At 69.1% G+C, this 112,173-nt stretch carries 113 protein-coding genes and 1 tRNA gene (2 of these 114 cut by a window edge); 50 read left to right on the forward strand and 64 right to left on the reverse strand.

The features are described 5' to 3' along the window. The 10 genes from VB738_RS03595 to VB738_RS03640 all read right to left on the reverse strand — a co-directional run. Positions 1–14: the 5' end (the start) of an amino acid ABC transporter ATP-binding protein gene (locus VB738_RS03595; protein ID WP_323304448.1), read on the reverse strand. It extends 736 nt beyond the left edge of the window; only the first 14 of its 750 coding nucleotides appear in the window; it begins with the start codon at positions 12–14; its stop codon lies beyond the left edge, outside the window. 50 nt (positions 15–64) lie between these two features. Continuing rightward, positions 65–1,276, reverse strand: coding sequence for an amino acid ABC transporter permease (locus VB738_RS03600; protein ID WP_323304449.1), 1,212 nt, complete (start codon positions 1,274–1,276; stop codon positions 65–67). Position 1,277: 1 nt separating this feature from the next. After that, entirely contained in the window at positions 1,278–2,258 is a 981-nt protein-coding gene (locus VB738_RS03605) for an ABC transporter permease subunit (protein ID WP_323304450.1), read from the reverse strand. Further along, a complete protein-coding gene (locus VB738_RS03610) occupies positions 2,258–3,319 on the reverse strand; it encodes an amino acid ABC transporter substrate-binding protein (RefSeq protein ID WP_323304451.1) in 1,062 nt (353 codons plus the stop codon). The genes VB738_RS03605 and VB738_RS03610 overlap by 1 nt, the downstream gene beginning before the upstream one ends. A 69-nt stretch (positions 3,320–3,388) precedes the next feature. After that, positions 3,389–4,450 carry an amino acid ABC transporter substrate-binding protein gene (locus VB738_RS03615; RefSeq protein ID WP_323304452.1) on the reverse strand — a complete coding sequence of 354 codons (1,062 nt, stop codon included), beginning with the start codon at positions 4,448–4,450 and terminating at the stop codon, positions 3,389–3,391. Next, positions 4,447–4,848, reverse strand: coding sequence for a fasciclin domain-containing protein (locus VB738_RS03620; protein ID WP_323304453.1), 402 nt, complete (start codon positions 4,846–4,848; stop codon positions 4,447–4,449). The genes VB738_RS03615 and VB738_RS03620 overlap by 4 nt, the downstream gene beginning before the upstream one ends. 9 nt (positions 4,849–4,857) lie before the next feature. Continuing rightward, on the reverse strand, positions 4,858–6,168 hold the full coding sequence (locus VB738_RS03625; RefSeq protein ID WP_323304454.1) for a CO2 hydration protein: 1,311 nt from the start codon (positions 6,166–6,168) through the stop codon (positions 4,858–4,860). Next, positions 6,165–7,661, reverse strand: coding sequence for an NADH-quinone oxidoreductase subunit M (locus VB738_RS03630; protein WP_323304455.1), 1,497 nt, complete (start codon positions 7,659–7,661; stop codon positions 6,165–6,167). Before VB738_RS03630 ends, VB738_RS03625 begins: the two co-directional genes overlap by 4 nt. Further along, positions 7,661–9,535, reverse strand: a complete 1,875-nt coding sequence (locus VB738_RS03635; protein WP_323304894.1) for an NAD(P)H-quinone oxidoreductase subunit F — start codon at positions 9,533–9,535, stop codon at positions 7,661–7,663. Before VB738_RS03635 ends, VB738_RS03630 begins: the two co-directional genes overlap by 1 nt. A 143-nt stretch (positions 9,536–9,678) precedes the next feature. Next, positions 9,679–12,444, reverse strand: a complete 2,766-nt coding sequence (locus tag VB738_RS03640) for a cation-transporting P-type ATPase (protein ID WP_323304456.1) — start codon at positions 12,442–12,444, stop codon at positions 9,679–9,681. A gap of 135 nt (positions 12,445–12,579) precedes the next feature. Between VB738_RS03640 and VB738_RS03645 the strand changes: the two genes are divergently transcribed. Both VB738_RS03645 and VB738_RS03650 read left to right on the forward strand, forming a co-directional pair. Then, entirely contained in the window at positions 12,580–14,460 is a 1,881-nt protein-coding gene (locus VB738_RS03645; RefSeq protein WP_323304457.1) for an APC family permease, read from the forward strand. A gap of 75 nt (positions 14,461–14,535) precedes the next feature. After that, complete coding sequence (locus VB738_RS03650; RefSeq protein ID WP_323304458.1) at positions 14,536–16,356, forward strand: SLC13 family permease; 1,821 nt, start codon at positions 14,536–14,538, stop codon at positions 16,354–16,356. Positions 16,357–16,377: 21 nt separating this feature from the next. Here the strand turns inward: VB738_RS03650 and VB738_RS03655 are convergent, their stop codons facing one another. The 3 genes from VB738_RS03655 to VB738_RS03665 are packed head-to-tail and all read right to left on the reverse strand — an operon-like array spanning position 16,378 to position 18,944. Continuing rightward, positions 16,378–17,043: a DedA family protein gene (locus VB738_RS03655; protein ID WP_323304459.1), complete on the reverse strand. Its 666-nt coding sequence runs from the start codon at positions 17,041–17,043 to the stop codon at positions 16,378–16,380. 24 nt (positions 17,044–17,067) lie between these two features. Then, the gene (locus VB738_RS03660) at positions 17,068–18,075 is read right to left on the reverse strand and encodes a polysaccharide deacetylase family protein (protein WP_323304460.1); all 1,008 of its coding nucleotides are present in this window, start codon (positions 18,073–18,075) and stop codon (positions 17,068–17,070) included. Further along, a complete protein-coding gene (locus tag VB738_RS03665) occupies positions 18,072–18,944 on the reverse strand; it encodes a formyl transferase (protein WP_323304461.1) in 873 nt (290 codons plus the stop codon). The genes VB738_RS03660 and VB738_RS03665 overlap by 4 nt, the downstream gene beginning before the upstream one ends. An 85-nt stretch (positions 18,945–19,029) precedes the next feature. On the opposite strand from VB738_RS03665, the gene def reads away from it, so the two are divergent. Genes def through pyrC form a run of 4 tightly spaced genes read left to right on the forward strand, consistent with a single transcriptional unit; the run spans position 19,030 to position 22,781 of the window. Continuing rightward, positions 19,030–19,524, forward strand: a complete 495-nt coding sequence (def, locus tag VB738_RS03670) for a peptide deformylase (protein ID WP_323304462.1) — start codon at positions 19,030–19,032, stop codon at positions 19,522–19,524. Next, entirely contained in the window at positions 19,517–21,103 is a 1,587-nt protein-coding gene (locus VB738_RS03675) for an NCS2 family permease (protein WP_323304463.1), read from the forward strand. The genes def and VB738_RS03675 overlap by 8 nt, the downstream gene beginning before the upstream one ends. Before the next feature lie 41 nt (positions 21,104–21,144). After that, complete coding sequence (locus VB738_RS03680) at positions 21,145–21,693, forward strand: YqhA family protein (protein WP_323304464.1); 549 nt, start codon at positions 21,145–21,147, stop codon at positions 21,691–21,693. Continuing rightward, a complete protein-coding gene (gene pyrC, locus VB738_RS03685; protein ID WP_323304465.1) occupies positions 21,690–22,781 on the forward strand; it encodes a dihydroorotase in 1,092 nt (363 codons plus the stop codon). The genes VB738_RS03680 and pyrC overlap by 4 nt, the downstream gene beginning before the upstream one ends. A gap of 27 nt (positions 22,782–22,808) precedes the next feature. On the opposite strand, the gene VB738_RS03690 is transcribed toward pyrC, so the two are convergent. Next, the gene (locus VB738_RS03690; RefSeq protein WP_323304466.1) at positions 22,809–23,792 is read right to left on the reverse strand and encodes an META domain-containing protein; all 984 of its coding nucleotides are present in this window, start codon (positions 23,790–23,792) and stop codon (positions 22,809–22,811) included. A 90-nt stretch (positions 23,793–23,882) separates the two neighbouring features. Here VB738_RS03690 and VB738_RS03695 point away from each other — a divergent pair, with 90 nt between their 5' ends. Next, positions 23,883–24,293: a hypothetical protein gene (locus VB738_RS03695; RefSeq protein WP_323304467.1), complete on the forward strand. Its 411-nt coding sequence runs from the start codon at positions 23,883–23,885 to the stop codon at positions 24,291–24,293. On the opposite strand, the gene VB738_RS03700 is transcribed toward VB738_RS03695, so the two are convergent. The 5 genes from VB738_RS03700 to VB738_RS03720 all read right to left on the reverse strand — a co-directional run bounded on the left by VB738_RS03700 (position 24,236) and on the right by VB738_RS03720 (position 29,023). Then, on the reverse strand, positions 24,236–24,601 hold the full coding sequence (locus tag VB738_RS03700; RefSeq protein ID WP_254947615.1) for a YbjQ family protein: 366 nt from the start codon (positions 24,599–24,601) through the stop codon (positions 24,236–24,238). The two genes, VB738_RS03695 and VB738_RS03700, sit on opposite strands and share 58 nt — an antisense overlap. A 77-nt stretch (positions 24,602–24,678) precedes the next feature. Further along, a complete protein-coding gene (locus VB738_RS03705) occupies positions 24,679–26,100 on the reverse strand; it encodes a UDP-N-acetylmuramoyl-tripeptide--D-alanyl-D-alanine ligase (RefSeq protein ID WP_323304468.1) in 1,422 nt (473 codons plus the stop codon). Further along, positions 26,100–26,792 carry a hypothetical protein gene (locus VB738_RS03710; RefSeq protein ID WP_323304469.1) on the reverse strand — a complete coding sequence of 231 codons (693 nt, stop codon included), beginning with the start codon at positions 26,790–26,792 and terminating at the stop codon, positions 26,100–26,102. Before VB738_RS03710 ends, VB738_RS03705 begins: the two co-directional genes overlap by 1 nt. 24 nt (positions 26,793–26,816) lie before the next feature. Continuing rightward, entirely contained in the window at positions 26,817–28,361 is a 1,545-nt protein-coding gene (gene glgA / locus VB738_RS03715) for a glycogen synthase GlgA (RefSeq protein WP_323304470.1), read from the reverse strand. A gap of 74 nt (positions 28,362–28,435) precedes the next feature. Then, positions 28,436–29,023 (reverse strand): L,D-transpeptidase, encoded by a 588-nt coding sequence (locus tag VB738_RS03720; RefSeq protein ID WP_323304471.1) that lies wholly within the window; start codon positions 29,021–29,023, stop codon positions 28,436–28,438. Positions 29,024–29,232: 209 nt separating this feature from the next. Between VB738_RS03720 and VB738_RS03725 the strand changes: the two genes are divergently transcribed. Beyond that, positions 29,233–29,658 (forward strand): hypothetical protein, encoded by a 426-nt coding sequence (locus tag VB738_RS03725; protein WP_323304472.1) that lies wholly within the window; start codon positions 29,233–29,235, stop codon positions 29,656–29,658. On the opposite strand, the gene VB738_RS03730 is transcribed toward VB738_RS03725, so the two are convergent. The 11 genes from VB738_RS03730 to VB738_RS03780 all read right to left on the reverse strand — a co-directional run bounded on the left by VB738_RS03730 (position 29,624) and on the right by VB738_RS03780 (position 40,478). After that, the gene (locus VB738_RS03730; RefSeq protein WP_323304473.1) at positions 29,624–30,124 is read right to left on the reverse strand and encodes an ATP-binding protein; all 501 of its coding nucleotides are present in this window, start codon (positions 30,122–30,124) and stop codon (positions 29,624–29,626) included. The genes VB738_RS03725 and VB738_RS03730 overlap by 35 nt on opposite strands. Then, positions 30,121–31,080 carry a sugar transferase gene (locus VB738_RS03735; RefSeq protein ID WP_323304474.1) on the reverse strand — a complete coding sequence of 320 codons (960 nt, stop codon included), beginning with the start codon at positions 31,078–31,080 and terminating at the stop codon, positions 30,121–30,123. The genes VB738_RS03730 and VB738_RS03735 overlap by 4 nt, the downstream gene beginning before the upstream one ends. Before the next feature lie 38 nt (positions 31,081–31,118). Continuing rightward, complete coding sequence (locus tag VB738_RS03740) at positions 31,119–31,541, reverse strand: glycosyltransferase (protein WP_323304475.1); 423 nt, start codon at positions 31,539–31,541, stop codon at positions 31,119–31,121. A 53-nt stretch (positions 31,542–31,594) separates the two neighbouring features. Continuing rightward, positions 31,595–32,050 carry a PssD/Cps14F family polysaccharide biosynthesis glycosyltransferase gene (gene pssD, locus VB738_RS03745; RefSeq protein WP_323304476.1) on the reverse strand — a complete coding sequence of 152 codons (456 nt, stop codon included), beginning with the start codon at positions 32,048–32,050 and terminating at the stop codon, positions 31,595–31,597. Next, the gene (locus VB738_RS03750; protein ID WP_323304477.1) at positions 32,047–33,078 is read right to left on the reverse strand and encodes a glycosyltransferase family 2 protein; all 1,032 of its coding nucleotides are present in this window, start codon (positions 33,076–33,078) and stop codon (positions 32,047–32,049) included. The genes pssD and VB738_RS03750 overlap by 4 nt, the downstream gene beginning before the upstream one ends. A 39-nt stretch (positions 33,079–33,117) precedes the next feature. Continuing rightward, positions 33,118–34,128, reverse strand: coding sequence for a glycosyltransferase family 2 protein (locus VB738_RS03755; protein ID WP_323304478.1), 1,011 nt, complete (start codon positions 34,126–34,128; stop codon positions 33,118–33,120). Positions 34,129–34,136: 8 nt separating this feature from the next. Then, positions 34,137–34,982 carry a glycosyltransferase family 2 protein gene (locus tag VB738_RS03760; protein WP_323304479.1) on the reverse strand — a complete coding sequence of 282 codons (846 nt, stop codon included), beginning with the start codon at positions 34,980–34,982 and terminating at the stop codon, positions 34,137–34,139. Positions 34,983–35,080: 98 nt separating this feature from the next. Beyond that, positions 35,081–36,361 (reverse strand): lipopolysaccharide biosynthesis protein, encoded by a 1,281-nt coding sequence (locus tag VB738_RS03765; RefSeq protein WP_323304480.1) that lies wholly within the window; start codon positions 36,359–36,361, stop codon positions 35,081–35,083. A 165-nt stretch (positions 36,362–36,526) separates the two neighbouring features. Continuing rightward, positions 36,527–37,858 (reverse strand): O-antigen ligase domain-containing protein, encoded by a 1,332-nt coding sequence (locus VB738_RS03770; protein ID WP_323304481.1) that lies wholly within the window; start codon positions 37,856–37,858, stop codon positions 36,527–36,529. Positions 37,859–37,871: 13 nt separating this feature from the next. After that, positions 37,872–39,383, reverse strand: a complete 1,512-nt coding sequence (locus tag VB738_RS03775) for a hypothetical protein (protein WP_323304482.1) — start codon at positions 39,381–39,383, stop codon at positions 37,872–37,874. Between the two features lie 6 nt (positions 39,384–39,389). Beyond that, the gene (locus VB738_RS03780; RefSeq protein WP_323304483.1) at positions 39,390–40,478 is read right to left on the reverse strand and encodes a polysaccharide biosynthesis/export family protein; all 1,089 of its coding nucleotides are present in this window, start codon (positions 40,476–40,478) and stop codon (positions 39,390–39,392) included. A gap of 988 nt (positions 40,479–41,466) precedes the next feature. On the opposite strand from VB738_RS03780, the gene VB738_RS03785 reads away from it, so the two are divergent. From VB738_RS03785 to VB738_RS03805, 5 genes are all read left to right on the forward strand, one after another. Next, positions 41,467–42,357: a glycosyltransferase family 8 protein gene (locus VB738_RS03785; RefSeq protein WP_323304484.1), complete on the forward strand. Its 891-nt coding sequence runs from the start codon at positions 41,467–41,469 to the stop codon at positions 42,355–42,357. Between the two features lie 201 nt (positions 42,358–42,558). Continuing rightward, positions 42,559–43,620 (forward strand): polysaccharide pyruvyl transferase family protein, encoded by a 1,062-nt coding sequence (locus tag VB738_RS03790; RefSeq protein WP_323304485.1) that lies wholly within the window; start codon positions 42,559–42,561, stop codon positions 43,618–43,620. Between the two features lie 53 nt (positions 43,621–43,673). After that, positions 43,674–44,210, forward strand: coding sequence for a heme NO-binding domain-containing protein (locus VB738_RS03795; RefSeq protein WP_323304486.1), 537 nt, complete (start codon positions 43,674–43,676; stop codon positions 44,208–44,210). Positions 44,211–44,232: 22 nt separating this feature from the next. Further along, on the forward strand, positions 44,233–46,758 hold the full coding sequence (locus VB738_RS03800) for an ATP-binding protein (RefSeq protein ID WP_323304487.1): 2,526 nt from the start codon (positions 44,233–44,235) through the stop codon (positions 46,756–46,758). Positions 46,759–46,769: 11 nt separating this feature from the next. After that, entirely contained in the window at positions 46,770–47,942 is a 1,173-nt protein-coding gene (locus VB738_RS03805; RefSeq protein ID WP_323304488.1) for a PP2C family protein-serine/threonine phosphatase, read from the forward strand. A 29-nt stretch (positions 47,943–47,971) separates the two neighbouring features. On the opposite strand, the gene VB738_RS03810 is transcribed toward VB738_RS03805, so the two are convergent. After that, positions 47,972–48,382, reverse strand: coding sequence for an STAS domain-containing protein (locus VB738_RS03810; protein ID WP_323304489.1), 411 nt, complete (start codon positions 48,380–48,382; stop codon positions 47,972–47,974). Positions 48,383–48,526: 144 nt separating this feature from the next. On the opposite strand from VB738_RS03810, the gene VB738_RS03815 reads away from it, so the two are divergent. From VB738_RS03815 to VB738_RS03830, 4 genes are read left to right on the forward strand one after another with little or no spacing between them, the layout of a single operon-like run. Beyond that, a complete protein-coding gene (locus tag VB738_RS03815) occupies positions 48,527–48,874 on the forward strand; it encodes a PAS domain S-box protein (protein ID WP_323304490.1) in 348 nt (115 codons plus the stop codon). 7 nt (positions 48,875–48,881) lie between these two features. Further along, the gene (locus tag VB738_RS03820; protein WP_323304491.1) at positions 48,882–50,507 is read left to right on the forward strand and encodes an ATP-binding protein; all 1,626 of its coding nucleotides are present in this window, start codon (positions 48,882–48,884) and stop codon (positions 50,505–50,507) included. A 52-nt stretch (positions 50,508–50,559) separates the two neighbouring features. Further along, on the forward strand, positions 50,560–51,687 hold the full coding sequence (locus VB738_RS03825; RefSeq protein ID WP_323304492.1) for a histidine kinase dimerization/phospho-acceptor domain-containing protein: 1,128 nt from the start codon (positions 50,560–50,562) through the stop codon (positions 51,685–51,687). Continuing rightward, positions 51,687–52,010 carry a response regulator gene (locus VB738_RS03830; protein WP_323304493.1) on the forward strand — a complete coding sequence of 108 codons (324 nt, stop codon included), beginning with the start codon at positions 51,687–51,689 and terminating at the stop codon, positions 52,008–52,010. The genes VB738_RS03825 and VB738_RS03830 overlap by 1 nt, the downstream gene beginning before the upstream one ends. Positions 52,011–52,025: 15 nt before the next feature. Here VB738_RS03830 and VB738_RS03835 read toward each other — a convergent pair whose 3' ends face one another. The 3 genes from VB738_RS03835 to menD are packed head-to-tail and all read right to left on the reverse strand — an operon-like array spanning position 52,026 to position 55,722. Continuing rightward, positions 52,026–52,994, reverse strand: a complete 969-nt coding sequence (locus VB738_RS03835) for a sensor domain-containing diguanylate cyclase (RefSeq protein WP_323304494.1) — start codon at positions 52,992–52,994, stop codon at positions 52,026–52,028. Between the two features lie 41 nt (positions 52,995–53,035). Then, the gene (gene menB, locus VB738_RS03840) at positions 53,036–53,890 is read right to left on the reverse strand and encodes a 1,4-dihydroxy-2-naphthoyl-CoA synthase (RefSeq protein ID WP_323304495.1); all 855 of its coding nucleotides are present in this window, start codon (positions 53,888–53,890) and stop codon (positions 53,036–53,038) included. Then, positions 53,887–55,722 carry a 2-succinyl-5-enolpyruvyl-6-hydroxy-3-cyclohexene-1-carboxylic-acid synthase gene (menD, locus tag VB738_RS03845; RefSeq protein WP_323304496.1) on the reverse strand — a complete coding sequence of 612 codons (1,836 nt, stop codon included), beginning with the start codon at positions 55,720–55,722 and terminating at the stop codon, positions 53,887–53,889. The genes menB and menD overlap by 4 nt, the downstream gene beginning before the upstream one ends. Positions 55,723–55,775: 53 nt before the next feature. Here menD and lepB point away from each other — a divergent pair, with 53 nt between their 5' ends. Beyond that, a complete protein-coding gene (lepB, locus tag VB738_RS03850) occupies positions 55,776–56,411 on the forward strand; it encodes a signal peptidase I (protein ID WP_323304497.1) in 636 nt (211 codons plus the stop codon). 49 nt (positions 56,412–56,460) lie between these two features. Further along, complete coding sequence (locus tag VB738_RS03855) at positions 56,461–56,820, forward strand: DUF760 domain-containing protein (protein WP_323304498.1); 360 nt, start codon at positions 56,461–56,463, stop codon at positions 56,818–56,820. A 3-nt stretch (positions 56,821–56,823) separates the two neighbouring features. Here VB738_RS03855 and VB738_RS03860 read toward each other — a convergent pair whose 3' ends face one another. From VB738_RS03860 to VB738_RS03885, 6 genes are all read right to left on the reverse strand, one after another. Beyond that, on the reverse strand, positions 56,824–58,014 hold the full coding sequence (locus VB738_RS03860) for a DUF4336 domain-containing protein (protein ID WP_323304499.1): 1,191 nt from the start codon (positions 58,012–58,014) through the stop codon (positions 56,824–56,826). Then, entirely contained in the window at positions 58,011–58,883 is an 873-nt protein-coding gene (locus VB738_RS03865) for a metal ABC transporter permease (protein WP_323304500.1), read from the reverse strand. The genes VB738_RS03860 and VB738_RS03865 overlap by 4 nt, the downstream gene beginning before the upstream one ends. Further along, the gene (locus VB738_RS03870) at positions 58,880–59,677 is read right to left on the reverse strand and encodes a metal ABC transporter ATP-binding protein (RefSeq protein WP_323304501.1); all 798 of its coding nucleotides are present in this window, start codon (positions 59,675–59,677) and stop codon (positions 58,880–58,882) included. Before VB738_RS03870 ends, VB738_RS03865 begins: the two co-directional genes overlap by 4 nt. A gap of 4 nt (positions 59,678–59,681) precedes the next feature. After that, entirely contained in the window at positions 59,682–60,704 is a 1,023-nt protein-coding gene (locus VB738_RS03875; RefSeq protein ID WP_323304502.1) for a metal ABC transporter substrate-binding protein, read from the reverse strand. 177 nt (positions 60,705–60,881) lie between these two features. After that, the gene (psbA, locus tag VB738_RS03880) at positions 60,882–61,958 is read right to left on the reverse strand and encodes a photosystem II q(b) protein (protein WP_254947583.1); all 1,077 of its coding nucleotides are present in this window, start codon (positions 61,956–61,958) and stop codon (positions 60,882–60,884) included. Between the two features lie 156 nt (positions 61,959–62,114). After that, positions 62,115–63,530, reverse strand: coding sequence for a YcjF family protein (locus tag VB738_RS03885; protein WP_323304503.1), 1,416 nt, complete (start codon positions 63,528–63,530; stop codon positions 62,115–62,117). 139 nt (positions 63,531–63,669) lie between these two features. On the opposite strand from VB738_RS03885, the gene VB738_RS03890 reads away from it, so the two are divergent. The 4 genes from VB738_RS03890 (at position 63,670) to VB738_RS03905 (ending at position 66,803) form a co-directional block, all read left to right on the forward strand. Next, positions 63,670–64,236 (forward strand): hypothetical protein, encoded by a 567-nt coding sequence (locus VB738_RS03890; protein ID WP_323304504.1) that lies wholly within the window; start codon positions 63,670–63,672, stop codon positions 64,234–64,236. 15 nt (positions 64,237–64,251) lie between these two features. After that, complete coding sequence (locus VB738_RS03895) at positions 64,252–64,815, forward strand: hypothetical protein (protein WP_323304505.1); 564 nt, start codon at positions 64,252–64,254, stop codon at positions 64,813–64,815. Then, entirely contained in the window at positions 64,812–65,849 is a 1,038-nt protein-coding gene (gene trpS / locus VB738_RS03900) for a tryptophan--tRNA ligase (protein ID WP_323304506.1), read from the forward strand. The genes VB738_RS03895 and trpS overlap by 4 nt, the downstream gene beginning before the upstream one ends. Before the next feature lie 303 nt (positions 65,850–66,152). Then, positions 66,153–66,803, forward strand: coding sequence for a glycoside hydrolase family 104 protein (locus VB738_RS03905; protein WP_323304895.1), 651 nt, complete (start codon positions 66,153–66,155; stop codon positions 66,801–66,803). A gap of 6 nt (positions 66,804–66,809) precedes the next feature. On the opposite strand, the gene VB738_RS03910 is transcribed toward VB738_RS03905, so the two are convergent. Further along, a complete protein-coding gene (locus VB738_RS03910; RefSeq protein WP_323304507.1) occupies positions 66,810–67,343 on the reverse strand; it encodes a TM2 domain-containing protein in 534 nt (177 codons plus the stop codon). Between the two features lie 118 nt (positions 67,344–67,461). Between VB738_RS03910 and thrS the strand changes: the two genes are divergently transcribed. From thrS to VB738_RS03935, 5 genes are all read left to right on the forward strand, one after another. Continuing rightward, positions 67,462–69,309, forward strand: a complete 1,848-nt coding sequence (gene thrS / locus VB738_RS03915) for a threonine--tRNA ligase (RefSeq protein WP_323304508.1) — start codon at positions 67,462–67,464, stop codon at positions 69,307–69,309. After that, entirely contained in the window at positions 69,306–70,337 is a 1,032-nt protein-coding gene (locus VB738_RS03920) for a glucokinase (RefSeq protein WP_323304509.1), read from the forward strand. Before thrS ends, VB738_RS03920 begins: the two co-directional genes overlap by 4 nt. A 36-nt stretch (positions 70,338–70,373) precedes the next feature. Then, a complete protein-coding gene (thrB, locus tag VB738_RS03925) occupies positions 70,374–71,348 on the forward strand; it encodes a homoserine kinase (protein WP_323304510.1) in 975 nt (324 codons plus the stop codon). 93 nt (positions 71,349–71,441) lie between these two features. After that, positions 71,442–73,034, forward strand: a complete 1,593-nt coding sequence (locus VB738_RS03930) for an NAD(P)H-quinone oxidoreductase subunit 4 (RefSeq protein ID WP_323304511.1) — start codon at positions 71,442–71,444, stop codon at positions 73,032–73,034. 61 nt (positions 73,035–73,095) lie between these two features. After that, entirely contained in the window at positions 73,096–75,210 is a 2,115-nt protein-coding gene (locus VB738_RS03935) for a M3 family metallopeptidase (RefSeq protein ID WP_323304512.1), read from the forward strand. A 31-nt stretch (positions 75,211–75,241) separates the two neighbouring features. Here the strand turns inward: VB738_RS03935 and VB738_RS03940 are convergent, their stop codons facing one another. After that, positions 75,242–76,285, reverse strand: a complete 1,044-nt coding sequence (locus VB738_RS03940) for a formamidase (RefSeq protein WP_323304513.1) — start codon at positions 76,283–76,285, stop codon at positions 75,242–75,244. A 212-nt stretch (positions 76,286–76,497) separates the two neighbouring features. Between VB738_RS03940 and VB738_RS03945 the strand changes: the two genes are divergently transcribed. Then, on the forward strand, positions 76,498–77,445 hold the full coding sequence (locus VB738_RS03945; protein WP_323304514.1) for an FAD/NAD(P)-binding protein: 948 nt from the start codon (positions 76,498–76,500) through the stop codon (positions 77,443–77,445). 24 nt (positions 77,446–77,469) lie between these two features. Beyond that, entirely contained in the window at positions 77,470–77,685 is a 216-nt protein-coding gene (locus VB738_RS03950) for a hypothetical protein (RefSeq protein WP_323304515.1), read from the forward strand. Between the two features lie 64 nt (positions 77,686–77,749). Here the strand turns inward: VB738_RS03950 and VB738_RS03955 are convergent, their stop codons facing one another. Next, the gene (locus VB738_RS03955) at positions 77,750–78,286 is read right to left on the reverse strand and encodes a hypothetical protein (protein ID WP_323304516.1); all 537 of its coding nucleotides are present in this window, start codon (positions 78,284–78,286) and stop codon (positions 77,750–77,752) included. A 279-nt stretch (positions 78,287–78,565) separates the two neighbouring features. On the opposite strand from VB738_RS03955, the gene VB738_RS03960 reads away from it, so the two are divergent. After that, positions 78,566–79,813, forward strand: coding sequence for an NAD(P)/FAD-dependent oxidoreductase (locus tag VB738_RS03960; protein WP_323304517.1), 1,248 nt, complete (start codon positions 78,566–78,568; stop codon positions 79,811–79,813). After that, complete coding sequence (locus VB738_RS03965; RefSeq protein ID WP_323304518.1) at positions 79,810–82,005, forward strand: FAD-dependent oxidoreductase; 2,196 nt, start codon at positions 79,810–79,812, stop codon at positions 82,003–82,005. Before VB738_RS03960 ends, VB738_RS03965 begins: the two co-directional genes overlap by 4 nt. Here VB738_RS03965 and VB738_RS03970 read toward each other — a convergent pair. The 6 genes from VB738_RS03970 to VB738_RS03995 all read right to left on the reverse strand — a co-directional run bounded on the left by VB738_RS03970 (position 81,964) and on the right by VB738_RS03995 (position 86,979). Further along, positions 81,964–82,536 (reverse strand): TspO/MBR family protein, encoded by a 573-nt coding sequence (locus tag VB738_RS03970; RefSeq protein WP_323304519.1) that lies wholly within the window; start codon positions 82,534–82,536, stop codon positions 81,964–81,966. The genes VB738_RS03965 and VB738_RS03970 overlap by 42 nt on opposite strands. Beyond that, positions 82,533–82,907: a VOC family protein gene (locus VB738_RS03975; protein ID WP_323304520.1), complete on the reverse strand. Its 375-nt coding sequence runs from the start codon at positions 82,905–82,907 to the stop codon at positions 82,533–82,535. The genes VB738_RS03970 and VB738_RS03975 overlap by 4 nt, the downstream gene beginning before the upstream one ends. Before the next feature lie 46 nt (positions 82,908–82,953). After that, positions 82,954–84,330, reverse strand: coding sequence for a bifunctional UDP-N-acetylglucosamine diphosphorylase/glucosamine-1-phosphate N-acetyltransferase GlmU (gene glmU / locus VB738_RS03980; protein WP_323304521.1), 1,377 nt, complete (start codon positions 84,328–84,330; stop codon positions 82,954–82,956). 29 nt (positions 84,331–84,359) lie between these two features. After that, complete coding sequence (locus tag VB738_RS03985; RefSeq protein ID WP_323304522.1) at positions 84,360–85,286, reverse strand: MnmC family methyltransferase; 927 nt, start codon at positions 85,284–85,286, stop codon at positions 84,360–84,362. Further along, the gene (gene aroA, locus VB738_RS03990; RefSeq protein ID WP_323304896.1) at positions 85,261–86,568 is read right to left on the reverse strand and encodes a 3-phosphoshikimate 1-carboxyvinyltransferase; all 1,308 of its coding nucleotides are present in this window, start codon (positions 86,566–86,568) and stop codon (positions 85,261–85,263) included. Before aroA ends, VB738_RS03985 begins: the two co-directional genes overlap by 26 nt. 81 nt (positions 86,569–86,649) lie before the next feature. Continuing rightward, a complete protein-coding gene (locus VB738_RS03995; protein WP_323304523.1) occupies positions 86,650–86,979 on the reverse strand; it encodes a DUF2605 family protein in 330 nt (109 codons plus the stop codon). Between the two features lie 97 nt (positions 86,980–87,076). Here VB738_RS03995 and VB738_RS04000 point away from each other — a divergent pair, with 97 nt between their 5' ends. Beyond that, entirely contained in the window at positions 87,077–87,763 is a 687-nt protein-coding gene (locus tag VB738_RS04000) for a DUF547 domain-containing protein (protein WP_323304524.1), read from the forward strand. Between the two features lie 31 nt (positions 87,764–87,794). On the opposite strand, the gene VB738_RS04005 is transcribed toward VB738_RS04000, so the two are convergent. Further along, positions 87,795–88,538 carry a TIGR04283 family arsenosugar biosynthesis glycosyltransferase gene (locus VB738_RS04005; RefSeq protein WP_323304525.1) on the reverse strand — a complete coding sequence of 248 codons (744 nt, stop codon included), beginning with the start codon at positions 88,536–88,538 and terminating at the stop codon, positions 87,795–87,797. Here VB738_RS04005 and ubiG point away from each other — a divergent pair. Beyond that, positions 88,513–89,298 (forward strand): bifunctional 2-polyprenyl-6-hydroxyphenol methylase/3-demethylubiquinol 3-O-methyltransferase UbiG, encoded by a 786-nt coding sequence (ubiG, locus tag VB738_RS04010; protein ID WP_323304526.1) that lies wholly within the window; start codon positions 88,513–88,515, stop codon positions 89,296–89,298. The genes VB738_RS04005 and ubiG overlap by 26 nt on opposite strands. Here ubiG and VB738_RS04015 read toward each other — a convergent pair. Next, positions 89,267–89,713: an Rrf2 family transcriptional regulator gene (locus VB738_RS04015; RefSeq protein ID WP_323304527.1), complete on the reverse strand. Its 447-nt coding sequence runs from the start codon at positions 89,711–89,713 to the stop codon at positions 89,267–89,269. The genes ubiG and VB738_RS04015 overlap by 32 nt on opposite strands. Further along, entirely contained in the window at positions 89,713–91,227 is a 1,515-nt protein-coding gene (locus VB738_RS04020; protein WP_323304897.1) for a UbiD family decarboxylase, read from the reverse strand. The genes VB738_RS04015 and VB738_RS04020 overlap by 1 nt, the downstream gene beginning before the upstream one ends. Before the next feature lie 126 nt (positions 91,228–91,353). On the opposite strand from VB738_RS04020, the gene VB738_RS04025 reads away from it, so the two are divergent. The 5 genes from VB738_RS04025 to sds all read left to right on the forward strand — a co-directional run bounded on the left by VB738_RS04025 (position 91,354) and on the right by sds (position 95,926). Continuing rightward, positions 91,354–92,109 carry a 2-phosphosulfolactate phosphatase family protein gene (locus VB738_RS04025; protein ID WP_323304528.1) on the forward strand — a complete coding sequence of 252 codons (756 nt, stop codon included), beginning with the start codon at positions 91,354–91,356 and terminating at the stop codon, positions 92,107–92,109. Between the two features lie 61 nt (positions 92,110–92,170). After that, entirely contained in the window at positions 92,171–92,989 is an 819-nt protein-coding gene (locus tag VB738_RS04030; protein ID WP_323304529.1) for a carbon-nitrogen hydrolase family protein, read from the forward strand. A 6-nt stretch (positions 92,990–92,995) separates the two neighbouring features. Then, positions 92,996–94,096, forward strand: coding sequence for an N-acetylmuramoyl-L-alanine amidase (locus VB738_RS04035; RefSeq protein WP_323304530.1), 1,101 nt, complete (start codon positions 92,996–92,998; stop codon positions 94,094–94,096). Continuing rightward, positions 94,093–94,917, forward strand: coding sequence for a glutamate racemase (gene murI / locus VB738_RS04040; RefSeq protein WP_323304531.1), 825 nt, complete (start codon positions 94,093–94,095; stop codon positions 94,915–94,917). Before VB738_RS04035 ends, murI begins: the two co-directional genes overlap by 4 nt. Positions 94,918–94,954: 37 nt before the next feature. Then, entirely contained in the window at positions 94,955–95,926 is a 972-nt protein-coding gene (sds, locus tag VB738_RS04045) for a solanesyl diphosphate synthase (RefSeq protein WP_323304532.1), read from the forward strand. 7 nt (positions 95,927–95,933) lie between these two features. Here the strand turns inward: sds and VB738_RS04050 are convergent, their stop codons facing one another. From VB738_RS04050 to VB738_RS04060, 3 genes are all read right to left on the reverse strand, one after another. After that, complete coding sequence (locus VB738_RS04050; protein WP_323304533.1) at positions 95,934–96,593, reverse strand: HAD family phosphatase; 660 nt, start codon at positions 96,591–96,593, stop codon at positions 95,934–95,936. A 14-nt stretch (positions 96,594–96,607) separates the two neighbouring features. Further along, positions 96,608–96,919 carry a hypothetical protein gene (locus VB738_RS04055; RefSeq protein WP_323304534.1) on the reverse strand — a complete coding sequence of 104 codons (312 nt, stop codon included), beginning with the start codon at positions 96,917–96,919 and terminating at the stop codon, positions 96,608–96,610. 115 nt (positions 96,920–97,034) lie between these two features. Next, positions 97,035–97,487, reverse strand: a complete 453-nt coding sequence (locus VB738_RS04060) for a TspO/MBR family protein (RefSeq protein ID WP_323304535.1) — start codon at positions 97,485–97,487, stop codon at positions 97,035–97,037. A gap of 80 nt (positions 97,488–97,567) precedes the next feature. Between VB738_RS04060 and acs the strand changes: the two genes are divergently transcribed. After that, positions 97,568–99,541, forward strand: coding sequence for an acetate--CoA ligase (gene acs, locus VB738_RS04065; RefSeq protein ID WP_323304536.1), 1,974 nt, complete (start codon positions 97,568–97,570; stop codon positions 99,539–99,541). 24 nt (positions 99,542–99,565) lie between these two features. Here acs and VB738_RS04070 read toward each other — a convergent pair whose 3' ends face one another. Further along, positions 99,566–100,282: a DUF1350 family protein gene (locus VB738_RS04070; protein WP_323304537.1), complete on the reverse strand. Its 717-nt coding sequence runs from the start codon at positions 100,280–100,282 to the stop codon at positions 99,566–99,568. A 34-nt stretch (positions 100,283–100,316) separates the two neighbouring features. Next, positions 100,317–100,781, reverse strand: coding sequence for a peroxiredoxin (locus VB738_RS04075; RefSeq protein ID WP_323304538.1), 465 nt, complete (start codon positions 100,779–100,781; stop codon positions 100,317–100,319). Positions 100,782–100,915: 134 nt separating this feature from the next. Here VB738_RS04075 and VB738_RS04080 point away from each other — a divergent pair, with 134 nt between their 5' ends. Continuing rightward, positions 100,916–101,854, forward strand: a complete 939-nt coding sequence (locus VB738_RS04080; protein ID WP_416233148.1) for a 3'-5' exonuclease — start codon at positions 100,916–100,918, stop codon at positions 101,852–101,854. A 122-nt stretch (positions 101,855–101,976) separates the two neighbouring features. Next, positions 101,977–102,231 (forward strand): hypothetical protein, encoded by a 255-nt coding sequence (locus VB738_RS04085; protein ID WP_323304540.1) that lies wholly within the window; start codon positions 101,977–101,979, stop codon positions 102,229–102,231. Positions 102,232–102,350: 119 nt separating this feature from the next. Here VB738_RS04085 and VB738_RS04090 read toward each other — a convergent pair. From VB738_RS04090 to VB738_RS04120, 7 genes are all read right to left on the reverse strand, one after another. Further along, positions 102,351–102,424, reverse strand: a tRNA-Pro gene (locus VB738_RS04090). 14 nt (positions 102,425–102,438) lie between these two features. After that, positions 102,439–102,795, reverse strand: coding sequence for a hypothetical protein (locus tag VB738_RS04095; RefSeq protein ID WP_323304541.1), 357 nt, complete (start codon positions 102,793–102,795; stop codon positions 102,439–102,441). After that, positions 102,792–102,968, reverse strand: a complete 177-nt coding sequence (locus tag VB738_RS04100) for a hypothetical protein (RefSeq protein ID WP_323304542.1) — start codon at positions 102,966–102,968, stop codon at positions 102,792–102,794. Before VB738_RS04100 ends, VB738_RS04095 begins: the two co-directional genes overlap by 4 nt. Then, positions 102,965–103,273 carry a hypothetical protein gene (locus VB738_RS04105; protein ID WP_323304543.1) on the reverse strand — a complete coding sequence of 103 codons (309 nt, stop codon included), beginning with the start codon at positions 103,271–103,273 and terminating at the stop codon, positions 102,965–102,967. The genes VB738_RS04100 and VB738_RS04105 overlap by 4 nt, the downstream gene beginning before the upstream one ends. An 11-nt stretch (positions 103,274–103,284) precedes the next feature. Next, positions 103,285–104,001, reverse strand: a complete 717-nt coding sequence (msrA, locus tag VB738_RS04110) for a peptide-methionine (S)-S-oxide reductase MsrA (RefSeq protein WP_323304544.1) — start codon at positions 103,999–104,001, stop codon at positions 103,285–103,287. A 25-nt stretch (positions 104,002–104,026) separates the two neighbouring features. Continuing rightward, entirely contained in the window at positions 104,027–104,308 is a 282-nt protein-coding gene (locus tag VB738_RS04115; protein ID WP_323304545.1) for a hypothetical protein, read from the reverse strand. A gap of 123 nt (positions 104,309–104,431) precedes the next feature. Continuing rightward, a complete protein-coding gene (locus VB738_RS04120; RefSeq protein ID WP_323304546.1) occupies positions 104,432–106,180 on the reverse strand; it encodes an ABC transporter ATP-binding protein in 1,749 nt (582 codons plus the stop codon). Positions 106,181–106,248: 68 nt separating this feature from the next. Here VB738_RS04120 and VB738_RS04125 point away from each other — a divergent pair, with 68 nt between their 5' ends. The 8 genes from VB738_RS04125 to gatA form a co-directional block, all read left to right on the forward strand. Continuing rightward, the gene (locus tag VB738_RS04125; RefSeq protein ID WP_323304547.1) at positions 106,249–106,557 is read left to right on the forward strand and encodes a DUF3288 family protein; all 309 of its coding nucleotides are present in this window, start codon (positions 106,249–106,251) and stop codon (positions 106,555–106,557) included. A gap of 182 nt (positions 106,558–106,739) precedes the next feature. Then, complete coding sequence (trpD, locus tag VB738_RS04130; RefSeq protein WP_323304548.1) at positions 106,740–107,780, forward strand: anthranilate phosphoribosyltransferase; 1,041 nt, start codon at positions 106,740–106,742, stop codon at positions 107,778–107,780. Beyond that, positions 107,777–108,973: a glutamine-hydrolyzing carbamoyl-phosphate synthase small subunit gene (carA, locus tag VB738_RS04135; RefSeq protein ID WP_323304549.1), complete on the forward strand. Its 1,197-nt coding sequence runs from the start codon at positions 107,777–107,779 to the stop codon at positions 108,971–108,973. The genes trpD and carA overlap by 4 nt, the downstream gene beginning before the upstream one ends. Before the next feature lie 68 nt (positions 108,974–109,041). After that, positions 109,042–109,425 (forward strand): STAS domain-containing protein, encoded by a 384-nt coding sequence (locus VB738_RS04140; protein ID WP_323304550.1) that lies wholly within the window; start codon positions 109,042–109,044, stop codon positions 109,423–109,425. A 16-nt stretch (positions 109,426–109,441) separates the two neighbouring features. Beyond that, a complete protein-coding gene (locus VB738_RS04145; protein WP_323304551.1) occupies positions 109,442–109,849 on the forward strand; it encodes a Mini-ribonuclease 3 in 408 nt (135 codons plus the stop codon). Beyond that, a complete protein-coding gene (gene rlmB, locus VB738_RS04150) occupies positions 109,846–111,600 on the forward strand; it encodes a 23S rRNA (guanosine(2251)-2'-O)-methyltransferase RlmB (RefSeq protein WP_323304552.1) in 1,755 nt (584 codons plus the stop codon). Before VB738_RS04145 ends, rlmB begins: the two co-directional genes overlap by 4 nt. A 63-nt stretch (positions 111,601–111,663) precedes the next feature. After that, positions 111,664–111,915, forward strand: coding sequence for a DUF1816 domain-containing protein (locus VB738_RS04155; RefSeq protein ID WP_323304553.1), 252 nt, complete (start codon positions 111,664–111,666; stop codon positions 111,913–111,915). A 45-nt stretch (positions 111,916–111,960) separates the two neighbouring features. Further along, on the forward strand, positions 111,961–112,173 hold the 5' portion of the coding sequence (gene gatA, locus VB738_RS04160; RefSeq protein WP_323304554.1) for an Asp-tRNA(Asn)/Glu-tRNA(Gln) amidotransferase subunit GatA. Its footprint extends 1,260 nt past the window's final position; the window shows 213 of its 1,473 coding nt (coding positions 1–213); it begins with the start codon at positions 111,961–111,963; its stop codon lies beyond the right edge, outside the window.

Here is a 112,173-nt window from a genome sequence, read left to right on the forward strand (position 1 = left end):
CTGGGTTGGCTCATGGGGCGGGGCGTGGGAGCGGAGCGGGCGAGGAGGGAAAGGGGAACGCGAATCAGGTGGCGGAGGGCACGGCGTGGGGATCAAGCCGGCGCTCCAGGGCCCGGCTGCCCAGTCCGAGGGCGGCACAGCAGCCCCAGAACAGCACGGCCAGGGTGAGATACACCTCACCGTTGCGGCCCAGGAAAGCCGGGTTGGCCATCACGGTGCGGGCCGTGCCGAGCAGTTCCAGCAGTCCGATCAGCGACAGCAGGGTGGTGTCCTGGAGGAGCGAGATGAACTGGCCCACCATCGCCGGCAGGGCCACCCGCAGGGCCTGGGGCAGCACCACGTGCTGCAGGGCCTTCGGATAGGAGAGGCCGAGGGAGCGGGCGGCCTCCAACTGGCCCCGGGGCACGGCCGCCAGACCGGAGCGCACCGCCTCCGCCAGGTAGGCGGCGGCGAAGAACGTGAGCACCCAGGCCGCCCGCCAGACCCGATCCGGTGCCAGGCCGCCGGGCAGCAGGAAACCGAGGATGTTCTGGCCCAGGAACAGCAGGGTGATCAACGGCGCGCCGCGGATGAACTCGATGTAGAGCACCGAACCCCAGCGCAACAGGGGCAGGTCGCTGCGGCGACCGAGGGCGAGCAGCACACCGATCGGGAAACACAGCAGGATCGCGAAGCTCGAGGCCAGCAGGGTGAGCGTCAGCCCGCCCCACTCCGACGGGGAGACGGTCACCAGTCCCAGCCCGCCGCTGATCAGCACCATGCCCACCAGGTAGATCACCGGCCACACCAGGGCGGCCAGCCGGCGGCCGACGGGCGACAGCCGGGTCCCGAAGCGGCCGGCGAGCCAGCGGCAGAGGCCCAGCAGCAGGATGAGCCCCCACCAGCGGGCCTGGATGGCGAGGGTCAGGCCAAGGGCCGCGGGCACGGCCAGGGCGATCAGGGCGAGCAGCAGCAAGGCCAGCCGGTCGTTGCGCGGCCACAGCACCCCGGTGCGGTCCGGCCGGGGGTGGGCGCGCAGCAGGCCCCAGGTGGCGCCGCTGGCTGCCACCAGCAGGGCGGTTAGCAGCCAGAGGCGCCACTGCTGCTCCAGCGGGTAGCGCCCCACGGCGAACAGGGTGCTGTTCACCCTCACCACCGCCCACTGGGCCTGGGTGAGGGCCCAGCGCAGGAAGCCGAAGGCCCCCAGGCTGAGCAGGGTGATCAGGGCCACGCTCAGCGCCGCATCGGCGGGGGTGGCGAACAGTTCGGAGCGCAGGCGGCGCAGCGGGGCGTTCATCTCAGCGCTCCCGGATCTGGACCAGGTGGTTGAGACCGTTCATCAGGGCCGAGATCAGCAGATCAAGGGTGAGGTAGGCCGCCAGGAGTACCAGGATCACCTCCACGGCTCGGCCGGTCTGGTTGAGGGTGGTTTCGGCCACGGAATAGAGGTCGGTGTAGCCCACCGCCACCGCCAGGGAGGAGTTCTTGGCCAGGGAGATGTACTGGGTGTTGAGCCCCGGCACGATCACCCGCAGGGACTGGGGCAGGACGATGCGGCGCAGGGTGGCGAACCAGCTCAGCCCCAGGGAGGAGGCCGCCTCCCACTGTCCCTTGGGAACGGCAGCGATGCCGCCCCGCACCACCTCGGCGATGAAGGCCCCCGAGTAGACGATCAGGCCGGTGAGCAGGGCGCCGAACTCGACGCTCAGGCGCACCGGCGCCTGCCAGACGCCGTTGACGAGGGTGGGTCCCATCCAGCGCAGCCCCTCGCCCAGCCCGGCGATGTAGAGGCCCGATTTGGCCAGCACCACCCCAGGCAGCTGGATCGCCGCCACGCCGTTCGGCAGGGTGAGGAACACCACGAAATACCAGAACACCAGCTGCAGCAGCAGGGGGATGTTGCGCACCACCTCCACGTACACCCGCGCCAGGCGTCGCAGCAGGCCGTTATGGCTGAAGGAAGCCATCCCCACCATGGTGCCCAGCAGGGTGGCTCCCACCAGACCCACCAGCACCGCCCGGATCGTGTTCACCAGCCCGGCCGCCAGGGCGCGCCAGTAGGGCAGCTGGGCATTGAAGGGAATCACCGATTCCGAGATGTCGAAGCCGGCGGGCTGCTGCAGCCAGCGCCAGCTCAGCAGCAGCCCGGCGGCGGTGAGGTTGCGGACCAGATTGCCCAGCAGGAAGGCCATCAGCAGCAGCACCAGCAGGCCCACCACGGCCTGAACCAGCCAGGGAACGACGCGGCGGTCACGCCACCAGGGCGGCAGCGGCGCCATCAACGGAAGGGCGGCGAGTAGATCAGGCCGCCGTCCTTCCACTGGCGGTTGAGCCCGCGGTCGAGCTTGAGGGCGGAGGCGGGCCCGACGTTGCGATCGAAGATCTCGCCGTAGTTGCCCACGGCCTTCACCGCCTTGACGACGAAGTCGGGAGGCAGGCCCAGCTGCTTGCCGAAGTCACCCTCCACCCCCAGGAAGCGGCGCAGGTCGGCCTGGTTGGTGTTGGCCTTGGCCTCGGCCAGCTTGGCGTCCACATTCGCCTGGGTGATGCCGCTCTCCTCGGCCTGCATCAGGCCGAACACGATCCAGCGCACCGCATCGGCCCAGGCGGGGTCGCCGTTGACGGTGGCGGGGGAGAGGGGCTCCTTGCTCATCACCACCGGCAGCAGGGTGTGATCGTCCGGTTTGGGGAAGCTGGTGCGCTTGCCCGCCAGCTGGGAGCGGTCGCTGGTGACGGCCACGCAGCGATCACCCAGGTAGGCGGCGAAGGTCTGGTCGCTGGTCTGGAACTTCAGGGGGGTGTAGGGGATGTTCTGCTCCCGCATCCGGTCGGCCAGGTTGAGCTCGGTGGTGGTGCCGCTCTCGACGCAGATCGGCTTGCCGGCCAGGCCCTTGAGGTCCTTGATGCCGCTGGCCACCGGCACCAGCACCCCCTGGCCGTCATAGAAGGTGGTGGGGGCGAAGCTGAGGCCATTGCCGCCGGCCGCGTCACGGCTCAGGGTCATGGTGGTGTTGCGCGACAGCAGGTCCACCTCGCCGCTGGCCAGGGCGGCGAAGCGCTCGCTGGAGTTCAGGTCGCGGTACTCCACCTTCTCGGGATCCCCCAGCACGGCGGCGGCCACCGCCTTGCAGACGTCCACATCCAGGCCCAGGTACTTGCCGTCGGGGCCCACGAAGCTGAAGCCGGGCAGCTTGCCCTCCACCCCGCAGATCAGCTTGCCCCGCCCCGTGATCGTGGAGAGCTTCTGGCTCTGCACGCCGCCGTCTTCCCCGGCGCAACCGGCGAGCAGGCCGGCTGCCAGCAGGGAGGCCCCAAGGGTGCGGGTCCGGTTCCAGAACATGCTTGCTTTCTTAAGGTGGCCGCATTGTTGCAGGTGCGGGCCGGTGCAGGTAGGCCCTGCGGAACCTCCTCAGCGGAAGGGGGGCGCGATGTGCAGCCCGCCGCTGCTCCAGAGGCGGTTGAGGCCGCGCTCCAGGCCGAGGGGGGTGGCGCGGCCCAGGTGGCGCTCGAACAGCTCGCCGTAGTGGCCCACGGCCTTCACGACCCGCACCGTGAAGTCGGCAGGCAGGCCCAGCTGGCGCCCGAAATCCCCCTCGATCCCCAGAAAGCGGCGCGCTTCGGCCTGGCTGGGGTCCCGCCGGGCCGCGGCGAGCCGGGCCTCGACGTTGGCCTGGGTGAGGCCGCTCTCCTCCGCCTGGACCAGGGTGTGGGTGACCCAGCGCACCGCATCGGCCCAGGCCGGATCCGCCTGGATCGTCACCTTGGCGCTGGGTTCCTTGCTGAGCAGCTCGGGGAGCAGCACGTGGGCCGCCGGCTCCTTGAAGCCGCTGCGCTTCGCCGCCAGCAGGGAGCTGTCGCTGGTGATGGCGGCGCAGCGGCCCTGCTCATAGGCCGGGTAGGCCTGCTCGCCCGACTGGAAGCGCAGCGGCTGGTAGGCGACCCCCATCTCCCGCATGCGATCGGCCAGATTGAGCTCGGTGTTGGTGCCGCTCTCGACGCAGATCGGCTTGCCGGCCAGCTGCCGCAGGCTGCGGACGCCGCTGGCCTTGGGCACCATCACCCCCTGGCCGTCATAGAAGAAGACAGGCCCGAAGCTGAGGGCGTTGCCGCCCACGGCGTCGCGGCTGAGGGTGTGGGTGGAGCTGATCGAGATCAGGTCCACCTCGCCGCTGCTGAGGGCCACGAAGCGCTCGCCGGCCGTCACCGGCCGGAAATCCACTTTGCGGGGATCCCCGAGCACCGCCGCGGCCACCGCCCGGCAGAAGTCGGCGTCGATGCCGACGAAGGCTCCGCCGGGGCCCACGGTGCTGAACCCCGGCACCGCGCCGTCGACGGCGCAGACCAGCCGTCCCCGTTCGCGGATCTTGGCCATGGTCGGGCTGCCGGGCGCCTCATTGCCCGCGGCGCAGCCCAGCAGGCCGGCGACCAGGCCGCCGAGGATCGCCAGCAGCAGCAGCCCAGCTTTGGTCATCCGGGCAGGATCACCCGGTCGATCACGTGCACGATGCCGTTGTCGCAGACGATATCGGCGGAGACGACGGTGGCGTTCTTGACCTCGAAGGGCTCCGCCCGGCGGATCGCCACCGGCGCCCCCTCCAGGCTCTCCCACTCCGGCCGCTCCACCAGGGTGCTGCGGGGATGGGCGCCACTCAGAACATGGAACTTGAGGATGCGGGCCAGCTGCGGCGGGTTGTCCACCAGCGTCTGTACGCAGCCCGGCGGCAGGGCGGCGAAGGCATCGTCGACGGGGGCGAAGACGGTGAAGGGCCCGGGGCTCTCCAGGGCGGCGGTGAGACCGGCCACCTCGACGGCGGTGAGCAGGGTGCCGAAGAGCCCGGCTCCCTTGGCGGTTTCGATGATGTTGGCCATGGGAGTCTCCTAGCGGTAATCCTGGGTCTGGATCTGGGGCAGGCGCGCCTCGGGCCGCAGGAAGCGGTCCATCTGGGCCTCGAAGAAGCGCCGGTTGGCCATCAGGTGCTCCGGGTCGGTGTCATCGAGGGGATAGAGCAGGGCGCACCGCAGCGCCTGGATCACCGCCGAGGTGACGTTGTACATGGAGCGCTGGAAGGTGATGCCGAGCTGGTTGAGGATGTCGCCCTCGCCCCGTTTGTGCTTCGCGTAGAGCTCGGTGAGATAGGGCGGCAGGAAATGGAGCATGTCCTGCATCAGCAGGGTGGGCGGAATGCCTGCGGAACCCACTGGGAAGACATCGGCATAGAGGATGCCGTAGTGGAAGTCGGCTTGCACCGCCGGCACCTGGCCGGCCTGGGCGTTGTAGCTCTTGGTGCCACGGAAGGGCGCCGTGCGGTAGAAGACGGCCTCCACATAGGGAAGGGCCGCCTCGTACAGCCAGGTGAAGCCTTCCGATTTGGGAATGATCTCGAAGCATTCCCCGCCGATGAACACATGGTGGTAGATCGGTCGGCCGGCCACGGCGAAGATGCCGTTCACCAGGAAGTCCATGGCGTCGGGCACGCCCTTGAAGCCGCCTTCGTCGTAGATGTCGCTCATCTCGAAGAACACCGGTGCCATCACCTCCCAGAACAGGCCGAGGTTGGCGTAGTAGCTCATCTTGCGCACCTGCTCAAGGAACATCTCCGGGAACAGGGCGTAGAGCCCCAGCATCAGGGGGTTGCCCCTGAAGTAGGCCTTGATCGCCTTGTCGGCATTGGCTTTGTAGGCGTCGCATTCCAGGTAGTCGTAGAAGCGGCCGCCCATGCCCTGGTGCCAGAACATGGCCTCCATGCAGGCCTCGGCGAACTCCATGTTGATCCGGTCGTGCCAGAGGTGATGGAGCAGCTTCGGCATGCGGGTGGTTTCCCCCTTGGCCATGAACTCCAGCAGTTCCGGGTGGGCCTTCTCACCGCCGCGCCAGATGCGCAGCTTCGACTGCTCACCCGCGTAGGCGTTGGGCCGATCGAGGTACTCCTGGGTGGGGAAGTACTTGAAGGCCGGCAGGGGATCGAGGAACACCTGTTCGGCGATGTAGAGCAGGTCGCGCCAGTAGAAGTCCATCGGCACGGCATAGGCCTTGTAGATGCCGATGATCTGCATCAGGTTCTCGGGCGTGTCCGGCAGCATCGAACCGCCCGCCTCGAGCCGGTGGATCACCTCCGCGTAGCGATGGGTGGAGGGGGGGATCAGGGGCTGACGCTGGGTCTCTGGAGCGGTGGCGGTGGGGGGCGTCATGAGGGGAGCTGGCGGGGGGACGCGGAGGGGGCGATGGCCACGAGGGCGGAGAAGGGTTCACGGCGCAGGGCCAGGGCCGTGGTGGTGGACTCGCTCCAGCCCACCAGCAGGCCTGGCCAGAGTCCCCCCACCACCACCAGGGCGGCCAGCAGGATGGCCGGGAAGCGTTCGCTCCAGCCCGTGGAGGGGTAGTCGACGCGGTCGTTGTCGAGGCGGCCGAAGCCGACCCTGTTGAACAGCCGCACCGCGTAGACGGCCGTGAACCCCGAAGCGATCAGGCACAGCAGGGTGGGCACCGGGAAGGGGGTCCAGCTGGCCTCGAACATCAGGAACTCCGGCACGAAGCCCGCCAGGCCGGGGATGCCGGCGCTGGCCATCAGGGCCAGCAGGAACAGGCCGAGGGTGAAGGGCAGTCCCCGGTAGGGGTTGAGCAGGCCCGCCAGTTCGGGGATCTGGATCGAGCCGGTCTTGGCTTCGATCAGCCCCACCAGATGGAACAGCAGGGCCGAGATCAGGCCGTGGGCCAGCAGCTGGGCCACCACCCCCTGCAGGCTCAGGGGAGTGGCGGCGGCCAGGGCCACCACCAGCAGGCCCATGTGGCCCAGGGAGCCGTAGGCCACCAGGCGACGGATGTCGCTCTGGACGATGGCGTTGAGGGCGCCGTAGGCGGCGGTGAGGGCCCCCACCCCGGCGATCCACGGCGACCAGAGGATCCATTCCTCCGGCAGGAAGCCGACGGCGAAGCGCAGCAGGCCGTAGCCGCCCAGGATCGAGACCCCGCCGCTGAGCAGCATCGCCACCGGACTGGAGGCCTGGCCGTAGGCCAGCGGCTGCCAGCCGTGCAGGGGCACCACCGGCAGCTTCAGGCCGAAGGACAGCACCAGCAGGGCAAAGATCCAGTGGCTGGAGCCTGCGGGCAGCTGCATGGCGGCCAGGTCGGAGAAGGCGAAGCTGAAGCCGTCACCGTTCAGCCAGCCGAGGGCCAGCACGCCCCCCAGCAGGGTGAGCCCCGAAACGGCGCCGTACATGACGTACTGGATGGCCGCCTGGGCACGACGCGGACCTCCCCAGACGGCCAGCAACAGGGTGGTGGGGATCAGCACCAGCTCATAGGCCAGCAGGAACAGCAGGGCGTTGCGGGCGAGCACCGCACCGGTGAGGCCAAGATCGGTGGCCAGCAGCAGGCTGAGGAACAGCCGTGGCCGGGCCTGGTCGGCGGGGGTGGCCAGAACGGTGACCAGGACGATCAGGGCGATCAGCACCGCCAGCGGCGCCGACAGGCCATCAAGCCCGAGGTCGAGGGAGAGACCGATCCGGGGCAGCCACACCTGGTGCAGCTCGCTGGGGCCCTGGCCCAGCTGGGTGAGGCCGATGACGAACTGGAGCAGGACCGTCGCCAGGCTGACCCGGCGCAGCAGCCCCTGGTGTTCCGGAAGCAGGGGCAGGAGCACGGCCCCGAGGGCCGGCAGCAGCAGTAGCAGAAGGAGGGCCATCAGCGCAGCAGGGAGGAAGGCACGATCGTCAGGAGCCAGGCGGCCATCAGCACCACCCCGATCAGCAGCGTCAGGGCATAGGTCTGGGTGCGCCCCGAGGTGGTGAAGCTGAGGCGGCGGGCGCTCTGGATCGCCGCCTCACCGGTGGCACCCGTGAAGCCATCCACCACCTGACGATCGGTCCAGGAGCTCAGGCGGGCCAGGCCGACCACCAAAGCCACCACGGACCGCTGGTAGAAGCTCTCGGTGTTCATGTCGTGGGCCAGCCAGTGCTGCAGGCCGCCGAGGCCGGAGGGCAGCTGGGCCAGGGGGTGGGGCCGCAGGTAGAACACCGCCGACACCCCTCCCCCGAGCAGGGTGGAGAGCAGCAGCGGCACCGCCTGGGGGCCCCAGCCGAGCAGAGGCGTGGCGGCGAACACCCCGAAGCGGGCCAGCAGGATCGGCAGGTGCAGCACCACCCCCATCAGCACAAGGGTGGGCAGGACCATCAGCCAGAGCACCTCGGCGGAGCGGGCCGTGAACGCACTGGGGCGCCCGCCCCAGATCAGGCCGAACACCCGCACCAGGCCGGCGGCGATCAGGACATTGGTGAGCAGCACGAACCCCCCCAGCAGGGCCGGCTGGGCACTGGAGGTGCACAGCTCGAGCAGCTCACGGATGGCGGCGAAGCCACCGAAGGGGGGCAGGGCCATCAGGCCGCCGGCGCCGGTGAGAAAGGCCAGCCCCACCAGCGGGCGGCGGCTCCACAGTCCACCGAGCTGGGTGAGGTCCTGGGTGACGTTGCTGACGATCACCGTGCCGACCGCCATCAGCACCAGAGCCATCGGCAGCGGGTAGACCAGCAGCAGGTGGCCGGCCACCCCGGGATCGCCCAGGCCCACGGCAAGAAACAGCAGCCCCATCCAGCTGCTGGCCAGGAAGGACAGGGCCCGCTTGATGTCGATCTGGGCCAGGGCGATCAGCGCCCCCACCAGGGCGGTGGTGCCGCCCACCACCACCAGCACCGTGGTCACCAGGGGGCTGAGGGCGAGCATGGGCTGGAGCCGCAGCAGCACCCAGGCGCCGCCGGCCACCACCACCGAGTTGCGCAGCACCGTGGAGGGAAGGGGCCCCTCCATCGCCTCGTCGAGCCAGAGGTGCAGGGGAATCTGGGCGCATTTTCCCATGGGCCCTGCCACCAGTGCCAGAAGGATCAGCTGCTGGCTCAGGGGCAGGCTGCCCGGGACCTGGGCGGCTGCCCAGGCGGCCAGGGAGCCGAAGTTCCAGGTGCCGGTGACCGGCAGGATCGCCACCAACCCGGCCAGGAGGATGAGGTCACCGATGCGCTTGGTGAGGAAGGCGTCCCGCGCCCCCTTCACCACCAGCGACTGGTTGTACCAGGTGCCGACGATGAGATAGGTGCCAAGCGTGAGAAGCTCGAGGATCACATAGCTGAAAAACAGCGAATCGGTGAGCAGCAGGGCACACAGACCGGCCTCGAAGAAGCTCAGGGATCCGAAGAAGCGGGGCCAGCCCCAGTCCATCTCCAGATAACCGATGGCGAAGATCTGGGCGAGCACGTGCACCCCGGTGACGAGCAGGGTGGCGACCAGGGCCGGTTGGGTGATCGAGCCGTCGAAGCCGATCGAAAGGCCGGCGGTGTGCAGCCAGGTCCAGCCGAACTGCAGGGGCAGGGCCTCGGGATGGGCATTCGCCGCCAGCAGGGCCAGCAGGCTGTGGGCGAAGGCCACGCTGACCATGGTCAGGTTGAGATAGCCGCAGGGTCTAGGTCCCGTCTTCCAGATGAATCCGGGCGACCAGGCCAGGGACGCCAGGGCCGCCACCAAGGGGTAAAGGGGGACCAGCCAGGCCGTCTGGGCGAAGAACAGGGTCATGGCGGGAGAACGGTCGGGACCGGAAATGGCCCGCGTGGTGGCGAACACTAAGATCCCCGGCGCTCGGCGGTGGCCCCTCCAGGAAGGAAAGCCCTATGGGTTCTCCAAGCGCTCGTTATCAGTCGGCCGGGGCTGTCCGGGGATCAGGCGTCGGCACTGCGCCGGCGGCGCCACAGCCGCCACACCTTCTCCAGTTCCAGGTAGAGGAAGAACAGCAGACTGAAGCCCACGCAAATGCCGAGGTCGCGGGCCGAGAGGGGCACGGTGCCGAAGAATGTGGCCAGCACCGGCACGTAGAGCAGCGACAACTGCAGCAGGGTGGTGAACACCACCGCCCCCAGCAGCCAGGGGTTGCTGAACGGCGCCACCTGCACCAGGGGGCGGTCGCTTCTGGCGGCCAGGGCATGCCCCATCTGGGCCAGGCAGAGCATCGTGAAGACCATCGTCTTCCAGGGGCCGCCACTGCGGGAGGCGTAGAGCATCATCGTGATCGTGATGGCGGCGAACACCACGCCGACGCGCAGGATGTAGCTGCCGATCCCCCGGGCGAAGATCGATTCGCCGGGTTCGGCGGGCGGGCGCTGCATGAGGCCGGCCTCGCCGGGCTCGAGGGCCAGGGCCAGGGCGGGAACACCATCGGTGACCAGGTTCATCCAGAGGATCTGGAGGGGGGTCATCGGCACCCCCATCAGCCCGAGCAGGGGGGCGGAGCCGATCGTGATCAACTCGCCCACATTGCTGCCGAGGATGTACTTGATGAAGCGGCGGATGTTGGCATAGACGAGCCGGCCCTGCTCCACCGCGTTGACGATCGTGGCGAAGTTGTCATCGAGCAGCACCATGTCGGCAGCCTCTTTGCTCACCTCGGTGCCGGTGATGCCCATGGCCACGCCGATGTGGGCCTGCTTCAGGGCCGGGGCGTCGTTGACGCCATCGCCGGTCATGGCGACGATCTGCCCCAGGCCCTGGAGGGCCTTGACGATGCGCAGCTTCTGCTCCGGTGCCACCCGGGCGTAGATGTTGCACCGGCCGACGATCGCGGCCAGCGCACCGGCATCGGCCTCCTCCAGCTGGCGGCCGAGCACCACCTCGGCACCGGTGTCCACCAGTCCGATGGTGACACCGATCGCCCGGGCGGTGAGGGGATGGTCGCCGGTGATCATCACCGGCCGGATCCCGGCCTCCCGGCAGCGGGAAACGGCCAGGGCCACTTCGGGGCGGGCGGGATCCAGCTGGGCCATCAGCCCCAGCAGCACCTGGTGCTCCAGTTCGTGCTCAGGGCTGGGGTGGTGGGGGGCGCAGGCGAAGGCGAGCACCCGCAGGCCTGAAGCGGCCAGCTCGCGGGCCTGCTCCAGCCACCACTGGTGCTGCCCGTTGGTGAGGGCCGCCACGCCGGAACCGTCCAGCCAGCGGTCACAGGTGCCGAGGATCACCTCGGGGGCCCCCTTGCTGATCATCAGGGTGGCCGATCCGGAGGCACTGGCCCCGAGGGGGGCCTGCAGGCTTCCCTCGCGGTCCTGCACCCAGACGGCCATCAGCTGGCGTTCGGAGCTGAAGGGGATCTCTGCTTCCCGCCTGTAGTGGCTGCGCAGGGCGAAGCCATCGAGGTCGGCCTTGGCGGCGGCCACCACCAGGGCTCCTTCGGTGGGATCCCCGAGGATCTCCCAGCGGCCGTCCGGCTCCTGCTTGAGCTCGGCATCGCTGCACAGCACCCCGGCCTGCAGCAGCAGCGCCCGGCCCCCCGGGGCCAGACCGGCGGTGGCGCCGGGGGGCGGGGCCAGGTCGGTGGCGTGGAAGTCGCCGTGGGGGTCGTAGCCGTTGCCGCTGACCGCCAGGGCCGTGGTGCCACTGCGCAGCTCCTGCACCACCTGGCGGTTGAGGGTGAGGGTGCCGGTCTTGTCGGTGCAGATGACCGTCACCGAGCCCAGGGCCTCCACCGCCGGCAGGCGGCGGATCAGGGCGGCGCGTTGCACCATCCGCTGGGTGCCGATCGCCAGGGTCACGGTGATCACCGCCGGCAGACCCTCCGGCACGATCGCCACCGCCATCGACAGGGCCACCTCCAGCAGGTCGAGCAGGCGCTGCCCCAGCAGCCAGCCCAGCAGCACCACCACGGCCACCAGGGCCAGGGCGGAGACCACCAGCACGTTGGCCAGGCGATCAAGCCGTTGCTGCAGCGGTGTGGTCTCGCCACCCGCGGTGTTGATCATCTGGGCGATCTTGCCCAGTTCGGTCTGCATGCCCGTGGCGGTGACCACCGCCAGACCGCGGCCGCGCACCACCTCGGTGCCCTGGAACAGGCAGTTCTGGCGTTCCAGGACCGGGGTCGTGGGTTCGAGCACCACCACGGCCAGCTTGTTCACCGCTTCGGCCTCGCCGGTGAGGGCCGCCTCCCGCAGGCCCAGTTCAGCCACCTCCAGCAGGCGGGCATCGGCGGGCACCCGATCGCCCGCCTCCACCCGGATCAAGTCCCCGGGGACCAGCTGCTCGCTCGGCAGACGCTCCCAGATGCCGTCACGGCGCACGGTCACCAGGGGCTGGGCCATGTTGCGCAGGGCCTGCAGGGCCTGCTGGGCGCGGCTTTCCTGCAGATAGCCCAGCAGGGCGTTGAGGCCCACGATCAGCACGATGGCGATCGCATCCTTGGGGAACCGCTGGGCGGCGAAGGCCACACCGGCCGAGACCGCCGCCACCGCCAGCAGCATGATCAGCATCACGTTGCTGAACTGGTCCCAGAGGATGCGCAGATGGCTGCGTCCGGCCTTGAGCTCCAGTCGGTTGGGCCCCATGCGGGCCAGCCGTTCGGCGCACTGGGCCGTGCTCAGACCGTCAGTGCTGGCCTCGAGGGCCTGCAGGCACGCCTCTGGGGCCAGGGTGTGCCACAGGCTCGCGGTGGCGGGAGCGGTCAACGCGGCGGATCACAGGTGGCCCAAACCTTAGGCATGGGCTTTCGAGGGTCCGGTTCGCCCCGCACCCCTGGCGGAGTCGCGGCTGGCCCATGGCCCCTAGCGTCTTAGGGCATCCCACGGACGAGTCGACGACGCATGGCCGGCCTCGACAACCTGCGGCGCCGGCTCATCGGCACTCCCCTGCCCACCAGCGCTCACCACGCGGAGCGCTACAGCAACGCCGAGGCCCTGGCGATTCTCAGCTCCGACGCCCTTTCCTCGGTGGCCTATGCGACCCAGGAGATCGTGCTGGTGCTGGGGATGGGCGGCGCGGCGGCCCTCGGCTACACCCTGCCGATCACGGCCCTGATCGTGGGTCTGATGCTGGTGGTGGCCAGCAGCTACCGGCAGACGATCAAGGCCTACCCCCACGGGGGCGGCTCCTACCGGGTCTCCCAGCAGAACCTCGGGCAGACGGCGGGCCTGGTGGCCGGGGCCTCGCTCTCGATCGACTACGTGCTCACCGTGGCGGTGAGCGTGGCCGCCGGCATCGCCGCCCTCACCTCCTATGTCCCGGTGCTGGAAACCGAGCGGGTGCCCCTCTGCCTGCTGGCGGTGCTGGCGGTGATGCTCGCCAACCTGCGCGGCGTGAGCTCCAGCGCCCGGTTCCTGAGCGTGCCCACCTACCTCTTCATGGGCGCGGTCGTCACCCTGCTGGTGGCCGGGGCGATCAAGACCGGGCTGGGCCAGCTCCCCCCCCTGCCGATAGGGGAGCAGCAGCGGCTCCTTGAGGCCGCCCACCAGGGCAGCCAGGGGCTGCAGGCCATCGGCCCCCTGCTGCTGATGCGGGCCTTCAGCTCCGGTTGCGCCGCCCTCACCGGCATCGAGGCGATCAGCGACAGTGTCGCCGCCTTCCGGCCGACCGAGTGGCGCAACGCCCGCCGGGTGCTGGTGGTGATGGTGCTGTTGCTGGCCGTGATGTTCAGCGGCATCAGCGCCCTGGCCAGCCAGAGCGGCCTGGTGGTGGAGGACAACGGCCCCACGCTCCTCTATCAGCTGGGGGAGCGGATCTTCGGAGATGGGCCGCTGCTGTTCGTGCTGCAGTTCGCGACGCTGCTGATCCTGCTGCTCGCCGCCAACACGGCCTATGCCGATTTTCCGCGGCTGGCCGCCTTCCTGGCCCAGGACGGCTTCCTGCCCCGCCAGCTCTGCTCCATCGGGGACCGGCTGGTGTTCAGCAACGGCATCCTGGCCCTCAGTGCCATGGCCGGCCTGCTGCTGGTGCTGGTGGAAGGCAGCGTCAGCCGCCTGATCCCCCTCTATGCCGTGGGGGTGTTCATCAGCTTCACCCTGTCCCAGGCCGGGATGGTGATGCACTGGTGGAAGCTGCGGGACCGGGGCTGGCGCAGCCGGGCCCTGGTCAACGGGGTGGGGGCGACGATCACCGCCGTGGTGGGAGCGGTGCTGCTGATCAGCAAGTTCACCCAGGGGGCCTGGGTGGTGGTGCTGGCGATCCCCCTGCTCGTGCTGATGTACCTGCGCATCCGCACCCACTACGACCATGTGGCCAGGCGCCTGCGCATCGTCTCGGACGGGCGGCTGACGCTGCCGGCCCCCCCTCCGCCCGGCGACGGCACCCCCACGGTGGTGCTGGTGGGCCAGCTGCACCGTGGCAGCTACGAGGCCCTGTGTTTCGCCCGCAGCATCGCCAGCGACCTGGTGGCCGTGCATGTGGATCTCGCCGGCGACCAGGGGGAGGCCTTCCGCGCCCAGTGGAGCCGCCAGCTGCCGGACGTGGCGCTGGAGGTGTTGCCCTCCCCTTACCGCTCCCTGGTGGACCCGGTGACCCGGTTCGTCAGGCGCTTCGAGCAGGAGCACCACAGGGATCGCCACGCCTTCTGCATGGTGGTGCTGCCGGTATTCGTCACCCGGCACCGCTGGGAGAACCTGCTCCACAACCAGTCGACGATCCGCCTGCGGCGCGCCCTGCGCGAGCACGGCACCCGGGTCGTCACGACGGTTGGGTTCTACCTCTGAAGCGGGGATCATTCAGGCGTCAGGGGCAGCGGCAACGCCCCTGACCTGCTAGATCGCTGACATCAGGCCGTTGCCATGCAGAGCTTTCTCGCCGTTGCTTCCACCGGACAGGGTCTGATCACGCTCCTGGTGTTCATCGGGGCCATTGTCCTGTTCGTGAGCGGCAAGCTGGCTCCTGAGGTGACCGGCCTCCTGGCGGCGGCGCTCCTGGTGAGCCTGGGGGTGCTGACTCCGGAGGAGGCGGTCAAGGGGTTCGGCAGTCCCGCCCTGATCACCCTGATGGGCCTGTTCGCGGTTGCCTCGGGTCTGTTCCGCAGTGGTGGTCTCGACCGGCTGCGGGCCTTGATCGGCTCCGATGCGGTCCGCAGCCCGAAGCGGATGATCGGTCTGATGGTGGCGGTGGTGGCACCGGTCTCCGGCTTCATCCCCAACACCCCGATCGTGGCGACCCTGCTGCCGGTGCTGGAGAGCTGGTGCCACCGGCGCGGGGTGTCCCCCTCCAAGGTGCTGCTCCCGCTGTCCTTCGCCACGATCCTGGGGGGAACGATCTCCCTGCTCGGCACCTCCACCAACCTGCTGGCCAGCGACGTCAGTCGGCAGCTGGGTTTTGGTTCCCTCGATCTGTTCAGTTTCACGGCGATCGGCATCCCCGTCTGGCTCATCGGCGGTGCCTACATCTTTTTCTTCTCTGAACGTCTGCTGCCCGATCGCGGTTCCAGTGACGACGACATGCTCGTGAGCCTGGCCCGGGAGGGCTACATCACGGATGTCCTGATCCCGGAGGGTTCCGAACTGATCGGCAACTCCCTTCACGACAGCCGCCTGCAGCGGCGTTTCGACGTGGATGTGCTGGAACTGCACCGAGGGGCCGAGAGCTTCAGCGCGCCCCTGGCCGATCTGCAGCTCCAGGCCGGAGACAGGTTGCTGCTGCGCTGCAACCGGGACAATCTGCTGCGGCTGCAGCAGGAGCACACCGTCACCCTCGCCCCCGTGGGCGATCAGGAGGACGATCTGCGGGAACTCAGCGGTGTCACCGACTCCCCCCAGCGGGTGGTGGAGGTGCTGCTGCCCAACGGCTCCACCCTGGTCGGTGCCAGCGTCCGGGACCTGCGGTTCCGGCAGCGCTACAACGCCACCATGCTGGCGGTGCGGCGCGGCAACCAGGTGCTGCGCGAGCTGCTGGGACGGGTGGTGCTGCAGGCCGGCGATGTGTTGCTGCTTCAGGCCCCCCTCGACGCCATTCGGGGGATGCAGGCCAACAACGACCTGGTCCTGCTCGATGAACTGGAGAAGGACCTGCCCACCACGGACCGCAAACTGACCGGCATGGTCATCGCGGCCCTGATGATCCTGCTGCCGATGTTCAAGGTCCTGCCGCTGATGGCGGCGGTGCTTCTGGCCATGGTGGCGATGGTGGCGACCGGCTGCCTGCGGCCGGGGGAGGTGCAGCGCTCGATCCGCTGGGACGTGATCCTGCTGCTGGGCTCTCTCTCCTGCTTCAGCGTGGCGATGCAGAAGACCGGTCTGGCGGAGGCCCTGGCCGGGGATCTGCTGCAGGCCCTCAGGGGCTGGCCGACCTACGCGGTGCTGCTGGTGGTGTTCGTGCTGGGCCAGGCCTTTACCGAAGCCCTCAGCAACGGCACCACGGTGGTGCTGCTGCTCCCGATCGCCGCGGAGCTGGCCAAGGGGCTGGCGCTGCCGCCGATGGCCTTCATCTTCGCGATCACCTTCGCCGCCAGCCAGAGCTTCCTCACACCGATCGGCTACCAGACCAACCTGATGGTGTTCGGCCCCGGTCGCTACCGCTTCCTGGACATGGCCCGCTACGGCGCCCCCCTGTCGATGACCCTCGCGCTGACGGTGCCCTGGCTGATCTGCCGGTACTTCGGCCTCTAGGAGGCCGCCGCAGCGATCCCTTCAGGCGGGAGGTTCCTCGCCGTTGTTCTCCAGGGCCCTCTCCTCGAGGCGGCCCACCAGCTTCGGCACCACCAGAACGATCGCCAGCAGCACCAGGGCGCCAAGGCCGAATTCCACCACGCCCTTGACCATCTGCTCGAAGGGGATCCAGCGGCCGCCGAGCCAGGCCAGCCCCACCATCGTCGAGGCCCAGAGCACGGCCCCCAGCATGTTGAACAGCAGGAAGCGGCGGTAGGGCATGCGCACCGCCCCGGCGATGGGGCCGGCCAGCACCCGCAGCACCGCCACGAACCGGCCCAGCAGCACCGATTTGCCGGCATGGCGCAGGAACCGTTCCCGCAGGTCCTCCATCTGCTCCGGGGTCCGCCCCAGCAGCCGTCCGGCCCGCAGCAGCAGCCCCCAGCCCGCCCGGCGCCCCACCCAGTAGCCGAGGTTGTCCCCCAGGATCGCCCCGCCGGCCGCCGCCCCCATCACCCCGAGCACCTGCAGCTGGCCGCTGCCGGCCGCGTATCCCGCCAGCAGCGTGACCGTTTCGCCGGGCAGGGGCACGCCGGCGTTCTCCAGCAGCATGGCGCCGAAGACCACCCAGTACCCCCAGTCCTGGAGGAGCGTCTGGAGCGTGGTGAGGCTGATGGTCCCGTCGAACACGGCCAGGGGCCAGGCCATCGCAACGCGGAAGGAAACCAGACCCTATCTCCCCGGCCAGGCCAGTGTTCCGGTGCAGAGCCAGCGGCGGCGGCGCAGCCGGTTGGCATGGGGCCCCGGCCAGGTGAAGCGGGGCAGATCCAGGGGCGGGGTGGCGGCGGTGACCAGGGCGGCGTCGACGGTGGCCACCTGGAGGTAGTGGCGACCGCAGATCTCCCCGTCACCGGGCAGATGGCTGTTGAAGGGGTAGGAGAAGGCCCGGGGGGCCTCCCCCAGCACCTGCTTGAGCTCGGCGGCCGAGCGGCTCAGCTCCTCTTCGAACCCCTCCGGGCTGATGCTGCAGCGGGGAACGTGGTGGTGGCCGTGGCTGCCCAGCTCGTGGCCGGCCTCCCGGGCCCGGCGCAGGTGGGCGGCGCTGGGGTACAGGCGCCCGGCCGCCGCCGCCAGTTCGTCGGCCGTGCCCCAGCGTTCCGCCATCTCCGCCAGCACCTCCAGCACCTGTACCACGGGGGTGCCATCCCGCAGGCGGGCGATCAGGGCCGCCCCCCCCAGATTGGCCGGCAGATCCAGCCGCTGGTGGGCCAGTTCCTCCAGCCGGGGCGCCAGGGTGGGATGGGCGCCATACCAGTAGAGGGCGTGCTCCCAGACCAGCTCCCCGCCGGCGTCCATCGCGGTGGACTGGAAGAACACGGCCGGGATGCCCAGGCTCCCCAGCACGTCCATCCCCTGCTCGTAGTTGCAGCGCAGGCCGTCATCGAAGCTGATGATCACCCCGAAGTCGGAGCCGCTGGGAAAGCGGCCGGCCCGCAGGTCGGCGTAGGTGAGGAAGCGGGCGCCGCGGCGCTGCAGGACGCCGAGCTCGGCGGCCAGCTCCTCGGGGGGAATCGGCGGCACCCCGAAGCGGTCGAGGAAGGGCTCCCGGCCCGGCCGGTCGACCCGGTGATACAGCAGACACAGCACCTTGCCTCGCAGACGCCGGAGCCAGAGGCGATCCAGTGGCGGCAGGAACAGAAGGTCCGCCGCCCGGTTGGCCGCCCGTCCCAGGCGGCTCATGGCTGCTCCCCCCGCACCACGCGCACGGCACCGTCGTGGCGGGCCTGGTCGGCCAGGTAATCGCGCACCAGGCCCCGGGCGATGCGGCGGTTGGCCATCAGCCGCTGCCAGGGCTCGTAGACGTAGCCGGTGCGCCGCAGGAACAGCTTGCCCTTCTCCCACTGGGGCACCCGTGGGGCGGTGCCGGCCTCGAGCCGGCGGGCCGCCTCGATCAGCAGCTCGATACCCACCTGGAAGCTGCGCACCTCGATGGTCTCGACGTCGTCGTCGGGCACCATCGGCACGTGGGCCGACAAGATGATGTCGCCGCTGTCGATGCCGGGGTCGATGTGGTGCACCGTCACGCCCACCAGCTCCGGATGCCCCTCCATCAGCATGTAGAGGTTGCAGTTGGCGCCGCGGGAATAGGGCGACAGCCCGGTGTGCAGGTTGATCAGGCCGTGGCGGATGGCGGGGATCAGATCCAGCACCGGCTTGCGCAGCAGCAGGGTGCCGTTCACCAGCACGATGTCGGGGGCCACCTGGCGCAGGAAATCGGCGGTGCGCTGATCGTTGATGGCCGAGGTGACCAGCACCGGCACCCCGTCCGGCAGTTCGGGCGGGGCCCCGTCCCGGTGGAAGAGTTGCCGCTGCAGGGCGGCGCCGCGGCGGTCGTGGGGGCGCAGCAGCACCCGGGCGATCACCTGACGCAGCAGCCGCATCGGCCGGCGGTACTTGGCCAGCCGGGAGAGCGTGCTGCGGCTGGCCGGCGGCGACACCTGCAGCACCACGCCCACCAGGGTGAACGCCTCGGCTGCCCGCCGCACCAGGTGGCGCTGGTAGAGGCCGTCGCAGCAGAGCACGGCCACCCGCAGGGAGCTCACGGCCATGGATCCGCCGATCGCAGCATCATCTGCGGATGGTACGGACGGGGCGGCCGGAAGGCGGCACAGTGGGACCGATCCTGAGGCGCCCATGGCCGTCCGTGACGTGCTCACCATCGGAGATCCCCGCCTGCGCCAGGTGAGTGCGCCGGTGGAACGTTTCGATGACCCTGGCCTGCCGGCCCTGCTCCAGGATCTGCGCGACACCATGGCCGCCACCGCCGGGGCCGGCCTGGCCGCCCCCCAGATCGGCGTGCCCCTCCGGGTGGTGATCTTCGGCATCACCCATAACCCCCGCTACCCGGAGGCGCCCCCCATCCCGGAGACGGTGCTGATCAATCCCGTGCTCACCCCCCTCGGCGACGGGCAGGACGACAGCGCCTGGGAGGGCTGTCTGAGCGTGCCCGGCTGGCGTGCCCGGGTGCCCCGCTGGCACCGCCTGCGCTACCGGGCCTTCGATCCCGAGGGCCGGGCGTTCGAGCGGGAGGTGGAGGGCTTCCACGCCCGGGTGGTACAGCACGAATGCGACCACCTCGACGGGGTGCTGTTTCCGGATCGGATGCCGGCGGGGCTGCCCCGTGGCTGAGCTCACCGCACCCGTCCCGCCGCCGGCCCCCCGCTGGTGGGTGCGCGGCGACCTGGACGGCTTCCTCGGGCTGGGCCTCGACAACCTCATCCAGATCCTGCTGATCGTGGCCCTCTGCCGCGGCGTGCTGGGGTACCCCGATGGCCTGATCTTCGGCACGATCCTGCCGGCCACCGGCATCAGCCTGGTGGTGGGCAACCTGGCCTACGCCGTCCAGGCCCACCGGCTGGGGCGGCGTGAAGGTCGCGACGACCGCACCGCCCTGCCCTACGGGATCAACACGGTCAGCCTGTTCGCCTACGTGTTTCTGGTGATGCTGCCGGTGAAGCTGGCGGCCACCGGTCAGGGCCTGGATCCCCAGGCCGCTTCCCTGCTCTCCTGGCGGGCCGGCCTGCTGGCCTGCCTGGGGTCGGGGCTGATCGAGGCGGGGGGCGCCTTCCTGGTGGCCCCCCTGCGCCGTTGGCTGCCCCGGGCGGCCCTGCTCTCCACCCTGGCCGGCATCGCCCTCGGCTACATCGGGCTGGGTTTCCTGCTGCGCACCTACGCCGTCCCGGTGGTGGGGCTGGCAGTGCTGGCGGTGATCCTGCTGGCCTACTTCGGCCAGGCCCGGCTGCCCCTGCCGGGTGGGGTGCTGGCGGTGCTGGTGGGCATTGTGCTGGCCGCAGCCACGGGCCTGCTGCGGCTGGATGGTCCCACCTGGCAGGCCAACATCGCCCAGGTGGGTCTGCACCTTCCGGTGCCCCGCCTCGGCGCCCTCTGGGAGGGCCGCGACGCCCTGATCCCCTGGCTGGGGGTGACGGTGCCGATGGGCCTGTTCAACCTGCTGGGGTCGCTGCAGAACCTGGAGAGCGCCGAGGCGGCCGGTGACGCCTACCCGGTGAAGAGCTCGCTGCTGATCAACGGCATCGGCACGGTCGCCGCCGCCGTGCTGGGGTCCTGCTTCCCCACCACCATCTACATCGGCCACCCCGGTTGGAAGGGCATGGGGGCCCGCATCGGCTACTCCTGGCTCAATGGCCTGGTGATGGGCCTGGGCTGCCTGCTGGGGCTGTTCGGGGTGGTGGGCCAGCTGGTGCCGATCGAGGCCGGCATGGCGATCGTGCTTTACATCGCGCTGGTGATGGCAGCCCAGGCCTTCCAGGCCACGCCGCCGGCCCACGCCCCCGCCGTGGCCCTGGGATTGCTGCCCGGCCTGGCGGGCTGGGGGTCGCTGATGCTGAAGGCGGGGCTGCGGGCCGGGGGCAGCGGCACCCCGGCCAACCCCTTCGGTCCCCAGCTGCTGCTGCCGCTGCAGCAGGCGGATGTGTGGGCCGCCGGCGCCTTCGCCCTCGAGCAGGGTCAGATTCTGGCGGCCATGCTGCTGGCGGCGATGCTCGTGTACGTGATCGAGCAGCGCTTCCGTGCCGCCGCCCTCTGCGCCCTGGTGGCGGCGGCCGCCTCCTGGCTGGGGCTGATCCATGCCTGGAGCTTCACCCTGGCCGACACCGTCCTCGACCCCGGCTGGGGCAGCGGCACCCCCTGGGCCCTGGGCTATCTGGCGATGGCGGTGGTGTTCCTGCTGGGGCGCCCCCAGCGCTGAACCGGGCGCTGCCTAGGGTTAGGCGATTGCAGCGCCGCTCCATGGCCTCCGCACTCAAGGGACGCCTCAAGCGGATGGAGCAGCGCTTCGAGCGGGTGCTGTGGCGGCTGCGGCTGATCGCGATCCTGCCGGTGATCATGAGCCTGGTGAGCACGGTGGTGTCCTTCGTGCTGGGCACCGTGGAGATCGCCAAGGCCCTCGCCGGCCTCGGCCACGTCGATCAGCTCGACAAGACATTCGTGGCCGAACTGCTGGGGGCCATCGTCTCGGGGATCGACCTCTACCTGATCGGCATCGCCCTGCTGATCTTCGGCTACGGGGTCTACGAACTGCTGATCTCGCCGATCGAGGCGGCCCGGGAGCATGACCAGGGGGGCGGCGGCCTGCTGGACATCCGCAACCTCGACCAGCTGAAGGAGAAACTGGTCAAGGTCCTGGTGGTGGCGCTGATCGTGTCCGCGTTCAAGGCGATGCTCACCCTGCCGATCAAGGACGGCCCGTCCCTGGCCTTCTTCAGCCTGAGCGTGCTGCTCCTCGCCCTCAGCGGCTACCTGGTCACGGGCAACGCCGACAAGGTGCTCCACCGATGACGGCCGCGGCCCCACCCGATTCCGTCACCCCGCCCCAGCGCCTGCGGCTGCGTCGTCCCGACGACTGGCATGTGCACCTGCGCGACGGCGCCCTGCTCCAGATGGTGGCCCCGGCCACGGCCCGCAGCTTCGCCCGCGCGATCGTGATGCCCAACCTCAGTCCGCCGATCACCACGGTGGCGGCGGCCGCGGCCTATGGCGCCCGGATCCGGGCGGCCCTGCCGGACGGCAGCCACTTCACCCCCCTGCTGACCGCTTACCTCACCGACACGATCGATCCGGCGGAGATCGAGCGCGGCCACCGGGAGGGGGTCTTCACGGCCTGCAAGCTCTACCCGGCCCATGCCACCACCAACGCCGCCGCCGGCGTCACCGACCTGGCCCGGATCGAAGCGGTGCTGGCCGCGATGGAGCGGATCGGCATGCCCCTGCTCATCCACGGCGAGGTGACCGACGCGGAGATCGACATCTTCGATCGCGAAGCCGTGTTCATCGAGCGCCACCTGGCGCCGCTGCTGTCGCGCCATCCCGGCCTCAAGGTGGTGCTGGAGCACATCACCACCGCCGAGTCCGTCGCCTTCGTGCGTCAGGGGGGCGCCAACCTGGCCGCCACCATCACCCCCCATCACCTGCACATCAACCGCAACGCCATGTTCCAGGGCGGCCTGCGACCGGACTTCTACTGCCTGCCGGTGGCCAAGCGCGAACGGCATCGGCTGGCCCTGCGCGAGGCGGCCACCTCGGGTGAGCCCTGCTTCTTCCTGGGCACCGATTCGGCCCCCCATTCCCGCTCGGCGAAGGAAAGCGCCTGTGGCTGTGCGGGGATCTACAACGCCCCCTTCGCCCTGGAGAGCTACGCGGCGGTGTTCGAGCAGGAGGGGGCCCTGGATCGCCTGGAGGCCTTCGCCAGCCTGCACGGCCCCGCCTTCTACGGGCTGCCCGTGAACGACGGCCACATCACCCTGGTGCGGGAGCCCCACACGGTGCCGCCGCGCCTGCACGGCAACGGCGCCGATGGCACCGCCAGCACCCTGGTGCCCTTCCATGCCGGCCAGGTGCTGCAGTGGCGGCTGGCGGACGACGGCTGAGGGCCAGCCCGCGGCTGCCGGGATCGATCAGGGGCGCGGTGCCAACGGCGCCCCGTCCGCCAGGGAGGGAACGCCGCTCAGCACGGCGGTGCCCGCCGGTGCTCCGCCTGCCGCCGGGATGCGCTCCATGGTGCGGTAGCCCCGGCCGTCGAACACCTCGCGCACCCAGGTGGCCGGGGCGCCGCCGCCGGACTGCAGCCGCCAGAGATCGCGCCAGCGGTTGCGGCGCGCCTCCGGGACGATCACCGGCAGCCGGCTGGTGGGGAAGCTGCTGATGAGCCGATAGCCCCGGGCTTCCTGGCGGAACACTTCGAGCGTGCAGCCACCGGTGCCGCAGACGTAGGGACCCATCAGGTAGACGAGCACGTCCTGACGGCCATCCCCATCGAGGTCGGTGCGGCCATACACGTAGCTGACCCGCCCCATGCCCTCGGCGGCGCTTCCCAGGGGGCGGCGCAGGTCGGGAGAGGCCGCCAGGATCGCCGTCTCCAGCGCCGGGTCGGGCCGGTTGCTGTAGCCGGGCCCGGTGGCGGCGTGGGGTTCCCAGATGAGGAGGCCGCCATCGGCCAGCAGACTCAGGTTGAGCCTGCCGTCCCGCAGCAGGTAGCCCCTCACATAGGGAAGCTGGCGGGCCAGGGGTTCCCCCAGGCTGGGCGCCGGGCACAGAGCCTTGGTACTGGCCAGGGGCCCGAAGCGGAAGCCGCCGTTGCCGGGGTCGGCGCTGGGCTCCACCTGCCAGGTGCCCATGGCGCGGTTGCAGTCGAGCTGCAGGACCGCCCGGCCATCGGCCTGGAGCGAGAGGGTGTAGCGGGAGGGGTCCTGCGGGCGCTTCAGGCCCTGGGCGTCATCCATCGACTGGATCCCCACCAGCTGCCAGCTGGTGCCCTGCAGCGGCGGGTTCTGGGGGCCTGCCTGCAGGGGCAGCGATGCCCCCGTCAGGAGCGAGGCCGCGGCCACGGCGCTCCCGCTCCAGGCCGCCAGGAGCCGGATCGAGCTGGCTGGGAAAGGCATCGGGCATCTCCGGCGGGCTCTCCACAATCGGACACGGACGCCGGAGCGGCGGCAGACGGACGAGCATGGACGTGCCGCCCGGCCGCTGCCATGCCGATCCTCCGCGCCGCCGCCACCTATTTCGCCCTGGTCTTCGCCGCCGGCGTCGTTCTGGGGGCGGTGCGGGTGCCGCTGCTGGTGCCGCGGCTGGGGGAGCGCCTGGCCGAACTGCTGGAGATGCCGTGGATGGCCCTGGCCATGGTGCTGGCCGCCCGGCTGGTGGTGCGGCGGCAGCTCCCCGGCTGTGGTCCCCTCACCCGGGCGGCTGCCGGTGCCCTCGCCCTGGCCTTCATGGTGGCGGCGGAGCTGGCTGTGGGGCTGGTGCTGCGGCAGCTCCCCCTGCGGGAGATCCTCATCGGCCGCGACCCCGTCTCCGGCGCCGTGTACCTGGCCCTGCTGCTCCTCTACGCGCTGCTGCCGCTGCTGCTGGGCCGCGGCTCCACCACCACGGCGGTGCCATAGCAGAGCACCTCGGTGGCGGCGGCGGTGCCGCCCTGCACCTCGGAGCCGTCGTAGCGGGTTCCCACGATCGCGTTCGCCCCCAGGGCCCGGGCGTGCTGGATCATCTGCTCGTAGGCCTGCTCCCTCGCCTGCTCGCACATCTCCGTGTAGGCCCCGATCCGGCCGCCCACGATCTGCTTGAGGCCGCCCAGGAAGCCCTGCACCAGGGTGGGGGAGCGCACCACGATGCCGCGCACCAGGCCCCGGTAGGCGGTGATGTCGTAGCCCTCGATCGTGAAGGTGGTCGTCACGAACACGGGTTTCACCATCGGGAGGCGGTCGGCGGCCGCCCCATCCTGCTGGGAGCGGCAACCCGGATCAAGCGGGGTGCTCCAAGCGGCTGGATTCAGGCGGCCGGGCCGAGGCCCGCCTCCAATAGGGGAATCGCCCGCTCCAGGGCCACCCCGCGGCTGGCCTTGAGCAGCACCCGATCCCCCGGCTCCAGCCAGTCGAGCAGCAGGGCGGCCGCCTCCTCGGGCGTGGCCGCCCGCGCCAGCCGCGGCAATCCGGCGGCGGCGGCGAGCATCGCCTGGGCTTCGGCCTCGGCGGCCACAATCACCAGCCCGTCGAGCCCAAGGGCCCGGGCACGGCCCGCCACCTGGCGGTGCAGCTCCAGGCTGCGGTCCCCCAGCTCGAGCATCGTGCCCAGCACCGCATAGCGGCGGCCTTCGCAGGCTCCGCCCGGGGCCCCCAGCAGCTCCAGGGCCGCCAGCACCGCCTCCGGGGAGGCGTTGTAGGTCTCATCGAGCAGCTCCACCCCGCCCAGCTGCGCGCGTCGGGCGCGGCCGCCCGGCAGCTGCACCGCCAGGTCGCCGAGGGCCGCCGCCGGCACGCCGAGTTCCCGGGCGACGGCCACCGCCAGCAGCAGGTTGCGGGCGTTGTGGCGGCCCTCCAGCGGCAGCGCCAGGCTCGGACCGTCCAGCAGGCACAGGGAAGGGCCCTCCAGCCGGCCCACCAGCTCCGCCGCCGGCACCCCCGCCGGGAAGTCCGCCGCCTCGTCCTCCAGGGCGACGCGCACCACCCGGCCCCGCCACACCCGCCCCAGGGACTCCTCCAGCAGCGGGTCTCCGGCGGGAATCACCAGCACCCCTTCCGGCCCCAGACCGGCGGTGATCTCGCACTTGGCCCGGCCGATCGCCTCCCGGCTGCCCAGGCGGCCGATGTGGGCGGTGCCGATGTTGGTGATCACGGCCACGTCCGGCTCGGCGCAGCGGCTGAGGCGGTCGATCTCCCCCAGACCCCGCATCCCCATCTCCACCACCAGGGCCGCCGTGCACGCGTCCGCCTTCAGGATCGTGAGCGGCGCCCCCACGTCGTTGTTCTCGTTGCCGCTGCTGGCCACCACGGGTCCGAGGGGCGCGAGGGCCGCCCGGATCAGTTCCCGGGTCGTGGTCTTACCCGCCGAACCGGTCACCGCCACCACCGGCAGCCCCAGCTGCCGCCGCCGGAGGCGGGCCAGCTGCTGGTAGGCCTCCAGGGTGTCCTCCACGGGCCAGATCGGACGGCCGCTGCCGGCCACCAACTCCGCCAGCGCCGCCCCGTCCAGCCGGTCCCGTTGCACCAGGGCCGCCGCCGCCCCGGCGGCGAAGGCGTCGGCGACGAAGCGGTGGCCATCGAAGCGCTCCCCCACCAGCGGCACGAACAGGGCGCCGCCCAGGTCGCCGCGGCTGTCGGTGCAGACGCGACGGATGGGGTCGGGTCCAGCGGTTCTGGGGGCCATCAGGGGCTCGCCCCAGAGCTGGCACAACGGCTCGAACGGCAACAGCATCAACCTGACAGTCCAGGGTCGAGCAGGATCATGCCGGACCCCACCAGGGCACCGCGGGCCAGCAATCGCCCCTGGCCGTCCACCAGTTCCAGCCGCTCGTAGCCCAGCCCCCGGGCGCGCTCCTGCCAGCGCTCAGCCCAGCGGCTCCGGCTCGCCGGGGCGAGGCCGGCGTAGCTCGGCGCCATCGTCAGCACCAGGCGGCCCTCGGCGGGCTCGGGGTGGGCCGAAGCGATCAGGTGCTGCGGGTCGTCGTCCGCCAGCAGGGCCAGAAGGGGGTCGAGCTCCAGGGCGGGGGGCGGCTTGGGTTCCGCCACCGGTGCGGGCAGGACCGGCGCCGGTTCCGGCGAAGGGGGCATCGGTGGCGCCGGTGGCGAAGGGGGGGCCGGGGCGACGAGGGGGGGCGCCGTACCGCCGGCCGGATCTGCACGGTGGGACAGCCCCCGCCAGATCTGACCCCCCAGGGCCAGCAGCAGGGCCAGCAGGGCGGCCAGCAGCAGGGGCCAGAACAGCGGCGCCAGCCCCTGCGGCCAGAAGCCTGGCACCGAGAGGTCCCCCTCGCCATTGCGGCGCCAGAGCTCGCGCAGCTTCAGACGCAGGGAGGCCAGCACGGCTCTCAGGGCCTGGCCGAGCCGGCCCCAGGGGCTCGCATAGGGCACCGGCAGATCGGAAGGTGGCGGAACCGGATCAGCCATGGACGCCGGGGACGGGAAGCTGGCTCAGGAGTCGTTGCGACGGCGCAGCAGGGCCAGGGGGTTACGGGGGCGCTGGGGCGGCGGCGGCTCCTTGGGGGAGCCCTCCGGCCGGGAGTCGTCGTGCAGGAGGCTCGGGTCCGCCCCCTGGCCCTGGGAGAAGCGCTCCACCTGGGCCGCGTCGGGGGTGGGCTCCTTGACCCCGCAGACCTCCCGGTACATGGCGTCGTACTCCAGGGCGGAGCGGTTCCAGCTGAAGTCGGTGGTCATGGCCCGCCGTTGCAGCTCCTGCCAACTGGGCTCGTTGCGGTAGGCCTCCCAGGAGCGCACGATCGTGGTGTAGAAGTCGATGGCTTCGTAGCGATCGAAGCCGTAGCCGGTGCCGGTGCCGGCGGTGGGGTCGTTGGGGGGCACGGTGTCCACCAGGCCGCCGACGCGTCGCACCACCGGGATGGAGCCGTAGCGCATCGCCAGCATCTGGCTGATGCCGCAGGGCTCGAAGCGGCTCGGCATCAGGAAGGCGTCGCTGCCGGCGTAGATCAGCCGCGACAGGGCGTCGTCGTAGGTGAGGAACACCGAGAAGCGGCCGGGGTGGCGCGCCGCCATCTGCCACAGACCCGACTCGTAGCCCCGTTCGCCGGTGCCCAGCACCACGAACTGGCTGTCGCTGTAGGCCAACACGCGGTCGGCGACCTGCAGAAGCAGGTCCACGCCCTTCTGGTCCACCAGCCGACTCACCATCCCCATCAGGTAGGAGCGGGGGTTGACGTTCAGGCCCATCCGTTCCTGCAGCAGCCGCTTGCAGGCGGCGCGGCCGCTGAGGTCGCCTGAGGAGAAGGGGGCCGGCAGGGTGGTGTCGGTGGCGGGATTCCAGTCCTCGGTATCGATGCCGTTGAGGATGCCGCGCAGCTTGCCGCTGATGAAGTTGAGCAGGCCGTCGATGCGCTCGCCGTATTCGGGCGTGCGGATCTCCATCGCGTAGGTGGGCGAGACCGCATTCACCCGGTCGGCATAGAGCAGGGCCGCCGCCATGGTGTGGTCGCCCTGCATGTACCAGGGGCACCAGGTCATGCGGTCCAGCTTCCAGCGCCAGGGGCCCTGGTAGCGGAGGTTGTGGATGGTGAACACCGTGCTGATCTCCGGGTCCTGGTGCATCCACACCGGGATCATCCCCGTGTGCCAGTCGTGGCAATGGAGAACCTGGGGCTTCCAGCCACCGTTCCAGGCGAATTCGGCACTGGCGTTGGCGAAGAAAGTGAAGCGCCAGTCCTCATCTTCGCCGCCATAGATGCGCTCGGGATCGAACACCGGATGGCCCACCAGATAGATGGTCAGACCACTGGTGGGGTGGCGGGTTTCGTAGATGGCGAAATCGGTGCCCATCGCATGGCCACGCCACATCGGTTCGGCCGGAATCTCCAGCCGACTCCACAGTTTTCCGTAGCCCGGCATGATGATGCGGACGTCGTGCCCCAGTGCCGCCAGGGCCGGTGGCAGGGAGCCCACCACGTCGCCCATGCCCCCCACCTTGATCATGGGAGCGCACTCCGCAGCGGCAAACAGAACCCTCATCCGCGCTCGATCGCTGGTGCGCCTGGAACTCTACGGGCTGCCAAGGAGCGTTCCGGCGGCCGACGACAGCGGGCTCAGGGCAGCACCGTCACCGGGGTGCCGACCTGGACCATCTCGAACAGCTCCCTGACGTCCTCGTCGAACAGCCGCACGCAGCCATGGGAGACGGCACCACCGACACTGTCGCGATTCGGCGTGCCGTGGAAACCGGAGGTCACGCACCCCTTCACCTCCAGATGCTCCTGGCCGTTGAAGCCGCGCCGGCCCTTGCAGTCACGGTGGAAGCCGATCCACCGGGAGCCGAGGGGATTGGTGGGGCCGGGGGGGATGCGCACGCCCTTGGCGGGGTGCTCCCAGATCGGGTAGGCGGTCTTCTCGATCACGCTGAAGGAACCCACCGGCGTCTCCCAGCCGGGCATGCCCACTCCCACCCGGAAGCGGCGCCGTTCCCGGCCCCCCTCCATCACCTTCAGCAGCCGACTCCGGCGGTCCAGGATGAGTTGCAGCGGGGGGGAGGCGGGCTCCGCCGTCGCCGCAGTCGGCTCCGGGCTGCCCGCCGCAGCGTCGCCGCCTGCGACGGCGGCCATCGCGGGCTGCACCGACCATCCGGAGAAAGAGCTGAACAGGGCCAGAGCCAGGGGCAGGACGGCTTGGCGGTTCACGATGCGATCAGTCGGGATCAGACTCCAGACCTCAGGTTAGCGAGCCGAACGCAGTGACGGGCCGGGGTCTTGCCATGGGCAGGCCGGGCACCGGTCTATGCTCCTTTCAGCGATACCAACGGTGAACCCGATTGCAGCCTCGATTGCAGCAATCGGGAGCATCGTCACGGTGGCACCGTTTCGCCGTCAGTACGTCCGCCGTTCTGTTCATGGGTCTGGAGATCGCCGCCCCATCCCTTGGGGCCCAGGACCATTACCACGGCCTTCTTTACAGCTACAAGAACGACACCGTGCCGCCACGCTGTTCGCGCAGCTTCTGGCTGCTCCAGAAGAGCAAGAAGGTGTGGTTCCTGGTGGATGAGCAGCACAAGGACAGGGACACCGAACCTGCTTTCTTCTACCGGGGCCGGAGAATTCTCTACCGGGGAGACCTACTGTCACTTCCTCCAGAACGGAGGAAAGCCCTCGAATCCAACAGCATCGTGTGGGGTCAGTCCGTCGCCCATGGCTGGGGACGGGGGCCGAACGGGACGAACTACTACCTGCATCTGTGGACCCGCTGGTCGATCTTCCAGCCAGCCCGTTGCCATCCTGAGTCCTTCACGATGACCTTCCTGTCCCCCCATCAGCGCTGAGGGGGTGGCACAGGGAGAGGCAGTTGGTCGCTGCGTCGATCCGCCGATGGCTGATCGTCCATCCGTAGGCGCTGCGGAGTTTCAGAACCATCACCAGGCCCCAGTGGGCCTCCCTGGCGAGGGGATCCTGGCCTGTGGCTTCCATCGCCTTCTCCACGGCCGCCAGGGCGGCCTCGAAGTCGAAGGGGCCCCCCTGGTCGAGAATCTGCACGCAGAACCGCTGGCGGCTTAGCTGCACCGACAGCTGGACCGGTGGCGCCGGGTCCAGATCGGCGTGGGCATGGCGCACCGCATTGGTGAAGCCCTCGACAAGGGCCAGCTGGGCCTGCATCCAGAGCTCCGAAGGCACGGCCGGATCACGCAGCTGGCCGAACCAGCTCAGCACCGCCTCGATCTCATCGAGATCACTGCGGACGCTGAGCTGGCTGAGGGGCCGCGTGGATTCCGATTCCCGGGGCAGGGTCATGCCGCCCCTGAGTTCCTGCTGAACAGGACAAGAAAGGTCCGGACGATCAGCTTCAGGTCGTAGCCCAGACTCCAGTTCTGCTGGTAGCGCAGATCCAGCCGGATCACATCTTCGAAGTCCCGGATGGATGATCGGCCGCTCACCTGCCATTCCCCGCTCAGGCCAGGCCGCACATCGAAGCGCTGCCAGCTGGGAATGGCATAGCGTCGCACTTCATCCGGTGTGGCGGGCCGCGTGCCGATCAGGCTCATGTCGCCGATCAGCACGTTCCAGAACTGGGGCAGTTCATCCAGGCTGGTCTTGCGCAGGATCCGGCCCACGCGGGTGATCCTGGGATCATTGTCATTCTTGAAGAAGGCCCCCTGGGCCTGGTTCACCACGCTGCCCTTCAGCCGTTCGGCATCGGTGACCATTGAGCGGAACTTCCAGATCCGGAAATGGCGGCCCATCCAGCCGCAACGCACCTGACTGAACAGGATCGGCCCCGGGCTGTCCAGGCGGATCGCCAGGGCGATGGGCAGGAACAGCAGCGCCGTCACCCCCAGCCCCACCAGGGCACCGCCGACATCCAGGCCTCGCTTGACGGCGGAGCGCACCGAGGGATGGGTCAGCGGTGGCCGCTGGTCCTCCGTATGGGACAGCTGGGGCAGCAGCCCCTCGGAATGGGCCGTGATCGGCAGGACCTTCTCCAGTCCCGTCATCTGCAGGGCCAGGAACACCTGACGGTTCAGGCTCCAGGCCTCCAGGGGAACCGCGCGCTCCTGGGCCGTCTTGATGGCGCCCACCAGGGCACCGATGCCGCTGCTGTCGATGATGGCCGTGCCCCCGAAATCCAGGACCACCTGCCGCAGGCCCTCCACCTCCGCCAGCCAGCCAGCGAAACCGGAGCGGAACGCCACGGCTTCGGCCACGGTGAGCCGGGGGGGCAGCTGCAGGATCAGGACGCCGTTGCGCACGGTCCTGACGAACGAAGCCTGGGAAGAGGGGCCGCCGCTCATAGCTCGGGAAAATGGGACTGGAGACTCCGGCAGAGGGACTGGGCCGAGCTGTCGGTCACGTCGCTGATCGAGGTCTTGAACGGGGCCTCGAGAAAGCGCACGAGATCGCCCGGACTCCAGGCGATCGGCACACCCATCTGCTTCAGGGCCAGGGCGAGTTCCAGCTGGTGATCGTCGACATGCTCCTGATAGCGGACGCTGCGGGGCACCAGAATGAAGGGCTGCTGCAGTTCATCGAGCAACAGAACCGTACCTTCCCCGCAATGGGCAATCACGACCCGCGCCTTTTCCACCAGGGCACGAAAGGAGTCCTCCTTCAGCAATCGGTACACAGTGGTACCGCTGGGGAGAAACGTACAGGTGCCGTACTGAACAACGATTTCCTCATCGATGAGCTCCTGCTGGATCAGCAGCTCCATCCACTGCATCAGCCGGTTGAAGGGGAACTGTTCCGTCCCCACGCTCACCAGGATCATGCTCCCACCTTGCTCTGGACAAGTTCGGCGCGGGGATAGCGACGCTGCAGCTGGGGCCAGTGCACGTAAAGAATGTCAAGAAACGGTCGAATGAGCCGCGCCGAGAGGCTCAGGGTCTCGATGCGGGTCACGGACTCGATGAACACGGTCTTGCATCCGAGCAGTTTACCGAGCAGCAGAAAGGGGACGGCCACACCGGCACCGGTCGAAACGATCACGTCCGGCCGCTCGCTGCGGATCACCTGCAGCGCCAGAGCCAGGTTGCGGAGCAGATTCGGCAGATTGCGGTTGGTGGGGCTGTGGGCCCATTGCACCGGCTCCCCGGCCAGCGCCGTTTCGGTGGTCGGTGTGCGGAAGGTGATCCAGAGATGGGGATGGCGCCCCCAGAAGCCGGCCAGTTGCTGCAGGGCCTTGAAGTGCCCACCCGAAGAACAGACCAGCAGGATCTTCATCGGCCCAGCTCCCCCTGCATGCGTCGCTTTTGGCTGGCACCGGTGGACCGCAACATGCGGCCCTCCAGCCAGCGATAGGGACCCTCCGGCAACACCAGCAGCAGGTAGGCCGCCACCAGGGTGATCAGGGTGCGTCGCGGTTCCTCCAGCAGCACCCTCCAGTCGGTGGCCAGGGATCGGTGCAGCAGACGCACCGCCAGGGCACCATCCCGCTGACGGGTGGCCCGGCGTGCCAGATAACGCAACTGATAGGCCCGCGCCCTGGAGCCCCATTGGGCGATGAAGTCGGGGTGGGTGGCTTCGGTCTTGATCAGCACCCTCTCCCAGGAGGCGTACTGCTTCATCAGGTTGGCCGAGAGTCCGCCGTCGCTGATGCGGTAAAGCGTCAGGGCTTCGGGAATCCCCTCGATCCGCCACTGGGTCTGGAGGGCGATCCGCAGCCAGCACTCGATGTCTTCAGACTGCCGGAAGCTGTCGTCAAAATAGAAGTCTTCCACCTCGCCATAGAGATTGGCGCTGAAGCGAATGGCGGCGAAGACGTCCCGGCGGATCACGACGGCGGAGCCATTGCCGATCGGATTGCGGCAGAACACCACCTCCGGGGTGATGTCCCGCAGTTTCGGCATCTGATGGATTCCGATGGGCCGTGAGGCCTCATCAATGAAGCTGGAGCGGGAAAAACTCACCCCCACCTCGGGCCGTGATTGCAGATGGGCCACATGGCGCTCCACCTTGGTGGGCAGCCAGAGATCATCACTGTCGAGAAAACCCAGAAACTCCCCCCGGGCCTGGCGGATTCCCGTGTTGCGGGCGCCCGCCAGACCACGGTTGCCCTGGTGCACAATCCGCAGGCGCGAATCCTCGTAGCCCTGGCAGATCGCCACCCCGTCATCAGTGGAACCGTCGTTCACAACCAGGATCTCGAGGTTGGTGTAGGTCTGGGCCAGCACCGATTCGAGACTCTCCCGCACCGTCGCGGCGGAGTTGTAGAGCGGCATCACCACCGTCACCAGGGGGGATCGGCTCATGGCAGCGGGCTCACAGGCAGGGGGGCGTCGCCAAAGCCATCATGACCGCGCCCTGCCGTGGCGGCCACCCAGACGGCGCCAGGGGGCCAGCAGCTGACGGGCGAAGACTGCCATGGCTGTGAGCACCGTACGGCGTGGCTGTCGCCACAGGATCTGCCAGTCGGAGCGCAGGGCGCGGACCATGAAGTCGGTGCCGATGGCGGGCGTCCCCCCCAGGCGCAGGGAGCGCCGGGCCAGGTAGCGCAGGTGAATCGCCTGGGCCGTGGCGAAATGCTGCGCCACCAGATCGGGCGCATAGCGGCGGGCTTCCTGGATCAGCCGCAGCCAGCCCTGTTCCATGCGCTGCAGGCTCGAGGAGAGGCCCCCGGCCGATGTGCGGTAGTAGGTGAGCACCTGGGGCAATCCGGAGATGCGCCAACGGCCATCGCAGGCCACCCGGAGCAACCATTCCAGATCTTCCGAGTAGCTCATGTCGGAGACGAATCCGCCCACCGAGATGAACACTTCGCGCCGAAGAACCCAGTTGGAGGTGGTGTTGGTGGGATTCTCACAGAGAAAATCCTCTGGTCGATAGGAGGCGCGGGGCAGGGCCGCCAGCAGGCCCGTGGGCGTCCCCTCAGGCGACAGGAACTCGACCCGGGCGAAGCTCACGCCCACCTCGGCCTGGTGGGCGTGGTAATCAACATGACGGAGCAGTTTGTCGGGATGCCAGAGGTCATCGGCATCCAGGAAGGCGATCAGGGGCGCCCTGCTCAGCGCCACGCCGCGGTTGCGGGCCACCGAGACCCCCGCATTGGGCTGGGTCACCAGATGGATCCGGGGGTCGTCCCCGAACAGGCGGCTGACGATGGCGAGGCTGCCATCGGTGGACCCGTCATCCACCGCGATCAATTCCCAGTCGTCCAGGCTCTGATTCAGCACCGAGCGCAAGGTCTGGGCGATGTGCGTCGCCGCGTTGTAGATGGGAACCACCACCGAAACCATCGGCACGTTCCGCTCTGCGGGGCCCGGAACCACCGCAGCGGTCTCGTGCGGATCGGTGTGGGTCATCGCGGCGGCTACGACGTATGGCTGGAACGATGGGTGCCTCCGATCCGACCCAGCACCGCTCTGACACGCCCCATCAGGGTGATCCACACCATGCGCAGGCGCTTGGTGTAGTAGTCGAACTGGTTGATCGTTGGCGGCTGGCCCTCCTGGAAGTGGTTCAACTGGCGGGCCGGCAGGAGCTTGGACGTCCAGTCGACGGAGCCGATATGCCGGAACTGGGCATGGCCGAAGCGGGCCTGGAGCTTCTCTTTGATCTGGTCAGGCGTGCGGTAGGGATAGTGGCGGTTGTAAAGACGCTGGGAGCAGGCTTTCCTGAGTCCGTTGGGCCACTGGGGCGCCACCGCTTCGTTCCAGAGTTGATGGGGCTGGTTGCGGAAGAAGCGATACTCGCGCCAATTGGCGGAGTAGTAGCGGCGCCGTTCGGTGATGGGCCGGTGGGTTGCAAGCTTCTCGGTCTCCCAGTTCTGATAATCGGTATCCGTGTAATAAAACTGAAGATTCCAGGCCGTCACAAAATCGGCCTTTTCACGGTTCGCCTTGGCGAGCACGTCCCGGGGGTCCCCTTCCAGGAACTCATCCCCATCCAGCCGCAACCACCAATCCTGATCCGTCAGTTCATGGTGGTGGCGGTTGTAAACGATGGAGCGCATTCCATCACGGAAGGGCACAAGCAGCTGCTCCTCAATCACGATGTCCGGATACTGGCGTGCAAGCGCATTCACGGTTTCCCAGGTTCCATCCGTGCTGCCGTTATCAAGGACGAAGATCCGATCGCAGAAGGTCCGTGCATGATGAAGACAATCTGCAATCACATCGCCCTCATTCTTGATCAGGCAAATGGCGTAGATCTTCACAAGCGGGTCGGGCGGACGGACGTGCTCCAGAGGTGAGGCGCGAGCATCAAGGCTTGAAGGCTTCTGTCACCATAACCGCGCCTTGGGCACGGCTCCTGTCACAGGCTGGTGGGCTGTGAGATCTGAATCCGTCGCAGCAGCCGTTGCCCCAGCATCAGGTAGATCGGTTGCAGCGTGAGATGGGCCGCTGCGACGGCGGCGGCCACGCCCAGGGAGCCCCCTGTCGTACCGATCAGAATGGCCACGGTGAGGGCCACCGTGAAGGCCAGGTTCCAGAGCAGATCCACCTGGGGCAAGCCCACGGCGCGAAACAGCATGGAGGAGGCGTTGGCGAACGGTCGGGACAGGGCCGACAGGCAGATCAGCATCAGAATCGGCACCGCCCCCTCCGACACCCACTGCCGGCCAAAGACGATCGGCACATACAGGGGGGCCAGGCTGCACTGCAAGGCAACCACGGGCACGATCACCTTGGTGATGGTGAGCAGGTTTTTGCGGAAGCGCTCCTTGAGGACGGCGGGTTGGCTGCGGACGTCACAGAAGTCGGAGTAGAGGGAGACGGAGAGGGCATTGATCACGCTCAGGCTCAGACCCAATCCGGCGTTGAAGGCAAAGTAGTAAACCCCAAGCGCCTTGACACCGATGAAACGGCCGATCAGGAGATAATCCACATTCTCGCGGAAGGTGTTGAGCAGCTCAACCCCGAGGATGCGACTGCCGAACTGCAGCACAGATTTCCAGCGCTTGAGCGTGAACGACAGAGCGGGCCGCCAGGGCTCGAAGCGCAGCATCATGGCGACCCAGACAGGTGCAACCAGCAATTTGGGGAGCACAATCGCCCACATACCCATCCCCATCAGCGCAAAGATCCCCGTCATCAGATTTTCGCTGGCGACGGCTGCGAGGTTGGTCATGCTGTAGAACTTCAGCCGATTCTTTCGCCGCACCAGAGCCGACTGAACCATGGAGAGTGGATAGATCAGATAGCTGCAACTCACCACGATGATCGGCACGATCAGCGCGTTGTCGTTGTAGACCTTGGCAATGACGAACGAACCGATGATCTGGATGAGGAATAGGCTGAAGCCGATCAGCCAGTTCAGGCTCCATGCCGTCTGACAGATCTCCTGGACCTCATCTGCATCGGCCTGCACGATCTTGTCGCCGATACCGTTGCGTGTGAAGACCTTCACGAGCTCGCCGGACGTCAACACGATGGCCGCAAGGCCATAGTCTCTGGGGCTCAGCAGCCTGGCGAGTAGCACCGTGGCCACCAGCCGCGAGACTCGGATCCCCACCTCCCCCACACCCATCCAGCCGATGTTTCGGATGAATCGATCCTTGGGGATGAACTGTTTCAGGTTGCTGAGCAGACGCATCAAGGGTCAACCCCGCACAGCACGTGTTTGTGACTCAGCAACCGCTGCAGGCTTGTCCCCTGCCGGATGACCCGCCCGGGGCCCGAGGTGATCAGCCATGCCCATAGCGTCCGGGTTGCTCATCATGGCATCAGGGCATCGCATGGCTGGTGCATCGGCTGTGAATCACGACACAGGCTGAAGTTCAGGCTGGGGCGAGCCTTTTCTTTCCTGAAGTGCCATCCCCATGACGACCATTCCAGGCCAGAAGAGGTACACAAGGATTTCGAGATTCTCACCGAACGTATACATGAAAAGGATGATGATGATTCCCAGCCCAGCCGAGCCCAGTTGATAGTGGGGACTGGCTGCCCGGCGCAACAGATCAAGCCCCGTGGCCAGCATCGGAATGGCGAGTGCAAAAAAGCCAACAATACCCTTCACAAAAAGTACTCCGGCCCAGGTGTGATGGGAGCCGATGGCCATATACTCCACGAGATGGGGGCCACCTTCGACAACACCATGCCCCCAGATCGGGGCCTCTGTCTCCCAGCGATGGAAGGCGATTCGCTTCAACGCAAAGCGAACACGAGTCGAGCCAGCGCGAGCTCCCTTGAAGCCTTCCCAGTAATCATTGATGGCGGTGAGAATGGATGTGGCAAAGATACCGCCCAGATAGGAGAGAACACCCAGTGAAATCAGCATGGACGGCTTACGCAGTCTGGAAACCACGGCCGTCACGGTTGGGATCAGAATGATGCAGAGCTGGGCAAGACGTGACTTGCAGACAAAGCACATGACGATCGATCCAGCGATTCCAAGCAGCTTCCATTTTCGGTTCTTTTCCAGGAGGCATATCATGAAATTGATGTTGCCAACAAAACCAAGGGCGGGCCCCCACGGTGCAAAGAGACGCCAACGAAGATCACCCGTGCTGCCATCGATCTCGTAGAGAGGAACATCGAAGAACTCATTTCCCGGACCCCCGACGGCTCTCAAGGGCGAGACGTAGAGGACCTCTGGCAGGCCCAGATTGGGGGTCAGCATCAAAAACGGCATGATGAGCAATGTGTGAAATCCGACAATGCAAATGGCACGTGTCGTGATGCTGCTCCGAATTGGCAGGGCTCCCGCTAGCGGGTAGAGGGCCAGCGCGGCCCAGCCTTTGGCCCACCCAATCGTGGACTTGATGATGGCCCCAGTCCCAAGGTTGAAATTCACATGCCCTGCAATCAGGGCAACCTGCATGACGAGCATGCCGATGATCCACAGCCAGATCACCGGTGAAATGGAAATCTCTTCATTCTCCTCCGGGTGATCCATTCGGGCCAGTATCTTGATCAGCAGGCAACCGAGGAGCAGCCAGCAGAGGACCGATCCGACAACATAGAGGCCTCCGACGAGCCAGATGGGATAGGTACAGATGATCGACCACCACACCAGACGCTCCGGCCAGTTGCTCGGCTGAAGATCATCCTCAGATTGGAATGCTTTGGAAAGAAGTGTCTTGAGTCCCAATGAATTCTCCTGCCTAGGTTGAAACCCAACGGGCCAGCCGCTTGATCCAGGGCTTGCGGATCCATAGAATCCAAAGTCCTGTTGTCGTCAGGATCGATCCGAAGGCTGAGCCAGCAAGAACCAGCGAACGTTTCGGTGACGTCGCCTTCTCCGGTAGTGAAGGCTCAACCGCTATCTGGATCAGTGGAAAGGCTGCAAAGATATTGGACTGTCCAAGATCCAGCTTTGCCAAGGTGGAGGCAAAGACGGCTTCTGCGATCTGTTCATTACGTTTGAGATTCTCCAAAGACGACTGCCTCTGGGACATCAATCGCAGACGTTGCTCCAAGGAACTGATCTGTTGATCCAGCTTGCTGACCTGTGATGCGGCACCACTCGCATCCGATTGGAAGTTCACCAGGTTCTGGAAAAGAGATTCACGGCCCGAACTCGCACCCGTCAACGCAAGCCGTGAAAGAGTCTGGGCTGAAGCTGGGCGACCCAGCAAGACCTTGGCACGTTGATTCATCGCTTGCATGGCCGCCTCTTGACGCTTGATCTCTTTAATAATTCGAGGATTGTTCCGACCGAACTTAGATTGTTGAACCTTGAGGATTGACGTGGCTTCGCTGTAGTCCTTCAAATTCATTTGGAAGATTTGATCAACCTGCAACTTGAACGCATCTGTGGCCTCTGCTGGAGTCAGGCCAAGGCTTCGGCCCAACTTCTGCAGCCGACTCTCAGCCTGGGATTGCTGAGCCGCAAGTTCCGCCCTTTGCTTGCGTAGTTGTTCAATATTCGCCGACAGGATTTCAACCTGCTCCGTTGATGTGAGACCAGACTTGCGCTTGTATTCCGAGACTTGCTTCTGAGCTTCCTCCAGCTTCTGCTGCGTCTCCAGCAGAATCTTCTGAGTCGGTCCTTCCCGTTGGTTAATCTCACTGACGCGCAGCTGATTCAGTCGTTCGACCATGGCCTCATACAAGGCAAGGGAACGCTTGCGTGCATCCTCGGGAGAGGGACCGGTGGAATCGATCTGCATCAGTGTCGTATTGTCGATATTCTTGATGCGGGGCTTCGCGAAGTCCTCTTTCGGAATATTGGCAATCTTGGCGGCCCGAGCCAATACCTGCTCGCTCACGAAGATGTATTCATAGTTGGCACGGGGATCAAACGTGGCCAGGCCCAGGGATTCGCTTGATGCGGTGGCCTGACCAATATCAGGCAGGCTGAGATTGACAGCATTGGCGCTACCGGGCAGGATCAGCGCCCAAGAGCTGGTATAGACAGGTCTCGCTAGTAAGAGATACAGAATGCTGGACCCCCAGATCAAGCTGTTCGTGCACGTGGATACGAACAGATAGCGACTCCAGCGAAGCTTGTCGGTTCGACTCAGTCTTTTCCACCATCCCTTTGGATCGGCAGCCTTCAAGCCGGGTATATGTCGGAACTGTTCGGCAAACAGCCGCTTCGCCTTGCCCAAGGGCTCTTGTACGGCTTGCACCTTCGGCTTGAGGCGTCTGATGATGGGTGGAGCGTCTTTCACGCTATCTTAGGGAATGCTTCGATCATAAATCAAAACAGCTGGATTCAGAAACTGGGTAAAGATGCTAAGGACTGCCTGAAAGTTGGTCATCTTGGAGTCATAACAGGCAACACCATCGTCTGCCATGAGATAGGGGTTGTTGGCGTTGTCTGTCGAGGATCGCAGAAGATCTTCTACTCCTCTTTCGTAGACAGTCGTCTTGCCTGAGGCCCTTTCCGTTCTCACCAAGATGGCTTTGCGCCGCGCATTGGTGACCATGGTCCCACCAGCACAGTTGGCCGAGATGACAGCATGGGATAAGCGTGATCCATAGGGAAAATTCCTGGCTTGAGAGCCAATACCTGCAACAGAGTTCCCCGCTGCAGGAACAGTAAGATTGGAGATGTTGATTTCAACTTCAGTGGGCGTGATGTTCGACGGGCGAACGATCAGTGGGTTCACGCTACCCGTGTCGGAAACAATCACCTGATCGCCGGCAATCAGTGGGATGTCCTTAAAAGGTACCCCTGTGAAGGCACCGGACAGGTCGACCACTTGTCTTCGTAATCCCCGTTTCAACTCCACGGCGGTGACATCGGCGGTGGGCGTAACGCCTCCCGCACGGCGCAGGGCCGTGGTGAGCATACGGTTGAGTGGGGCTTGTCCTGAGAGTTGCACAGGAGTCTGCGTCTGCTCTACATCACTCAACTCGTTGATCACGACCCGACCGGGCTGAAAGGCGGAGCCGATGACAAACACAGGGACCGGTGCCCATTGGACCACGCTCAAACTAACCCGGAGGAAGGAGGGTTGAAAGAAGCCCTGTTGCACAAGGGCTTGAGCAACACGCTTCTGAAGTTGTTCCGGTTCCAGGCCGACAGCCGAGATTCCTTTGAGGTAAGGAAGTTCCAGCTCTCCATTGAGGTTGATCTCAAAGATTCCACTAAACTCTTCTCCTTCCGGAATGGTGACTTTGACACGATCTCCTGGTGAGATCGGTAAAGCCTGGGCAGCCCCCGCTGCGCCAACACAGCAGGCCAGTCCAAGAAGCCATAAGTGGAATTTCGACATCTGCGTCGATTCGGAACCGTTTCCCCGATTGGCTTGTCCAATCAATCGTAGCCTATCCGTCGTCTGCAAGGTAGGGCGTCTCTCTCTGATCAGGATGGATGCGTGTCTTCGCCATCCACGATCACCTGTGGCCTGTTCACTCCATCAAGTCCCATCAGGGTATTTCCCTTGTCGTCACCATGGAAGGTCAAGGTCTGCGACACGAATCTTCTGCGGCTTTGGAGGCTAGGCTGGTGAGTGTTTGCTCGTGAGGGACTGACGGGGAGGCTGTCGCCCATTCGCACCCGGAGACGCTGAACCTGGGGGCGGTTTAGGTGGAACAGCCAGAGTCATTCAACGCCTTGATCCATTGGCTGTTCAATGACGCCATACCGCAGGTCTCCGCAACGATGTCCAAACTCTGGATCATCGATCTGAGCCGCCACTGAGAACCCATGGGACTCTTCCTGTGTGATCGAGTGGAATGTCTCCATGTTTGAGGGATCCTGCCGGGGGAGCAGGCCTTGGTTGTCTCAGCTATCCATCATCCACGCACATTACCCAGGAATTCTCCAACCGCCCAGGACGTCCTCGACCCCACCCATCAACCGAACAGCTGATACCCGCGTGCCATCGCGGCCAGGATTCATGACGACTACGGGATCCGCTCGGCCTTGGACCTGGCAGATGGTCCCGGATCGCTGAACGCCACCGTCTTGCGCCGGGTCACGCAACACCACTGCCACAACAATGAGAGCTCCGCACGATGACCTCGGCTGCCTGCGCTGCGTGCCTTGACCCGCATCTCCCACCACCAAACAATGGTTTCTAGCCAGGATGTCTGTTCTACACCCCCCCCCTGTTCCGCGTCAGCGGTCGCACCGTTCCGTGACCCACACCCCGTTACACACCGGAGTCGGGGAGCGGCCACCCTGAGAGACACTTTTTTGCAAACTGAGGTCCCATGTCAGGTTTTGCGGCCAATGGCCCAGTCCGCTACTGCTGATTCACGCTGTTGAGCTAACATTGAGTCAGCAAGGTCGCTTGAGGTCCTGTGGTCAATATTGTCATTGTTGCCACCGCCAACTATCTATGGGGTGCAGCAGTCACTGTTCGCTCCGCTTTGGAAACCTGCAGCACAACCTTAAATGCGTATGTCATCAGTGTTGATCTATCCCCTGATGATAAGAAGCGGCTCTCTGAATCCTGGCAAACTCCCAACCTTGGAATCATCCAGTTCATTGACTTCGACCTGGGACAGGTTGACAAGCTGCGCAGTACCTTGCTCGTCAAAAGCAAGTCCCCTTATGCACGTTTCTTTATCCCCGAGTATTTAGCGGATGTCTCTCGCTGCATCTACCTGGATACCGATCTCATCGTCTGCTCGGATCTGCTCGGCTTGCAGGTTTTTGATCTGCAAGGAAAGTCGAGCGCTTGTGTCATTGACGGTGGCATCGACACTCCGGAGCAGCAACAGCGCCTCCGTGACAAGCTGAAGTTGCAACACCCTCAAAAGTATTTCAACTCAGGGGTGATCGTCATGGACCTGGATGCCTGGAGGCGACATCATATTCAATCGAAAGCTTTGACTATTGCACAGGAGAACTATGACCTGCTTGACCAAATGGATCAAGATGCCCTCAATATCGTCCTGGAGGACGACTGGGTGATTCTTGATCCAAAATGGAACACTTCCAAAGGCAGAGCTGACGTCAACTTTTCTGACGGCATCATCCACTTCCTGGGTAAAGTCAAGCCCTGGCATGCTGACTATGCCGCCAATTTCCAGGACCGCTGGTTTGCACTTCTGGATCGAACTGCCTTTTCCGGTCAGCGTCCGGTGAAGCTGATGGGCATCGGTGCTGCCTACCGGAAGTTTGTTCGCTCCATTCCCACCTTGGAAATGGTGAAGGGCAAACTCCGTCGACTCCTGCGATCTGCATGACTCACTCCCGTTGCCTCGCTGCTTGGCTTGCATGGCTGGCACAGGGAACCTCGTGCGGATCGCTCTCTCTCCCGGGCTGATAAGATGGTTTGAGGTTCCATGCTCCTGCTTCACTTCGGAAACCATCTGGAAGCCTGCTGACTGGTCTAGGAGACGTTCACGCGGCGTTACCACAACTGTTTCTTTCCTCTGTAGTCTCCCGTGCGCATTGGCCTGATCAACGCCTACAGCACCCTGAATCTGGGGGATGCGGCGATCTACAGCGCCTTTAGAAAACTCCTGCCGGATGTCGACCTGGTGGGCTGCGTCCAGGATGAACATCCTGATCCCACCCTTGGAGTCAGCTTCTTGCCTGACCGACCCAGAAACTGTGACGCCTATATCAGCGTGGGGGGCGATATCTTTAATAACTCACGCGAATGGTTCGTCACCAAGGCGTTCCTCAAGAATCTTGCTGAACTGAGACACAGCCCTCGGCACACGTTTCTGTTCGGCCAGTCGATCCCCCGGTCTTGCCATGGCCTCAGCTTTTTCCTGCTGCAGCGCTATTTCAAGCGCTTGGCGGCCGTCTGTGTGCGGGATGCAGAAAGCCACCAGCGACTCTGCGCGGCCGGTGTGTCCGCACGGTTGTCTTACGACATCGCATTCGTCCTGGAGAGTTCTCCCCCGGCTGAGGCTGAGGCACGACATTGTCTGGAACAGCTGGCTATCGACCCAGGCCAGGCGGCCGTGTTGTCTGTTCGTGGTTTTGACAGCATGTACGGCCACGACAATGACGCCTTCATCACTCGGATGGCCCAGCTCAGTGTTCAGCTCTCCGCCGCCGGACTCAGGCCTATCGTGTTGATCCAGTCAGGTGCCTATGGTTCCGACAATGATCTTGATGTGGCCGCCGCCATCCAGGCCCGTGCTCCCGGCACAGCTATCCTCAATCCGTTTGTCGGCAATCCGGCCGTTCCAAGTTGGCAGCTTGCCATGGCCCTGTTCGCCCTCGTGGATATCGTGATTGCCGTGCGCTTTCACACCGCTGTTCTGTCACTGGCCGCTGGTCGGGTTCCGTACCATCTCCACTATTCCAACAAAGGCAGGGATCTCTGCAGACGGCTTGATCTGCCCGGTTGTGACCTGGCCAGCCTGGATCCCACCTCGGCGTTGCCGGCGATCCTTGCCACACGAGGACGCCTGTTCGCCCACGAGCCTGTTCGTCAGCAGGTTCGCAACGATTTTCACTGGTGCCTCGATCAGTTACCTGCTCATGCCTGAAGGGGTCCCACCTGTCCTACCGGGGTAGATTGACCCTATCCGGCTGAGCAACGATGTACGGGCTGGTCAACCGGGCCATCCAGCCGATGGTCACCACCCACCATGGGGTGGATATTTTGCAGTGCATCACGGAGCGGCCTGATCTTCAGAATCTCGATGTCTGCGCCACGGAACTGGCCTATCCTGAGGATGTGACCCATCGGCTGGTGGCGGAGGCCTCCGAGGAACTGGCCCCCTCTGAAGAGCCGATCACGCAGGCCTTCGGCGAGTACTGCATCACCGACACGGCCACGGAGGGTTACGAGAAGCTATTCGAGAACAAGGACCACCCCCTGCCTGAATGGCTGCATCAGCGCGACAATCTCCACGCCCGTGTGGCCGTGTCATTTGCTGCACGGCAACCGCCTTCATTCCGTTGCGAGCACCGTGTCGATGCGTCAAGGCAACTGGAGTACCGGTCGACGCGTCAAGGCCTGGCGCCGTTGGTGACCGGCTTGCTTCATGGGCTGGGGACGCACTTCCGTACGCCTTTGGCGATTGATCAGATCGCATCACTGCTTCTGCCGGATGGTGGCATGAAGCACGCGTGATCATGTGTCGTTTCTGATGGTCATGTCCGTACCTCTACCCGACCATCTTCTTGATCCCCTGTTTCCCTTTCATCTCGTCGTCGACCGTGCGCTGACCATCCGTTCAGCCGGCTCGGTGCTTCGCCGCATTCTTCCTGCTCCGGACCTTTTGGGGCAGCCCCTGGACGACCACTTTCAGCTCCTGCGACCGGATGTGTCGATGGACTTCCACAGCCTGAGTGACTGCACCGCTCGGCATGTGATTCTCAAGTCCCACGCGATACCGTTGCAACTGAAGGGCCAGATCTGTTGTCTTGAGGAACAGGAGCAGCTGCTGTTTGTCGGTACGCCCTGCCTGCTGCAACTGGAGGACCTGAAGTCCCTCGGGCTGAAAATTAATGATTTTCCCCTGCATGATTCCCTGGTTGACTTTCTATTCCTGTTGCAGGCCAGGAATGTTGCGCTCACGGAAAGCCAGAAGCTCAATGATATTCTCACGACACAGCGAGCGGAGTTGCGGGAATCGACGCAGCGGCTCTCGGCGCTCAATGTGGAGCTGGAAGCGGCCAGGCAGACCGCTGAAGCAGCCAATGCCGCCAAGGACACCTTTCTGGCCACGATGAGCCATGAGATCCGGACTCCGATGAACGCCATCATCGGCATGGCTGGTCTGCTTCAGGACTGTGAACTTGGCCCTGTGGAACGTGACTATGTCGAGATCATCAACAGCAGCACCGACTCCCTGCTGACGATCATCAATGACATCCTTGATTTCTCGAAGATTGAATCCGGCGCCATGCAGCTCGATGAGCAGCGCTTTGACCTACGCATCTGCATCGAAGAGGCCCTGGATCTGAGTGTGTCCCGCCTGCTGGGCAAGCAGGTGGAACTGATTCTGGACATGGCCCCCAGCCTGCCCACGGCCGTCATCGGTGACCTCACCCGCCTCCGCCAGATCCTCTGGAACCTCCTCAGCAATGCCGTCAAATTCACCTCCCAAGGTGAGATCGTCGTCACGCTGACGGCGGAGCCCCGGTCTGCCGCGGCCGGCGAGCCGACGCCATGCCTGTTCACGTTTCAGATCCGGGACACCGGCATCGGGGTGTCGGACACTCTGATTCCCCAGTTGTTCGAACCCTTTCGCCAGGCCGATCCCTCCACGGCGCGGCGCTACGGCGGCACGGGTCTGGGACTGGCGATCACCCGCCGGCTCTGTCAGTTGATGGGGGGAGCCATCAGCCTGGCCAGCGAGGAAGGGGTCGGCAGTGTCTTCACCTTCACCGTGCTGCTCAAGCTCGATCCGGCTTCCACCGCGAGCATCACGCTGGAGACCCTGACGATCCCAGTCCCGGACGCGTCTGTGGTTCTGCTGCTGATCGCCAACCCCACCCTCCGCGAGCTGCTCCAGAAGCAGCTGGGCTGGATGGGATTGTCGGCGATCGCCCCCGATCTTTGCGAGATCCCCATGCGTGCCTCCCACCCTGCGATCGCGGATGCCGACCACGGTGCTGTGGTGATCGATGGCCGTCTGCTCGGCTGCGAAGGGGATCCAACCCTTCCGCCCTTTCTGCAGGATCCCCTGCTCCGGATCCGCCCCTGGATCGTCCTGGCCGACCGGTGCATGGTCGCCGAGCTGTCGTCGCTCTCTGAGACGCCACCTGTGATCCTCAGCAAGCCCGTGCGACTCGGCCAGCTGCGCCTGGCCCTGATGCAGCAACTCCAGAGCCCAGCGGAGCGGCGGCTGGCGATGCACCCCATGCCGACGCGCCGATCTTTGCCAGAGCGTGGCCCCCATCGACTCGCCGATCGCCTGCCGCTTCGCCTGCTTGTCGTTGATGACGTTCCCCTGAATCGACAGTTGGCTCTGCTGTTGCTGCAACGCCTGGGCTATCGGGCCGATGCTGTGGCTTCCGGCTCCGAGGCCATCGCAGCTTTGCAGGCGACCCCGTTCGAAGTTGTCTTCATGGACGTGCAGATGCCGGAGCTGGACGGCTATGCCACCACGAGGGCCATCCGGCGGCTGCCGGCTCCGTTCGTGCAACCCTGGATCATCGCGATGACCGCCCATGGCCGTCCGGAGGATCGCCAGTCCTGCCTCGATGCCGGCATGGACGACTTCCTGGCCAAGCCCATCGTGCCCGCCCAGCTCACCTACGCCTTGGAGCACTACCCCCCCCGCGACCAGTCCGAGGCCCCACCAGTGGTGGCCGGCGACGATCCGATCGACCCCGTCGCCTGGGAGGAGCTCGAGCAGTCGCTGGGCGACGGGGCCGAGGCGCTGCTCCAGGAACTCACTGATCTGTTCCTCGAAGACGCGATGCGCCTGGTGTCAGCTGTCGTGATGGCGCACCAGTACCACGACGCACCGGCCATGATCGCCGCCGCCCATTCCCTGCGCTCCCCCAGTGCCAGCCTGGGCGCGCTGGGCCTGGCCCGCCTGTGCGAACAGGTCGAGGAGTCCCTGCGATCTGATCCGGAGGCATGGCCCCAGCTCAGGATCGACCAGCTGCTCGTCGAGGCTGGCCGGGTCACCGAGGCGCTGCGGCAGCGACGCCCCACGGCCCCCTGACCCCTCCCCAGATGGACAGCAGCGGCTCCCCGACAACGATCCTCCTCGTCGATGATGACCGCATCCATTCCCGCCTGCTCCAGGCCCGGCTGAGCGCCCAGGGATACCGGGTCGTGATGGTGGAATCCGGCGAAGCCGCTCTCGAACAGGCGCGCCTCTCCCCGCCCACTCTGATCCTCTGCGACTGGCTGATGGAGGGCATCGATGGGCTGGATGTCTGCCGGGCCTGCAAATCCGATCCTTCCCTGGAGTCGGCCCATTTCATCCTCCTCACCTCCCGTTCCCGGGTGGAGGACCGCGTCCGCGGACTGGACTGCGGCGCCGACGACTTCCTGAGCAAGCCGGTGGATCCCGATGAACTGCTGGCACGGGTCCGCTCCGGCATCCGTCTGCACCAGGCCAACGAACGCCTCAAGGATCTGGCTGAAGAGTTGCGCCTTCAGAAAGCCCGGCTCGATCAGGAACTGGAGGAGGCGGCGAGTTATGTGCGTTCGCTTTTCCCCGAGGCCATGACCGGTGCTGTCAGGGTGGAGTCTCGCTTCGAGCCCTCCCATGAGCTGGGTGGGGATTCCTTCGACTTCTTCTGGCTGGATGCGGAGCATTTCATCCTCTACCTCGCCGATGCCTCCGGCCATGGACTGGCGGCGGCGTTCCCTTCGATCTCCGTCCACAACCAGCTGCGCTCGCGCTCCCTGCCCGTCGATCTCCGTGATCCGGCCGCGGTGCTGCAGGCCCTCAATGCCGGGTTCCAGATGGAGCGCCATCAGGGGCGCTATCTCACCATCTGGTATGGGGTGTACCAGCGATCCAGCAGAACCCTTCGCTACGCCAGCGCCGGGCATCCGCCGGCCCTGCTGTGGAGCCGCACCGGCACCTTCCCCAGTCGGTGGCTCCGGGGCCAGGGAATGGCGGTGGGCCTGTTCCAGGAGTCCACTTACGCCACCGAGAGCCTGGAGGTCGGGGAGGGAGGCTGTCTGCTCGTCTACAGCGATGGGCTTTACGAAGTCCCCCGGCCTGATGGTGTGATGGGGACGCTGCCGGAATTCATGCAACTCGCGGAGCAGTGCCGGGGCCTGCTGTCGGATGACGACGGCCTCGACCGGCTGCTCTCCCAGATCCACGACATCACGGCCAATGCCCCGTTCACGGATGATTACTCGGTGATCCGCGCCATCCTGTCCTGAGCGTTACGGGCCCTTCACACCTCAGCGCTTCAGACGATCTGATCCTGAGAAAGGGAAGCGAGGCAGGCCTCCCGGTCCGGGAAGATGGTGAAGACCTTCTCGGTGCCGGTAAGCTCCAGCACGATCCGCACCTGGCTGTTGAGACTGCAGAGATACAGCTGCTTTCCGTGTTCCCTGACGCGCTTGAGCATGGACACCAAGGCGCCGAAGCCACTGCTGTCCATGAACTCGATGCTTTGACAGTCAATCAGGATGTCCCCTGGCTTCTCCTTCAGGAGCAAGCTGATGGTTGCTCGCAGGTCGGCGCCACTCTGTGCATCAAGCAAACCTGAAGGCTTCAGGACTGATGGATCATCCACACATGGAATCACGAATCTCATTGATCTTACCATTGCTGCAGGATTGGGGCTTTCGCCATCGGCCGACAGGGCGCTGCCCATGGCCTGGCGGTCTCCCTGGCCTTGAGCGCTCCCTGGCCGGTCGGGGGGCACCGGGAGTCTCGCCGGCCTTCAACCAGGCGGGGCATCCACCGGCATGCAGCGCTAAGGTTCGTGAATCAACCGGTGATGTGCGCGGTGTAAGCCATGGTCACGATTGAAGAGCTCCGCCGGCGGTCCCTGCCCTTCGTTGCAGCCGATCGGGATGGGTGCATCGTGGAGATCAACGACCTGTTCGAATCCACCTATGGATGGACATTGCAGGATCTGCTGGGCCAGTCCCTTTCCATGATTCTCCCCGACTCCTTCCGGGATGCCCACCACCTTGGATTCTCACGCTTTCAGATCGTTGGAGAATCCCAGATCCTCAACCATCCCCTGGAATTGATGACGATCTGCAAGGATCAACAGGCCATCAACTCAGAACATTTCATTGTGGCCGAACGCCGAGGAGATGGCTGGGTCTTTGCGGCGACCCTGCGCCCCCTGAGCTGAGCCCGGAATGCCCGATCTGGAGCTTGTTGCCCAATTGCGCACGACCCTTGGCCGACTGGAGGCAGCCCTGGGGGCCGTCGAGGAAGCTCTCGCCTTCACCGATCTCGATGGAATCGTCGAATGGACCAACACGTCTTTCGATCGCTTCGTGGGCCTCTCACGTCTGCAGTGCCTTGGCCGCACGCTGAGCGGCATCCTTCCTGACCGTCAGGGCCGTGACCCGGCCGAGCTTCGGCCCGACCAACCGTTCTGGAGGCAGGCTTCCCAGGGCACCACCACCTGGGAGCTGACCAGCACCCCGCCCCGACGGGTCATCGAGGTGTCTTGGGCCACGGTCAATGTTCCAAGCAAGCCCTCCCTTGTCTTCACCTTCCGGGACCAGAGTGCGATTGTTCAGGCCCAGGACAAGCTGATCGACGCGCGCGATCAGCTGGAGCAGCAGGTGGCCCAGCGAACCCATGAGCTGCGGCAGGCCCGGGATGAGGCCCTGGCGGCCAGCCAGTCGAAGACACGCTTTCTGGCCACGATGAGCCATGAAATCCGCACCCCGCTCAACGCGGTGATCGGGATGAGTGACCTGCTGCTGGCCAGCCCCATGGACGGCCGCTTCAAGGAAATGATCCAAACCATCCATGAGAGCGGCGACTATCTGTTGAATCTGGTCAACGACATTCTGGATATCTCCCAGATCGAGACTGGTCGTCTGGCGTTGAACCCCAGGACCTTTGATCTCCATTCTCTGCTGGACGATGTGCTCAACCTGTTTCAACACCAGGCCTCCATCCGGCAGCTTGATCTTCAACTCTGCCTGTCGCCGGATTCACCGAGATGGTTGATCGGTGACGACCTCAAGCTGCGTCAGATTCTCTTCAACCTGCTGGGGAATGCCTGCAAATACACCAACCAAGGGGAGATCCGCCTCGTTGTCGAGGCGACCCGGCTTTCTTCGGAGAGGGTGGACTTGATGTTGCGTGTCTCCGACACCGGGATCGGCATCGCAGCAGCGGCCTTGCCGTTCATCTTCGAGGAGTTCGTTGGCCACGCCAACCCGGAGCAGACCAACCAGAGTGCAGGACTGGGCCTGGCGATCTGTGCCCGCCTGTGCCAGCTGATGGCCGGTGAGATCTCGGTGGACTCCAGCCTCGGGAGAGGGAGCTGTTTCTCGGTTCGCCTGCCCTTCGCCGTGGCCTCAAAAAGCCAGAAACGGTCGACCGAACCCAGCCCTTCCAGCAGCTTTGATTCTGGACTGAAGATTCTGGTGGCTGATGACAACCGCGTCAACCAGCGCGTCCTCGAGCTGATGCTGGCCAGGTTGACGCTGTCGGCCCAGCTCGTGGGCGACGGCTACACCGCCCTTCAGAGCATCCGAAGTGAACCCATTGATCTGGTCTTCATGGATGTGGAAATGCCTCATTTGGATGGCATCTCAGCGGCCCGCCAACTACGCCGCGAGGGCTATTCGGATGTGTACATCATTGCCCTGACGGCCTATTCCTTCAGCTCCCATCGCCAGGAGTGTGAAGCCGCCGGGATGAACGACTTTCTCTCCAAGCCCCTGCGTTTCGTGGATCTCTGTGCCGCGCTGGATCGCTTCCAGGCGTGGCGCCGCACCAAGCCCATCCTCCCATCGTGAGGCCTGCCCCCCAAGGCCTTGCCATGGACCTGGCCCCGGGCGATGGCGCGGAGTGGGGTTGCAGGGCTCTAGGGGGAATTGCCGGCAAGAGACCGGAGTGAACGTAGCGGAAGTTGTCCCAATCTCCAGGGGCAAGATGGTCCGCGATTCCTTCCTTTTGAGCCTGGGGATCATGGCCATCTCCGGCATGGCCATGATCGTCACCTATTGGGCCGCTGAGCGGGGTCTCAACGCGATCATCCAGGAGTGCTTGCGGGATCTGGCCGTGGTCACGGCGTCCGAGATGGACGGCGACCTGCATGAGCGGATCACCCGCCCTGATCAGGCCGGCAGCTTTGCGTATCACCAGGCCCATGGACCCCTGCTCCGCCTGAGGCGATCGGTTCCGGATGTCGATGACGCCTACACCCTGAGGGGGTCGGATAAGGATCTTCGCTTTGTTCTGGACAGCACGACCAATCTCACGAATCAGGGCGATGACGTGAGCTCCCTGGTGATCGGCCAGCGTTACGCGAACGCTCCCCTTGGCGCGCGCGGGGCGGCTCGCTTCGGCAAGGTCAAGGTGAGTTCCGTTCCCTACACCGACCCATGGGGCACGTTCCTGAGCAGCTTTGCCCCCTTCCGCGACAGAGCCCGGAAGACGGTGGGTCTGGTGGGTGTCGTTCTGTCGATGGCCACCCTCAATCAGCAGCTGTTTCCCCTGCGCCTCGCTCTGGCCCTCTCGCTCACCGGATGCGCTCTCCTGTCTGCCCTGGCGGGCCTGCTCCACCGGTGTTCGCTGCGCTCCTCGGCACGGTCCCTGGAGGTGAGCCTGCAGGCCCGCGATCTGGCCAGCCGTGCGGCGCAGGACTCCGAGGAGGCCAACCTGGCCAGGAGCACCGTCCTGGCCACCATGGACCATCCGCTGCGAACGCCCCTCAATGGTGTGATTGGACTCACCGATATCCTGCTGAGCACCACGCTCACTTCGCACCCCGCATCGTGCCTGCAGACGGTTCGCAATTCCGGTGAATCCCTGCGGCTCCTCCTCAACCAGCTGCTCAACTTCTCCGTCATCGACAGTGGCGCTCTGGTGATCGATGCAGCGCCTTGCCGGCGCCGGCCTGCTTCGCCGCGAGCCATCCGCTGCGGATCCTCCTGGCCGAGGACAATCGCGTCAACGCCCGTGTCCGCGAGCTGATGTGGCAACGGCTCGGTTACGGCGTCAGCGTGGCCTGCGACGGGGAAGCGGCCCTGGAGCAGCAGCGCAGGCTCGACCCGGACATCATCGTCGTGGATCCGAGAATGCCGAAACTGGATGGATTCGTCGCCACGCGACGAATCCGACAGCAGGGCGACCGCGGGGCCCGTCCCTGGATCGTGGCGGTCACCGCCAACATCTGCGAGAGCGACCGCGCCCAGGCGCTGGCCAGTGGCATGGCTGACTTCATCGGCAAGCCGATCCAGGTCGCGTCGCTGCAGGGAGCCCTGTCGCGGGGCTTTGCCGCCGTCAAGGCCCGCTGATCGAGGCAGCTCGCCCTAGGCCGGAGTCATGCCCGACAGCCTGGCCTGGGTCAGGGCCGCCTCGGCCCGTCGGAACAGGTCCTTGAAGCCGCTGTCGTCACCACAGAGCGAGGCGACTCCGCAGCTGATGGCCACCGGATGGCACGCGCCATCCACCAGCCAGCCATCCAGGGCCAGAGCGGCCCGGATCTGCTCCGCCAGGGCCATCGCTTCCCGGCCGTCCAGGCCCGGGCGCAGCATGGCGAACTCGTCGGCGGTCACCCGGCCCAGCAGGGCGCTCTCCCCCACCTGGATCTGCAGCCGGGCGGCCATCTCCTGGAGCAGTCGATCCCCCTGCGGAGCTCCGAAGCGGGCGACGAACGCGGCGAACCCGTCGAGGCCGAAGAGAAGCAGGGTCAGCGCATCGCCGCTCTGGCGAGCCCGCTGGACCTCCCTCTGCCCCGCCTCATGGAAGGGGCGTCGGTTCTGGAGCCCCGTGAGCGGACAGAGATAGCTGTTGCGCCGCGATTCCAGATACTGCGTCACCATGCCGGCCAGATCCTGCAGGAGCTGTCGTTCCGTGCCGGCCAGCTGCCGCGGTTCTCGGCTGATCACGCACAGGGTCCCCAGGTTGAAGCCGGCGCGGGTCTGCAGCGGGACGCCGGCATAGAACCGGATGTGGGGATCTCCCGTGACCAGCGGGTTGTCCTTGAACCGATCATCGGCGGCCGCATCACTGACGACCATGACGTCATCGGAGCAGATGGTGTGGGCACAGAACGCCAGCTCCCGCGGCGTTTCCCTCGGCTCCAGGCCCACGCGGGAGAGAAACCACTGACGCTGGCGATCCACCAGGGAGATCAGGGCGATCGGAACGCCCAGCATCTGGCTGGCCAGGCGGGTGATGCGATTGAAGTCCTCATCGGGCTCGGTATCGAGGATGTACTGGTCGTCCAGCGCCGCCTGCCGTTCGGTTTCGTTGTCCGGGATCGGATAGGCGGACAACGGTCGTCAATGCGTGGAAAGGAAGTATGGAACGGGGCCCCTCAGGGCAGCCAGGGCGCCTCGGAAAAGTCCGGGTCCCGTTTCTCCAGGAAGGCATTGCGTCCCTCCTGGCCCTCGCTGGTCCGGTAGAACAGGTGGGTGGCCTGGCCCGCCAGTTCCTGGATCCCCGCCAGCCCATCGGTCTCGGCGTTGAAGGCGGCCTTCAGGCAGCGGATCGCCGTGGGGCTGTGCTGCAGCACCTCCCGCGCCCAGGCCACCCCCTGGCGCTCCAGATCCTCCAGGGGCACCACGGCGTTTACCAGCCCCATGGCCAGGGCCTGGCTGGCGTCGTAGCGGCGGCATAGGAACCAGATCTCCCGGGCCTTGCGCTGGCCCACCACCCGGGCCAGGTAGCCGGCGCCGAAGCCGCCGTCGAAGCTGCCCACTCGCGGCCCGGTCTGGCCGAAGACGGCGTTCTCGGCCGCCAGACTGAGATCGCAGAGCAGGTGCAGCACCTGGCCGCCGCCGATGGCGTAGCCGGCCACCAGGGCGATCACCACCTTGGGCAGGCTGCGGATGATCCGCTGCAGGTCGAGCACGTTGAGCCGCGGCAGGCCCGAATCGTCGAGATAGCCTCCGTCGCCGCGCACGCTCTGGTCGCCTCCGGCGCAGAAGGCCCAGACGCCGTCGGCGGCCGGCCCCTCGCCGGTGAACAGCACCACGCCGATGGAGGGGTCGTCCCGCACCCGGTTGAAGGCATCGCAGAGCTCCTGCACGGTGAGGGGCCGGAAGGCGTTGCGCTTCTCGGGGCGGTTGATGCTGATCCGGGCGATCCCGTCGCCGCTGGTTTCGAAGCGGATGTCGCTGTACGTGCCGGCGCTGGTCCAGTGCGGCGGGGCTGGGGGAACGGGGGTCATGGGGAGGGGATCGGCCCGGTGGCCAGGGGGGCAGCCAGATCTGCGGCCATTGTGCGCAGCCGCTGCCGCAGGGCCGCATCCTGTCGCCGGTCGGTGGGCACCACCAGCAGGGCCAGCGGCTGGGCCAGGGCCCAGACCAGGGCATCCTCCAGGGCGTCCAGGCTCTCCAGCCGCCGGCCGGGGACCCCGTGCACCGCCGCCAGCGCCAGCGGGTCCACCGACTGGGGCATGGCGAACAGGCGCTCGAAATCCATCGCCGCCGCCGGCTGGGTGCGGATGGGCAGCTGCTCGAAGATGCCGCCGCCGCCGTTGTCGATCAGCACGACGGTGAGCCGCCCGCCCAGCTGCGGGCGCCACAGCCAGCCGTTGGCATCGTGCAGCAGGGCCAGATCGCCGCTCACCAGCACCAGGGCGCCGAGCGCTTCGGCCAGGCCGCAGGCGCTCGAGAGGGTGCCGTCGATGCCGGAGGCGCCCCGGAAGCCGTGCATGGGCCGGGGCGGGGCGGCCGGGTCGGCGAAGCTCTCCCAGTCCCGTACCGGACTGCTGTTGGCCAGCAGCACGGGCAGCCCCGCCGGCAGCAGCCGGCCCAGCCGCCGGGCCAGGGCCGGCTCCCCCTCCTCCCTGGCCAGCTCCCGCTCCAGCAGGGCCTGCACCGCCGCCTCCACCCGCCGCCAGCGACCCGCCAGCGCCAGCGGGGCACCCGCTGCGCTGCCCGCCCAGATGTCCTGCGGCTGCTCGGCCAGCCAGGCCGCCAGGCCGCCGCTCGCCTGGCCCCGCACCACCCCGAGGGGATCGAGGCGGCGTCCGTCGCCTTCGCTCACCAGCACCTGGGGGCCCCCCTGGGCCGCCAGCCAGCGCTGCAGGCGCCGGCTGGCCGGCAGGGGGCCCAGGCGCAGCACCTGCAGCTCACCTGCCGGTGTCGCCCCGCCGTGACCGGAGCCCTCCGAAAGGATCAGGTCGTAGGCGGTCACCGTGTCCAGATCCGGCAGGCCCCGCAGGCCCGAGAGGGCATCAGCCAGCACCGGCCAGCCGCTGCGCCGCTGCCAGCGCCGCAGGGCCTCCACGTGGGCCCCCCAGGTCGCCGGGGCCCCGCGCCAGGGGCCGGCCACCACGACACCGGGCCGGTCCGGGTCCAGGACGGTGCTGGCGGCGGCCGGGGGCCTGGCGGCCGCCGGGCCGCCACCGCTGGCTGCGTCGCCAGCGGTCGGGGGCAGGGGTGGCTCACCGGCGAGGCCGGCGGCCAGCCGGGTCAGATCCGCCCCGTCCGCATGCAGGGGTTCCTCCAAGGCCAGGTTGAGGTGCACCGGGCCGGCGGAGCGGCCGGCCCCGTCGCCCCGGGCGGCGGCCAGGGCCTGGCGGGCCAGGGCCTCCAGCTCCCCAGGGGTCATGGCGGCCAGCCCCTCCGGGTCGCCGGCGCCCAGCCAGCGGCAGCTGCCGGCCAGGAACACCTCCTGGTTGACGCTCTGGTTGGCGCCGCAGCCCTTGAGCCGGGCCGGTCGGTCGGCCGTGAGCAGCAGCAGGGGAACCGAGCCGAAGTCGGCCTCCACGGCGGCGGGCAGCAGGTTGGCCACCGCCGTTCCCGAGGTGGTGATCACGGCCGCCGGCTGGCCGCTGGCCCGGCCCAGCCCCAGGGCGAAGAAGGCGGCGGAGCGCTCGTCGATGGCGGTATGCAGCCGCAGGCCCCCGGGCTCCAGCAGGGCGGCCGCCACCGCCAGGGGGGCCGACCGGCTGCCGGGGCAGAGCACCCCATGGGTCAGGCCGCCCCGGTGCAGCGCCCCCAGCAACGTCAGGGCCGCCCGCACATTGGCCAGCGATGTCGGGGACCCGGCCAAGGGGGGCGCTCCGGTGTTCAGGATGGGGGAATCATCCTCACGGACGGATTCCCATGGGCAGCGGCCCCGCCACGCCCACGCCCACCCCCACGCCGCACCCGTCGGGGCCGCCGTTCGCGCCCCAAAGGACGACGGGGGGCCTCCTGCAGCAGCTGGCCCGCCTGCTGCTGTGGGTGCTGGTGGCCCTGCTGCTGCGCTGGACGGTGGTGGAGCCCCGCTGGATCCCGTCGGGTTCGATGCTGCCCACCCTGCAGCTCCAGGACCGGATCCTGGTGGAGAAACTCACGCCCCGCTTCGGGTCGGGGGCGCGGACCGGCCGCATCGTTGTCTTCCATCCGCCCGCCGCCCTGCAGCAGGCCGGCTACGACCCCGGCGCGGCCCTGATCAAGCGGGTGGTGGCTGTGGCCGGGGATCGGGTGGAGGTGAAGGAGGGCCGGCTCTGGCGCAACGGCAGCCCCGCCGAGCCGGACTGGGCCCGGGAGCCGATGGCCTACGACCTGGAGCCCCTGGTGGTGCCCGCCGGGCAGGTGCTCGTGCTGGGGGACAACCGCAATGCCAGCCTGGATTCCCACCTCTGGGGCCCCCTGCCGGAGAGCGACCTGATCGGCACCGCCATCTGGCGCTACTGGCCGCTCGATCGGTTCGGTCCGGTTGGGTTCTCCACTCCCCACGCCGGAGAATCCGCTTGAAAGACTGCGTTAGGGTGCACGTCGTGTTGCAGCGCACACCGGAGGGCACATGTTCAACCCGGAGTTCCTGACCGCCGACAACGAGGCGATCAGCGACAATTCGCTGATTCAGTACCTGCAGGAACAGTCCCCGGATGTGCTCCAGAGGGTGGCGCGATCGGCCACCGGCGACATCCAGGACATCATCCGCCACAACGTCCAGGGCCTGCTGGGCATGCTCCCCGGTGAGCAGTTCGAGGTGAAGATCCAGGCCAGCCGCGACAACCTCGCCGGCCTGCTGGCCTCGGCGATGATGACCGGCTACTTCCTGCGGCAGATGGAGCAGCGCATGGAGCTGGAGTCGGCCATGCTCGGCAGCGGTGGCTTCGAGGGGGGCCTCGACGACGATCCCGGCGAGCTTGAGCTCTAGGCCTCAGCGCTCCCCTTCCCCCGGCACCAGCCCCAGCCCCACCAGGGTGTTGTCGATGCCGGCCAGGGTTTCCCAGGCTCCCTGGTCGGGGGCCCACGCTGCTTTTTCGATCCGATCCGCCAGGGCCGCCAGCTCCTGGGGCGAGCTGGCCACGGGGGCATCGTGGTGGGCCGGCACCACCCAGCGCAGGTCCTTCAGCCTTGCCAGCCCACGGATCCAGGCCACCAGGGCGGCCCGCTGGCGGGGGAACACCAGCCGCTCCAGCACCGCCGCCACCTGCAGGGTGCTGCGGCCCCCCGGCGCCAGCGCCTCGAAATCCTCCTGCCAGCCGGGCTGCCAGCGGAAGGGATAGAAGCCGAAATGGGCGCGGGCGTCGCGGCAGCCCGGTGCCAGGCAGCGGCGCAGCACCTCCCCCAGGGGGGGTACCACCAGGGGCCTGGGGCGCAGGTAGGTGGCGAACAGCACCAGCCGCCACCAGCCCCGGCGCCGCCGCTCGGGATCGTCCTGCAACGGTTCATCCCCCCGCTCGCGGGCATGGAACAGCAGCGGTGTGGGATCCAGGTCGAACACCGCCGGCGGCTCCGCTGGAATGGCCACCAGGGCATCGGTGAGCAGCAGGCTGCCACTGGCCCGGTCGAAGCAGGCGATCTCCAGGAAGGTGCCCAGCCCCAGGTCCAGGGGGCCCAGGGGCAGCCAGTCGAGCTGGTCGCCGTGGGGCACTCCGTCGCTGAGCAGCACCCGGGTGCGGGCCGCGGGGAACCCCAGCCACGCCGGTGGCAGCGGCAGGGGGAAACTCCACTGTTTCGGGGTCACCCACACCTGGGCGTTGGCGAAGGCCCTGGCCATGGCCGGCACCGGCAGCTTGTGCTCCAGCCCTGAAGCCGTGGGCAGCACGATGGTGCACACCGGGCCGTGGCGCTCCTCCAGATCCCGCAGGCGGGCCCGCACCTCGGCGGTGGGGGCCACCGGCGCATAGAGCAGCAGCCCCTCCCGCACCCGCAGCACCAGCATGCGGATCGGCACCGCCACGTACCAGACCCCCTGCAGCTGCTCGAAGCTCCACAGCCGCCCGGCGACCAGCTCCCGCACCAGGGTGCGGCGGCGGCCGTAGGGGTAGAGGGGCAGCAGGGGCCACCAGGGCCAGCCCTGGTCGGCGAGCGGGACTGTGGCGGCGCCGTTGGAGGACTCGCTCACGCGGAGGGGAAACGGGAGGCCCGCGGCGAACGCCGCCGCTGGGCCAGCAGGCCATGGCGCGGCGCCAGCAGAAAGCAGAGCAGGAACAGCAGCGTCTGCACCAGCACGATGCAGCCGGCGGTGGAGGCATCCATCCAGTAGCTCCAGTAGATACCGGCCACGCTGGAAAGCACCGCCGAAAGGATCGACAGCCACGCCATGCGGTCGAAGCGATCGGTGAGCAGGTAGGCGGTGGCCCCCGGCGTGACCAGCATCGCCACCACCAGGATGATCCCCACCGTCTGCAGCCCCGCCACCGCCGCCAGGGACAGCATCGACAGCAGCAGGTAGTGCAACACGCCGGTGTGGAGCCCGATCGAGCGGGCGTGGGTGGGATCGAAGCAGAACAGCAGCAGGTCCTTGCGCAGCACCAGCAGCACGGTCAGCACCAGCACGCTGATCACCACCGTCTGGAGGATGTCGGAGGTGCTGATGCCCAGCACGTTGCCGAACAGGATGTGGGAGAGGTCGATGCTGCTGCGCACCTTGGAGATCAGCGTCAGGCCGAGGGCGAAGAAACCGGTGAACACCAGGCCAATCACCGTGTCCTCCTTGATCCGGGTCATCTGCTTGATGTAGCCGATCAGGGCCACCGAGCCGACGCCGAAGACGAAGGCCCCCACCGCGAAGGGCAGGTTGAGGGCGTAGGCGATCACCACGCCCGGCATCACCGCATGGGACACCGCATCGCCCATCAGGGCCCAGCCCTTGAGGGTCATGTAGCAGGAGAGCAGGCCGCAGACGCAGGAGACCAGCATGCTGACCAGCAGGGCCCGCACCATGAACTCCTGCTGGAGCGGTTCGATCAGCCAGGTGAGCACGGCCGTCATGGCGCCTGCGGCGCGTCGGGGTCGGCGGCCGGGGTGGGTTCGCCCTCCAGCCGCAGGCCGCCGAAGGTGAGGGCCAGGTTCTCGCTGGTGAACACCGAGGAGGTCTCGCCGTAGGCCAGCACGGTCTTGTTGATCAGCACCACCTGGTCGCAGAAGCTGGTGACGTGGGCCAGGTCGTGGGTGGAGATCATCAGGGTGCGCCCCTCGCGGCGGAACTGCTCGAACAGCTCGATCATCAGCTTCTCGGTGCGGATGTCGACGCCGTTGAAGGGCTCATCCAGCAGCATCACCGAGGCGCCCTGGGCCAGGGCTCGCGCCAGGAAGGCCCGCTTGCGCTGGCCGCCCGAGAGGGCGCCGATCTGGCGGTGGCGCAGCGGCCACAGGTCGACCCGCTCGAGCGCCTCCCGCACCGCCTCCCGGTCGACCGGGCGGGGGATGCGCAGCAGATTCATGGCTCCGTAGCGGCCCATCATCACCACCTCATGGACGTTGACCGGGAAGTTCCAGTCGACGCTCTCGGTCTGGGGGACGTAGGCCACCGCCCGGGCCCGGCGGGCCTGGCGCAGGGGCAGGCCATTGATGGCGATGCTGCCGGCCGAGGGGCGCACGAAGCCCATCAGGGCCTTGAACAGGGTGGATTTGCCGGCCCCGTTCATCCCCACCAGGGCGCAGATGGTGCCGGCATCGAGATGCAGGGAGGCCTCATGGACGGCCACCACCCCGTGGTAATCGACGCAGAGGTTGCGGACGGCGATGCGCTCGCTGCCGGCGAAGGGGGTGGGGCGAGAGGGCATCGGTTCAGCTCCCCGCCAGACCCGCTTGCAGGGTCTCCACGTTATGACGCTGCAGCTCCAGGAGATTGGGGGCCGGGCCGTCCGGCAGGGAGAGCGAATCCACGTGGAACACGCCGCCGAATCGGGCCCCCGACTGCTTCGCCACCTGCTTCTGGGGCTCGGCGCTGACCGTGCTCTCGCAGAACACCGCCGGCACCCGGCGCTCCTTCACCAGGGCGATCAGGCGGGCCATGCGCTGGGGGGTGACCTGGGATTCCGCGTTCACCGGCCACAGGTAGGCCTCGGTGAGGCCGTAGTCGCGGGCGAGGTAGGAGAAGGCCCCCTCGCAGGTGGCCAGCACCCGCTGGCCGGGGGGTATCCGGGCCAGGGCGGTCCGCAGTTCCCTGTCGAGGGCATCCAGCTCGGCGCTGTAGCGCTCGGCGTTGCGCTGGAAAGTGGCGGCGCCGGCGGGGTCGAGCCGGGTGAGGGCGCGGCGGATGTTCTCCACATAGACCTTGGCCAGCCGGGGGGACATCCAGGCGTGGGGGTTGGGCTTGCCCTGGTAGGCGTCGCCGGCGATCGGCAGGGGCGTGATGCCCTCGGTGAGGGTCACGTGGGTCACGTCGGGGAGGCCGGCGTAGAAGCGCTGGGCCCAGCGCTCCAGGCCGAAGCCGTTCTCCAGCACCAGGCTGGCCCCGGTGGCCCGCTTCAGGTCGCTGGGGGTGGGCTCGTAGCCGTGGATCTCGGCCCCCAGTCGGGTGATCGACTCCACCCGCACCCGCTCGCCGGCCACCTGGCGGGCCATGTCCGCCAGGATCGTGAAGGTGGTGAGCACCAGGGGACGTTGGTCAACAGTCCCGGCGGTGTCGCCGGCCCCGGGGGCCGCTCCATTCACCGCCGTCCCGGGGGACCAGCCGCCGCCCTGGGGCCCGGCGGTGCAGCCAGCGCTCAGCAGCGGAACCACCAGGGCGGCGACCACCATGGCCTGCTTCAGGTGGAGCCGGGAGCCCTTGGGGTGGCGCTGGCCGTCACGGCGGTGCTGGGGCATGGCTGCTGGTGGCGAGCAGAAAGCTTGGAGTGAACATTCTGGCCGCGGCCGCGGCCCTGCCATGGCCGGTCGGCCGCCAAGGAAAAGCCCCCTCGGCGCCCGCAGGGGACGGAGGGGGCAGGGGGTGAATCGGAGAGCGGCCCGCGGGCCTCAGTCCGATCGGGGGGTGCCGAGGGATCAGCCGATCGCCGGAGCCTGCAGGGCCACGGGAACGGACTGCACGGTGGCCAGATCGAGGGGGAAGTTGTGGGCGTTGCGCTCGTGCATCACCTCGAAGCCGAGGTTGGCGCGGTTGAGCACATCGGCCCAGGTGTTCACCACCCGGCCCTGACTGTCGAGGACGGACTGGTTGAAGTTGAAGCCGTTCAGGTTGAACGCCATGGTGCTGATGCCCAGGGACGTGAACCAGATGCCGACCACCGGCCAGGCCGCCAGGAAGAAGTGGAGGCTGCGGCTGTTGTTGAAGGAGGCGTACTGGAAGATCAGGCGACCGAAGTAGCCGTGGGCAGCCACGATGTTGTAGGTCTCCTCTTCCTGGCCGAACTTGTAGCCGTAGTTCTGGGACTCGCTCTCGGTGGTCTCACGCACCAGGGAGCTGGTGACCAGCGAACCGTGCATGGCCGAGAACAGGGAACCGCCGAACACACCCGCCACACCCAGCATGTGGAAGGGGTGCATCAGGATGTTGTGCTCGGCCTGGAACACCAGCATGAAGTTGAAGGTGCCGCTGATGCCGAGGGGCATGCCGTCGGAGAAGGAGCCCTGGCCCAGGGGATAGATCAGGAACACCGCGAAGGCCGCCGAGAGGGGGGCGGAGTAGGCGACGCAGATCCAGGGGCGCATGCCGAGCCGGTAGGAGAGCTCCCACTGGCGTCCCATGTAGGCGGAGATGCCGACCAGGAAGTGGAAGACCACCAGCTGGTAGGGGCCACCGTTGTACAGCCACTCGTCGAGGCTGGCGGCTTCCCAGATCGGGTAGAAGTGCAGACCGATTGCGTTGCTGGAAGGAACAACGGCGCCGGAGATGATGTTGTTGCCGTACATCAGGGAGCCGGCGACCGGCTCACGGATGCCGTCGATGTCGACGGCGGGGGCCGCGATGAAGGCGACGACGTAGCAGATGGTGGCGGCCAGCAGGCAAGGGATCATCAGCACACCGAACCAACCGACGTAGATCCGGTTGTTGGTGGAGGTGACCCAGGCGCAGAAGCTTTCCCAGCTTTCCGAGCGGCCGCTGCGAATGGCAGTGGTCATGGAAGTAAGACGGTAAGAAGACGCAGTGATACCTCCACAAGGGAGGTCGATTCACACTAAGTAACCCCCGCGAAACCCGTACGGGACCGCAACGATCCTTCAGGTAATCGGCTGGGTTCGCAATGAATATTCATGAAGAGACTTCATGAAACAGCGTCACATCGCGGGGGGCAGGGAGGGCGCGGTCAGGGACGACGCGGTCTGTGCGGTCAGCTGCTGGCTGATCCAGATCCGACCCTGCTGCAGGAAGCCGGACCAGTCGAGCCTCTCGGCCTCGGCCGCCCGCGCCACCAGCAGGGGGGCCTCCCGCTTGATCCGCTCAAGGTCCGGAGCCTCGACGCCGGCGGAGAGGGCCAGCACATCGGCCATGGCATGGCTCACCACCCGGGTGAGGTAGGCCGCACTCAGGGCCTGGAGCGCTCCGCCCACCAGCCAGGTGGCGCCGTGGAGGCGCACGGCGGCGGCCAGGGCCTGGCTGCTCCACTCCACCACCCCCAGCAGCAAAGAGGCCTTGCCCAGTTCCACGGCGGCGGCCTTGAGCTGCTCCGCGCTCCAGGGGCAACCCCAGAGGCGGGCCATCTCCTGCAACATCAGGCCGTTCGCCGCCGCCAGCACCAGGAGGTCGAGGGAGGGCAGGGGCGCGGCGAACACCCCGGCCGCCACGATCCACTGGGTGCGCTGCTGGAGTTGCACCAGCCGTTGCCGCCGCAGCCGTTCCAGGTCGGCCTGCCAGTGCCGGTGCAGGGCCTCGATGCGTCGCAGCGGCGTGGCCCGGCGCAGGGACGTCCCCTCGGCCACCAGCCAGCGGGCCAGGGGCTGCAGGCTGGTGGTCAGGGTTTCGGGTCGGCCGTCCCACGGAAGCAGCCGGTCGGCGGCGGCGCTCGGCCACTGGGACGCCAGTTCGGCCGCCAGGTCGGCCGGATCGCAGGAGGCCTCCGGTTGCACCAGCAGCCAGAGGGGCTGGCTCGGGGGAACCGCCTCCAGCCAGCGCAGATCGGCGGCCCGCAGGGGTGTCATCAGGTGGAAAAGGACCACGTCGGCGGCGGCGAAGCCCTCCGGCCACTGGCGCTCCCGGCTCACCGCCGGCAGAGCCTCGCCCCAGCGCAGACTCAGGGCCAGCCGGCCGCGCAGCGCCTGCTGGAGCTGGGGGCCCCAGGAGGCGTCGGGGGGGACGGAGCCCACCAGGGCGAGCCGGAGACCGGGCCGGGCCCCCTCCTCCCGCAGGGCGGCCAGGCCGGCTCGGCGTGGTGTCTGGCCTTCGCTCGGCTCCCGCTCGCCCGTCTCCCCCTCCAGATGCTCGAACTGGAGCAGCAGCTCCTCACAGCGCCGCACCCAGGCATCGAAGCTGCCGGGCAACCGGGCCGGCGCCAGGCGGGCGGGCCGCCGGCCCAGCCACCACCAGCCCGCTGCCACACCGGCGATCCCCACCAGCCCCAGTCCTTCGCCGGGCAGTGACCGCAGCAGCAATTCGCCCCCGATCACCCCCCCAGCAAGCAGCAGGGCCTGCCTGCCCCAGCCGGCGGAGAGCAGGGAGGCCAGGGCGGCGGGGCGCAGGGGGTCCGGGGGCGTCACGGGTGGGTACCGGCGGCGATGCCTCTCTAGCTCAGAAGTGACGGGGCTCACACCCCCGCGCCCACCTCCCTTAAGACACCGTCCCTGCAGAACCCATGCGGACGCACCATGATTCAACCTGTCCGTCCGGGTCCCCTCCGTGCCGTCTTCCGATGCCCGTTCCGGCCCGGCTGCGACGGTGGATGGCCTGTTCCTGCTGGACCCCCACCGCGAGGAGCTTCGCCGCGCCCTCCGGGAGCTGGAGGCCAGCGACCACTGGCACGGCGGTCTGCCGGTGCTGCTCCTGGAGCGTTGCTGGCTGCGACTGAGCCGGGTCCCGGTGGAACACCTCGCCAGGCGCCTGCCGCCGGACTGCAGCCAGGAGGCCCCCGAGCTGAGGCGCTACCGGGAGCTGCTGGCCGCCGGTCGTCCGGCCTGGGAAGCCCAGCGGATCTGCTGGGAGGACTTCGGGGCCGATGCCTGCCGGGAAGCGCTGCGGAAGTTCTGGGACGCCCAGGAGCGGGGCACCCAGGGCTGGACGCTCGAGACCTATCTGGACCTGCTCCAGCAGTACCGACGGCGCTTCGACACCGGTGGGCCCCGCCCCGTGCCCCTGCTGGTGCTGGCCCGGCGTGACGGCAGCGCCCAACGGGGCAGGCACCGGCTGCTGTGGCTGGGTCCTGACGCCGCCGCCGGCCGGACGTCGATGCGCGACACTTGCCCCTGATTACGGGCTGCGGCCATGGCGGACGACACCAACACCCCTCTTCCTGTGGGCTCCGGCCGCGGGGATTCCCCTGAGCGGGGCGGCCGTTCGGGGCCGAACCGGGAGCCGGGTGGCTTCCGCATCCGCCTCAGCGACAACGAGATGCAGGCGGCCCGTGCGTTGCAGGAGGCCTTCGGCCTGCGCTCCACCGTTGCGGTGCTGGGTTTTTCGCTGCGCACCCTCGCCGACCAGCTGGAGAAGGGGCAGCTCGAGGCCCTGGTGGCCGAGCACCGGGCCCAGGCGGGCTCCCGCGCCCCCGCTCCCCGGGGGGGTGAGCCCCGCCGGGGCGGCGGCGATGGCCAGCCCCGCCATGTGGGCCGTGGTGGCCATGGCGGCGCCCGGATCGATCCCTTCGCCCGGCCCAGCCGGCCCGCCGCTCCGGTGGCGGTGATCGAAGCCGAAGCCCCGGCGGATGCTCCGGAGGCCGAAGCTGAAGCCGAAGCCACCGAGGCCGTGGCGTCCCCGGACGCCGCCCCTGAGGCGGCCGAGGGGGCGATGGCCGCCGCCGAAACCGAGGGCGACGCCACTCCGGAAGCGTGAGCGACACCGGCGCCAGGACGGCGCGGCCCCGGGTGCTGTCCGGGGTGCAGCCCACCGGGGCCCTGCACCTGGGCAACTGGCTGGGGGCGATCCGCAACTGGGTGGCCCTTCAGGACAGCCACGAGACCTTCTTCTGCGTGGTCGACCTTCACGCCATCACGGTCCCCCACGATCCGAATCGCCTGGCGGAGGACACCCTCACCACCGCCGCCCTCTACCTGGCCTGCGGCATTGACCCGCAGCGCTCCACGGTGTTCGTGCAGAGCCACGTCAGCGCCCACAGCGAGCTCTGCTGGCTGCTCAACTGCGTCACGCCGCTCAATTGGCTGGAGCGGATGATCCAGTTCAAGGAGAAGGCGCTCAAGCAGGGCGACAACGTTTCCGCCGGCCTGCTCGATTACCCGGTGCTGATGGCCGCGGACATCCTTCTCTATGACGCCGATCGGGTGCCGGTGGGGGACGATCAGAAGCAGCACCTGGAGCTGGCCCGCGACATCGCCCAGCAGCGCATCAACGCCCGTTACGCGCCCGATCCGGAGCATCCCGTGCTCAAGGTGCCCGAGCCCCTGATCCTGAAGGAGGGGGCCCGGGTCATGAGCCTCACCGACGGCCGCAGCAAGATGAGCAAGAGCGACCCGAACGAGGGCTCCCGCATCACCCTGCTGGACCCGCCCGAGCTCATCACCCGCAAGATCAAGCGCGCCAAGACCGACCCGGTCATGGGCCTGGAGTTCGGCAACCCGGAGCGGCCGGAGGCGGACAACCTGCTCGGCCTCTACGCCCTGCTCTCCGGTGTGGGGCGCGAGCGCGCGGTGGCGGAGTGCGCCGCCATGGGCTGGGGGGCCTTCAAGCCCCTGCTGGCGGACGCCGCGGTGGAGGCCCTGCGGCCCCTGCAGCAGCGCTACGCCGAGCTGCGCAGCGACCCTGGCCACCTCGAGGCGGTGCTCAGGGACGGGCGGGAGCGGGCTTCGGCCGTGGCCGCCGCGACCCTGCAGCGGGTCCGGGTGGCTCTCGGTTTCTTGGCCATGGATTGAATCGGAGCGCGGCTCCTGCGGCAAGGGTCGGAAGAAAAGCGTGAATCAATCGTTCTGTATTGATCACGACAACTGATCGTTTATCCCGGATGTACCCCGGCCTCTCGATGGCCCGGTCGGGGCGGCCGCCGGCCGATGGTTTCCCGCGCCACCGCGATCCCGGCGGAATGTTTCCTGAATGCCCGCGTCCCGTACGGGCTCCGTGAGCACACCGGGCCCCCGCCTGTCCAGTACGGGCGAAGGGGTCTCGCGTCCAGGCCGCGGGCCTGATCAGGGTCATGGATCCCTGACGACCGCTTGCCCTTGCGTCGCCCCCTGCCACCGCCGCTGAAGCCGCTCCCTCGGGGACCGCTCACCCTGGTGCTGCTCCTGATGCTGCCGATGGTGCAACGCCCGGCCGTCCCCGTTGCCCCGCCGGCGGTCCGGCCCGCCGCCCCGCCCACCTCCCGGCCGGTGGTGGCGAGCGCCTCCGGCCCCTACGGGATCACCCCCGAGCGGCGGGCCCTGCTCAACACGATCCGCTATGCCGAGGGCACCTGGCTGGGCGGCAGCGACGTCGGCTATCGGGTGCTCTACGGGGGCGACCGCTTCGGCGACCTCAGCCGTCACCCCGACACCGTGGTGCGGCGCGGCTATGCCAGTGCCGCCGCCGGTGCCTACCAGTTCCTGCCCACCACCTGGGACCGGGCAGCCGATCGCCTCAAGCTTCGGGACTTCGGCCCCGCCAGCCAGGACCAGGCCGCCCTGCATCTGATCCAGCAGCGCGGTGCGTTGGGGAGCTTCGATCGCCAGGGCCTGACGCCCGAGGTGCTGGCCCGTTTGGCGCCGGAATGGGCCTCCCTGCCGACCCTGGCGGGCCTCAGCCACTACGGCCAGCCGGTGAAGTGCCGCACCGAGCTGACGCGCTTCTACCAGCGGGAACTGGAGCGGCTGCGGCGCCTCACCAGCGCCTGATCGGCCTCACGGTTCCCGGTAGACCACCCGGCCCCGTTCGTCGTTGCCCACGTCGAGCAGATGGTTGAGCAGCAGCCGCTCGATCTCGGCGCTGACCACAGTGCTGTTGGCCTGGGGGGGCAGCTGGAGTTCCAGCAGGGCATCGTTGAGGGTGAACCCGCCCTTGCCGGTGCGGCGGGCCAGCTGGAGCAGCTGGCGTTCGATCGGCGGGTAGGCCGCCGTGTCGCGGCCCGCCAGGGCCTCCTCCAGCAGCAGCGACTGGTTGGCCTGGCGCACCATGTCGGGCAGGAGCACCAGATCCAGCAGCTGGCCGATGCCGCAGAGCCCGAAGGTGAGCAGCCAGAGGGTGCCGCTCAGGGGCTTGCGGTTGTAGAAGCGCGGCAGGCCGCAGAGCCCCACCAGGCAGGTGCACCACAGCAGGTAGCTGAGGGCGACGCTGCGCCGTTCGGCAGCCCGGTTCAGCCCCGACCCGTCCGGGCCGCCGGGGACCGGTCGCTGCACTGCGCTCTGGACGGGTCCTGGCGTGGGTCGGGCGGCCATCACAGTGCTCAACACGCCCAACTTAGGGCCGATCCACGGTCGCTCCGGCCTCCGGCGCCGGCGCCCGCCGGGGGGCCACCGGTGGGCCTGGATACCATGCCTTCAACAGGTTGCCCCTATGACGTCCGCTCCCCCTTCGCCGGTGCCACCGGCCTCCAGCCCCGTCGCCTCTGGCGACGCCCCCTCCGAGGCGGCCGCCATCGTGCTGCCGAAGACGAGCGAGAGCCCCCAGCTGCTGCGGATCCGCCACTCGATGAGCCACGTGCTCGCCATGGCGGTGCAGAAGCTTTTCCCCCGGGCGCAGGTCACCATCGGCCCCTGGACCGAGAGCGGCTTCTACTACGACTTCGACAACCCCGAACCCTTCACCGACGCCGATCTCAAGGCCATTCAGAAGGAGATGGGCAAGATCATGGCCCGCCGGCTGCCCCTGGAGCGGATCGAGGTGAGCCGCGAGGAGGCGGAGCGGCGGATCCGGGCCCAGAACGAGCCCTACAAGCTGGAAATCCTGGAGGGGCTCAGCGAGCCGATCACCCTCTACACCCTGGGCGACCAGTGGTGGGACCTCTGCGCCGGCCCCCACGTGGCCCACACCGGCGAGCTCAACCCCAAGGCCTTCGCCCTCGAGAGTGTGGCCGGGGCCTACTGGCGCGGCGACGAGAAGCGGGCCCAGCTGCAACGCATCTACGGCACCGCCTGGGAGACGCCCGAGCAGCTGGCCGAATACCAGCGGCGCAAGCAGGAGGCCCTGCGCCGTGACCACCGCCGCCTCGGCACCGACCTCGAGCTCTTCTCGATCGAAGACGAGGCGGGCGCCGGCCTGGTGTTCTGGCATCCCCGCGGCGCCCGCATGCGGCTGCTGATCGAGGACTTCTGGCGGGCGGCCCACTTCGAGGACGGCTACGAGCTCCTCTACACCCCCCACGTGGCCGACCTCAGCCTCTGGAAGACCTCGGGCCACCTCGACTTCTACAGCGAGAGCATGTTCGGGCCGATGGCGGTGGACGAGCGGCAGTACCAGCTCAAGCCGATGAACTGCCCGTTCCACGTGCTCACCTTCGCCAGCCGCCTGCGCTCCTACCGGGAGCTGCCGATCCGCTGGGCCGAGCTCGGCACCGTGTACCGCTATGAGCGGCCCGGGGTGATGCACGGGCTGATGCGGGTGCGCGGTTTCACCCAGGACGACGCCCACGTCTTCTGCCTGCCGGAGCAGATCTCCGATGAGATCCTGCGGGTGCTGAACCTCACCGAGCGCATCCTCTCCACCTTCGATTTCCGCAGCTACGAGATCCATCTCTCCACCCGGCCCGAGAAATCGATCGGCGAGGACGCGGTGTGGGAGCTGGCCACCGCCGGCCTGGTGGAGGCCCTGGAGCGCAAGGGCTGGGCTTACAAGGTCGACGAGGGGGGCGGCGCCTTCTACGGGCCGAAGATCGACCTCAAGATCGAGGATGCGATCGGCCGGCTGTGGCAGTGCTCGACGATCCAGCTGGATTTCAACCTGCCGGAACGCTTCGATCTCCACTACGTGGCCGCCGACGGCAGCCGCTGCCGGCCGATCATGATCCACCGCGCCATCTTCGGCTCCCTGGAGCGCTTCTTCGGCGTGATGGTGGAGAACTACGCCGGTGATTTCCCCTTCTGGCTCGCCCCCGAGCAGGTGCGCCTGCTGCCCGTCACCGACGACGCCCTGCCCTGGGCCGAGGAACTCCGGGGCCTGCTGGCGGCCGCCGGGATCCGCGCCGGTATCGACCACAGCGGCGACCGGCTCGGCAAGCTGATCCGCAACGGCGAGCAGATGAAGATTCCGGTGCTGGGGGTGATCGGTGCCAGGGAGGCCGAAACCCGCACGGTCAGCCTGCGCAGCCGCCGCCAGGGCGATCTGGGCAGCGTGGCGGCCGACGTCCTGGTGGCCGCCGGAGCCGCGGCCAACGCCGGCCGGCTGGCCACCCTGGCCCTGGCATGAGCCTCCTGCTGGCGGGCGACATCGGCGGCACCAAGACCCTGCTCAGCCTCTGGCGGCCGGGCGGTGTACGGCCCGAGCTGGTGCTGGAGGAGCGGTTCATCTCGGCGGACTGGCCCGACCTGGCCCCGATGGTGCGTCACTTCCTCGCCGCCGCCGGGGCGGTGGCCGGTGGCGTTCCGGCCGCCGCCTGCTTTGCCGTGGCCGGTCCGGTGGAGGGGGGCCAGGCCCGGCTCACCAACCTCCCCTGGGTGCTCGACAGCGACGGCCTGGCCCTTGGCTGCGGCCTGCCGCTGGTGGAGCTGGTCAACGATTTCGCTGTGCTGATCTACGGCCTGCCCCATCTCGATGCCGACCAGACCGCCCCCGTGCGGGAGGGCCAGCGGGATCCGCAGGCCCCGTTGCTCGTGCTGGGGGCCGGCACCGGCCTGGGGGTGGCCATGGGCCTGCCCACCGCCGGGGGCCTGCGGGCCATCCCCAGCGAAGCGGCCCACGGGGAATTCGCCCCCCGTTCCGCGGCCGAATGGCAGCTGAAGCAGTGGCTCAGGGCCGATCTGGCCCTGGAGCGGGTCTCGATCGAGCGGGTGGTGAGCGGCACCGGCCTGGGCCACGTGGCCCGCTGGCTGCTCGATGGGCGCCACCCCGGCGGCGACCATCCCCTCAGCGGCCCCGCCCGGCTCTGGAGCGAGGCCGGCGATGGGCCCGACCGGTCCGATCTGCCGGCGCAGGTGGCCATGGCCGCCGCCGCCGGTGACCCCCTGGCGGCGGAGGCCCTGGGGCTCTGGCTGGGGGCCTACGGCAGCGTCTGTGGGGATCTGGCCCTGGCCTGCCTGAGCCGCGGCGGCCTGTGGCTGGCGGGGGGCACGGCGGCCAAGCTGCTGGCCAGCCTGCGCTCGCAAGCCTTCCTGGGCCCGTTCCTGAACAAGGGCCGGCTGCGCTCCACCCTGGAGCCGATGCCCATCACCGCCGTGGTGGATCCGGGGGTCGGCACCTTCAGTGCCGCCTGCCGGGCCCGGATGCTGCTGGGCTGAGCCGGCTGCAACACTGAGCCCAACGACAGAACACGTATGGTCCGGCCCCAGATCGGCCAGGGGGTGGTGGTGGCGGTTCCCGCCACCACCGCCAACATCGGCCCGGGATTCGATTGCCTCGGCGCGGCCCTGGATCTCGGCAACCGCTTCGAGCTGCGGGTGATCGAGGGGGGCGGTGAGCGGTTCGAGCTGATCATCGAGGGCCCCGAGGGGGCCCACCTGCGCGGCGGCCCCGACAACCTCGTCTACCGCTCGGCCCAGCGGGTCTGGCGCGAGGTGGGGGTGGAGGCGGTGGCCCTGGAGGCGCGGGTGCAGCTGGCGGTGCCCCCCGCCCGCGGTCTGGGCAGCAGCGCCACCGCCATCGTGGCGGGCCTGATCGGCGCCAATGCCCTGGTTGGGGAGCCCCTGAGCCGCGAAAAGTTGCTGGAGCTGGCCATCGACATCGAGGGCCATCCTGACAACGTGGTTCCCTCCCTGCTCGGCGGGCTGTGCCTGACGGCGCGGGCTGCCTCCCATCGCTGGCGGGTGGTGCGCTGCGAGTGGAATCCAGCCGTGAAGGCCGTGGTGGCCATCCCCACGATCCGGCTGAGCACCAGCGAGGCGCGCCGCGCCATGCCGCGCAGCATCCCGATCAGCGACGCCGTGATGAATCTGGGGGCGCTCACCCTGCTGCTGCAGGGGCTGCGCACGGGCAACGGCGATCTGATCGCCGATGGCATGCACGACCGCATCCATGAGCCCTACCGCTGGGGACTGATCCAGGGGGGCAGGGCCGTGCGGGAGGCCGCCATGGAGGTCGGGGCCTGGGGCTGTGTGATCAGCGGTGCCGGCCCCAGCCTGCTGGCCCTGGCCCCCGAGGACCGGGCGGCGGCGGTGGGGGAGGCCATGACCCACGCCTGGCTGGGGGAAGGGGTGAGCAGCCACAGCGCCGTGCTGGGACTCCAGGAGGGCGGCAGCACCTGGGCCACCCTGCCGGAGGGGAGCCGCCCACAGGCCGTGCTTGGTGAGTAGAACTACCCAGTTGATAGGCTCTGCCGCCCGGGGACACCGTCCCGACGCGGCAGCGTCTCCCGTCATACTTCCTGCCTGGAGCACCCCACAGTGATGGACGCCAGCCTGCCCCTTTCGCTCGCGTCCTCTTCCCTCCCTTCCGGACTCACCGAGGCGGGCTTTCCCTGGCTCAGCCTGATCGTGCTGCTGCCCGCCACCGCCGCCCTGGTGATGCCCCTGCTGCCCGGTGACGGCAGCGACCCGCGCCTGCCCCGCACCCTGGCCCTGGGGGTGCTCGGCGTGGATCTGGCCCTGATTCTCTGGGTCTTCGCCCGCCATTTCGACGCCGGCCTCGGCGGCCTGCAGCTGGTGGAGCGCGTGGCCTGGGTGCCGGCCCTCGGCCTGGAGTGGTCGCTGGCCGCCGATGGGCTGTCCGCCCCCCTGGTGGTGCTCAGCGGCCTGGTCACCCTGCTCTCGGTGGCCGCCAGCTGGAACATCCGCCTCAAGACGCGCCTCTACTTCGCCCTGCTGCTGGTGCAGGCCACGGCCCAGAGCCTGGTGTTCCTCTCCCAGGACTTCCTGCTGTTCTTCCTGGCCTGGGAACTGGAGCTCGTGCCGGTCTACCTGCTGATCGCCATCTGGGGCGGCAAGCAGCGCCAGTACGCCGCCACCAAGTTCATCCTCTACACCGCCACGGCCTCGCTCCTGATCCTGATCAGCGGCCTTGCCCTCGCCCTCTCCGGTGACACCTTCACCCTCAACCTCAGCGAACTGGCGGCCCGCTCCCCCGGCGGCACCTTCGGCCTGCTCTGCTACCTGGGCTTCCTGGTGGGCTTCGGGGTCAAGCTGCCGATGTTCCCGCTGCACACCTGGCTGCCCGATGCCCACGGGGAGGCCAATGCGCCGGTATCGATGCTGCTGGCGGGGGTGCTGCTCAAGATGGGCGGCTATGCCCTGCTGCGCTTCAACGTCCAGATGCTGCCGGAGGTGCACCTGCGGCTGGCCCCGGCCCTGATCGTCCTGGGGATCATCAACATCGTCTACGGGGCCCTGAACGCCTTCGCCCAGGACAACGTCAAGCGCCGCATCGCCTGCAGTTCCGTCAGCCACATGGGCTTCGTGCTGCTGGGCATCGGTGCCGTCGATGCCCTGGGCATGAGCGGCGCCATGCTGCAGATGATCAGCCACGGCCTGATCGCCGCGGCCATGTTCTTCGTCACCGGCGTCTTCTACGAGCGCACCGAGACCCTCTCGATCCCCAACATGGGCGGCCTGGCCAAGGTGCTGCCGATCACCTTCGCCTTCTTCCTGGCCAGCTCCCTGGCCTCCCTTGCCCTGCCGGGGATGAGCGGCTTCATCAGCGAGATCACCGTGTTCCTCGGGGTCACCTCCTACGAGGGCTTCACGGTCGGTTTCCGGGTGATCACGATCGTGCTGGCCGCCATCGGCCTGGTCCTCACCCCCGTCTACCTGCTCTCCCTCTGTCGCCGGGTGTTCTTCGGTCCCCGGATCCCGGCCCTGGCGGTGGTGGGAGACATGAAACCACGGGAGCTGCTGATCGGCCTCACCCTGCTGGTGCCCACCCTGGTGATCGGCTTCTGGCCGCGGGTGGCGATCGATCTCTACGAGGCCAGCACCAACGGTCTGGCCGCCCAGCTGGCCAGCACCGGGGCCGTGGCCATGGGACGGATGGCCGCCCTGGGCTGAGCCCCCGCCCGGCGCCCGGGTGGGCTGAAATGGGGTCTTCCATCGAAGCGGCAGCCCGGCGATGACCACCACCCTCCAGAGCCCCCCCGCCCTGCTGGCCGGCGAGGGCCTGCCCCGCTTCGAGGCCATCACCCCCGACCAGGTGGTGGCCCACATCCCCGCGCTGCTGAGCACGCTCCAGGCGGAGCTCGATCGCTTGGAGGCGGATCTGGCGGCGGCGGCGTCCGAGGGCCGGTCCCTGGGCTGGGCGGAGGTGATGGACCCCCTGCACCGGCTCGGGGAGCGGCTGCGCTGGAGCTGGGGGGTGGTGAGCCACCTCAACGGTGTCTGCAACAGCCCGGAACTGCGGGAGGCCCATGCCAGCCAGCAGGCGGCGGTGGTGGCCTTCGGCAACCGGGCCGGCCAGAGCCGGGTGCTGTTCGAAGCCCTGCGCAGCCTCCAGGCCCAGGGCGGGCTTGATGCCACCCAGGAGCGGATCCTGACGGCGGAACTGCGGGACATGGAGCTGCGGGGCGTGGGCCTGCAGGGTGAGACCCAGGTGGCGTTCAACGCCGCCAGCCAGGAGCTGGCGGAGCTGGCCACCGCGTTCGGCAACCGGGTGCTCGATGCCACCAACGCCTGGACCCTGCGGCTCAGCGATCCGGCCGAGGTGGAGGGGTTGCCCGAGAGCCTGAAGGAGCAGCTGGCCCAGGCCGCCCGCGACGCCGGCGATGGCGAGGCCACGGTGGCCGAGGGCCCCTGGCTGCTGGGGCTCGACATGCCCCGCTTCGGCCCGTTCCTGAAGTACAGCCGTCGCCGCGACCTGCGCGAGATCGCCTACAAGGCCCACGTGAGCCGGGCTTCGGGCAAGACCGACGGCAACTGGCCGGCGATCGAGCGGATTCTGACCCTGCGCCGTGAGCAGGCCCGGCGCCTGGGCTATGGATCCTGGGCCGAGGTGAGCCTGGCCGCGAAGATGGCCGGTTCAGTGGCGGACGTGGAGGCCCTTCTGGAGGACCTGCGCAGCGCCGCCTATCCGGTGGCCCTCCAGGAACTGGAAGCGTTGCGCGCCTGTGCGGCCCGCGAGGGGGCGGCCGAGGCGGCGGATCTCAAGCCCTGGGATGTGAGCTTCTGGGCGGAGGTGCGGCGCCGGGAGGCCTTCGATCTCGACGGCGAGGCCCTGCGGCCCTGGTTCCCCCTGCCCCGGGTGCTCGACGGGCTGTTCGGCCTCTGCGACCGCCTGTTCGGCATCCGCATCCGCCCGGCCGATGGGGAGGCACCTGTCTGGCATCCGGACGTGCGCTTCTTCCGCGTCGAGGACGCCGGCAGCGGCGAGCCCCTGGCGGCCTTCTACCTGGATCCCTACAGCCGCCCCGGCAGCAAGCGCGGCGGCGCCTGGATGGATGAATGCCTGGTGCGTTCGCTGGATGCCTCGGGGCAGCCCGTGCTGCCGGTGGCCTACCTGGTCTGCAACCAGAGCCCGCCGGTGGGGGACACCCCCAGCCTGATGACCTTCGAGGAGGTGGAGACCCTCTTCCACGAGTTCGGCCATGGCCTGCAGCACATGCTCACCACCGTGGAGCGCCCCCAGGCGGCCGGCATCAACAACGTGGAGTGGGATGCGGTGGAACTGCCCAGCCAGTTCATGGAGAACTGGTGTTACGACCACGCCACCCTGATGGGGATGGCCCGCCACTGGCAGAGCGGCGAACCGCTGCCGGAGGCGGAGTTCGCCAAGCTCCAGGCCGCCCGCACCTTCATGGGCGGCGCCGCCACCCTGCGCCAGGTGCACTTCGCCCTCACCGACCTGCGGCTCCACAGCCAGTGGACCCCGGACGGCGGCCGGACGCCCGAGCAGCTGCGCCGGGAGATCGCCGTCACCACCACCGTGCTGGATCCGATCGAGGAGGACGCCTTCCTCTGCTCCTTCGGCCACATCTTCGCCGGCGGCTATTCCGCCGGCTACTACTCCTACAAATGGGCCGAGGTGCTCAGCGCCGATGCCTTCAGCGCCTTCGAGGAGGTGGGGCTGGAGAACGAGGCGGCGATCCAGGCCACTGGCCGCCGCTTCCGCGAGACGGTGCTCAGCCTCGGCGGCAGCCGCCACCCCGGCGAGGTGTTCGAGACCTTCCGGGGCCGGCCCCCCAGCCCGGAGGCCCTGATCCGCCACTCAGGGCTGGTGGCGGCAGGGGCCTGAGGCTCCTCCGCCATGGCCGCCCGGGGTTGGGTCAGCCGGGCAGGCCGGCCTGGCTGATGGGCCCCAGCTTGACGCCCTCCGGGTAGTACTTCCAGCCGTCCCGGATCCTGATCGTCTCGTCCCAGGGGAGCTTGTAGCAGCCGTTGGCCAGATCCCTGACCCAGGTGAGGTAGTTCTCCTTCTCCCCACCGGGTTTGCCCACATAGGCGCGGCAGCCCAGGTTGAAGATGTTGTTCTCCAGAGCCCAGTTCTCCCGCGCCTTGTCCACCAGGCGGGGGAACAGTTCGGCGGTGACGATCTCCCAAGGGTTTCTGTGGCCCTGCTGCAGGACGTTGCCGTCGTAATTGCAGACGGTGCCTTCCCCGAAGTAGTAGAAGACCCCGTCATACCCGGCCAGGTTGACCGAGATGGTGTACATCAGGTTCTGCCAGGCGTTGGTGCGGTTGGTCCAGATCCACTGGTCGTTGACCTGGGTGGAGTAACCGGAGATGCGGATGTAGACATTGGCCCCCTTGTAGGCGGCCTCCCGGGCCAGTTCGGGGAACATGCCGTCATGGCAGATGCAGACCGCCAGCCTGGAACCCTTGGGCCCCTCGCAGACCGGCATGCCGTAGTTCCCCGGCGACCAGGGTTCGATCGGCACCCAGGGCTGCAGCTTTCTGTAGTGCAAGGCAATCTCGCCCTGGGAATTGATGATGATGGCGGTGTTGAAGGGCGGCAGGCTGGGGTCGTCGTTCTGCTCCATCAAGGAGAACACCCCCCAGACGTCGTTGTCCCTGCAGGCCTTGCGGAAGCGGTCGATTTCGGGGGAGTCAATCCGCAGCAGCATCTCGTCGTAGGTCCAGATGGCGGTGTTGAGTCCCTGGGTGGAGTACTCCGGGAACACCACCAGATCGAGATCGGGGTAGCCGGCCTTGGTGGTGGCGACCGCCTTGCAGATCTGATCCACCTGGGTCTGGATGTCCGCGGGGCCTTTGATCACGGGGACGGGGTACTGGATCATCGCCACGAGGAGAGCCTCCTCCCAGGCGCTGACGCTGCCGGTGCTGCCCATGAAGTCAGGAATGAAAGTCATTCTCATTCTTGGCACCGCGTCCGGGGCGAAGCTGTCGCGTCAGTCACCGAATCCGGCGCCTGTGGCCCTGGCTGACGCCCAGGGACAGGCGACAGGACGGGGCGATGATGTGAGAATGGTTGTCATTCCGCTCCATCCCGCCATCCCCTCTCACGGCCTGACCGCCCCGCTGGGGCCCCTGTCTCGGCGGCAGCGGGCCACCCCCGACCGCCATGGCTGAGCTGGTGGTCGCCGGGTCCGGTCCCCAGGCCCTCACCCTCTGCTGTCTGCTGCTGCAGAAGCGGCCCCAGTGGCGCCGGCGGCTGCGGGTGCTCGACCCCAGTGGCACCTGGCTGGAGCGCTGGAACACCCAGATGCGCCGCTACGAGATTCCCTGGCTGCGCTCCCCTTCCCCCCACCATCCCCATCCCAATCCCCACGCCCTGCGCCGTTTCGCCCAGGAGCGCCAGCGCGGGGCCGAGCTTGAGGGTCCCTACGGCCTTCCCCACACGCAGCTGTTCTCCGATTTCTGCCGCAGCGTCGTGGCCGACTTCCAGCTGGCCGACCGGGTGCAGGCCGTGGCGGTCGAGCGGATCCGGCTCGCTCCCGCCGGGGACAATCCCCTGGAGCTGGACCTGAGCGATGGTTCGGTTCTGGCCCCCCGGCGGCTGGTCATCGCCACCGGGGCCGAGGCCCCGGTGCTGCCGGGCTGGGTCCGGGCCATCGAGGACCCCTACCCGGCCGACGCCCTGCAACACAGCCACAACCTCGACCTCGGTGCCTGCCCGGGTCTGGCGGGACAGCATCTGGTGATCGTCGGCGGCGGCCTCACCAGCGCCCATCTGGCCCTGGGGGCCATCCGGCGGGGCGCCCGGGTCAGCCTGTTCTGCCGGCGGGCGCTGCGCCGCAAGCCCTTCGATGCCGACCCGGGCTGGCTGGGGCCCCGGTATCTCAAGGACTTCCGGGCGGAACCCTGCTGGCACCGCCGCCGTCAGCAGGTTCTGGCGGCCCGCGACGGCGGCTCGATCACCCCTGAGCTGGCCAGCCGGCTGCAGCAGGCGCAGGCCGCCGGAGCGCTGCAGCTGAACGAGGGGTGTCAGATCGCCTCGGCCCGCTGGCGCCAGGGCCAGTGGCAGCTGCACTGCCGCGATGGCCGCCGCCATCAGGCCGATCGCCTCTAGCTGGCCACCGGCCACTGCCTGGGGGTGAGCCACCACCCGCTGCTGCGCCAGCTGCAGCAGCAGCGGCCCCTGGCGCTGATCGAGGACTGGCCCGTGCTCACCGGCGACCTGCGCTGGCCTGGCACCCGGGTGCACGTCATGGGGGGACTGTCCGCGCTGCAGCTGGGACCCGCGGCCCGCAACCTGTTCGGGGGGCGGGAAGCGGCGCACCGCATCTGCCGCGCCGCCCTCAAGTCCTGAACGGGCCGTACCCCGGGCCCCCTTGCAGGGGAACCGGAGCAGAGGACCAAGGACGGCCGGGCGCCTAGTTGGCGCAGGCTTCCGACAGGGAGTGGATGGTCTGAACCTGGCCGGGGGCCAGGGCGAAGGTCAGGTCACCGGCGGAGCTGGGCACGGTGATCCGCATCGCCATGCCGTCCGCGGGGATCGGATTGAGGCAGCCGGCGTCGTACTGGGAGGAGCCCACCGGGATGGCGCCGCTGGCGGCGCCCAGAAGCTCCAGGCTGCGGTTGTCGAGGCTCCAGGCCTGCTGGCCGCCGTCGCTCATCACCATGGGACGGACGTGATCCAGCGTCAGCCCGGCCGTTTCCGCGTTCAGCCGCAGCCGCAGACCGGAGGGTGCGTTGATGTCGGAACGCTCGAACAGCACGGCGCCCAGCTGGTGCCCCGAGCCGTCATCCAGGTACCAGTTGCCTGTGTCATCGGCAAGGGCGGTGGCTGGGTTGAAGACGGGGGCGAGAAAAAGAAGCCCGACCGCAATGATCCATGCCGTTCCGATACTGAAAAAGCGATGCAGATGCCGACGTAAATTCTGCACCGTGACGACAAAATGTGTTGTCAATGTCCTGACCTGCTCGTTTGAACATCTTCAATCTATAAGTCCAAAATCATCCGATGACGGCGGAAACCATCCACTGACAATTCTTTCAGGAGCGCTACCTTGTCCTCCCGTCATGTAGAGGCTGATTCCCATCTCTTATCCGTCCCTTCTTGCCCTGGATCCGATGGATCAGCTCCCCCCAGCCGTCGCCGCTCCCGCCTGGAGGCCTGGCCCCTCGATAGCCTGAGATCCGATGGCTCCGCCCCCGGTGACGCCTGCGCCCCTTGCCGGAACAACGTGATGGGAGCCCAGCGGATCCTGGTGCTCGGCGGTGGCTTTGCCGGCCTCTGGAGTGCCCTCGCCGCCGCCCGCCAGCTCGATCACCTGGGCCTCGGCCCCGACGCCGTCGAGGTGCTGCTCGTCAATCGGGATGCCTTCCACGCCATCCGCGTGCGCAACTACGAACCCGATCTGGCGCCGCTGAGGGTGCCCCTGGAGACGGTGCTCGCGCCCGCCGGAGTCCGCTGGCTGGTGGCCGAGGTCGGCGGCATCGATCCGATGGCCCGGACGGTGACCGTGCATACGGCCGCCGGCGCGCAGGTGCTGGCCTACGACCGCCTGGTCTTCGCCCTCGGCAGTGAGCTGCGCCGGCCCCAGCTCCCCGGCCTGGCTGCCCACGGCTTCGATGTCGACACCTACGGCGGCGCCTCCCGGCTGGCGGGGCACCTGGAGGCCCTGGCGGAGCACACCGATGGCGCCGGTCGGTTCACGGCTGTGGTGGTGGGGGCGGGCCTCACGGGAATCGAGGCCGCCTGCGAATTGCCGGCCCGGCTCCAGGCAGCCCGGGAGCGTGCCGGTCTGGCGGGGCCGGGGCGGGTGGTGCTGGTGGACCACAACCGCCATGTCGGCTCCGACATGGGGGATGGGGCGCGGCCCGTGATCGAGGAGGCCCTGGCGGCCCTGGGGGTGGAATGTCGCCTCGGCGTCCGGGTGGCCTGCCTTGACGACAGGCAGATCCGCTTCGACTCCGGCGAAGCGATCCCTGCCCATACGGTGGTCTGGTGTGCCGGGATGCGCGCCAGCCCGTTGGCCGCCGGCTGCGGCGTGCCCACCGATGGCCTCGGCCGGCTGCCGGTCGATGCCGATCTGCGGGTCGAGGGGCTGAGCGGCGTGTTCGCCGCCGGTGACAGCGCCCGCCTCGGCCTGGAGGATGGCCACACGACGGTCATGTCCTGCCAGCACGGCCGCCCCATGGGCCGGTTCGCCGGCCACAACGCGGTCTGCGATCTGCTGGGGCTGCCGCTGCTGCCGCTCCGGATCGACTGGTACACCACCATTCTCGATCTGGGGCCCTGGGGGGCCCTCTACACCGAAGGCTGGGAGCGCCGGGTTGTCGCCACCGGGGAGAGCGCCAAGCGCACCAAGCGGCTGATCAATGGCCAGCGGATTTATCCCCCCCTGAACGGCGACCGGGCCGCGATCCTCGCTGCCGCCGCTCCGGTGATCCAGCGCCCACCGCCGGTCCAGCCCGAGGGGAGCCAGCCATGAGCTCCCCCGCCCAGCAGCCCACCCCCGGCGCGGCCCTGGGGCGCCTGCTGCTGATCGCCCTGCTGCTGGCCGGGGTGGGCCTGTTCTTCGGCCAGGGCTGGTATCGCCAGCTGGATCTCGCCGCCCTGCAGGCCTCCCGCGAGCAGCTGCTGGCCTGGCGGCAGGCGGCTCCGCTGGCCAGCGCCGCCGCCTTCGTGGCCGTCTACGTGCTGGTGACGGGCCTCTCCCTGCCCGGTGCCACCGTGCTCACCCTGGCGGGGGGCGCCATCTTCGGCCTGCTCCAGGGCACGGTGCTGGTGTCGATCGGCTCCACCCTGGGGGCCACGGCGGCCTGCCTGCTGGCCCGCACCCTGCTGCGGGAGCCGGTGCGGCGCCGGTTCGGCCAGCGCCTGGGGCCGATCGAGGCGGGCGTCCGCCGCGACGGCACCGCCTATCTGCTGAGCCTGCGGCTGGTGCCGGTGGTGCCCTTCGTGCTCGTCAATCTGCTGATGGGGCTCACCCCCATGCCCCTGTTGCCCTTCGCGCTCGTCTCCCAGCTGGGCATGCTGCCGGCCACCCTCGTGTACGTGAATGCGGGCACCCAGCTGGGCCAGCTCACCAGCCTGAGCGGCCTCCTCTCGCCGGCCCTGCTGGCCTCCTTCGCTCTGCTGGGACTGCTGCCCTGGATCGTGAAGCTGCTGCTGGGCCGCTGGCGGCTCTGGCGCCTCTACCGCCCCTGGCCCCGCCCCCGCCGGTTCGATCGCAACCTGATCGTCATCGGAGCCGGGGCGGCGGGCCTGGTCACCGCCTACATCGCCGCCACCGTGCGGGCGAAGGTGACCCTGGTGGAGCAGCACCGCATGGGCGGGGACTGCCTCAACACCGGCTGTGTGCCCAGCAAGGCCCTGATCAGCACGGCCCGCCTCGCCGCCCGCCTGCGCCACGCCGACCGCTACGGCCTGACCCCCCAGGAGCCCCGGGTGGAGCTGCGCCGGGTGCTGGAGCGGGTGCGCCAGAAGGTGGCCGCCGTCGCCCCCCACGACAGCGTCGAGCGCTACACCGCCCTCGGGGTGGACGTGCGTCTCGGCCAGGCCCGCCTGATCAGCCCCTGGTCGGTGGCGATCACCGCCGCCGATGGCAGCGAGACCGTGCTCACGGCCCGCGCCATCGTGCTGGCCACCGGCGCTGCGCCGGTGATCCCGGCCCTGCCCGGCATCGACACGGTGCGGGTGCTCACCAGCGAGACCCTCTGGGACGCCCTGGCCGAGCACCCCTCCCCGAGGCCGAGCCTGGTGGTGCTGGGCGGCGGCCCGATCGGCTGCGAGCTGGCCCAGGCCCTGGCCCAGCTGGGCCTGCCGGTGACCCTGCTGCAGCGCAATGACCGCCTGCTGCCCCGGGAGGACCCCGAGGTGGGGGCGCTGCTGCGCGAGGTGCTGGAGCGTGACGGCGTGCGGGTCCACCCCGGGTGCCGGGTGGAGCGGGTGCGGCCCGTCGCCTCCGGTGGCGTGCAGGTGGAGGCGGTGGTGGATGGCGCCACCCTCTGCGTCGAGGCCGACGAGCTGCTCTGCGCCGTGGGGCGCCAGGCCCGGCTGGAGGGCCATGGCCTTGAGGCCCTGGGCATCCCCAGCGGCCGCACCATCGACACCGACCCCCATCTCCAGACCCTCTACCCCAACATCTATGCCGCCGGTGACGCCGCCGGCCCCTGGCAGTTCACCCACACGGCAGCCCATCAGGCCTGGTATGCGGCCGTCAACGGGCTGTTCGATCCGGTGCGCTTCGCCGTCGACGGCCGCGTCATCCCGCGCACCACCTTCACCGACCCGGAGGTGGCCCGGGTGGGGCTGAACGAGACCGAGGCCACCGCCCGGGGGGTGGGCTTCGAGGTCACCCGTTTCCCCCTGGCCGAGCTGGATCGGGCCATCGTCGAATCGGCCGAGACCGGCTTCGTCAAGGTGCTGACCGTGCCCGGAAGGGACAGGATCCTGGGGGTGACGATCGTGGCGGAGCAGGCCGGGGAGCTGCTGGCCGAATTCGTGCTGGCGATGCGCTGGAACCTGGGACTGGGCAAGGTGATGGGGGCGATCCATGCCTATCCCACCTTCTCGGAAGCCAACAAGTACGCCGCCGGGGCCTGGAAGAAGGCCCACGCTCCCCAGCGCACCCTGGCCCTACTGGAGCGCTTCCACACCTGGCGCCGGGGCGGCGACTAGGAACGGGTCGACGTTGTGCAGGGCCACGCTCACCGCCACGGCACTGGCCAGAAGCAGCCACAGCAGCCGCAGGCCGATCAGTCCGGCGGCGGGCCGATCGAGGGCGGCCGCCGCCGCCACGCTCACCACCGCCACCACGAGGCCCGCCAGCGTGTCCAGCGCCGCCAGCACCGGGCTGTGCAGCCAGAAGAAGAAGGTGGTGAACACGGCGAACAGCAGCCAGCCCACCCCTTCGGAGACCAGCACCAGGGCCCGGCGCCGGCCGGCAGCATCCGGCTGGAGCCCTCCGGCAGCGTTCGCCACCTCCAGGTTGGCCACCCGCGCCAGGGCCACCAGGGAGGTGATGTTCAGCACCAGCCACAGGGGGGCGAACAGCCAGTCCGGCGGGGCATAGGGGGGCAGGCGGAAGGCCGTGTAGAAGGCGGCATCCCCCAGCACCCCCGCCGGCCAGAAGCTGACGGCATTGGCGGCCACCAGGATCGCGGCGCCATGCCACCAGCGGAAGCGCCGTGCCGGTGCCGTGGCGCTCACGCCTGGGAGTGGAGCCCGATGGTGTTGCCTTCGGTGTCGAGCACCAGGCTCATGAAGCCGTAGGGGCCGAGCGACATCTTCGGCTTGATCACCGTGCCCCCGGCGCCTGCCACCCGACTCTCCTCCACGGCGCAGTCGTCGCAGTGGAAATAGATCAGGGTGCCGCCACCACCGCCCGGGGCCATGCCCTCCATCTTGGCCAGGGCCCCGCCGGCCCCCACCCGGTCGTCCTGCATCGGGAAGGCGAAATACTCCATGGCTGCATCGCCCATGGGCTCCAGCGTCAGCTGGAACACGCTCTCGTAGAAGGCCCGGGCCCGGGCCATGTCGTCGACGTAGAGCTCGAACCAGATGACGGGATTGATGGCCATGGATCCGCCGATGTCCTGGGCTGAGACTAGGCCAGGAATCCGGGATTCAGCCCGCCACCTCCTGCTGCTGGCAGGGCGCCAGCGGGGTCCAGTTCTCCTTCACCAGCTGGCGGGCCCGGCCCAGGGCCAGGGAGCCGGCCGGTACGTCTTTGGTGAGGGTGGAGCCGGCCCCCACCGTCACCCCCTCCCCGAGGGTGATCGGCGCCACCAGCACCGAATTGGCGCCGGTCTTGCTGCCGCCGCCGATCACGGTGCGGTGCTTGCGCACCCCGTCGAAGTTGGCGGTGATCGTTCCTGCGCCGATGTTCACCTCGGCGCCCAGGTCGGCATCCCCCAGGTAGCTGAGGTGGTTGGCCTTGCAGCCCTCCCCCAGCCGGCTGTTCTTCACCTCGACGAAGTTGCCGATGCGGCAGCCGGCGGCCAGGTGGCTGCCGGCCCGCAGCTGGGCGAAGGGACCGATGGCGCAGCCGGGCTCCACGTGGCTGTCGCGCAGCACCGAATGGACAACCTCCACCTCCGCGCCCAGCTGGCTGTTCTCGATCAGGCAGCCAGGCCCGATGCGGCAGCCGTCGCCGATGCTGCTGGTTCCACGGAAGTGGCACTGGGGCTCCACCAGCACGTCGCGGCCGAAGCGGGTGTGCTCGGACAGGGTGCAGCTGGCGGGATCGGTGAAGCTCACCCCCTCCGCCATCCAATGGCGGCGCAGCCGGTCCTGCAGCACCGACTCGCAGTGGGCCAGCTGCTGGCGGTCGTTGATGCCGGCCACCTCGTCCGGGTCGCCCACCTCCAGGTGCATGGCCGGCCGCAGCAGGGCCACGGTGTCGGTGAGGTAGAGCTCCCCCTGGTCGTTGTCGGTGCTCAGGCTGGGCAGCACGGTGGCGAGGCGGGCCCAGTCGAAGCAGTAGATCCCTGCATTGGTGAGGGTGTTCGCGAGCTGCTCGGCCGTGCAGTCGCGGTGCTCGACAATGCCGCTCACCTGGCCCGCTCCATCGGCGAAGACCCGGCCGTAGCCGCTCGGGTCCGCCAGCCGGGCGGTGAGCAGGGTCACGGCGGCGCCACTGGTCCGGTGGGTGGAGAGCAGGGATTCCAGGGTCTCCGGCCGCAGCAGCGGCACGTCGCCGTTCAGCACCAGCAGCTCGCCCTCGAACCCTTCCAGCGGCCCGAGCAGTTGCTGCACCGCATGGCCGGTGCCGTTCTGGGGCTGCTGCAGCACGAACTCCAGGCCCTCGACACCCGCGAGGGTGCGCTCCACCCGTTCCGCCTGGTGCCCCACCACCAGCAGCTGCCGGTCGGGGGAGATCCGGTGGCAGCTGCCCAGCACCCGCTCCACCAGGGTCGCGCCGGCCAGGGGCTGGAGCACCTTCGGCAGGGCACTCTTCATGCGGGTCCCTTTCCCGGCGGCCAGGACGGCAACGGCGAGCATCGGCGGCGGTGGGGCGACTGGGCCGGAATCTACCGGTGCCCTCCGGAGCGGCCCAGTCCGCCGGGGCCCGGGCGCCGCGGCAGCCGGGCCGGCGGGGCGGTGCTCTGCTCCTGCTTCCGGCGGCGCCGCTCCAGGATCTCGGCGGCGGTGGCGTTGCCGCTGGGGTCCCGGTAGGGCACCCCGGCGCGGCTGGCCAGGTGCTCCCGCTCGAAGGGCTCCAGGGGGCGCAGGGCCGGATGGGGGGGCAGGGGGGTGAAACTGGCCGCCGTGCCGGCGCTCCAGCGCTCCGGTTCGTCGGCAGGCGGCTGAATCGCCCGCACCTCCAGGCCCAGATCCTGCAGGCAGCGGCGCACCGCCGCCGCGGAGCTGTAGGTGAGCAGCCGGCCGTCGGGCCGCAGCAGCCGCACCAGCCGCTCCAGGAATTCCAGGCTCCAGAGCTGGGGGCAGCGCTGGGGGGAGAAGGCATCCAGCAGCACCAGGTCGCAGCGGCCCGCCAGCGTGTCCAGCAGCTCCGGCAGCCGGCGGCGGGCATCGCCGAGCCGCAGGCGATCGCTGCCGCTGAGCTCCTCCAGTCGGGCCATCACCGCGGCGGGCCACTGGGCCCGGAAGCCGGCATCCGCCAGGGCCAGGGCCAGGGGCCGGTGGTCCAGCTCCAGGCCCCACCAGTCCAGCTCCAGGCCGGCGGTGGTGGCGGCGGCGAGCAGGGCGGCGGTGTTGGTGCCGGTGCCGACGGCCACCTCCGCCACCACCAGCTGCCGGCCCGGGGCGAAGCGCTCCAGGGCCGCCGGGACCACGAACTTCTCGGTGGCCTCGCGCAGGGCGCCGGCGGCACTGTGGAAGCCCTCGTCAAAGGTGCCGCTGTAGAGGCTGAAGCTACCGTCGCGCCCCCGCCGGGGCAGCAGCCCGGGACCCGGTTCGGGCTCTGCCGTCTCAGTGCCGCAGGCGGGCCAGGTCATCCCAGAAGCCGGGGTAGGAGACGGCGGCCGCCTCCGGCCGCCCCAGGCGGGTGTCGCCCCGGGCCACCAGGGAGGCCACCGCCAGGCTCATCGCCACCCGGTGATCCGTCTCGCTGTCCACCTGCGCCCCGTGCAGCGGGGTGGGGCCCTCGATGCTGAGGCCATCGGCGTGCTCCTCGAGCCTGGCCCCCATGGCCGTCAGCTGGCGGGCCATCACGGCCAGGCGGTCGGTCTCCTTCACCCGCAGCTCCGCCGCGCCGCTGATGCGGCTCAACCCTTCGGCGCAGCAGGCCGCCACCGCCAGCACGGGGATCTCGTCCACCAGGCGGGGAATCATCGGCTCCTCGATGCGGAAGGCCCGCAGCGGGCCGTGCTGCACGCGCAGATCGCCCACCGGCTCGCCGGCCACGTCGCGGCTGTTGAGCACCGTGATCCGGGCGCCCATCTCGGCCAGCACATCGAGGATGCCGGTGCGGCTGGGGTTGAGCCCCACGTTCTCGACCGTCAGATCGGCCCCCGGGGTGATCGCCGCCGCCACCAGCCAGAACGCGGCGGAGCTGATGTCGCCGGGCACCACCACGGTCTGGCCCCCCAGGGAGGGCCCGGGCCGCACGGTGATGAACCGCCCCTGGTCGCCATCCACCTCCAGGTCGGCGCCGAAGGCCCGCAGCATCCGCTCGCTGTGGTCGCGGGTGGGGGCCGGCTCGATCACGGTGGTGGGCCCGTTCGCCGTCAGGGCGGCCAGCAGCAGGGCGCTCTTCACCTGGGCCGAGGCCACCGGCGTGCCGATGACGCTGCCGTGCAGGGTCTGTCCCAGCACCGCCAGGGGCGCCAGGTTGCCGTCCTCACGGCCCTGGATCCGGGCGCCCATCTGGGCCAGGGGGCCCCCCACCCGGCGCATCGGCCGCGAACGCAGGGAGGCGTCGCCGCTGAGCACGAAGTGGCGCCCCGCCCGGCCGGCCAGCAACCCCAGCATCAGCCGCATGGTGGTGCCGGAATTGCCGCAGTCGAGCACGTCGGCGGGCTCCCGCAGTCCGTCCAGGCCCACCCCCTCCACGGTCACCACCTGGCCGGCGGCGATCGGCGAGACCGTGACGCCCATGGCCCGCAGGCAGGCGGCGGTGCTCAGGGGGTCTTCGGCGGGCAGCAGCCCGTCGATGCGGGTGGTGCCTTCGGCGATGGCCCCGAACAGCAGCGAGCGGTGCGAGATCGACTTGTCACCGGGCACCGTCACGTGGCCCCGCAGGCTGCCGCCGGCCGGCAGCAGCAGCGGCGCCGGCAGGGCGGCTGCGCTGACATCGACGCTTGCGGGTGAGGACAACGGCTGTGCCGCCAACTGGGGCGATCCTATGGAGCGGGCGGTTCAGGGGCGGATGCCGACGGCCCGCAGCCTGGCCGAGAGGCTCCAGACCTCCACCAACAGCCGGTGCCAGGGGGTGATCGTCTCCATGGCCAGGCCCATGGGGCTGGGGGCGGCGGCCCGCAGCGCCCGCGCCGCCGCCAGGGACCGGCGTGCTTCATCGAGCCGTACCCGCAGCTGGTGCTGGTCGGCCAGGGACAGCACCGTCTCCGGGCAGTGGTCGAGCAGCAGCAGTCCGCGATCGAAGGACTCGGCGTAGTCCTGCAGCAGCGGCACCAGGATCTCCTCCAGCAGGGGGCCGGCGGGATCGGGAAGGGAAGGGGCGGGAGCCATCGCTTCAGCCTAGGAATCCCCTCCCGGGCCGTTCGGGTACGGATCACCAGCCCCCGGGGGAAGGCCGTGGAACGATGGGGCCCGAACGGGTCGCCCCATGGTTGATGTCGCCGTCTGGGATGGCCTGCTGCGCCGCCATGTCGATGGGGAGGGCCGGGTGGACTACGCCGCCTGGCAGGGGCATGGCGCGGAGGAGCTGGAGGGCTGGCTGGCGGCGCAGCGCCCCTTCGATCCGGATCCCGGCACTGGGCCCGAGGCGTTCGCCCTCTGGATCAACCTCTACAACGCCCTGGTGATCCGGCAGGTCCTGGCACGCTTCCCGCTGGCCTCGATCCGTCCCAGCATCGCCGGGGTGCCCAACTGGCCAGCGTTCCTGGCCTTCTTCTCCCGGCCGGTGATCAGCCTGCAGGGCCAGCCCCTCAGCCTCGACCGGATCGAGCACGGCCTGCTGCGGCCCCGGTTCGCTGACCCCCGCTTCCATTTCGCCCTGGTCTGCGCCGCCAGGGGCTGCCCGCTGCTGCGGCCGGAGGCCTACCACCCCGAGCGGATCGCGGCGCAGCTGGAGGAGGACGCGAGCCGGTTCCTGCGGAACCCCCTGAAGCTGCGCTTCGATCCGGTCCGCCGCACCCTGCACTGCAGCCGGATCCTCCAGTGGTACCGCCGGGACTTCCTGGCGGCGGCCCCAACGATCGCCGCCTACGTGGGCCGCCACCGGCCGGACCTGGATCTGCCGGCCGACGTGCGCATCGCCTGGCTTCCCTACGACTGGGCCCTCAACGGCTGAGTGTCAGTGGCGCGGTGTTGGACGCCGGGCATCAATCCCGGATCTCGCCGTAGAAGCGCGTCAACCGCGCCGCCGGCACCCCCAGGCCCCAGAGCAGACCGATCGCCAGGTAGATGCCGGTGGCCCTCCAGGAGCCCCACCGCGCCACCCGTCGGTCGGAGGTCTCCACCACCCGGTTGAGCTGCCGGATGCGGCCCAGCCGGCCCAGCCGTTCGCAGAGATCGGCGTCCTCCATGATCGGCAGGCGCTCATCGAAACCGCCGCAGCGCACGAAGTCGCTGCGGCGGCAGAACATGGCCTGGTCGCCGAAGAGCACCCGGAAGCCGTTCATCAGGTAGCGGTGGGGGCGGAACAGCAGGGCCGCGTAGTGGGTCTTGAGGGCGTTGTGCAGACTCACCCCCCAGCGGGTGCGGTCGGCGCCCCGCATCAGGGCCAGGAAGCCGCCAGCGCTGATGGCCGGGTCGGCCAGGGTGGCACCCACCAGCTGCACCAGATCCGAGGGCACCAGGGTGTCGGCATGGAGGAAGCAGAGAATGTCGCCGCGGGCTGCCGCCGCCCCCCGGTTCATCTGCAGCGCCCGCCCCGGCCCTGGCGAACGGATCACCCGGCAGCCGTGCACGTGGGCCCTGGCCAGGGTGGCATCGGTGCTGCCGCCATCCACGACGATCACTTCGGCGGCCGCAGGATCGAGGATCTCCAGCTGCTGAAGGGTGCGCCCAAGATGGCTGGCTTCGTTGAGGGTCGGGATAATGATCGAGACCGACCTTGCCGTCACCTTGCTGCGCAACAATCTTGCATTCTACGATCAGCAGGCGGCCTGCTGGTGGGAGGAGTCGGCGACGATCTTTCCCCTCAGCCAGCTCAATCCGCTTCGCTTTCTCTTCTTTGATCAGTTCGTTTCCGACTGGCGGAATCTGCGGGTTCTGGATGTGGGTTGCGGCGGTGGCTACACCTGCGAATTCCTGGCCCGTCGTGGTGCCCAGCTCACCGGCATCGACCGCTCCGCCCCCTGCATCGCTGCAGCCCGGAGCCATGCGAACGCCTCGGGTCTGTCGATCGATTATCACGTCGGCAGGGCGGAGGAACTTCCCTTCGCCGCCGGCAGCTTCGATGTGGTGGTCTGCGTCGATGTGCTGGAGCATGTCGATCAGCCCGACGCCGTGATCGCCGAGATCGCCCGGGTGCTCGCCCCCGGAGGAACGCTCTGCTTCGACACCATCAACCGCACCTTCCGCTCCCGGCTGACCATGATCTGGCTGCTGGAGACGCTGCTGCGGCTGATCCCCGCTGGCGTCCATGACTGGCGGCGGTTCGTGCCCCCGGCGGAGCTGCGGCGCTGGCTGGAGGCCAGCGGTTTCGGCGCCATCACCATGCGCGGCATGGACCTGTTCGGCCGTGGCCCGGTGCGCACCCTCGGCCGGCTGCTCCACTACCGCCGCTGCGGCGGGTTCCAGGTCCGCTTCGACGACGACCTGGCCGTGATGTTCATCGGAACGGCCCGCCTCAGCCCAGCAGCAGGCCCCCTGATGCGCTGAAGGCGGCCCGGGCACTGCGCAGGTCGAACAGCAGGTCCTCCAGGGTGAGCTGGTCCAGTTCCCGCTCCAGGGCCTGCAGCAGGCGGCGGTTCAGCACCCGGGTCACCCGGTCGCTGGGCCGAGGGTCCTCCTCGGCACCTCCCATGGCGAGCAGGCTGCCGGGCGGGGCGTCCACCGCCGCCAGGATCGCCGCCAGGGGCACCTCGGCGGGCGGGCGCCGCAGCCGGTAGCCCCCCTGCCGGCCCCGCCGGGCCTCCACCAGGGCGGCCCGGCGCAGCTTGAGCATCAGCTGCTCCAGCATCGGGCCGGGCAGGTCCTGGGCTTCGGCCAGGGCGGACACCGACTGCCAGCGCGGCGGATCGAGGGCCAGTTCCAGCAGGGCCTTGAGGGCGTAGATGCCGCTGCGGCGCAGCATCAGCGGCCGGCCGCGAGGCGCTCCAGCACGTGTTCCAGGGTGTAGCCGAAGAGGGCGGGATCGGGCTCGCCGCGGCCCAGATCGTCCAGGCCCAGTTCGCTCCAGCGGGCATCCACCCGGGCCTCCAGGGCGGCATCCCGGCCGAGGGCCTGGCCCCAGTCGTGCCGTTTCTCCGGGCCGATCTTGGTGGTGGCGTCGATGGCGAGCCGGCCGCCGAGCCCCAGGCGCTCACTGGCGAAATCAAGCGAGTCGAACGGGGTGTCCTCCAGCACGAACAGGTCCCGCTGGGGATCGACCTGGGCGCTGATGGCCCAGATCACCTGGCGCGGGTCGCGGATCGCGATCGACTTGTCGACCACCACCACGAACTTGGTGTAGGTGAACTGGGGCAGGGCGCTCCAGAAGGCCATGGCCGCCCGCTTCGCCTGGCCCGGGTAGGCCTTGTCGATGGCGATCACCGCCAGCTTGTAGCTGAGGCCCTCCATGGGCAGGAAGAAGTCGACGATCTCCGGGATCTGCTGCCGCAGGATCGGCGTGTAGATGCGGTTCAAGGCGATCGCCAGCATCGCCTCCTCCTTCGGCGGACGGCCGCTGAAGGTGGTCAGGAAGATGGGGTCACGGCGCTGGGTGACGCAGTGGAAGCGCACCAGGGGCGAGTCCTCCTCGCCGCCGTAGAAGCCCATGTGGTCGCCGCAGGGGCCGTCCGGGAGCACCTCCCCGGGCGTGATCGTGCCCTCCAGCACCACCTCGCTGTGGGAGGGCACCTCCAGATCGAGGGTCTTGCAGCGGGCCAGCCGCACCCCCTCGCCGGCGTAGAGGCCGGCGAACAGCCATTCGCTCAGCTGCACCGGAATCGGCGTCGCCGCCGCCATCACCAGCAGGGGATGGACGCCGATGGCCACTGCCACCTCCAGCTTGCGGCCCAGCGCCGCCGCCTTGCGCAGGTGCCGGGCCCCGCCCCGCACGCTCAGCCAGTGGACGGTGGCGGTGTTGATCGACTGGCGCTGCAGCCGGTAGACACCGACGTTCGGGACCCCGGTTTCCGGGTCCTTGGTGATCACCAGGCCGAGGGTGATCACCCCGCCCGCATCCCCCGGCCAGGGGCGCAGCAGGGGCAGGCGCTCCAGGTTCACCTGGTCGTCCCGCAGCACCTGCTGGTGGCACGGGGGGGTGAGGTCGAGGTCGGGCCGGGCCCGCACCAGGTCCCAGAACACCCCGCCGAACTTCATCACCTCCTTGAGACCCTTCGGGGGCCGGGGCTGCTGCAGCAGGGCCAGCTTCTCCCCGAGGGCCTCGAGCTCCTCAGGCCGCTCCATGCCCATGCTCCAGAGCACCCGTTCCACGGTGCCCATCAGGTTCACCGCCACCGGCATGGGGGAGCCGATGACGTTCTCGAACAGCAGGGCCGGCCCACCCATGGCCAGCACCCGGTCGGCGATCGCCGCCAGCTCGAGGTCCGGATCCACCGGCGCCGTGATGCGCCGCAACTGGCCGCGCCGCTCCAGCAGGCCCATGAAATCGCGCAGGTTGCGCTGCCGCCCCAGGGCTTTGCCGATCCCGTCTGCCACCACCCCCGCCACGTCGTCCTGCGCCGTCGAGCTGCTGCCTACTGTGACGCACCCCCGTGACGATCGCGTTCCGTGCTGCTCTCCTATTTCCACACTTCCGAAGCCGTTCCTGCCCTGCTGCCCCCGGACGAAGACGGCCCCGACGCCGCCGTGGTCATTGACGTGCTGCGGGCCACCACCACGATCGCCTGGGCCCTGGAGAACGGGGCCGAGGCGATCCAGGCCTTCGCCGACCTGGGCAGCCTCGAAACCGCCGCCGCCGGCTGGCCAGCCGCCCGGCGGCTGCGGGCCGGTGAACGGGGCGGCAAGCGCGTGGAGGGCTACGACCTGGGCAACTCCCCCCTGGCGGTGACCCGGGAGCGGGTGGAGAGCAAGCGCATCTTCCTCAGCACCACCAATGGCACCCGTTCCCTCGACCGGGTCCGGGACGTGCCCCTGCTGCTCACCGCCTGCCTGCCCAACCGCACCGCCGTGGCCCGGCGGCTGATCGAGCGCCAGGCCCTGCGGGTCTGGATCGTGGGCAGTGGCTGGGAGGGGGACTACTCCCTCGAGGACAGCCTGGCGGCGGGGGCGGTGGCCTCGGCGGCCATTGAGCAGGCGGTGGCGCCCCACATGGGGGTGCGCTGCGCCAACGACGAGATGCTGGCGGCCCTCGCCCTCTGGCAGCAGTGGCGCCATGACACCGAGACCTGCCTCCGGAGCGCCAGCCACGGCCAGCGCCTGATCGGGCTGGGCGACCACGACGCCGACTTCGCCTGCTGCGCCGCCGTCGACAGCCTCGAGATCGTGCCGATCCAGGCCGAACCCGGGGTGCTGAGGGCCAGTTGAGGCGCTCCTTGCCCCCCTTGGCGGCTCCCTTACGATTCGCCGGTCTTGGAGCGGTCCGGCGGTGAGCAGTTTTCTGGCAGCGGCGCTGCAACTCACCAGCACGCCGGACCCGGACGCTAATTTCGCGGCAGCCGAGGAGCTGATCGAGCTGGCGGCCCGCCGCGGCGCCGACCTGGTCGGTCTGCCCGAGAACTTCGCCTTCATGGGCGATGACGCCCGACGGCTGGAGCTGGCCCCGCTGCTGGCCGAGCGCTGCAGCCGCTTCCTGGTCACGATGGCGCGCCGTTACCAGGTCACCCTGCTGGGGGGCGGCTTCCCGGTGCCGGCCGGCGAGGGCCAGACCTTCAACCGCGCCGAGCTGGTGGGCCGGGAGGGCCAGCTCCTGGCCCGCTACGACAAGATCCACCTCTTCGATGTGGACCTGCCGGACGGCATCACCTACCGGGAGTCGGCCACGGTGCAGCCCGGCCATGAGCCCCCGCCGGTGGTCGACGTGCCGGGCCTGTGCAGGGTCGGCCTGTCGATCTGTTACGACGTGCGCTTCCCCGAGCTCTATCGCCAGCTGGCCGGTTCCGGGGCCCAGCTGCTGATGATCCCGGCGGCCTTCACCGCCTACACCGGCAAGGACCACTGGCAGGTGCTGCTCCAGGCCCGGGCCATCGAGAACACCGCCTATGTGCTCGCCCCCGCCCAGACGGGCCTCCACTACGGCCGCCGCCAGACCCACGGCCATGCCCTGGTGATCGACCCCTGGGGCACCGTGATGGCGGATGCCGGCGTGGAGCCGGGCCTGGCGATGGCCCCGGTCGACATGGCCCACGAGGCCAGGGTCCGTGCCCAGATGCCGAGCCTCCAGCACCGCCATCCGGCGTTGTTCTGAGGGGTGATGGGAGTGCGTGCGGCGCGATTCGCCTGGTTGCTGACCCTGCCCCTGGTGCTCGGGACCCTTCCCGCCAGGGCGGCGAGCGCCCTGTCGGCCTGGCGCCTGAGCCGGGAGGGGGTGCTGGAGCTGCGCACCTCCCCGGGGGTGCGGCTGCAGGCGTTTTACGAGGAGGGCTCCGGCGTCACCGGGCCGCGGGTGTGGGTGGATCTGCCGGGAGCCCCCCAGCGCAGCCGCTCGGTCCCTGTCGGCGGCCTGGTGCGGGAGGTGCGCATCGGCCGGCCCGACCCCGGCACCACCCGGCTGGTGCTGGAATTCAGGCCCGGTACCCGGCTTGATCCTCGCCAGCTGCGTCTGGTGGGCACGGCCCGTGACCGCTGGCGCCTCTCCCTCACCGGCCTGCCCCTGAGTGGCTTCACCCGCAATGTCGGTGAGGGCGACATGGACGCGCCCACGTCCAGCTGGAGCGCCTCCCGCCCCTCCGGCTTCGGCAGCAGCGGCCGGGCCACCTCCGGCCGGCCCATCTCCGCTGACGGGCTGCCGGTGGTGCCCCGGGGCCGCTTCCGGGTGGTGATCGACCCCGGCCACGGCGGCCCCGATCCGGGGGCCGTGGGGATCGGCGGCCTGCGGGAGACCGACGTGGTGCTCGACGTGAGCCTGCAGGTGGCCCAGTTGCTCCAGGCCCGGGGGGTGCAGGTGCTGATGACCCGCACCTCGGAGGTGGACGTTGACCTGCCGCCGCGGGTGTCGCTGGCCAACAGCAGCAACGCCAACGCCTTCGTCAGCATCCATGCCAACGCCCTCAGCATGGCCCGCCCCGATGTGAACGGGGTGGAGACGTTCTACTTCCAGTCGGGCAGCTCCCAACGGCTGGCCCAGGCGATCCAGTCCCGGATCATGGCGGTCTCGCCGGGGACGCCCGATCGCGGGGCCCGGCCGGGGCGGTTCTTCGTGATCCGCCGCACCGTGATGCCGGCGGCCCTGGCGGAGATGGGCTTCGTCACCGGCCGCATCGACGCCCCGCGGCTGGCCGACCCCAATTTCCGCCGCCGTCTGGCGGTGGCGATCAGCGCCGGCATCCTCGACTTTCTCCAGGGGGCCTCTTGAGCCTCCTGGTGGGTCTGTTCGACAGTGGCCTCGGGGGCCTCACGGTGCTGCGCCAGGTCCATGCCCTCTACCCCCACTCCCCCTGCCTCTACCTGGGCGACACGGCCCGGGTTCCCTACGGCCAGCGCTCGAAGGAGGAGATCCGCGCGATCGCCTCGGAGGTGGTGCACTGGCTGCGGCTCCAGGGCGTGGGGGTGCTGGTGATGGCCTGCAACACCTCCAATGCCCTGGCCCTCGACGTGGCGGTGGCGGAGGCGGGCGTTCCGGTGGTGGGGCTGATCGACAGCCTGGCCAGCGAACTGACCAGCGATCACGTCGGGGTGCTGGCCACCCCGGCCACCGCCGCCAGCGGCGCCTACCGGCGCTCGATCCAGGCCTGTCGCCCCTCGGCCCGGGTGCTGGAGGTGGGCTGCCCCGCCTTCGTGCCCCTGATCGAGGCCGGCAACCTGCAGGTCCCCGAGCTGCGGGTCGCCGCCGCCGACTATCTGGCCCCGCTGTTGGCGGCGAACGTGGACACGATCGTGCTGGGCTGCACTCACTACCCGCTGCTGCGGGCCCTGCTGGCCGAGCTGCTCCCCCCCGATGTGCAGCTGGTGGACCCGGCCCTGGCGGCCGCCCAGCGCCTCGGGCCCCTGCTGACCAGCCTGGGGGATTCCCCCGAGGTGGACCAGGCGGGGGAGTCGGTGCGGCCGCCCCTGCAGCGCACCCGCTTCTGTGTCACCGGCCCCGCTGACGCCTTCGCCAGCGCGGCCGCCGCCTGGCTGGGCAGCCGGCCGGCGGTGCGCAGCGTCAGCCTGCAGTCGCCCACCCGCGCCTACTGAGGCACGGCCCCTAGGATCCCTTCATCGTGGAGGTGACGTGGCGACGGTTGCAGAGTTGCTCCAGCCGGTGGAGTCCGACCTCGATGCCCTGCTGGCCGACCTGCGCAGCCTGATCGGCGCCGGCCATCCGATTCTGCAGGCCGCCGCCGAGCACCTGTTCGCGGCCGGTGGCAAGCGGCTGCGGCCTGGCATCGTGCTGCTGCTGTCACGGGCCATCGCTCCCGATGGCGGTCTCAGTTCCCGCCACCGGAGGCTGGCGGAGATCACCGAGATGATCCACACCGCCTCCCTGGTCCACGACGACGTCGTCGATGAGGCCGCCACCCGTCGGGGTGTGGCCACGGTGCACAGCCGGTTCAACCACCGCGTGGCGGTGCTCGCCGGCGATTTCCTCTTCGCCCAGGCCAGCTGGCACCTCGCCAACCTCGATGACCTCGATGTCGTCAAGCTGCTCTCGCGCGTGATCATGGATCTCGCCGACGGCGAGGTGCGCCAGGGCCTGTTCCGCTACGACACCGGCCAGAGCTTCGAGACCTACCTCGAGAAGAGCTACTGCAAGACCGCCTCCCTGATCGCCAACAGCGCCCGGGCCGCCGGGGTGCTCACCGGCCTCAGCGAACCGCGCCTCGACGCCCTCTATCGCTTCGGGCGCCAGCTCGGCCTGGCCTTCCAGGTGGTCGACGACATCCTCGATTTCACCGCCAGCGACCAGCAGCTCGGCAAGCCTGCCGCCAGCGACCTGGCCTCCGGCTACCTCACCGCCCCGGTGCTCTATGCCCTCGAGGAGCGGCCCGCCCTGGCGGGACTCATCGAGCGCGAATTCTGTGAGGCCGGCGACCTCGACCAGGCCCTGGCGATGGTGCGGGGCTGCGAGGCCATCGGCCGTTCCCGGGCCCTGGCGGAGGGCTTCGCCCGCGAGGCCCATGAGGCGATCGAGTGGCTGCCCCCCTCCGAGCCCCGCAGCGCCCTGCGGGCCCTGCCGGAATTCGTCCTCAGCCGCCTCTACTGATCGGGATCTACGGATCCAGCCGGACCTCCTCCAGCGAGTTGAGACAGACCACCCCCTGGGGATAGGTCCGGCAGTTCACCCCCGGCGGTAGGAGCACGTGCACCCGGCAGCCCGCGCCCAGCGCGGCGGTCACCCCGGCGCTGGAATCCTCGAACGCCCAGCAGGCGTTCGGTGCCACCCCGAGGCGCCGGGCCGCCAGCAGGAAAGCATCCGGGGCGGGCTTGCCGTCTCCCAGCTCCGGATCGTCGCCATGGACCCGTTCGTTGATCAGGGCCATCCAGGGGTGGGGGGCCACCTTGATCGCCACCGCCGGGCGGGCACTGCTGGTGGCCAGCGCCATCGGGATCCCCAGGGCCCGGCAGCGCCGCACCAGGGCCTCGGCACCGGGCATGGCAGGGGCGGTGGCCAGCAGGGCCTCGGCGATGGGCTGGCGCACCGCCAGCAGTTCCTCCTCGCTCAGCTGGGGCCCCCCTGCGGCGGCGATCCACTGCCGCACCCGGCTGGCGCAGTCGCGGCGCCGGCGGCCGCGCAGGCTGAAGAGCTCGGCGTCATCGAGGGGCCGGCCGAAGGAGCTGGACGCCGCCTGCCAGGCCCGGGCATGGGCGGGCTCGGTGTCCAGCAGCAGACCGTCGAGATCGAACAGGCAGGCGGCGGGTCGCTGAGGCATCCCACCAGCCTGCATCAGGACAGATCGTTCTCGGGGTAGCGATCCTCCAGGGCGGTTTCCAGGGTGGTGAGCAGCAGCACCAGGGCGGCTCGCTCATCCAGTTCGGCACCGCTCACCTCGCTGATCCAGCGCTGGCAGAGCCGCTCAATCTGCTGGAACAGGGCCGTACCGCCCCGCAGCAGGGTCATCACCTTCTCGACGTTGTCCTCATCGATGTCCGGCGGCAGACCGACCACGTAGCGACGACCATCGTCCCCGACGTAGGTGAGGTTGCCGTCGGCATCGAGCGTCGGGCCGGCATGGGGCGTGATCGGCTTCTCCTCCATGGCCTTCCGCTCCAGTCCCGTGGGGTCGTCCCCTGGCTAACGCCGCCGGCCGATCTTGCCAAGCAGCGATGAGCAGCCCTGATCGGCCGGCCGGGCGCTCGGGATCGCTCCGCTTTCAGCGGTTCAACCGCTGCATCCGCCAGGTGACAAACGTGCCGATCGGGCTCCAGAGCAGGAACGGGACCAGCAGCAGAGCGGAGACGGGAGCAACGGCCAGCGTCGCCAGGGCCAGTCCCAGACCCCAGATCCACCCGGCCAGGCCCGCCGCGGTTCCCCAGGCCAGCCGGCGGGTGCGGCAGATCAGCAGCGTGTAGCTCTGCACCAGGACGAGCAGCACCAGATAGGCCCCCATGGCCAGCGGCGCCGCCGCCCCCCCGGCCCGCCAGCGGAGCAGGGCCGAGGCGTAGAAGCAGAGGTAGATCAGCGACCAGATCAGTGGGATCCAGCGCTCGAAGGTGAGCCAGCGGGGGCGCCGCAGCCGCAGGAACCAGGCGAACTGCTGGCGGCTTGGGGTGAGCACGGCGATCACCAGCCCCATCACCAGCAGGATCGTCAGCCAGGCGGGCATGGGAGGGGGGGCGGAGTCCTCCAGCGTGGCCCGGCTGCGGTTGAATGCACCATGCCCCAGCCTGCCCGGCAGGCCTCGCCATGACCCAGGACTCCTCGCCCACCATCGAGTCGGTGCTCCAGGAAGAGCGGCAGTTCGCCCCGCCGCCCCAGCTGGCCGCCGAGGCCCGCATCGGTTCGATGGCGGCCTACCAGGCCCTGGCGGCGCGCGCCGAGGCCGATCCGGACGGCTTCTGGGGCGAGGCGGCCCGCTCGGAGCTGCACTGGTTCGCGCCCTTCGACACGGTGCTCGACTGGAGCGATCCCCCCTTCGCCCGCTGGTTCGAGGGGGGCACCACCAACCTCTCGTTCAACTGCCTCGATCGCCATCTGGACGGCCCCCGGGCCGACAAGACGGCCCTGATCTGGGAGGGGGAGCCCGGCGACGGCCGCTCCTTCACCTACCGCGAGCTGCATGTGGAGGTCTGCCGCGCCGCCAACGCCCTCAAGGCCCTCGGCGTCGGCAAGGGCGACCTGGTGGCCCTCTACATGCCCATGGTGCCGGAGGCGGCCATCGCCATGCTGGCCTGCGCCCGCATCGGCGCCCCCCACTCGGTGGTGTTCGGCGGCTTCTCGGCCGAGGCCCTGCGCGATCGCCTGATCGACGGGCAGGCCAAGTTGGTGATCACCGCCGACGGCGGCTTCCGCAAGGACAAGGCGGTGGCGCTCAAGCCCGCCGTGGACCAGGCCCTGGCGGAGGGCTGCCCCAGCGTCGAGCACGTGCTGGTGGTGCGGCGCACCGGCGAGGCCACCGGCTTCGAGGCCGGGCGTGACGTCTGGTGGCACGAGCTGGTGGACGGCCAGAGCGCCGACTGCCCGGCCGAGCCCATGGCCAGCGAGGACCGGCTGTTCGTCCTCTACACCTCCGGCTCCACTGGCAAGCCCAAGGGGGTGGTGCACACCACCGCCGGCTACAACCTCTGGGCCCACCTCACCTTCCAGTGGATCTTCGACATCCGTGAGGACGACATCCACTGGTGCACCGCCGATGTCGGCTGGATCACCGGCCACAGCTACATCGTCTACGGGCCCCTCTCCAACGGCGCCACCACGCTGATGTACGAGGGGGCGCCGCGCCCCTCCAAGCCCGGGGCCTTCTGGGAGGTGATCGAGAAGCACCGGGTGACGATCTTCTACACCGCCCCCACCGCCATCCGGGCCTTCATGAAGAGCGGCCGGGCGGTGCCCGACCGGTACGACATGGGCAGCCTGCGGATCCTGGGCACCGTGGGGGAACCCATCAATCCGGAGGCCTGGATGTGGTATCGGGATGTGATCGGCGGCGACCGCTGCCCCGTGGTGGACACCTGGTGGCAGACCGAGACCGGTGGGGTGATGATCAGCCCCCTGCCCGGGGCCACCCCCACCAAGCCGGGATCGGCCACCCTGCCCCTGCCAGGCATCGCCGCTGATGTGGTGGATCTGGAGGGCAACAGCGTGCCGACGGGGCAGGGGGGCTACCTGGCGGTGCGGCGCCCCTGGCCCGGGATGATGCGCACCGTCCACGGCGACCCGGAGCGTTTCCGCCGCAGCTACTGGGAGCACATCCGTCCTGCCGACGGCAGCTGGCTCTACTTCGCCGGCGATGGCGCCCGCCGCGACGCGGACGGCTACTTCTGGGTGATGGGCCGGGTCGATGACGTGATCAACGTCTCCGGCCACCGGCTGGGAACGATGGAGATCGAATCGGCCCTGGTGAGCCACCCGTCGGTGGCGGAGGCGGCCGTGGTGGGCCGGCCCGACGAGCTCAAGGGGGAGGGGATCGTCGCCTTCGTCACCCTCGATGTGGGTGTTGAGGGCGATGCGGCCCTGGAGGCCGAGCTGCGCCGCCACGTGGGCCTGGAGATCGGCCCGATCGCCCGGCCGGATGTGATCCGCTTCACCGATGCCCTGCCCAAGACCCGCAGCGGCAAGATCATGCGCCGGATCCTGCGCTCCCTGGCGGCGGGGGAGGACGTCAGCGGCGACACCTCCACCCTGGAGGACCGTTCGGTGCTCGATGCCCTCAGGGTGTGAGGGCGCTGGCCTGGCGGGGGGGCCTCAGGCCGTCCCGGACCAGGCGCTGATCTGCTCGGCCAGCCGCTCCATGGACCGCTGGCGGGCCGGATCATCGGCCCACTCCCCCAGAAACTGCTTGCGCAGGCCGCCGCTGGCCGGGGTGAGGTGGTCCCCCGGCAGCTCCAGCAGGGTGGAGGCATCGCCGGCCCTGGCCTGCAGCACGCCGATCAGCCGGCCGCTCTGGTCGATCGTGTCGCGGCTGAAGCGCACCACCAGGTTGCGGGGCTGGCTGTAGCTGCTGCCGATCTGCCGCAGGGTGTCCTCGGGGGAGGGGCTGAACTCGCTGCGGAAGCGGAACTGCTGGCCCAGCTCCGCCAGGAAGGGGATCGAGCGCTCGGCCGAGAAGTTGTTGAAGCTGAGGGCCACCAGGCCATCGCAGCGACGGCCACCGTCAGGGGCGAGCAGGTGCAGCTTGCAGCCGAGGCTGTGGCCCAGCCTGATCAGGGGGAAGGCGGCCTCACCCCGCTGCTGGCGGAACAGGCGCCAGGCGGCGTTGGCCTGGGCCTGGTGGTCGAATCCCGGCACGTAGCTCCAGGCGTGGATGCGCCAGCCCCGGGTCGCCAGGGCCTCGAGACAGCGCCGGTAGCTGAGCTGGGGGGTGGCGGCCAGGTAGCTGCCACCGATGAACTCGATCAGCCCGCGGGGCCGGCCCGGCGGCTCCAGCCGCCAGAGCTCTCCCTGCTGTCGCCACGCCGTCATCGTCCGGTTCTCCCGTTCTGGATCGCGAGCGGTCTCAGGAGGCCTGGAGACCGCGCAGGGCGTCGAGGGCTTCGCGCCGGTGGGCCGGTCCGTCCAGCAGGTTGTTGAACACGTGGCGGATCACCCCCGTCCCGTCGATGACGTAGGTGACCCGGCCGGGCAGCAACCCCAGCACGCTGGGAACACCAAAGGCCTTGCGCAGCCGGTTGCCCCCATCCACCAACAGCGGGAAGGGCAGCCGGTGGCGGTTGGCGAAGCGTCGGTGGCTGGCGGCATCGTCGCCGCTGACGCCCCACACCTCGGCTCTGAGCGCCTGCAGGTCGGCGTAGCTGTCGCGGAAGGCGCAGGCCTCCATGGTGCAGCCGGGGGTCTCGTCCTTCGGATAGAAGAACAGCACCAGGGCCTTGCCCTCCAGCCGGTCGCTGCGGCGTTCGGTGCCGTCCTGGTCGGGGAGGGCGATCAGGGGGGCGGTGTCGCCGGGGGCGAGGGCTGGGGCCACGGAGCGGGGGACGGGGGGCAGAATCCACCAACCCTAGGAAGCCGGCACCGGCGGGGATGGGCACGGGGTCGGGGGACGGGGGTGCTGGGACCTTGCCCGGCTTGCGACCATGGACCAGCAAGCGCATGACGCCGATGCAGGAGCAACCCGGTCTCTGGCTGCAGAACGACCTGCTGGGCCTGGCCGCCCCGGAGCCTGCGGCTGCCACCGCGCCTGAGGCAACCCCGGCACAGGCCCCTGCGTCGCCGCCAGTCCCATCGGCTCCCCAGGCCCCCCAGACCCCCATCGAACCGCCGCGCCCGGTGCCCATCTCGCTTCCTGCCTGCGCCGGGCGTCCCCAGCGGACCCTCCCCCGTGGGCCGGAGAGCCTGCTGATCCTCGACACGGAGACCACGGGCCTCTCCACCCTCCAGGGGCAGTGCATCGAGGTGGGGGCGATCCTGTTCCACGTGCCCCACAGGGCCGTGCTCACCCAGGTGTCCTTCCTGCTGCCCTGCCCGGCCAACGCGGCTGAGGCCATCAACGGCATTCCCGCCGCCGTGACCCGGCTGGAGCAGCCCCGGCAGGAGGCCCTGGCCTGTTTCCTGGCCATGGCGGCCGCCTGTGACGCACTGGTGGCCCACAACGCCGCCTTCGATCGCCAGTGGTTCGGCCTGGGGCCCCTGCCGTCCCTCGACCGCCCCTGGATCTGCTCGATGGAGGACATCCGCTGGCCGGCCGAACGCCAGCTGCGCAGTTCCCCCTCGGTTCGCGATCTGGCCCTGGCCTACGGGGTTCCGGTCTGGGCCGCCCACCGCGCCCTTACCGACTGCATCTACCTGGCCCAGGTGTTCGAGCGCTGCGACGATCTGGAGGCACTGCTGCTGGGCGCCCTGGAGCCCCGCAGCCTCTACCGGGCGGAACTGCCCTACGCCGAACGTCACCGGGCCAGGGAAGCTGGTTTCCGCTGGAACGAGGCCGTGCCGCGCGCCTGGAGCCGCCGTCTTAGCCGGCGTGAGGCGGAGGGTCTGCCCTTCCCCGTCCAGCTAGTGGCGGATCCGATCCCCGCCGATGGACTGGCCCACAGCGCCTGAGGGCTGGTGGGTGCTCGGCCGGCAATCTTCCGTTTTTGTTTCGATGCTTGAAGCAGAACCGGGGATCCTGGGCGCTTCAGCCCAGCCTCCCCACCCTTGGGGTGTTCTTCGGCGTCGGAGTCATGGTCACCCGGCCGCCGATCGGCTCCGTGGATGGCGTTGACCCCGCCCAGCAGTGTGTGCGCCGCTGGCAGACGGCCCGCACCTGGGCCCGGCTGATCCGGGAGGCGGAAGCCCTCTGGCGGGTCGATGTGCGGGCCCTGCGTCGGCTGGCCTCCCAGGAACTGTTCCAGCTCGTGCAGGAAGTGCCCCCCAGGCTGCGGCGGCGGGTCAACCTCTGGCTGGTCCGCTTCAACGTCCTCACCCGGCTGCGCTGAGGCGGGCGAGGCCCGGGCAGGCCAGGACATGGGCAAAAAAAATCAGCTGACGGGATCAGCTGACGGGAAGGAAAACCACCGATGCCCACAGAAGGCGAACATTCGGCGGACCGGATGAATCGGAGCGGCGGGATTTGAACCCACGACCCCCACTACCCCAAAGTGGTGCGCTACCAAGCTGCGCTACGCCCCGGCGGAATGAAGCTATCACAGCGTCCTTGGGGTCCCGCGCCGCCTGGAGAGGCGTCGCACCAGGCGGTTCGTGAGTCGCTGGCGACCCATGGAGGTGTAGCCCCAGACGTGCTCGCGACGGGCCATCAGCCGCAGTTCCGCCAGTCCCATCGTGGCCAGCTGCAGTTCCGGCAGCCGCTGCCAGGCCATCGACGGCAGGGGCAGCTCGGAGCCCTCGCGTCCCTCCGGGAAGCCCTTCAATGCGCCACTGGCCATCCACTCGGGCACCAGGACGAACAGCACCGCCAGCAGGCCGTAGAGCTCCACCAGCCCCCTGGGCAGGGGATGCAGCTGGCGCTTCGGGTGGTCCTGCTGCTCGGCGGGGTCTCTCACAGGAGGAACGCTGGCTCCGGGGCGCCCGGCGCCAGCGCGCTGGGCCCCTGGCGCCATTGCAAAGGAGGCTCCCCGGAGGGGTGCAGGCGCACGGTCCAGAAGGCCAGGGCGAAACAGATGCCCACCGCGGCGATCAGGGCCACGATCACGACCCGATCGGAGAGGGGTTTCATACCTGTTCGCTGCGCACGCAGACCCGTTTGATGGGGAGCTGCTCGAGGGTGAGTTCATCGCCCCGCAGGATCACCCGCAGGGACTCGTTCTGATAGCGCAGGCCCGGTGCATCGGAGGCTTCCCGGAACAGGGTGGCGCGAGTGCGGCCGGCGATCAGGGAGGCCTGGGAGGCGTTGCGCTCCAGCACCACCGAGAAGCGATCACCGCAGAGGAACTTCTCGCGGATGTCGTAGTTCTCCCACCAGGGGGACTGCATGGCCAACAGCGGCAGGAGTCCGAGCGCGAGCAGCGGGGGGGCGGCCATGGCGGGGGCGGTCAGACGAGGGCGATCGGCGCATTGTCGCCGCGAAGGACGCAATGGGGGATGGCCCAGTCATAGCTTTCCCACACGCGTGCGGGAAGGAGGTAGGTGGCGCCGGGGAAGTCGCCCAGAACAATGCCCGTGGGCTGGGCCGAGCAATACGGTCGGCTGCCGGGCTTGGCCAGGTACTGCTGGTGGTACGGCTCGGCGACGTGGAAGTGCTGGCCGCTGGCGATCTCCGTGGTGATCCTGCTCCGGCCGGCGGCGTCGAGGGCGGCCTGATAGGTGTCGCGGCTGGCTTCGGCAAGGGCGAGCAGGTCCGGGTCGTCGACGTAGATGGCCGAGCGGTACTGGCTGCCCCGGTCGTTGCCCTGGCGGTTGCCCTGGGTGGGGTCGTGGCATTCCCAGAACAGCTTGAGCAGGTCGGCGAAGGAGACCCGGGCGGTGTCCCAGACCACCCTCACCACCTCGGCGTGGCCGCTGCGGCCGCTGCACACCTGCTCGTAGGTGGGGGAGGCGAGCTGGCCGCCGGCGTATCCCACGGCGGTGCTGATCACCCCGGGAAGCCTCCAGAAGCCCTTCTCCGCCCCCCAGAAGCAGCCGCAGCCGAACTGGGCCTCCGCCTGGCCTGCCGCCGGCGGGGCCGTCAGGGGGGTGCCGAGAACCGCATGCAGGCTGCCGCCGCCGGCTGGGCTGGTGTCGCTCGCAGGGCTGCTGAAGAGGCCGAACAAGGGGTTGCGTGTCAGGGAAATCAGCCTAGGCAGGGCCCTGCTGGTCCTGCTGCGGCACCAGGGCGATGTGGTTCAGCAGGGTGGTGATGAAGGCGAACAGCAGGAAGGGCAGCGACAGCACCAGAATCAGCCCCACCCCGACCAGGGCGAACAGGGGCCGGCTCGCCCCCATCAGGGCCAGACCCGCCGCCAGGCTCACGAAGATCACCGCCATCCAGACCAGCACCTGACCGTAGATGTCACCGAAGGTCAGGGTGCAGCGGATGTTGTAGGGCTGCTGGCTGAGGAACGACGGGGTGGGGGCCATGGGGACGGCGTGGCAGGCGTTGGGGTAACCACGGCCCTTCCAGGTAAGCCCAGCCGGCGCCCCGGAGGCGGGCTGCTCAACAACTGTTTGAAACCCCTGAGGCGGCCAGCACGTGTCGAAGACTCAGGCGGCCTGGAGCTGACGGTCGGCCTCCTCCCGGTCCCAGAGCCGGCGGTAGGTGCCCTCCTGCTGCAGCAGGTCGTTGTGGTGGCCCTCCTGGACGAGGTGCCCCGCCTCCAGTACCAGGATGCGGTCGCAGGCCGCCGCCGCCGAGAGCTGGTGGCTGATCATCACCACGGTGCGCCGCTGTTCCTCACGCACCGAGCGCAGGATGCCAGCGGCGGTGGTGTTGTCGACGCTCGCCAGGGCGTCGTCGAGCACCAGCAGCGGGGCGTCCACCAGCAGAGCCCGCCCCAGGGCGGTGCGCTGGCGCTGGCCGCCGCTGAGGGTGATCCCCCGCTCCCCCACCAGGGTGCGGTAGCCGTCGGGGAAGCCCTTGATGTCCCCCTCCAGGCGGGCCTGGCGAGCGGCCTCCTCGACCCGCTCCATGCCGGCTTCCGGGTCGCCGTAGCGCAGGTTGTCGGCCAGGCTGGCGGTGAACAGGTAGCCCTCCTGGGGCACCAGGGCCACCTGGCGGCGCAGGTCGGCCAGCCGCAGCCGCGTCACGTCGACCCCGTCGAGGAACAGCTGGTCGGGCGGCACCTCCACCATCCGCCCCAGGGCCCGGGCCAGGGTGGTCTTGCCGCAGCCCACCGGACCGACCACCGCCACCAGCTCCCCGGGGTGGATCGCGAAGCTGAGGTCCTGCAGGGAGGGTTGCCCCGCCCCCGGGTAGCGGACCGTGAGGCCCCGGGCCACGACGGCCCCGAGGGCCGGCCGGGCGGGGGGCAGGGGATTGGTGGGGGAGACGATGGCGGGGGGATGGCTGAGCAGGGACTCCACCCGCTCCAGGCTCACCTGGCCGGTCTGGAAAGTGTTGAGGGTGAATCCCAGCAGGGCCGTCGGGAAGACCAGGCGCTCCACAAAGAGGATCAGCGCCACCAGATCGCCGATGCTCAGCCGCCCGCTCTCCAGCTGGCCACTGCCCAGGGCCAGCAGCAGCAGCAGACTGAGGGAGGCGATCCCTTCCAGCATCGGAAACAGGGTGCTGCGGGTGCGCGCCAGGGAGAGCTGGGCGTCCAGGTACACCTTGTTGAGGTCGGCGAAGGCCTTCTCCTCGGTGGCCTCCTGGCCGTAGATCTTGATGGCGCCGATGCCGCTGAGGTCCTCCTGGACCAGGTCGCTGAGGTTGGCCAGCACCTCCTGCTGGCGGCGCTGCTGCTTCATCATGCGGCCGCCGAACAGGCGCACCACCATCAGCATGCCGGGGTAGAGCGAGACGGCCGCCAGGCTCAGCAGCGGATCGATCGCCAGCATCGCCGGCAGGGTGAGGGCATAGGCCAGCACCGTGTTGGTGAGGCTCAGCAGGGCGAAGCCCAGCAGCCGCCGGATGTTCTCCACATCGCTGGTGGCCCGGCTGATCACCTCGCCGCTGCCGGTGGTCTGCACCCAGCCGGGATCCTGGGTGAGCACGTGGTCGAAGATCCGCTCCTTGAGGCTGGCCTCCACCTGGCGGCCCACCCCGAACACCAGCATCCGGGAATAGAGACGGGTGGCCCCCATCACGGTGGCCATCACGACGATCAGGCCGGCCACGCCGAGCACGTCCGCCAGCACGAAACCGGGCTTGAGCTCGTTGATCGACTGCCGCACCACCAGCGGAATCGCCACCCCCAGCAGGTTCACCACCACCAGGGCGGCGGCCCCCACCAGCACCGTGCGTCTGTGGGGCCGGAGGTACCGCCCGATCAGATCCAGCCGCAGGGCAGCCATGCAGGAAGGCGGGGCAAGGGGGTCCCTAACCTAGGCACTGCTCCCCTGGCCCCCGGGCCGCCCGGGCCATGGACGACCAGAACCATCCCCTCCATGCCATCGACCGGGAAACAGTCGACCGGCTGCTGGCGGTGGAGCGGCCCGAGGACGGCCACCTGGTGGATGCGGCAAGGCTGCAGATGCGCTACGCGGGCTTCCCAGGCGCCGCCGACATCCGCGACGATCTCGAGCGGATCCTGCGCCTCTGGGGTCTGGACGCTGCCGCACTCCATGCCCGCACCCGGGCCATCTGGGCAGCCGGCTTCCGGCCCGGTGCCGCACCGGTGGCCGAAGCGGTGGGCTCGGGCTTCGACACCGCCTCCGACGACGCCGGCTGAGGGGCGTCGGCCGGACGATCGCGCCGCGTTGGTCAGAACGGCCCACTTCGGGCGATAGTGGGGGCGTCCCCATCACCCGGCCCGGCGTGCTCTGCACCCGGGCTTTTTCTTGCGCTCCTGTCTCCTGTTCCGCCCCATGGCCGGACTCCCGTAAGTTGCCGCTGGTGCTTCAGCGTTCGGTCATGCCCGCCTCCCCCACCTGGCCCCGGCTGCTGGAGCAGCTCCTCAACGGCCGGGATCTTGAGGCCGAGCAGGCCGAGGCCCTGATGCGGGGCTGGCTGGACGGCGGCATCGACCCGGTGCTCACCGGTGGCCTGCTGGCCGCCCTGCGGGCCAAGGGCACCAGCGGCGAGGAACTGGCGGCAATGGCCGCTGTCCTGCGGCAGGCCTGCCCCCTGCCGGGCGAGCGGCCGGCCCTGGAGCTGATCGACACCTGCGGCACGGGCGGGGCCGGCGCCGACAGCTTCAACATCTCCACCGCCGTGGCCTTCACGGCCGCCGCCTGCGGCGCCCATGTGGCCAAGCACGGCAACCGCAGCGCCAGCGGCCGGGTCGGCTCGGCCGACGTGCTCGAGGCCCTGGGCCTCGACCTGGCGGCGCCCCTGGCCACGGTGGTGGAGGCCCTGCCGCGCACCGGCGTCACCTTCCTGTTCGCCCCGGGCTGGCACCCCGCCCTGGTGGGCATGGCCCCCCTGCGCCGCACCCTCGGCGTGCGCACCGTCTTCAACCTGCTGGGACCCCTGGTCAATCCCCTCACCCCCGAGGCCCAGGTGCTCGGGGTGGCCCGGCCCGACCTGCTTGATCCGATGGCCGAGGCCCTGCGCCGGCTCGGCCAGCGGCGGGCCGTCGTCGTCCACGGCCATGGCGGCCTCGATGAGGCCACCCTCTCGGGTCCCAGCGAGCTGCGGCTGCTGGAGGACGGCGAGGTCCGCCGCGACTGGCTCGACCCGGCGGCGCTGGGGCTGGCCCCGGCGGATCTGGAGGCCCTCAGGGGTGGGGATGTGGCGGCCAACCGGGCGATCCTGGAGGCGGTCCTGCAGGGCGGCGGCACCCGGGCCCAGGCCGATGTGGTGGCCCTCAACGCCGCCCTGGTGCTGTGGGCCGCCGGGCTGGAGCCGTCCATCGCCGCCGGCCTGGAGCGGGCCCGCCAGGCCCTGGTCGACGGCAGCGCTTGGGCCAGGCTGGAGGCCCTGCGCGGCGCCCTGGCGGGGTCTGAAGGATGATCGGGATTCCTGCCGACGCCCCCCTGGACACCCCACAGGCGGCCCCCGAGATCCCCAGTCCCGACGACGCCACGCCGGCCGTGCTCGTTCTCGCCGATGGCACCGTTCTGCGGGGGCTGGCCTGCGGCGCTCGCGGCAGCGTCTGCGGTGAAGTGGTGTTCAACACGGGCATGACCGGCTACCAGGAGGTGCTCACCGACCCGAGCTACGCCGGCCAGCTGATCACCTTCACCTATCCCGAGCTCGGCAACACCGGCGTCAACGGCGAGGACCTGGAGGCCGACCACGCCCACGCCCGCGGCTGCATCCTGCGCCAGCTCTCCCCCCGACCCAGCAACTGGCGCAGCGAGGAGACCCTCGACCACTGGCTGGTCCGCCAGGGGGTGGTGGGGATCCGCGGCGTCGACACCCGGGCCCTGGTGCGCCACCTGCGGGAGGGCGGCGCCCTCAACGGCGCCATCGCCAGCGACGGCACCGACCCCGCCGCACTGCTGGAGCGGGTGCGGGCCGCCCCGTCGATGGACGGCCTCAACCTGGCGGCCAAGGTCAGCACCCGGGAGCCCTACACCTGGGACCGCAGTTGTGCGGCCGCGTTCGACACCCGGCTCCAGCCCCGTCCCGACCGTCCCTACCGGGTGGTGGCGATCGATTTCGGCATCAAGCGCGCCATCCTCGAGCGCCTGGTGGCCCATGGCTGTTCGGTCACCGTCCTTCCGGCGGCGGCCACCCTGGAGCAGGTGCTGGCCCTGGAGCCGGAGGGGGTGTTCCTCTCCAACGGCCCCGGTGATCCGGCCGCCGTGGCCGAGGGGATCGCCCTGGCCAGGGATCTGCTGCAGCAGTCGCAGCTGCCGGTCTTCGGCATCTGCCTGGGCCACCAGATCCTCGGTCTGGCCCTGGGGGGCCGCAGCTTCAAGCTGGGGTACGGCCATCGTGGCCTCAACCACCCCTGCGGCTCCCCCGGCTCGGTGGAGATCACCAGCCAGAACCACGGCTTCGCCCTCGATGCGGCCTCCCTGCCGGCCGAGCGGGTGCGGATCACCCACCTCAACCTCAACGACCGCACCGTGGCCGCCCTGGCCCTGCGCCACCAGCCCGTCTTCGGCATCCAGTACCACCCGGAGGCCAGCCCCGGACCCCACGACGCCGACCACCACTTCGCCCGCTTCGTGGCGCTGATGGCGGAACGTCGCTGAATCGGCACGTTTCGTTGCGGTTCCCGCATTCGGGAGAGGGGTCTCTACAGTTCGGCGCGTTCCACACCTTGAGGACTGGGGCCATCACCGACCTGCAGCGACTGACCGTCTCCCTGAGAGGGGGCAGCGAACGGCGGGATGAGTGCCTGCTGTTCAGTTTCACGGGGCAGCTGGACGCCTATTCGGACAAGCAGTTCACCGAATTCATCACCGACCGCCACAAGGGAGAGACCCTCCCGGTGGTCATCGACCTCAGCCGGATCGATTTCATCGACTCCTCCGGACTCGGTGCCCTGGTGCAGCTGGCCAAGCTGTTCAACGACAGCTCCCGCCAGTTCGTCGTGGTCGGCAACGCCCGGGTCGTCCAGACGGTCAAGCTGGTGCGCCTGGAGGCCTTCCTGCACCTGCAACCCGACCTGGAGTCCGCCCTTGGCAGCCTCGCCCCCGCCTGAGGGGTCCGGCCACTGGGTGGCCTCCGTGCCCGCCCAGGTCCCATCCACAGCGCTGGCCACGTCCCAGCTGGCCTGGCTGGGGGATGCGGTCTGGGAACTGCACCAGCGGCTGCGCCACTGCCGCCAGCCGGCCCGGGCCGCCGATCTGCACCGGGCGGTGGTGGCGGAGGTGCAGGCCGAAGCCCAGGCCGAGGCCCTGCGGCGACTGGATCCCCTGCTCACCGAAGCGGAGCGCCGCCTGGTCCTGCGCGGACGCAACCAGGCCGGCCGGGGCCCCCGCCGCGGCGCGCCCCACGCCTATGGGCAGGCCACGGGATTTGAGACGATGCTGGGATGGCTTTTTCTGCAGGACCCCAGACGGCTGGCTGAGCTGCTGGACCATCTCGAGAAGACCGAACCCCGTTCCCCATCCGCCAGCCCATGAGTCCCTCCCCTGACCGCCGCGGCGACCGTCGCCCCGACCGTCGTCCTGACCGCCGTTCCGACCCCGGCGCTGACCGGACACCCCGGCGTCTCGGCTCGGGTGCCGGCGGGCGCCCCGCCAGCCGCGGTTCCGCCTCGCCCCGCCCCCGCCGTCCCGGCGATCCCTTCGGCCGCGCCAGGCCGTCCTTCGACCGTGATCGTGGCGTGGAGCGAGGTGGCGAGCGCAGCAGTGAACGGGGTGGGGAGCGGCAGGGGGCACCCGATCGCAGCTCCGGCAGCCCCTATGGCCGGCGTCCCTCCGACGGTCGTTCCGGCGGTGATGGCCCCGGCGAGTTCCGCGGCGGCAGCGCCCGGCCGACCCGGGACCGCCGCGGGGGCGAGCGCTTCCTCCCCGCCCGACCCTCCTTCGGCCGCCCCGTCCCCGGCCGGAGTGGTACAGCCAGACCCAGCACGGGCCGTCCCAGCCCCACCCGCTCGGCACCGGCCCGCCGGGGGCCGGCCCTGTTCCGTGACGCAGATCGCGCCCCGCGGCCCTTCCAGGGACGCAGCGGCACCGATCGCCAGGAGTCCGATGGCTCCGATGTCGACTTTCGTGGCGCGGCGGAAGCCTTCGCCGCCGCCGCCCCCACCGACCTGATCTGGGGCCGCCACACCACCCAGGCCACCCTGGAGAGCGGACGGCCGATCCACCGCGTGTGGTGTACGCCCGAGATGCGCTTCAACCCCCGTTTCCTGCAGCTGCTGCGGGAGGCCAAGGCCTCCGGCGTGCTCGTCGAGGAGGTGACCTGGGCACGCCTGGGCCAGCTCACCGGGGGGGCCGTGCACCAGGGCATCGTGCTGCAGCCCGCCGCCGCCGAGACCCTTGACCTGACCAGCCTGATCGAGGGCTGCCGCACGATCGGCGAGGCCCCCCTGCTGATCGCCGTGGACGGCCTCACCGATCCCCAGAACCTCGGGGCGATCGTCCGCAGCGCCGAGGCCCTGGGGGCCCATGGCATGGTCCTGCCCCAGCGCCGCAATGCCGGCCTGACCGGATCGGTGGCGAAGGTGGCGGCCGGCGCCCTCGAGCACCTGCCGGTGGCGCGGGTGGTCAACCTCAACCGCTCCCTCGACAGCCTCAAGCAGGAGGGTTATCGGGTGGTCGGTCTGGCGGAGGAGGGCACCGTCAGCCTGGAGGAGGTGGACCTGGAGGGTCCCCTGGTGGTGGTCACCGGTTCGGAGGGGGACGGCCTGTCGCTGCTCACCCGCCGCTCCTGCGACCAGCTGGTGCGCATTCCCCTGCGGGGTGCCACGCCGAGCCTGAACGCCTCCGTGGCCACGGCGCTGCTGCTCTACGAAGTCGCCCGCCGCGGCTGGATGCGCGGTCTGCGCGGCTCCGCCCCCGCCCCCAGGATCGTGCGGCCCTCGATGCCGGCTCCCCCCGACCCCGAGCCGGAGATCCTGCCCGCAGTGGCGGCCATGCCTGACGTGGCCGCCATGCCCGAAGCCGAGAGCATCTCCGAACCGGATGCGGCGGTCCCGGACGAAGCGGGGGCCGAAGAGCTCGACGATGACAACGGGCCCGCCGGCAGCGACCCTGGGGCTGCCGGCGAACCGGTCGATCCTGGTGCCGCCGAAACCGACGTGGAGGGCTTCCCGGTGATGGCGGAAGCGACGGCTGCGCCGGTCGCCGAGCCCCAGGCGACCCCCCTGGAGGCCCTGCCCTACCTGCCATCGCTCCAGCCGGGCTTCGACGGAGACATCCGCCTCTGATGACCCCCGTGGGAGTGGCCCAGCCGCCCCCCAGAATGGCCACCTCGCCTCCCCCTCCCCGCCATGAATCCACTGCTCTGGCCCATGCGCGGCATCGCCAATGGGCTGGGCCTGGCCTGGTGGGCGCGGGTGGAGACCCGCTCCCCGGACGCGGTGTACTGGTTCGGGCCCTTCGTGCGTCGCCGGACGCTGGAGCAGGCGCTGCCCGCCTTCCTGGATGACCTGCGGGCCGAGTCACCGGCTTCCCTGGAGCACCAGTGCCTGCGCACCGGCCGCAGCGAGCCGTTCACCGAATCCCCAGATCTGGCCGACTGACTTCTGGCCGACTGATAGCGTCCATCGCAGCTGGCTAGCGGTTGGATGGGCATCGCCGAATGGCGGGAGCAGCTTCGGCGGGGCGATGTGTCGGCCCGGGAGCTCACGGATCGCCACCTGGCGCGCATCACGGCGGTGGATCCCACCGTGCATGCCTTTCTGGAGGTCACCGCCGAGCGGGCGCGGGCCGATGCCGACCGCATCGACGCGGCCCGGGCGGCCGGCGAGACCCTGCCCCCCCTGGCCGGCATTCCCCTG

This window comes from Cyanobium gracile UHCC 0139, from assembly GCF_034931325.1.
In the GTDB taxonomy this organism is placed as follows: Bacteria; Cyanobacteriota; Cyanobacteriia; order PCC-6307; family Cyanobiaceae; genus Cyanobium; species Cyanobium gracile_B.

Bases quoted from the DNA above. Each gene is read 5' to 3' on its own strand.
- VB738_RS03600 (WP_323304449.1), bottom strand. From the start codon at position 1,276: ATGAACGCCCCGCTGCGCCGCCTGCGCTCCGAACTGTTCGCCACCCCC.
- VB738_RS03605 (WP_323304450.1), bottom strand. From the start codon at position 2,258: ATGGCGCCGCTGCCGCCCTGGTGGCGTGACCGCCGCGTCGTTCCCTGG.
- VB738_RS03610 (WP_323304451.1), bottom strand. From the start codon at position 3,319: ATGTTCTGGAACCGGACCCGCACCCTTGGGGCCTCCCTGCTGGCAGCC.
- VB738_RS03615 (WP_323304452.1), bottom strand. From the start codon at position 4,450: ATGACCAAAGCTGGGCTGCTGCTGCTGGCGATCCTCGGCGGCCTGGTC.
- VB738_RS03620 (WP_323304453.1), bottom strand. From the start codon at position 4,848: ATGGCCAACATCATCGAAACCGCCAAGGGAGCCGGGCTCTTCGGCACC.
- VB738_RS03625 (WP_323304454.1), bottom strand. From the start codon at position 6,168: ATGACGCCCCCCACCGCCACCGCTCCAGAGACCCAGCGTCAGCCCCTG.
- VB738_RS03630 (WP_323304455.1), bottom strand. From the start codon at position 7,661: ATGGCCCTCCTTCTGCTACTGCTGCTGCCGGCCCTCGGGGCCGTGCTC.
- VB738_RS03635 (WP_323304894.1), bottom strand. From the start codon at position 9,535: ATGACCCTGTTCTTCGCCCAGACGGCCTGGCTGGTCCCCCTTTACCCC.
- VB738_RS03645 (WP_323304457.1), top strand. From the start codon at position 12,580: ATGGCCGGCCTCGACAACCTGCGGCGCCGGCTCATCGGCACTCCCCTG.
- VB738_RS03650 (WP_323304458.1), top strand. From the start codon at position 14,536: ATGCAGAGCTTTCTCGCCGTTGCTTCCACCGGACAGGGTCTGATCACG.
- VB738_RS03655 (WP_323304459.1), bottom strand. From the start codon at position 17,043: ATGGCCTGGCCCCTGGCCGTGTTCGACGGGACCATCAGCCTCACCACG.
- VB738_RS03660 (WP_323304460.1), bottom strand. From the start codon at position 18,075: ATGAGCCGCCTGGGACGGGCGGCCAACCGGGCGGCGGACCTTCTGTTC.
- VB738_RS03665 (WP_323304461.1), bottom strand. From the start codon at position 18,944: ATGGCCGTGAGCTCCCTGCGGGTGGCCGTGCTCTGCTGCGACGGCCTC.
- def (WP_323304462.1), top strand. From the start codon at position 19,030: ATGGCCGTCCGTGACGTGCTCACCATCGGAGATCCCCGCCTGCGCCAG.
- VB738_RS03680 (WP_323304464.1), top strand. From the start codon at position 21,145: ATGGCCTCCGCACTCAAGGGACGCCTCAAGCGGATGGAGCAGCGCTTC.
- pyrC (WP_323304465.1), top strand. From the start codon at position 21,690: ATGACGGCCGCGGCCCCACCCGATTCCGTCACCCCGCCCCAGCGCCTG.
- VB738_RS03690 (WP_323304466.1), bottom strand. From the start codon at position 23,792: ATGCCTTTCCCAGCCAGCTCGATCCGGCTCCTGGCGGCCTGGAGCGGG.
- VB738_RS03695 (WP_323304467.1), top strand. From the start codon at position 23,883: ATGCCGATCCTCCGCGCCGCCGCCACCTATTTCGCCCTGGTCTTCGCC.
- VB738_RS03700 (WP_254947615.1), bottom strand. From the start codon at position 24,601: ATGGTGAAACCCGTGTTCGTGACGACCACCTTCACGATCGAGGGCTAC.
- VB738_RS03705 (WP_323304468.1), bottom strand. From the start codon at position 26,100: ATGCTGTTGCCGTTCGAGCCGTTGTGCCAGCTCTGGGGCGAGCCCCTG.
- VB738_RS03710 (WP_323304469.1), bottom strand. From the start codon at position 26,792: ATGGCTGATCCGGTTCCGCCACCTTCCGATCTGCCGGTGCCCTATGCG.
- glgA (WP_323304470.1), bottom strand. From the start codon at position 28,361: ATGAGGGTTCTGTTTGCCGCTGCGGAGTGCGCTCCCATGATCAAGGTG.
- VB738_RS03725 (WP_323304472.1), top strand. From the start codon at position 29,233: ATGGGTCTGGAGATCGCCGCCCCATCCCTTGGGGCCCAGGACCATTAC.
- VB738_RS03730 (WP_323304473.1), bottom strand. From the start codon at position 30,124: ATGACCCTGCCCCGGGAATCGGAATCCACGCGGCCCCTCAGCCAGCTC.
- VB738_RS03740 (WP_323304475.1), bottom strand. From the start codon at position 31,541: ATGGAGCTGCTGATCCAGCAGGAGCTCATCGATGAGGAAATCGTTGTT.
- pssD (WP_323304476.1), bottom strand. From the start codon at position 32,050: ATGAAGATCCTGCTGGTCTGTTCTTCGGGTGGGCACTTCAAGGCCCTG.
- VB738_RS03750 (WP_323304477.1), bottom strand. From the start codon at position 33,078: ATGAGCCGATCCCCCCTGGTGACGGTGGTGATGCCGCTCTACAACTCC.
- VB738_RS03755 (WP_323304478.1), bottom strand. From the start codon at position 34,128: ATGACCCACACCGATCCGCACGAGACCGCTGCGGTGGTTCCGGGCCCC.
- VB738_RS03765 (WP_323304480.1), bottom strand. From the start codon at position 36,361: ATGCGTCTGCTCAGCAACCTGAAACAGTTCATCCCCAAGGATCGATTC.
- VB738_RS03795 (WP_323304486.1), top strand. From the start codon at position 43,674: ATGTACGGGCTGGTCAACCGGGCCATCCAGCCGATGGTCACCACCCAC.
- VB738_RS03800 (WP_323304487.1), top strand. From the start codon at position 44,233: ATGTCCGTACCTCTACCCGACCATCTTCTTGATCCCCTGTTTCCCTTT.
- VB738_RS03805 (WP_323304488.1), top strand. From the start codon at position 46,770: ATGGACAGCAGCGGCTCCCCGACAACGATCCTCCTCGTCGATGATGAC.
- VB738_RS03810 (WP_323304489.1), bottom strand. From the start codon at position 48,382: ATGGGCAGCGCCCTGTCGGCCGATGGCGAAAGCCCCAATCCTGCAGCA.
- VB738_RS03815 (WP_323304490.1), top strand. From the start codon at position 48,527: ATGGTCACGATTGAAGAGCTCCGCCGGCGGTCCCTGCCCTTCGTTGCA.
- VB738_RS03820 (WP_323304491.1), top strand. From the start codon at position 48,882: ATGCCCGATCTGGAGCTTGTTGCCCAATTGCGCACGACCCTTGGCCGA.
- VB738_RS03830 (WP_323304493.1), top strand. From the start codon at position 51,687: ATGTGGCAACGGCTCGGTTACGGCGTCAGCGTGGCCTGCGACGGGGAA.
- menB (WP_323304495.1), bottom strand. From the start codon at position 53,890: ATGACCCCCGTTCCCCCAGCCCCGCCGCACTGGACCAGCGCCGGCACG.
- lepB (WP_323304497.1), top strand. From the start codon at position 55,776: ATGGGCAGCGGCCCCGCCACGCCCACGCCCACCCCCACGCCGCACCCG.
- VB738_RS03855 (WP_323304498.1), top strand. From the start codon at position 56,461: ATGTTCAACCCGGAGTTCCTGACCGCCGACAACGAGGCGATCAGCGAC.
- VB738_RS03865 (WP_323304500.1), bottom strand. From the start codon at position 58,883: ATGACGGCCGTGCTCACCTGGCTGATCGAACCGCTCCAGCAGGAGTTC.
- VB738_RS03870 (WP_323304501.1), bottom strand. From the start codon at position 59,677: ATGCCCTCTCGCCCCACCCCCTTCGCCGGCAGCGAGCGCATCGCCGTC.
- VB738_RS03875 (WP_323304502.1), bottom strand. From the start codon at position 60,704: ATGCCCCAGCACCGCCGTGACGGCCAGCGCCACCCCAAGGGCTCCCGG.
- psbA (WP_254947583.1), bottom strand. From the start codon at position 61,958: ATGACCACTGCCATTCGCAGCGGCCGCTCGGAAAGCTGGGAAAGCTTC.
- VB738_RS03895 (WP_323304505.1), top strand. From the start codon at position 64,252: ATGGCGGACGACACCAACACCCCTCTTCCTGTGGGCTCCGGCCGCGGG.
- VB738_RS03910 (WP_323304507.1), bottom strand. From the start codon at position 67,343: ATGGCCGCCCGACCCACGCCAGGACCCGTCCAGAGCGCAGTGCAGCGA.
- thrS (WP_323304508.1), top strand. From the start codon at position 67,462: ATGACGTCCGCTCCCCCTTCGCCGGTGCCACCGGCCTCCAGCCCCGTC.
- VB738_RS03920 (WP_323304509.1), top strand. From the start codon at position 69,306: ATGAGCCTCCTGCTGGCGGGCGACATCGGCGGCACCAAGACCCTGCTC.
- thrB (WP_323304510.1), top strand. From the start codon at position 70,374: ATGGTCCGGCCCCAGATCGGCCAGGGGGTGGTGGTGGCGGTTCCCGCC.
- VB738_RS03930 (WP_323304511.1), top strand. From the start codon at position 71,442: ATGGACGCCAGCCTGCCCCTTTCGCTCGCGTCCTCTTCCCTCCCTTCC.
- VB738_RS03935 (WP_323304512.1), top strand. From the start codon at position 73,096: ATGACCACCACCCTCCAGAGCCCCCCCGCCCTGCTGGCCGGCGAGGGC.
- VB738_RS03940 (WP_323304513.1), bottom strand. From the start codon at position 76,285: ATGACTTTCATTCCTGACTTCATGGGCAGCACCGGCAGCGTCAGCGCC.
- VB738_RS03945 (WP_323304514.1), top strand. From the start codon at position 76,498: ATGGCTGAGCTGGTGGTCGCCGGGTCCGGTCCCCAGGCCCTCACCCTC.
- VB738_RS03960 (WP_323304517.1), top strand. From the start codon at position 78,566: ATGGGAGCCCAGCGGATCCTGGTGCTCGGCGGTGGCTTTGCCGGCCTC.
- VB738_RS03965 (WP_323304518.1), top strand. From the start codon at position 79,810: ATGAGCTCCCCCGCCCAGCAGCCCACCCCCGGCGCGGCCCTGGGGCGC.
- VB738_RS03975 (WP_323304520.1), bottom strand. From the start codon at position 82,907: ATGGCCATCAATCCCGTCATCTGGTTCGAGCTCTACGTCGACGACATG.
- glmU (WP_323304521.1), bottom strand. From the start codon at position 84,330: ATGCTCGCCGTTGCCGTCCTGGCCGCCGGGAAAGGGACCCGCATGAAG.
- VB738_RS03985 (WP_323304522.1), bottom strand. From the start codon at position 85,286: ATGACCTGGCCCGCCTGCGGCACTGAGACGGCAGAGCCCGAACCGGGT.
- VB738_RS03995 (WP_323304523.1), bottom strand. From the start codon at position 86,979: ATGGCTCCCGCCCCTTCCCTTCCCGATCCCGCCGGCCCCCTGCTGGAG.
- VB738_RS04000 (WP_323304524.1), top strand. From the start codon at position 87,077: ATGGTTGATGTCGCCGTCTGGGATGGCCTGCTGCGCCGCCATGTCGAT.
- ubiG (WP_323304526.1), top strand. From the start codon at position 88,513: ATGATCGAGACCGACCTTGCCGTCACCTTGCTGCGCAACAATCTTGCA.
- VB738_RS04015 (WP_323304527.1), bottom strand. From the start codon at position 89,713: ATGCTGCGCCGCAGCGGCATCTACGCCCTCAAGGCCCTGCTGGAACTG.
- VB738_RS04020 (WP_323304897.1), bottom strand. From the start codon at position 91,227: ATGGGCCTGCTGGAGCGGCGCGGCCAGTTGCGGCGCATCACGGCGCCG.
- VB738_RS04035 (WP_323304530.1), top strand. From the start codon at position 92,996: ATGGGAGTGCGTGCGGCGCGATTCGCCTGGTTGCTGACCCTGCCCCTG.
- VB738_RS04050 (WP_323304533.1), bottom strand. From the start codon at position 96,593: ATGCCTCAGCGACCCGCCGCCTGCCTGTTCGATCTCGACGGTCTGCTG.
- VB738_RS04055 (WP_323304534.1), bottom strand. From the start codon at position 96,919: ATGGAGGAGAAGCCGATCACGCCCCATGCCGGCCCGACGCTCGATGCC.
- VB738_RS04060 (WP_323304535.1), bottom strand. From the start codon at position 97,487: ATGCCCGCCTGGCTGACGATCCTGCTGGTGATGGGGCTGGTGATCGCC.
- acs (WP_323304536.1), top strand. From the start codon at position 97,568: ATGACCCAGGACTCCTCGCCCACCATCGAGTCGGTGCTCCAGGAAGAG.
- VB738_RS04070 (WP_323304537.1), bottom strand. From the start codon at position 100,282: ATGACGGCGTGGCGACAGCAGGGAGAGCTCTGGCGGCTGGAGCCGCCG.
- VB738_RS04080 (WP_416233148.1), top strand. From the start codon at position 100,916: ATGCAGGAGCAACCCGGTCTCTGGCTGCAGAACGACCTGCTGGGCCTG.
- VB738_RS04085 (WP_323304540.1), top strand. From the start codon at position 101,977: ATGGTCACCCGGCCGCCGATCGGCTCCGTGGATGGCGTTGACCCCGCC.
- VB738_RS04100 (WP_323304542.1), bottom strand. From the start codon at position 102,968: ATGAAACCCCTCTCCGATCGGGTCGTGATCGTGGCCCTGATCGCCGCG.
- VB738_RS04105 (WP_323304543.1), bottom strand. From the start codon at position 103,273: ATGGCCGCCCCCCCGCTGCTCGCGCTCGGACTCCTGCCGCTGTTGGCC.
- VB738_RS04115 (WP_323304545.1), bottom strand. From the start codon at position 104,308: ATGGCCCCCACCCCGTCGTTCCTCAGCCAGCAGCCCTACAACATCCGC.
- VB738_RS04120 (WP_323304546.1), bottom strand. From the start codon at position 106,180: ATGGCTGCCCTGCGGCTGGATCTGATCGGGCGGTACCTCCGGCCCCAC.
- VB738_RS04125 (WP_323304547.1), top strand. From the start codon at position 106,249: ATGGACGACCAGAACCATCCCCTCCATGCCATCGACCGGGAAACAGTC.
- trpD (WP_323304548.1), top strand. From the start codon at position 106,740: ATGCCCGCCTCCCCCACCTGGCCCCGGCTGCTGGAGCAGCTCCTCAAC.
- carA (WP_323304549.1), top strand. From the start codon at position 107,777: ATGATCGGGATTCCTGCCGACGCCCCCCTGGACACCCCACAGGCGGCC.
- rlmB (WP_323304552.1), top strand. From the start codon at position 109,846: ATGAGTCCCTCCCCTGACCGCCGCGGCGACCGTCGCCCCGACCGTCGT.
- VB738_RS04155 (WP_323304553.1), top strand. From the start codon at position 111,664: ATGAATCCACTGCTCTGGCCCATGCGCGGCATCGCCAATGGGCTGGGC.